Source organism: Stenotrophomonas sp. YJH_SMC_29 (genome assembly GCF_059371235.1).
Genome location: NZ_JCAFUK010000005.1, coordinates 55,914 through 166,976, shown reverse-complemented (window position 1 = coordinate 166,976; position 111,063 = coordinate 55,914). Strand labels below are relative to the sequence as shown.

Here is a 111,063-nt window from a genome sequence, read left to right as displayed (position 1 = left end):
CGCCAGCGCGGTGGCCACCGACAGGGCCTCGCTCAGCTGCAGCGCAGAGGTGTTGGCGCCCTGCTCATGCGGCGCCGACAGCGACAGGGTCAGCACTGACAGGCTGGCGTAGATCATGCCCATGCCGAAGCCCGTCATCGCCCAGCCGACCAGCGACACCGGCAGCGGCACCGCGCTGAACAGTACCGCCAGTGTTGCGGCAATGCCCACGGTCATCATCGTCGTGCCAGCGCGCAGCAGCTGTTGGCGTGACCAGCCGCGCTGCTGGTGACCCTGCAGCCATGAGCCAGCGAACCAGCCCAGGGCGCCCAGGCTGAGCACCGCACCGGCCCAACTCGGAGAGAGCCCGCGCTCGCGCTGCAGCAGCAGGGGCAGATAGGCCTCGCAGGCGAAGAACGCCGCTGCCGCAATGCCACGCAGCGCGATCACGCTGGGCAGCCCGCGGCGCAGGGTCAACGTTCCGGCCGGCAGCAACCGATGCACGCAGAACAGCAGCGCCAGCATCGCTACGCCGATGCAGAGCAGGGCGGCCAGGCCCTGCTGCTGTCCTCCGACGTAGAGCAGCAACGCCGCCAGCGACGCGCCACTGGCCCAGCGCACCACGTTGCCGCGCCCGGCGCCGTTGCTTGCGGCACCGGTGGCCTGGATGCGGGCCAGTGCCGGGCCCAGCAGCAGTGCCGCGGGAATCGCCAGCAGCGGTACCGCCAGGAAGACCCAGCGCCAGCCCAGATGCTGCACGATCAGCCCGCTCAGCGCCGGGCCGACCAGCGACGGCAGCACCCAGCCTGCTGAGAATGCCGCGAACACCTTCGGTTGCAGGTGCTCCGGGTAGCTGCGGCCGACCATCACGTACAGCGAGACCGAGATCGCGCCCGCGCCCAGGCCCTGCATCAGGCGCCCGGCCACCAGCAGGCCCATGCGCGTGGCCAGGCCGGCCAGCAGCAGGCCGGCCACAAAGCAGGCCAGCCCGTACCAGAGTGGCCGGGCCGGGCCGTGGCGATCGGCCCAGCGACCGGCCAGGGTCATGCCGATCACGCTGGTGGCCAGGGTGCCGCCGAAAGCGAGCGCATACAGGCGCAGGCCGTCGAGTGCCTCGGCTACGGTCGGCATCGCGGCTGCGACGGCCAATGCCTCGAAGGCATGCAGCGCGACCAGCGCGACCATGCCGAGGGTGGTAGCGCGGTAGCGCGCGGACAGGATCGAAGTATCCGGCGGCAGGCCGGCATTGGCGGGTGAAAGCGTTGGCGTCATAGGGGGTAGATGCGGGCCGCGCTTGTCAACGGGCGGCGAAGACAGCAGCATGACATCTCAACCATAGTTGAGGTCAAGCAATGGCATTCCCGGAGCTCAGCGTAGGCGAAGTCTCCCAGCGCAGTGGCGTGGCCGTGTCCGCGCTGCATTTCTACGAGCGCAAGGGGCTGATCAGCAGCCTGCGCACCTCGGGCAACCAGCGCCGTTACAGCCGCGATGTGCTGCGGCGCCTGGCGGTGATCCGCGTGGCGCAGCGTGTCGGCATGCCACTGGAAGCGGTCGGGCGGGCCTTCGAGAGCCTGCCCGAGGGGCGCGCGCCGACCAAGGCCGACTGGGCCAGGCTGTCCGCGCGCTGGCGCACCGAGCTGGACGAGCGCATCCACATGCTGCAGCGGCTGCGCGATGAACTGACCGGCTGCATCGGCTGTGGCTGCCTGTCGCTGCAGCGCTGCCGTCTGGCCAACCCCGGTGACGTCCTCGGCGAACGCGGCGACGGCCCGATGCGCTGGGAATGAAAAAAGGGGACGGAGGGGATTAAGTCGCAAGTGCACAAACGACTTAATCCCCTCCGTCCCCTTTTTTCTTACCAGACCGTGAGGGTCTCTCCGCTCTGAATGCCTTCCACCGCGCGCTGGAAGGCCAGCGCCGCGCGCTGCGCGCTGACCGCTTCGAAACCGGGGAAGTAGGGACCGTAGGCCGCCATCGATTCGATCAGCACGTTCGGGCTGACCACGTTGATGCGCAGGCCGCGCGGCAGCAGTTCCAAAGCGGCGGCGCGCACGAAGCCCTCCAGCGCGGCATTCACCGACGTGGCGTTGACGCCGTCGCGGATGGGCTGGGCGCTGACGATGCCGCTGGTCAGCGTGATCGAGCCGCCGGCGTTGAGGTGATGCTGGGCGGCCAGTGCCAGCCGCACCTGGCCCAGCAGCTTGTCCTGCAGGCCGACGTTGAACTGGGCCGGGGTCATTTCCTGCAGCGGCCCGAAATGCAGCGTGCCTGCGGTCGAGATCACCGCATCGACCGCGCCGGTACGCGCGAACAGTTCGGCGACGCTCGCATCATCGGTCAGGTCCACGCGCAGCTCACCACTGTGGCGGCCGGCAGCGAGGATCTGGTGTTGCTGGCCGAGCTGGCGGGCGACTGCCTTGCCGAGGGTGCCGCTGGCACCGACGAGGAGGATCTTCATGGTCGTTCCTTGCGTGAGGGAGTGAGCGCAGTCTGCGCCGTCACAAGGGGGTTAGGTAAGCGGCGTATGCTTTGCAGATTCCTAACCGTGGATTAGCAATGGATACCCTTCGCTGCATGCAGGCCTTCGTGGCGGTTGCCGAGCGCGGCAGCTTTGCCGCTGCCGCCGAACAGCTGCAGGTGTCGGCGGTGATGGTCGGCAAGTACATCCAGCAGCTGGAGGCGCACCTGGGCACCGCCTTGCTGCAACGGAACACCCGGCGCCAGCGCCTGACCGAAGCCGGCAGCGCCTACCTGGCCGGATGCCGGCAGGTGCTGGAGCAGGTGCAGCAGGCTGAGGCGGACGTGGCCGGGCTGCAGGTGCAGCCGCGCGGCCTGCTGCGGGTCAGCGCGCCGACCACGTGGGGCAGCTGCGTGCTGGCGCCGGTACTGTCCGGACTGCTGCGTGCGCAGCCGTTGCTGAACGTCGAGCTGGACCTGAGCAACCGCCGCGTGGACCTGATCGAGGACGGCTTCGACGTTGCGATCCGGGTCGGGCCGCTGCCGTCGCAGGAGGTGGTGGCGCGTCCACTGCCGCCGTATGCGATGAGCCTGTGCGCAGCGCCGTCCTATCTGCGTCGGCGTGGTACACCGCGTACGCCGGCGGACCTGGCCGGGCATGACTGCCTGAGCCACCTGGCCTGGCGCGGCGGCCATGGCTGGCAGCTGGCCAATGGCGAACAGGTGGATTGGGAGGCGCGGCTGACCTGCAACGACGGCTTCGCGCTGCGCGAAGCTGCGGTGGCCGGGGCGGGTCTGGTGCTGCAGCCGACGGCGTTGCTGGCTGGCGAGATCGCAGCGGGGCGACTGAAGCCGCTGCTGCGCGACTACTTGCCCGAACCGCGGCCGATGCACCTGATCTACCTGCCTGATCGACGCCCGCGCCCGCGTCTGCAGTGCTTCGTCGATTTCGTCATGGCCACGTTGGGGCCGTGATCATCGGGACAGGCGGGGTGGCAGCTGGAGTCAGATCCCTTTCCCTCGGCAAAGGGATCTGGCCCCAGGGCAATCAATCATTCGCTGCAGACAATTCCTGCCCGCGTACCTGCGCGGCGCGCAGTGCCTTGTCCACCAGCGCTTCGAACCCCCCCGCCTGGAAGCGCTCGATCGCGGCCTGGGTGGTGCCGTTCGGCGAGGTCACGCGGCGACGAAGCTCGGCCGGGCTTTCGCCGGCTTCAGCCAGCATCCGCGAGGCGCCCAACAGGGTCTGCACCACCAGCGTGCGTGCGGCGTCGGCGGGCAAGCCCTGGGCGATACCCGCCGCTTCCATCGCTTCGGCCAGCAGGAACACATAGGCCGGTCCGCTGCCGGACACGGCGGTCACCGAATCCATCAGCGCCTCACGATCGATCCACACGGTGCGGCCGGCACTGGCCAGCACCTGTTCGGCCTGCGCGTGCTGCTGCGCATCCACCGACGACGTGGCGTACAGGCCGGTCACACCGGCGCCGAGCAGGGCCGGCGTATTGGGCATTGCCCGCACCACCGGCAGGTTGCCACCCAGCCACCGCTCCAGCTGCGCACTGGTGATGCCGGCGGCGATCGACACCACCAGCGGCCGGTTCGCCTGGGCCAGCGCCTGCAGCGACTGGCAGACCTCGCGCAGTACCTGCGGCTTCACTGCCAGCAGCCAGGTGCCGCCCTGCGCGGCCGCATCGATTGCGTTGTCGTGCACCTGCACGCCGAAGTCGGCAGCCAGCGACTCGCGCAGGGCGGCCACCGGTTCGGCCACATGGATGTGCGCGGCCGGCACGCCCTGGCGGATCAGGCCGGCGATCAGGCTGCGCGCCATGTTGCCGCCGCCGATGAAGGTGATGGAATCAGCTGCCATGGAACTCTCCTTGCAAGATCAGGCCGGGCGCGGGCGCGCGCCGAACAGGGCGGTGCCGATGCGCACCAGGGTGGCGCCCTCGGCGATGGCGTCGGCGTAGTCGCTGCTCATGCCCATCGACAGCGTGTCGACCTGCGCGTGCTGGGCGGCCAGTGAGTGGAAAAGTGTGCGCATGCGCACGAATGCATCGCGGCGACGCTCGGCCTCGGGCCATGGCGCGGGAATCGCCATCAGGCCACGCAGGCGCAGGCGGGGCTCAGCGGCAATCGCGGCGGCCAATGCCTCGACGTCCTCCGGCGCACAGCCGTGCTTGCTGGATTCGTCGTCGATGTTGACCTGGATCAGCACGTTCAGCGGGCCGCGTGCGGCCGGGCGATGGCGCGCCAGCGCAGCCACCAGCTTGGGCCGGTCCACGCTCTGCACCCAGTCGAAATGGCTGGCCACTGCCTCGGCCTTGTTCGACTGCAGGTGCCCGATCAGGTGCCACTCCAGCGCCAGGTGCTGCAGCGCCTGCATCTTCGCCAGCGCTTCCTGCACATAGTTCTCGCCGAAGGCCTGCTGGCCCTGCGCGGCCAGCGCGGCCACGGCCTCGGCCGGTTGGGTCTTGGAAACCGCCAGCAGGCGCGGATCAGGCCGGCCGGCCGCCTCGGCGGCGGCATGCAGGTTGCTCAGGATCTGGGGCAGGGGAGTGGCCACGTAACGCGTTCCGTTGAATCAGGAGGCTATACTGCCGCCCGGGGAAAGATCCTTCCAGTCGAAGCCGTTATTGGGGAGTAGCCGCTCATGGATATCGCCGAACTGCTGGCGTTTTCCGTAAAGAACAAAGCGTCCGACCTGCACCTGTCCGCAGGCCTGCCGCCGATGATCCGCGTGGACGGCGACGTTCGCCGGATCAACATCCCGGCCCTGGACCACAAGCAGGTCCATGCGCTGGTGTACGACATCATGTCCGACAAGCAGCGCCGCGATTACGAGGAATTCCTCGAAGTGGACTTCTCCTTCGAGATCCCGTCGCTGGCGCGCTTCCGTGTGAACGCGTTCAACCAGAACCGTGGCGCCGGTGCGGTGTTCCGTACCATTCCGTCCGAGGTGCTCACCCTCGAGGACCTGGCCTGCCCGCCGCTGTTCCGTGAAGTGATCCAGCAGCCGCAGGGCCTGATCCTGGTGACCGGCCCGACCGGTTCGGGCAAGTCGACCACGCTGGCGGCGATGATCGACTACATCAACAAGAACGAATACGGCCACATCCTCACCGTCGAGGATCCGATCGAATTCGTGCACACCTCGCAGAAGTGCCTGATCAACCAGCGCGAAGTGCACCGCGATACGCATGGCTTCAACGAAGCGCTGCGCTCGGCACTGCGCGAGGACCCGGACATCATCCTGGTCGGCGAACTTCGCGACCTGGAAACCATCCGCCTGGCGCTGACCGCCGCGGAAACCGGCCACCTGGTGTTCGGCACCCTGCACACCAGCTCGGCGGCCAAGACCATCGACCGCATCATCGACGTGTTCCCGGCCGGCGAAAAGCCGATGGTGCGCTCGATGCTGTCCGAGTCGCTGCGTGCGGTGATCTCGCAGGCGCTGCTGAAGAAGGTTGGCGGCGGTCGTACCGCAGCGTGGGAAATCATGGTCGGCACCCCGGCCATCCGCAACCTGATCCGCGAGGACAAGGTGGCGCAGATGTACTCGGCCATCCAGACCGGCCAGCAGTACGGCATGATGACCCTGGACCAGCATCTGCAGGACCTGGTCAAGCGCAGCCTGATCACCCGCAACCAGGCCCGCGAGTACGCCAAGGACAAGCGCCTGTTCGAGTAAGGCGGGACAACCACGGGCGGCGTGCACCTGTGCGGCGCCGTCCCCGTGCCGTTTCCTCCACCGACCGTTTCCTGGTACATGCCCTCTTGGGAGCCCGCCGTGAACAGCACCGCGACCACCATCGATTTCACTTCGTTCCTCAAGCTGATGGCGCACCAGCGCGCCTCGGACCTGTTCATCACGGCCGGCATGCCGCCGGCGATGAAGGTCAACGGCAAGATCTCGCCGATCACCCAGACCCCACTGACGCCGCAGCAGAGCCGCGACCTGGTCCTCAACGTGATGACCCCGGCGCAGCGCGAGGAATTCGAGAAGACCCACGAATGCAACTTCGCCATCGGCCTGTCCGGTGTCGGCCGCTTCCGTGTCAGCTGCTTCTACCAGCGCAACCAGGTCGGCATGGTGCTGCGTCGCATCGAGACGCGCATTCCGACCGTGGAAGAGCTGAGCCTGCCGCCGATCATCAAGACGCTGGCGATGACCAAGCGCGGCATCATCCTGTTCGTCGGCGCCACCGGTACCGGTAAATCGACCTCGCTGGCGGCGATGATCGGCTACCGCAACCAGAACTCGACCGGCCACATCATCACCATCGAGGACCCGATCGAATTCGTGCACAAGCACGAGGGCTGCATCATCACCCAGCGCGAGGTCGGCATCGATACCGACAGCTGGGAAGCCGCGCTGAAGAACACCCTGCGCCAGGCGCCGGACGTGATCATGATCGGCGAGGTGCGTACCCGCGAAGGCATGGACCACGCCATCGCGTTCGCTGAAACCGGCCACCTGGTGCTGTGCACCCTGCATGCCAACAACGCCAACCAGGCGATGGACCGCATCGTCAACTTCTTCCCGGAAGACCGCCGCAACCAGCTGCTGATGGACCTGTCGCTGAACCTCAAGGGCGTGGTCGCGCAGCAGCTGGTGCCGTCCCCCGATGGTCGCTCGCGCAAGGTGGCGATGGAGATCCTGCTCGGCACGCCGCTGGTGCAGGACTACATCCGCGACGGCGAGATCCACAAGCTGAAGGAAGTGATGAAGGACTCGGTCCAGCTGGGCATGAAGACCTTCGACCAGAGCCTGTTCGAGCTGTACCAGGCCGGCGAGATCAGCTACGAGGACGCGCTGCGCTACGCCGACTCGCAGAACGAGGTGCGCCTGCGCATCAAGCTCAGCCAGGGCGGCGACGCGCGCACCCTGTCGCAGGGACTGGATGGCGTGGAGATCTCGGAGATCCGTTGACCGGACGGGCGCCTGCGGGCGCCCGCTGCTCCGGGATGACCGCGGCGCCGGATGCACGCCCGCGTGAACCTGCCAGGGAGGCCTGCATGCGTGTGACTACGAGCGTGATACTGGCCATCGCCGTGCTGCTGCAGGCCGGTTGTGCCCGTACCCCCGAACCGGCAGCCGCGGCCGAGGGCTGCGACGATCCACAGGCGCATGCCTGGTATCTGCTGCCACCGCCTGCACAGCGGCGTAGCAGGGGCTCGCTTCCGTTCCTCGATTTCACCGGGTTTGCGAGGGCATCCTACAGAGACGCGTTGCGGGATCTCGATGGCTTGCCGGAGCCGTCGTTCCGCTGTGGCAGCGTGCCGGTCCAGGCGTATCGCTTCGTCTGGCATACCCCATTCTTCCGTGGCGTGGTAGTACGCGCGCAGCGCAATGCAGCGGGCCACGCGTGGATCGTCGGGCGCAGTGCGCGCGATTTCGAGATTCCTGGATCGTTACCCGGAAGCCCAGCCACCGTCATCAAGGGTGGCGCGTGCGCTCCACCGCGCGCGCTGAGTGCGCAGGAATGGAACGCCATCGCCGCCGCGTTTGCGCTGTTGCAGGGCGAAGATTCGAGCGCTGGGCTTGATGGCTCATCGTGGATGTTCGAGTCCGTGGTGGACGGCGAGCAGCGTTGGTTCGCACGATGGGTGCCGCGGGATCCGGCGTTCCGCAACACCGGCAGGATGATGGTGGAACTGGCGGGTTGCACTGACACCCTGAAGGGCATGGAGTGACGGGCACCACAGGCGATTGATGAATTCCGGTCATGACCGACTGCGGCCGGGCTGGCTCAATCCAGCGCCACGACAGGCGTATCGTCAGCACTCCCCCTCTGGAGCACGACGATGCAGACACGCGAACTGGGCCGCAGCGGCCTGAAGGTTTCCGCCCTCGGCCTGGGCTGCATGGGCCTGACCCATGCCTACGGCCAGCCGGTCGAGCAGAGCCAGGGTGTGGCCCTGCTGGAGGCCGCCGTCGAGCGCGGCGTGACCTTCTTCGATACCGCCGAGGTGTACGGCCCGTACACCAACGAAGATCTGCTCGGCCGGGCGCTGGCGCCCCACCGCGACAGGCTGGTGATTGCCACCAAGTTCGGATTCAAGGGCGCGCGCACCGATGACGGCCTGGACAGCCGCCCCGAGAACATCCGCGCCGTCGCCGAAGCCAGCCTCAAGCGCCTGCGCACCGACCATATCGACCTGTTCTACCAGCACCGCGTCGACCCGAACGTGCCGATCGAGGATGTGGCCGGCACCGTGCGCGACCTGATCGCCGAAGGCAAGGTCGGCCACTTCGGGCTGTCCGAGGCGAGCGCTGCCACCGTGCGTCGCGCGCATGCGGTGCAGCCGGTCGCCGCCGTGCAGAGTGAGTATTCGCTGTGGTGGCGCGAGCCGGAGCGTGAACTGCTGCCGACGCTGCAGGAGCTGGGCATCGGCTTCGTGCCATTCAGCCCGCTTGGCCGCGGCTTCCTCACCGGCACGATCAACGCCGACACCACCTTCGACGCCAACGATTTCCGTAACAGCGTGCCGCGTTTCGAAGTGGAGGCGCGCCGCGCCAACCAGGCGCTGGTGGATCGCATCAGTACGATCGCGGCAGCACGGGGCGCGACGCCGGCGCAGGTGGCGCTGGCCTGGCTGCTGGCACAGGCGCCGTGGATCGTGCCGATCCCGGGCACCACCAAGGTTCATCGCCTGGAAGAAAACCTGGGCGCGGTCGACCTGCAGCTGGCGCCGGAAGAACTGCAGCGCATCGCGCAGGCGCTGGACGAGGTGTCGATCGTTGGCGAGCGCTACAACGCGCAGCGTGCGGCGCAGGCCAAGGGTTGATCGCCAGGTGGGTGCGGACCGTTGGTCCGCACTCCCTGACCCTCACCCCTGCATAGGCCCGCGCAGCGCATCCAGCACCGTGCGCATCGCCACGGTCACGTGGCGGCGCGACGGGTAGTAGGCGTAGTAGCCATCGAAGTGCGGGCACCAGTCATCCAGCACCGACTGCAGTCGCCCATCGGCCAGCATTGGCTGCACCTGGTCCTCCGGCAACCACGCCAGTCCACTGCCGGCCAGGGCTGCGGCGCGGGTCATGCCCATGGTGTTGAAGGTCCACTGGCCGCTCACGCGCACGCTCAGTTCGTTGCCGTCCTGGCCGAAATCCCACGGCATCAACCCGCCGTGCGTGGGCAGGCGCAGGGTCACGCAGTTGTGGTCGGCCAGCTCGTGCGGATGCCGTGGCGCCACGTGCTGGCGGAAGTAGCGGGGCGCGCCGACCACGCGCATGCGCAGCGGCGGGCTGATCGGCACCGCGATCATGTCGCGCGCCAGCCGCTCGCCGAGGCGGATGCCGATGTCATAACGTTCGGCCACGATATCGGCCAGCCCGTAATCGGCGGCCAGTTCCACTTTCAGCTCCGGATACTGCTGCAGGAGGGGCGCGAGCCGTGGCCAGGCAATGTACTCGGCCGCATGGCCGGTGGCATTGATGCGGATGGTGCCGGCCGGGCGCTCGCGGTACTCGGCCAGCGCGGCCAGGCCGTCCTCGATCTCGGCCAGGCGTGGGCCAAGGGTGTCGAGCAGGCGCGCGCCGGCTTCGGTGGTCGATACGCTGCGGGTGGTGCGGGTCAGCAGGCGCACGCCAAGGCGCTGTTCCAGGCCGCGCATGGCATGGCTGAGCGCGGACTGGGACACGCCCAGCTGGGCGGCGGCCTTGGTGAAGCTGCCCTCGCGGGCGACGTGGACGAAGGCCTGCAGGTCGTTGAGGTTTTCACGGGGCATGCAGGGATGATACGGCTCCCGGATTGAACGGATCTGTCGATTTCCGGATCCCCGGCTCGTCGTAACGGTACATCCAACGCAAGGAGCTTTCGCATGAGCGCTGACACCAAGCCCAAGGGCCCGGCCTCCTACTTCCCCTCCATCGAGAGGACCTATGGGCAACCGGTGGCGCGCTGGCTGGGGCTGCTGGCGGGACAGACGGGCCTGAAACACATGGAACTGGTCAGCTTCCTGAAAAGTGAGCATGGGCTGGGCCATGGCCATGCGAACGCGCTGGTGGCGCACCATCTGGCCGGCAGGGGCTGAGCCGCGCCGGAGCGGGCACAGTGGGGCGCATTCAGCTGAACGATTTCATCTGCAACTGTCATGCAGATCGTGTCTAATACCGCTCCCCACCTGCTGTTCCCCCACCCGCATGTCCCTTCCTTCCCATGGCCCCGCGCCGTGCGACGACGCTGACGGCCACCTGGTCACCGCTGGTCCGCTGACCCCTCCGCCCGACAGTGCCGGCACCACCGCCGATGAGAAAGCGCTGCGTCACTCGATCGCCGAGGACGTGCAGGGCATGGTGCTGGCCACGATGGTGGCCTCGCTGGGCCTGGCCATCTTCGCCAAGGGGGGGCTGATGATCGGCGGCATGGCCGGCCTGGCGTTCCTGCTGCACTACGCGATGGGCTGGAACTTCGGCCTGGTGTTCGTGCTGGTCAACCTGCCGTTCTACTGGGTGGCGCTGCGGCGCATGGGCTGGGAATTCACCCTGAAGACCTTTGCTGCGGTCACCGCCTGTGGCGTGCTGACCGACCTGTTGCCGCGCTGGATCGACTTCTCGCACATCAACCCACTGTATTCGGCGATCGTCGGTGGCGCGCTGTCGGGCCTGGGCATCCTGTTCTTCATCCGCCATCGTGCCAGCCTCGGCGGCATCGGCATCCTGGCGGTGTACCTGCAGCGCACCCGTGGCTGGAGCGCGGGCAAGGTGCAGATGTCCTACGACGCCTGCCTGATGGTGGCCGCGTTCTTCGTGCTGTCGCCGTCGAAGGTGCTGTACTCGGCCATCGGCGCGGTGGTGCTCAGCCTGGTGCTGATGTTCAACCATCGCCCCGGCCGCTACATGGGCGTGTGACGATCCGACGGCAGTGCCGGCCACTGGTCGGCAACCCCGGAACGCCGCGGGTGATGACGCCGGGCCATGCCCGGCGGATATCCATCAGCGCGCGGTGGCCTGCAACCAGGGCGGTGACAGTGTCAGCAGCCGCGCATGCACCGGGCAATCTGCGGCGTGCGCGCCGGGCAGGTAGCCCAGGCTCATCAGGAACTCGCCGGTGATCTCGCCGCCGGTGAAGCGGAATGTCTTCTTGAACAGCTTCACCCAGTCGGCCTTGCTGCGCGGATGATGTGCGTCCAGCCACCCCGCGAAGCTGCCATGGCTGGCCCGCAGCTGCTGGATCACCTGCGCGTTGTGGATCGCCGCCAGCACCTTCAGGCGGTTGCGGATGATGCCCGGGTCCGACAGCAGGCGTTCGATGTCCTGCTCGGCATACGCCGCCACGCGGTCCACCTCGAAGCCGTCGTAGGCCGCGCGGAAGCCCTCGCGCTTCTTCAGGATCGTTTCCCAGCTGAGCCCGGCCTGGTTGATTTCCAGCACCAGCCGCTCGAACAGCTCGCGCTCGTCGCGCTGCGGAAAGCCGTATTCGTTGGCGTGGTAGTCGTCGTGCACCGGATGGCCCGGGGCGATGAGGCAGTAACCGGACACGTCGAACTCCTGCGCGGGGGGAGGTCATTATGCGCGCCGTGACCGCCGGGTGGAGGCGCCCGGCGCGCCCAGCCGCTAGAATGTCAGCCATGCCTGTAACGCCGACCTCCCTTGCCGATCACCTGCTCGTCGCGCTGCCGTCGCTGCTCGACGCGACCTTTGCCCGCAGTGTCGCGCTGATCTGCCAGCACGACGAGAACGGGGCGATGGGCGTGCTGGTCAACCAGCCGTCCGAGTACACGCTGGGCGAAGTGCTCGCGCAGATGGACATCGCCACCGGCGATGGTGAGCTGCAGGCGCGCATGGTGCTCAACGGCGGCCCGGTGCATCCCGAACGTGGCTTCGTCATCCATGACGATGCAAGGGCGTGGGACTCCAGCCTGATCGTCGGCGAAGGGCTGTACCTGACCACCTCGCGCGACATCCTCGAAGCGATGGCGCGCGGCGAAGGCCCGGCCAACGCCGTGGTTACCCTCGGCTGTGCCGGTTGGGGGGCAGGCCAGCTGGAAACCGAGCTGGCCGAGAACAGCTGGCTGACCGTACCGGCCGATGCCGAGCTGGTGTTCCAGCTGCCGCTGGAACAGCGCTGGCAGGGAGCGGCCTCGCGCATCGGCGTCGACCTGTTCCGGCTGACCGACTACAGCGGCCATGTCTGAGCCGACCACGCCCGCGGCGGCGCCTCCGGCTCCGGCCATCCGCCGCGACGGCACGGTCCTGGGATTTGATGTCGGCTCGCGCCGGATCGGCGTGGCCATCGGCAGTGCCTTCGCCGCGCATGCGCGCGCAGTGGCCGTGGTCGATGTGCACGGCAACGGCCCGGACTGGACCGCGATCGAGCGCCTGCTCAAGGAATGGAAGCCCGACGGCCTGGTGGTCGGCGATCCGCTGACGCTGGATGGCCAGGACCAGCCCAACCGCAAGCGCGCGCAGGGCTTTGCCCGCCAGCTGCGGGAACGCTTCAAGCTGCCGGTGGTGATGATCGACGAGCGTTCCAGCTCGGTCGAGGCCGCGCGCCGCTTCGCCGTCGAGCGCGCTGAAGGGCGCAAGCGCCGCCGCGATGCGGCCGCCCTCGATGCCGTGGCCGCGGCGGTGATCATCGACCGCTGGCTGTCGTCGCCGGACGACGCCACCCCCATTCCCTGACTGCACGACTCCCGCCATGACCGCCCAGCAAATCGATGCCTCCGGACGCCTGCGCCACCTGCTGACCCTGGAGGGCCTGCCGCGCGAAACCCTGCTGCAACTGCTTGATCGGGCCGGACAGATCCGCGATGCCGCGGTCGGCCGTGTTGGCAACAAGCGCCACGTGCTGGCCGGCTCGGCGGTGTGCACGCTGTTCTTCGAGCCGTCCACGCGCACCCGCAGCTCGTTCCAGCTGGCCGCACAGCGCCTGGGCGCCGACGTGCTGAACTTCGATGCGTCGACGTCGTCTACCCGCAAGGGCGAAACCGCCTGCGACACGCTGCGCAACCTGGAAGCAATGGGCGTACGCGGCTTCGTGGTACGCCATCCCGATGATGGCGCCGTGGCCGCACTGGCCGAGGCGGCGGGCGAGGGCACTGCACTGATCAACGCCGGTGACGGCCGCAGTTCGCACCCGACCCAGGGCCTGCTGGACATGCTGACCCTGCGCCAGGCCAAGGGCGCGGATTTCTCGAAGTTGAAGGTCGTGATCGTCGGCGACGTGAAGCACTCGCGCGTGGCCCGCACCGACCTGCATGCGCTGCGTACGCTGGGCGTGGGCGAGATCCGCGTCTGCGGCCCGCAGTCGCTGCTGCCGGATGACGAGACCCTGAAGGGCTGCGTGGTCGGCGATGACTTCGACGCGATGCTCGAAGGCGTCGACGCGCTGATGATGCTGCGCCTGCAGCGCGAGCGCATGGAGGAAGGCCTGGTGCCGTCGCTGGAGCAGTACCACGCCCAGTACGGCCTGACCCGCGAGCGCCTGGCCCGCGCCGGCAAGGACGCTGCAGTGCTGCACCCGGGCCCGATCAACCGCGGCGTGGAAGTCACCGACGACGTGGCCGACGGCCCGCAGTCGTGGGTGCTGCGCCAGGTCGCCAACGGCGTCGCCGTGCGCATGGCCGTGCTGGAAACCCTGCTGGGCTGACCCGCCTTGGCAGGTACCAATCTTGGTTGGCACTGCCGTTGGGGTGGGTGCCAACCTTGGTTGGCACTGGCCTACCCGGGCGAAGGTGATTTCCCGATGTTCAGGGAACATGCGCCCGCCCATGCTCTTCTGCATGAACAGCACCCGTCTCCTGCCAGGCCGTCATTCCAGTATCGGCCAGAGCTACATCCTCACCACGAACGTGCATGGCCGGGCGGCTCTGTTCGCCAATGATGCCGTTGCGGTTACCGCCATGCAGGACCAGCGTCTGGATCTGGAAGGTCTGACCCATGAATCGCTGTTCCGGCACGCAATGCATGTGATGGCGAATCCCCAGGGCGGGCAGATAGTGCCCAACCAAGGTTGGCACCCACCGAAAGCAGGTTCCAACCTTGGTGGGCAACCACCGGACGTCGTGGTTCAGCGCTTCTGCGCGAACAGCCAGTCCCACATCGCCGGGTCGGCGTAGGTGGCATCCCAGGCGTTGTGGTTGCCGTCCGGATATTCGGTGTAGCGCACGTCGCGTGCGTTGGCGCTCTGGAATGCGGCGTGCAGCCGGCGGTCGTCATCCGGCGGCACCACGTCATCCAGCGCACCGTGGAAGATCCAGATCGGCGTGCCTCTCAGGCGCTGGGCGATGGCCGCATACGGATCGGCTTCATGGGCCACCCGTTCGACGAACAGGGTCGGGCGCACCGCGCGCGGCGCCAGCACCGCGCCGCACACGGGCACGATCGCGGCGAAGCGCCCGGGGTCATCCAGCGCGATGTTCCAGCTGCCGTAGCCGCCCATCGACATTCCGGTCAGGTACTGCCGTGAGGGATCGGCACCGAACTCGGCGATGGTGGCGTCCAGGGCGGCCAGCGCGACGCGGTTGTTGCGCCCGCTCCATTCCTCGTGGCCCGGCACCTGCGGGAATACGGCCAATGCGGGGAAGTCGGCCGCGTGCCTGCGCAGGTGCGGCCCGAGCCCCGCATGGGTCTGCTTGACACCGTCGCCGCCACGCTCGCCGGATCCATGCAGGAACAGCACCACCGGCAGTGCGCCAGGCGTGCGCGCCGCGGTTGCCGGAATGAACACCTGGTAATAGGCGGTACGCCCATCCACTTTCACTGCACGCGATTCGAAGCGGCCGCGCGCGCTGTCCGGCTGCGAGGCGCAGCCCGCCATCATCAGGATCGCCAGCATCGGCAGCCAGCGCATCATCCTACGGACCATCGGCGTTCCAGAAGCGGTGGGTTCAGCCGCATCGTAGTCCGCGCAGGTCAACGTGGCATCGTGCGCTGCGTCACTGCGGCCGCGGCACGCTGGCGATGATGGCCAGCTGCTCCTGTGCCTCGGCGTTGCCCTCGGCGGCGGCGGCCTGCACCTGCGCCAGGTCCGGGTGCAGCACCACCAGCAACGGGTTTTCGCAGACCGGGCAGGCGTACTCGGTCGCGTCCTCGTCCAATTCCATCTCCATGGCGCGCGAACTGCCCTTCCATTCGCAGGCCGGGCAGGTGTGCTGCTGGTCGCGCCAGCCGGGCTGGAAATAGTTTTCGATCGTGGTGGCCATGGGGGTCCAGTTGGAATCGGGTCAGAGCCCCGCGCAGCGGAGATCCGACCCCGGGTTTTGGCGTGGGTCGGAGCTCCGCGTTGCGGGGATCCGGCCCGGCAGGGATCAGTGCAGCAGCACCAGCGTGGCCAGGCCGAGGAAGGTGAAGAAGCCCATCGAGTCGGTCACGGCGGTCAGGAAGATGCCACTGGCCAGTGCCGGGTCGAAGCCAAAGCGTTTCAGGGTCAGCGGCACCAGCACGCCGGCCAGTGCGGCGAACAGCAGGTTGCAGGTCAGCGCGATGGCGATCACCGCCGACAGCCCGGGCGAGTGGAACCAGACCAGCACGATCATGCCCAGGATCGAGCCCAGCAGCAGGCCATTGAGCGCGGCCACCCGCACTTCCTTCCACAGCAGCGTGCGCGCGTTGGAGGCGCCCACCTGGCCCAGCGCCAGGCCGCGCACCATCAGCGCCAGCACCTGGGTGCCGGCATTGCCACCCAGGCCCGCCACGATCGGCATCAGCACGGCCAGCGCCACCAGCTTGTCGATCGTGCCTTCGAAGTGGCCGACCACGCTGGAGGCCAGGAAGGCCGTGCACAGGTTCACCGACAGCCACATCAGGCGGCGGCGCATCGCGCGCCAGACCGGACTGAACATGTCCTCGTCCTCGTCCAGGCCGGCGGCGCCCAGCGCCTGATGCTCGGCCTGGCCACGGATGATGTCGACCACGTCATCGATGGTGATGCGACCGACCAGGATGTTGTTCTCATCCACCACCGGGGCGGAAATCCAGTCGTGGTCGGAAAACTGGCGGGCGACCTCCTGGTCGCTCTCGCCGACGTCGATGGCCGGCTGCTCGTCATCGATCAGGCGGTTGATCGGGGTGGTGTCCTCGTGGGTCACCAGGGCCGCCAGCGACACCCGGCCGAGGTATTGATGGCGCCGGCTGACCACGAACAGGTGGTCGGTGTGGTCGGGCAGTTCGCCGCGCAGGCGCAGGTAGCGCAGCACCACGTCGACGTTGACGTCGGCGCGCACGGTCACCACGTCCGGGTTCATCAGGCGGCCGGCGCTGTCCTCGGGATAGGACAGCACCTGTTCCAGGCGCTCGCGGTTCTCGCGGTCCATCGACTTGAGGACTTCGTCGATGACCGTATCCGGCAGGTCTTCGACCAGGTCGGCCAGATCGTCGATGTCCAGGTCTTCGACCGCGGCGATGATTTCGTCCGGGTCCATGTCCGCGAGCAGGCTTTCGCGCACGTCGTCGCCGACGTGGACCAGCACCTCGCCGTCATCGTCCGGATCCACCAGGCCCCACACCACTTCGCGCTTGCCCGGCGGCAGCGATTCAAGCAGGTTGCCGATCTCGGCCGGGGCCAGGGTATTGACCAGCCGACGCACCGGGCCCAGCCGGCCGCTGTCCAGTGCATCGGACAACATCCGCAGTTGGCGCGCAGTCTTGTCGTGGCGTACGGCTTCAGCCATCGCAGCTCCCGCGGGATAAGAAAAGCCGCGATCCCGGCAAGGATGCGGCAACAGGGGTGTTCAGCGCGTCATTATCGCAAGGGGATGTTTCAGCGCATAGCCGCCGGGTGGCGGTAGTGCCGTCCGCTGGCCGGCTACCTCCTGGCGTTCAACGGGACGGGATCAGACCCTTCTCCCGCGGAAAAGGGATCTGACCCCAGGCATGCATGCCCGGCGAGCGGGTGGTATCAGGGCGTATCGGCCACCAGCGCCAGCCAGCGTTCGATGGCACGGCGGTCACGCGCGGCCAGCAGTTTCGGTGCGCGGGCGCGCAGTGCGCCCAGGTCAGCGTCGCGGATCGCGCGGCGCACTTCCAGCAGGGTGCCGGGGTGCAGGCTGAACTCGCTCAGGCCCAGTGCCAGCAGCAGCGGCGTCATCCGCGCATCGCCGGCCATTTCGCCGCAGACCGCGACCGGAATACGGTGGCGTGCGCCGGTCTCGATCACCATCTGCAGCAGCCGCAGCACGGCGGGATGCAGCGGTGAGTACAACTCGCCCAGCGCCTCGTTGTTGCGGTCGGCGGCCAGCAGGTACTGCACCAGGTCGTTGGTGCCGATCGACAGGAAGTCGACCAGATCGATGAAGCTCTCCAGCGCCAGTGCAGCCGCCGGCACTTCGATCATCGCGCCCAGCGGCACGTGTTCGGCCACCATGTGGCCTTCGGCGCGCAGCTGTTCGCTCAGCTTGAGCATGCGCCGGCGCACCGCCAGCAGTTCCTCGCGGGTGCTGATCATCGGCACCAGCACGCGCAGCTTGCCGTAGGCGGAGGCGCGCAGGATCGCGCGCAGCTGGGTGTCGGCCACTTTGGGTCGTGCCAGCGACAGGCGCACGCCGCGCAGGCCCAGCGCCGGATTCTCTTCGTTGCTCAGGGTCAGGCCGGTGCGATCGGCCTTGTCCGCACCCAGGTCGAGCGTGCGGATGGTGACGGGCCGGCCGCTCATGCCCAGCGCGGCATCCCGGTAGGTCTGGAACTGTTCTTCTTCGTCCGGCAGCTCGTTGCGCTGCAGGAACAGGAATTCGGTGCGGTACAGGCCCAGCCCCTGCGCACCCAGCGCATGCGCCTGGGTGACGTCTTCCAGCGACTCGGCATTGGCCAGCAGGGCGATGTCGACCTGGTCGCGGGTGCGGCTGGGCTTGCTGCGCAGGCGGCCGAGCTCGCGCTGCTCGCGTGCGTGCTCCTTCAGGCGCGTGCGGTAGTCACGCAGGTTGTCCGCCAACGGGTTGGCGGTGATGCTGCCGTCGGCGCCGTCGATGATCAGCACGTCGCCGTCGGCGATGCGGCTCAGCAGCTGCGGCACGTTGACGATCAGCGGCAGGTGCAGGCTGCGTGCCAGGATCGCGCTGTGCGACAGCGCGCTGCCGGCGGCGGTGACGATGCCGACCACGCCCTGCGCCTGCAGCTGCGCCAGCTCGGACGGAGCGATGTTGTCGCAGACCAGGATCTCGCCGGCCAGGCCCTTCATTGCCGGCGCGCGTTCGGGTTGCAGGAAGGCATGGATACGGCCGATCACATGGTCCAGGTCGTCCATGCGGCTCTTCAGGTAGGCATCGTCCATGCCATCGAAGACCTTGGCCAGGCGGTCGCGCTGCAGGCGCAGGGCGTAACCGGCACTGTACGGGCCGCTGCGGATCAGTTCGTCCAGGCCATACAGCAGCTCCGGGTCGTCCAGCAGCAGCGCGTGCAGGTCCAGGAACTCGCCCACTTCCTGGTTCAGTGCGCCATGCAGGCGCTGCCGCAGCTCGTGCATTTCCATGCGCGCGGCATCCACGGCATGGTGCAGGCGCGCCAGCTCGGCCTCGACCTGGTGGGGGGCGACACGTTGTTCGGCCACTTCCAGCGCATGCGGCAGGCGCACCCGGGCCCGGCCCATCGCCGTGCCACGGGCGGCGCCGTGCCCGGCCAGCCGTTGTACCGGCCGCTGGCCCGGGGGAAGCTGGCCGGCGCGTGCGCGTGGCACGCTCAGCTGTCCTCGTCGAAGCGGCGTTCGAACAGGCCGACCACCGCCTCCATCGCGGCGGCTTCGTCCTCGCCGTTGATGCGGACCGTGACCGGAGTGCCTTGGCCCGCGGCCAGCAGCATCAGGCCCATGATGCTCTTGGCGTTGATCTCACGGCCCTTGGCGGCCATGGTCACGTTGCAGCGGAACGGTGCCAGGGTCTGCACCAGCTTGGCGGTGGCCCGGGCATGCAGGCCCAGGCGGTTGCTGACGGTGAGTTCTCGTTCAAGCATCGTCGACTATCGCTCCATTACGGGTACCCGCCGCGGCTGTGGCGGGCAGTTGATCCAGTCCCTGTTCCGGATAATTCATCACCCGCAGCAACATCGGCAGGCTCAGCGCCGACACCCGGCGAACCGGGGTCCCCAGCCGGGCCAGCTGCCCGGCAAGGTTGGCGGGGCTGGCGCCGTACAGGTCGGTCAGGATCAGCACGCCTTCACCGCCGTCGACCCGCCGCAGGGCGGCCGAGGCAAGTGGCAGCAGGGCGTCCAGGTCTGCGTCGAACGGTACTTCGAAAGCTTCGGTTTTCAGCGGCAATTGCCGCAGCAGCCGGGTCGCCACGTCTAGCAGGGCGGTCCCGACCCCGGGATGTGTTACGAGGAGAATGCCACAGGTCATTACCGCACGTTAACAGGTCAAGGTGAATTGGCGATAGCAGCAGGCGAGGGGTACTGTGTCCCGTATTCAGTGTTGCTCGCTGGCGAGCCCTTTTTCGCTGAAAAGGAGATCCGACGCCATCCGTTTTTCGAGGCCTGAAAGCGATTCATCCACGCATGGCGTGGATCCACGTGTCGACCAAGGTCGACACCCACCAACAGCATACGGAATCTGTCAGAGGCGGGGCGGTGTGGGCAGGCAGGACCGTTGGCGCCATGGATGGCGCCATCGAGCCCCCAGGGAGGGGTTCACGGCGTGTCCTGCCTGCCCACACCGCCCCGCCATCCCACGGACTGCCGCTTTTGCTGTTGCTGTTGCCGGCCAGCGGCCGGCACTACCGGCGGGTGCCGGGCGCAGCCCGGCCGACCCCCCTCAATCCTGTTCGCGGTGGTACGTGGCCACGTCTTCCCAGCCCTTCTCGCGCGCATGCCGGGCCATGCGCTCGGCCAGGTACACCGAGCGATGCTTGCCGCCGGTGCAGCCGAACGCCACGGTCACGTAGCTGCGCGTGCCATCGCCCAGTTTCGGCAGCCAGGTATCCAGGAAATCCATCAGCTGGGCCAGGTAGCGCTGCACGTCCGGCTGTGCCTCCAGGTAGTCGCGCACGCCGGGCTCACGGCCGCTGAGCGCGCGCAGGTCCGGGTCCCAGTGCGGATTGGGCAGCACACGCGCGTCGAACACGAAGTCCGCCTCGGCCGGTACGCCGCGCTTGTAGGCGAACGATTCGAACAGCAGCGACAGGCCGGTGGCATGGCCCATCGCGAACTCGGTGATGATCCGCCGCCGCAGCTGGTGCACGTTGAGGTGGCTGGTATCGATCACCGCATCGGCCTCACGGCGCAGCGGCGCGGTCAGTTCGCGTTCGCGGGCGATGGCCTCGGGCAATGACAGCCGCAGCTGGCTCAGTGGATGGCGGCGACGGGTGTCGGCGTAGCGCTTGAGCACCGCCTCGTCACTGGCTTCGAAGAACAGCACCTTCACTTCCACGCCGGCATCGGTGGCCAGCTGCCGCCAGTTGCCCAGTTGGCTCAGGTCGGCCTGGCCGCGGATGTCGATGCCTACCGCCAGCCGGCGCGGCGCGCTGCCGTCATGGTTGGCCAGCAGGCTGCGCACGAAGTCCGGCAGCAGTTGGATGGGCAGGTTGTCCGAGCAGTAGTAGTCCTGGTCTTCGAAGGTCTTCAGGGCGACGGATTTACCCGAGCCGGACAGGCCACTGACGATGATCAGGGTCGGGGCGGTAGGGGGTGCGGTGCTCATGGACAGGCTCTTCGCGGGGCAGGGGAATCAGGGGGTGCGCCGTTCCAGCAGGTTGCTGTGGCGGGCGATGAACATCGCCGCCGGATCAATGCCCTTGGTGCGCAGGATATGCAGGCGGGTCGCGGCCTCGGTCAGCACGGCCAGGTTGCGGCCGGGCATCACCGGCAGGGTGATCAGCGGGACATCCAGGTCCAGCACATGGCGGGTACCCGAGTCGCCGGTCAGGCGCTCGTAGCCATGCGGGGTGGGTTCGGTCATCGGCTTGGTCAGGTGGACGATCAGCCGAAGGTACTTGTTCTTCTTTACAGCCGTGTCGCCGAACATCTCGCGCACGTTCAGCACGCCCAGGCCGCGCACTTCCAGCAGGTCCTGCAGCAGCTCGGGGCAGGTGCCGTCGAGCACGTCCGGGGCGATCTGGGTGAACTCGGGGGCATCGTCGGCGACCAGGCGGTGCCCGCGGCTGAGCAGTTCCAGTGCCAGCTCGCTCTTGCCCGACCCGGCCTCGCCGGTGATCAGCACGCCGATCGAGTAGATCTCCATGAACACGCCATGCAGGATCACGCGGGGTGCCAGCGTGCGCGCCAAGTGGTAGGACAGATGGTTGAGCAGTTCGTGGCCGCGCTTGGGCGACAGCCACAGCGGCGTGCCGGATTCATCGGCGGCGGCACGCAGGTCTTCCGGGCACGCCTGGTTGCGGGTCAGCACCAGCGCCAGCGGATGCGACTGCATGATCTTCTCGATGGTCTCCCACCGCTGCCTTGGTTCCAGCGCGTCCAGCCAGGACAGTTCCTCGGTGCCCAGGATCTGCACCTTGTTGGGATAGATGGCGTTGAGGTAGCCGGCCAGCGAAGGGCGCCGCGAGACCGTGTTGCCGGCCTCCAGCTCGCGCTTCTCACCGGATTTGCCGGCGGCCCAGCGCAGTCCCAGCCGCTCGCGCTGCTGTTCGAACAGTTCACGGGCGGTGATGCTGGTATTCATGCGGCACTCGCAGGAGGGGTCATGTCCAGCGCCTCGCGCAGCGCGCGGGCATCGCCCGCTTCACGCAGGGCCTGGCGGATGTCGGGCACGGAGAACAGCTCGGCCAGCTCGGACAGCAGCATCAGGTGCTGGTGGGTGTAGTGGGCCGGGACGGCCATCGCAAACACCAGGTCCACCGGCTCGTCGCCGCCGAAGTCGACCGGGGCCGCCAGGCGCAGCAGGGCGCCACGGGGGCGGTCCAGGGCCGGCGCGCGGCCATGGGGGATGGCGATGCCGTGGCCGATCGCGGTGCTGCCCAGGGCTTCGCGCTGGCACAGGTTCAGATAGATCTGTTCGGCATTGGCCTGGCGGCAGGCCAGCAACCCGGCGGCGGCCTGCAGGACGCTGTCACGGTCGGAGGCCGTGCAGAGCTGGGTCTGCACGGCCGCCAGGAGGTCAGTCAGGGGCATGTCTGCGGGGAACGGTGGCGATCAGCCACCATTGTCGCCCACCGGCAGCGGTGCGTGCTGCTGTTTTTTCTCCTTGTGCTTGATGACCAGGCGGTCAAGCTTGTCCGCAAGCAGGTCGATCGCGGCATACATGGTCTGGCCACCGGCCTCGGCGTGCAGGGTCTGCCCGGGGATGTTGAGGCTGGCGTCGACGTGGTGTTCGGTCTTCTGCAGCTTGAGGGTCACCCGCGCTTCGCAGTGCTGGTCGAAGTGCTTTCCGATCCGGGCCAGCTTCTCCTCTACATAGGACTGCAGGGCCGGGGTGACTTCGACGTCTTTGCCAAACGTTTCGATGCGCATCGGGTTTCTCCTGTGTTCGGATGTGCCAATGAACCTCTCCGCCGGGCGCGGCGGCGCGTCAAGCGATTCTGACCCTTTCGTGCGAGGCGGAGATGTTCATGGCTTCACGATACTTCGCCACGGTGCGCCGCGCTACTGGAATTCCCGACGATTTGAGCAGCTCAGCCAGCTTGGCGTCAGAAAGCGGCTTGCGCGGGTTCTCATCGTCGATCAGGCGCCGGATCATCGCCTGGATGGCGGTACTGGACGCCTCGCCGCCGCCTTCGGTATCGATGCCGGAGGCGAAGAAGGCGCGCAGTGGCAGGGTGCCGCGCGGGGTGCGCACGTACTTGCGGGCGATCGCACGCGACACGGTGGATTCGTGCAGGCCCAGTTCGGCGGCGATCTCGCGCAGGGTCAGCGGACGCAGTGCCTGCTCGCCGAATTCGAGGAACCCGGCCTGTTGCAGGATCAGGCTGCGCACGACGCGCAGCAGGGTTTCGCCGCGCTGCTGCAGTCCCTTCAGCAGCCAGCGCGCTTCCTGCAGCTGGGCGCGCAGGTAACCGGCGTCGGCCTCGCCACAACGTCGGATCAGCTGTTCGTAGCCACGATGGATCACTACCCTCGGTCCGGCATGGCCGGCCAGCGCCGCACGCCAGATGCCGTTCTGCCGCCACACCACCACGTCGGGTACCACGTAGGTATCCTGCGAAAGCGGCGCAACCTGCGTGCCCGGGCGCGGGTCCAGCGAGCGCAGCAGGGTCACTGCGGTCTCGACCTCGTCCAGCGGCTGTTTCAGTTCATGGGCCAGCCCGGCGACGCCACTGCGTGGCAGCCGTTCCAGCGGGCCTGCGGCAATCTGTCGCGCCAGCGCCAGCCCCGGCGTGTCGCCAGGCACCACGTCCAGCTGCAGCTGCAGGCACTCGCCGAGCGTGCGCGCGGCAACACCGACCGGGTCGAAGCGCTGGATGCGGTGCAGCACCGCCTGGATCTCGTCCTCGTCGGCATGGATCGTTGGCAACAGCGTTTCCGCGATCGCGGCCAACGGTTCGCGCAGGTAACCATCGTCGTCCAGTGCATCGATCAAGGCCGCACCGATACTGCGGTCGCGGGCGGACAGATGCGACAGGTGCAGCTGCCACAGCAGGTGGTCGGCCAGCGTCTCGGTTTCGGCCACGCGCTCGGCCGCGCTGCCGGTGTCATCGTCATCGTCGAAGCTGCCGCCACTGCCGGCCGCGCTCCAGTCGAGCTCGGCCGGCGCCCAGTCGTCGCCGGTGTCGGTGCGTTCGGCGGGCGCGTCGGCCCCAGTGCTGCCGCCGCCGTCATCGGCGGTGCTGCTGTCGTTGCTGTCGGCCCAGTCCAGCAGCGGATTGCTCTCCACCGCCTGGGCGATCTCAAGCTCCAGTTCGGTCGTGGACATCTGCAGCAGCTTGATGGCCTGCTGCAGCTGGGGCGTGAGCACCAGCTGCTGTCCCAACGATGTCTGCAGCCGAGTCTTCATGCCTGTGCCGAACGGAAGGTAAGGGCCCCGGCGCCTGCGGTCACAACTTGAAGGAATCCCCAAGGTAGACGCGACGTACGTCGGCGTTGTCCAGGATCGCCTCCGGCGAGCCCTGGGCCAGCACGGTGCCCTCGGCGAGGATATACGCGCGGTCGCAGATTCCCAAGGTCTCGCGCACATTGTGGTCGGTGATCAACACGCCGATGCCGCGCTGCTTCAGATGGGTGACGATGCGCTGGATTTCGCCCACCGAGATCGGGTCGACACCGGCGAACGGTTCGTCGAGCAGGATCAGGCGCGGCTGCGCGGCCAGGGCGCGGGCGATCTCGCAGCGGCGGCGTTCGCCACCGGACAGGCTGGCACCGAGCTGGTCGGCCACATGGCCCAGCTGCAGTTCGTCGAGCAGGCTGTTCAATTCGCGTTCGCGGCCGGCCGAATCCAGGTCTTCGCGCAGCTCCAGCACCAGCCGCAGGTTGTCGGCCACGGTCAGCTTGCGGAACACCGAGGGTTCCTGCGGCAGGTAGCCCACGCCCTGCTTGGCACGGGTATACATCGGGTCGCCGGTGATGTCCTTGCCGTCGAGCACGATGCTGCCTGCATCGGCGGCGACCAGGCCGACGATCATGTAGAAGCAGGTGGTCTTGCCGGCGCCGTTGGGGCCGAGCAGGCCGACCACTTCGCCGGCGTCGAGGGTCAGCCCGAAGTCCTTGACGACTTCGCGCTGCTTGTAGCGCTTGCGCAGGCCCTTGGCGACGAGCATTACTTCTTGCTCCCGGTCGGCTTGGCCGGCGTGCTGGCCGGAGCCGCCGCCTTGGGCGCAGCGGCCGGCTGTGCAGCCGCGTTCTTGTTCTTCGGCGGAATGACCGTGCGCACGCGGCTGCCATCGCCACCGGAGTTCATCTCGCCGCTGCGGGTGTTGTAGACCATGCGCTGGCCGGCATTGGTGCCGCGCGCGCTGGTGACCTTGTAGTTGCCGGTCAGGGTGATGATCTCGGTCTTGATGTCGTAGTCGATGCGATCGGCCACCGCGTCCATCCAGGTGCCATCGTCGAGCTGCTGCTTCATCGTGGCCTGCTTGCCGGTGAACACCGCACGCACGGCTTCGCCATCCTTCAGGTAGATCTCGGCTTCGGACGAGCGGAGGTCCAGCGTGCCCTGGGTGACGGTCACCCCCTGCGACAGCACGGTCTTGCCGTCGCCGGTCAGCACGCCCGACTGGGCGCCGGCGTCGATGTTCATGTTCTCGTTGCGGTCGGTGGACTTGGCAAAGGCTGCGCTGGGAACAAGGAGACCGAGCGCGAGTACGGCTGCAAAGGGAATCTTCATCGGGGTCCGTTCTACCGGTGGGGCCGCCCGGAAACCCGGGGGCGGGTGGGGGAGCTGCCTTCCTTGCGCCGGTCCGGGGACGTCGCAGGAGGGCGGCGGAATCAGCGTCGGGGCGTGTAACGGCCCTTGGACTGGCTGAGGAAATGATACGTGTTGTTCTTCGAATCCACCTCGAAGCCGACGCCGGACTGTTCCATGCCGGGGCGGGTCATGACCACCCGCGCGTCGGTGCGGGCACGATTCTCCTTAGGGAAGACATCCAGGTGGTCGGTGCGGAAGGTGGTCGGCACCACGCCCGGACCGGCCGGGCTGTCGCCGGCGACATTGCCGCGCAGCTTCATCTGGTCGCCCTTGGCGCTGAGCCAGCCGGTCTCGGCGCGCAGGGTCCAGTGCTTGCCGTCCTTGTCCGGCATCTCGAACAGCGGCGTGGCGATGTTGATGGTCTGGTCGCCACGCTGGCGTTCCAGCAACGGCGCGCGCAGGGTGGTCGATTCCTTGCCCTGCTCATCCAGCGCGACGATCTGGAAGTCGTGCAGGATGTAGTCCACGCCGACGTCCTGGCCGGCCGCGGCCGCGCCCTTGTCGCGGTTGCGCAGGGCCGCCCAGCTGCTGAGCAGCGCGGCCAGCAGCAGGCCGATGCCAAGCACGGTGCGCCAGTTCAGGGTCGGCAGGTTCATGCGCCGAACCTCGCCAGCACCGCGTCCACATGGCCCTGGGCAGCCAGCAGGATGTCGCACAGCTCACGTGCCGCGCCACGGCCGCCATCGGCGCGCGTCTGCCAGTGGACGCGCTCGGCGATCCACGGGTGGGCATTGGCCGGGGCCACTGCCAGGCCGACCGCGCCCAGCGGCGCCAGGTCCGGCAGGTCGTCGCCCATGAAGGCCACCTGCTCCAGGCCGATGCCATGCTGCGCACACAGCGCCTGCACGCTGGCCAGCTTGTCGCCCACGGCGATCTGGGTGTCGATGCCGAGGTCGGCGCCGCGCTTGAGCGCGGACTGGCTGTTGCGCGCGGTGATCAGCACGGGGTGGATACCGTGCTGCTGCAGCAGTTTCAGGCCCAGGCCATCCTGCACGAAGTACGCCTTGCTCTCGTTGCCGTCCTTGTCGTAGTACAGCCGACCGTCGGTGAGGGTACCGTCCACGTCGAAGCAGGCCAGGCGGATGCGGGCCGCGGCGGCATGCAGGTGGGCGGGGAAGGCGGGCAGGGGGGACCAGGGCATCAGGGGGGCGGGCTCGGTGGATTCGGGTGGGGCGTTACAGACTGAATGGGGTCTACGGACTGTCGGTTAAACCACCCGGGCCCGCAACAGGTCATGAATGTTCAGGGCGCCGACCGCGCGGCCCTGGCCATCGACCACGATCAGGCCATTGATTTTCTGGGTTTCCATCTGCCGGGCGGCCTCCACGGCCAGCTGGTCGGCGCCGATGGTGCGGGGGTTGCGGGTCATCACATCGGCGATCTTCGCGGTCCGCACGTCCAGCGCGCTGTCCAGCGCCCGGCGCAGGTCACCGTCGGTGAACAGGCCGATCAGCACACCGTCGGCATCGACCACGGCGGTCATGCCCAGCCGTTTGCGGCTCATTTCGACCAGCGCCTCGCTGAGGCTGGCGTCGGCACCCACGCTGGGCAGGTCCTCACCGGTGTGCATGACGTCGGTGATGTGCAGCAGCAGGCGGCGGCCGAGGCTGCCGGCCGGGTGCGAGCGGGCGAAGTCGTCGGCGGTGAAGCCGCGTGCATCGAGCAGGGCCACGGCCAGCGCATCGCCCATCGCCAGCGAAGCGGTGGTGCTGGAGGTCGGCGCCAGGGCCAGCGGGCAGGCCTCGGCCGGCACGCTCACGTCCAGGTGGATGTCGGCGGCGGTGGCCAGGCTGGACTGCGGGCGGCCGGTCATGGAAATCAGCAGGTTGCCCTGGCGCTTGAGCACCGGCAGCAGCATCAGCAGCTCGTCCGACTCACCCGAGTAGGACAGTGCCAGCACCACGTCGTCCTCGGTGATCATGCCCAGGTCGCCGTGGCCGGCTTCACCGGGGTGCACGTAGAACGCCGGTGTGCCGGTGGAGGCCAGGGTGGCGGCGATCTTGCGGGCGATGTGCCCGGACTTGCCCATGCCGGTGGCAACCACCCGGCCGCGACTGGCCAGGATCGCCTGGCAGGCCTGCTGGAAGGCCTCGCCGAGGCGGGTGGCGACCGCGTCGAGGGCCTGCTGTTCGATCTCGAAGACGCGGCGGCCACTGGCGACCAGGCTGGCCGGATCGACGGAACGGGGGGGCAGGAGGGACTCGGCCATGCGGACGCCACGCAGCGGAAGTAGAATGAGCGCTCATTTTATTAGGAAAGCCCGTTGGACGCCGACACCATCCGCAACCTGATCGAAACCGGCCTGCCCGGCGCCCGCGCCGACGTGCGTGGCGACGATGGCGTGCATTTCGAAGCGACCGTGGTCTGCGAGGCCTTTGCCGGCAAGATGCCGCTGGCCCGCCACCGGATGGTCTATGCCACCCTCGGCGACCTGATGGGCGGCGCGATCCACGCGCTGGCGCTGAAAACCGTGACCCCGGCCGAAGCCGGCTGAACCGCAGAAGATCCCCAATACATGGCCAAGATCGTTGTGACCGGCGGCGCTGCGCTGCACGGTGAAGTGAGCATCTCCGGCGCCAAGAACGCCGTCCTCCCCATTCTCTGCGCGACCCTGCTGGCCGATGAGCCGGTGGAGATCACCAACGTGCCGCACCTGCACGACGTGGTCACCACGGTGAAGCTGCTGGGCGAACTGGGCGCCAAGGTCACCATCGACCAGGGCACGCTGTCGCGCGGCAGCGCGATCGTGGTCGATCCGCGGCCGGTCAACCAGCACGTCGCGCCGTACGAACTGGTCAAGACCATGCGCGCCTCGATCCTGGTGCTGGGCCCGCTGCTGGCCCGCTTCGGCGCGGCCGAAGTGTCGCTGCCCGGCGGCTGCGCGATCGGTTCGCGCCCGGTCGACCAGCACATCAAGGGCCTGCAGGCGCTGGGCGCCGAGATCGTGGTCGAGAACGGCTTCATCAAGGCCACGGCCAAGCGCCTGAAGGGGGGCCATTTCACCTTCGACATGGTCAGCGTGACCGGCACCGAGAACGTGCTGATGGGCGCGGTGCTGGCCGAAGGCACCACCATCCTCGACAACTGCGCGATGGAACCGGAAGTGACCGATCTGGCGCATTGCCTGATCGCGCTGGGCGCAAAGATCGAAGGCCTGGGCACCGCGCGCCTGGTCATCGAAGGCGTCGAGCGCCTGTCCGGTGGCCGCCACGAAGTGCTGCCCGATCGCATCGAGACCGGCACCTTCCTGGTGGCCGCAGCGATGACCGGTGGCAAGGTCACGGTCAACCGTGCGCGCCCGAACACCATGGACGCGGTGCTGTCCAAGCTGGTCGAGGCCGGTGCGAAGATCGAGACCACCGACGACACCATCACCCTGGACATGCAGGGCAAGCGGCCGAAGGCGGTCAACCTGACCACCGCGCCGTACCCGGCCTTCCCGACCGACATGCAGGCGCAGTTCATGGCGCTCAACTGCGTGGCCGACGGCGTTGGCGTGATCAATGAAACGATCTTCGAGAACCGTTTCATGCACGTCAACGAACTGCTGCGCCTGGGCGCGGACATCCAGGTCGAAGGCCATACCGCCATCGTGCGCGGCAGCGATCACCTCAGCGGTGCGCCGGTGATGGCCACCGACCTGCGTGCCTCGGCGTCGCTGATCCTGGCCGGGCTGATGGCCCGCGGCGAGACCACCATCGACCGCATCTACCACCTTGACCGTGGCTACGAGAACATCGAAGAGAAGCTGTCTTCGCTCGGCGCCACCATCCGGCGCGTGCCATGATCCTGCGTGGCAAGTTCAGCCCGCGCCGCAAGGCGCTGCTGGCCCTGGTCCTGATCGTGCTGGCGTGGCTGGGCTACGCCTGGTACGCCAACATCGCCATCACCCAGGGCATCGAGCAGAAGGACATGGACTGGAATGGCGATGGCACGGTCTCGCGCGACGAGATCATCGAGTCGTTCTATGCCGTTGCAGTGAACGACAGCCAGGAGGGCAACCGCCATTGCCGCACCTTCGTCTGGCGCAGCACCGGCGAGCAGATCCGCGTGGACTGCCGCACCGAGTTCAAGCCGGCCGCGGCCGAGGAAAAGAAGTAAGAAAAACGCCCGCGAAAGCGGGCGTTTTCTTTGCGCGGTGCCTGGGGCCGGATCCCTTTCCATCGGAAAGGGCTCCGACCCCGGCGCTCAGTTCATCGCCTTGATGGTCAGGTCCAGCGCGTCACGGCCACTCTCACGCTGCAGCATGCGCGCCGGCACCGGGAATTCCGGCACGATCCAGGCGATCAGCTCCTTGTTGCCGTCGGCACGCGAGACCTTGGTGGCTTCGTAGCTCTTGCCGCCCACGGTGATCGACTCCTTGCCGACCACGCGATAGGTCATGTTCTTGATGCGGCCTTCGTCGACCATGCGATAGGTCAACGGCTTGCCGGCCGCCAGGTCGCGGGCGATCGCCAGGTTGATCAGCAGGGCATCCATGTCACCGGCCTTCAGAGCGATCGGGCCGGCCCGGTCCGGCTTGATGTCGCCGGTCCAGGTGGCCTGGTTGCTGGTCCAGTTGTAGGTGGCCTGCACGTTGCGCTTCTTGACCAGCAGCGCCGAACGGTCCTGGCTGCTGAGCGGGCGCAGCTGGCCGCGTACTTCCTCGAACACGGTGCTCTGGCTCAGGTCCGCCAGCTGGTTCTTCACCTGCAGCGTGTAGCGCCACTTGTTGGCGCCCTCGCTGCTCAGGGTCATGCTGCCATTGGCCTGCATGCCCATGTAGCTGGCGAGATAGTCGGCCTTGAACGGCTGCAGGGCCATGGCCGGCAGGCTGGCCACCGACAGGGCGGCCGCAGCGATCCAGGCGAGGGGGCGGGTCAGGGTGCTCATGCTCAGACTCCTTGGTATTCGATCAGGCGCAGATCGACGCGGTCTTCGCCGTCTTCGCGTTGCAGGATGCGCACCGGGGTGGGAACTCCGTTGGCGATCCAGAGGATGGTTTCATTGTTGCCGCCGTTGGTCCGGTAGACCCGCAGCGCGTTGTAGGACAGGTCGCCGACTTCGACGTTCTCGGTCTGCGGCGCGGCCTGGTAGTCATGCTGGCGGACCTTGCCCATGTCCACGTAGCGGTAGTGCATGGTGGCACCCGGACGGGCGTCGCGCATGATCGCCAGATTGATCAGCAGGGCACTCTGGTCGCCCGGCTGCAGCGGAATCGGCTGCGCACGCTTCTTCTCGACGTCGCCGCTCCACTGCGCGGTACCGGCCTGCCAGTTGTACGTGCCGACCGCCTTCTTGCCGAGGAACAGGCCCTTGCGCACCGTGCTCTGGCTCAGCGGTGCATAGGCGCCGGCGCGCTCCTCGAAGACCGTGCTCTGCTCGATGTTCAGGCCCAGCACGCTGGCGAACCCGCGGCGGCCGACCACCTGCATGTCGACCCGCCACTGGTTGCCGCCGGTATGGGTGACCTGCATGCTGGCATCGCCGGCCTCCTTGCCCTTGTAGAAGGCCTGGTAGGTGGCGCTGAACGGCTGCAGCGGCGGCGGTTCCCACGCCAACGCCGGCAGGGCCGGGGCCGCCGCTTCGGCCGGCGGCTGCACCGCTGGCACCGGCGCCGGAGCGGGCGAGGCGGCAGGCGCCTGCGCCTGGCCCCAACCCACTCCGGGAAGCACGACAAGCGACAGCAGCAGTGAAGTGGACAGCAGGGTCGTGGTCTTCATGGAAGAGAGGAGCCGCAGGAGGTGGGCAGGATGCCAGCCCCGCAGTCAGCGGGGCGTGTGCGTGGGCGTTACCGGTTCAGGTTACCGGCGGAATCTAGGGCCAGCGGGCTAAACAGGGGGTGACCGTCCAGTTGCGGCTGGCCCTCCCGTTCAGTCAGGCGGCCGGCGCACAGCAGCTGCAGCGTGGCGATCAGCAGGGGATGCTCCACCGCCAGCACGCGCGTGGCCAGGGTGTTGGCGTCATCGCCGGGCAGCACCGGTACCCGCACCTGGGCCAGCACGGCGCCGGCGTCCAGCTCGGGTACGACCAGGTGCACGCTGGCACCGTGCTCGGCGTCGCCGGCGTCCAGTGCCCGCGCATGCGTGTCCAGCCCCTTGTGCAGCGGCAGCAGGGAGGGGTGGATGTTGACCAGGCGGCCATTGAAGCGCTGCACGAAGGCGGCGCCGAGAATGCGCATGTAGCCGGCGCAGACGATCCAGTCCGGCGCGACGGCGGCCAGTGCATCGCCCAACGCCTGCTCGTAGGCCGCGCGGTCTTGGAATTCCTTCGGCGCATGCGCCCAGCGCAGGGCAGCGTCGACCCGCTGCAGCGCGGCGGCAGCGGGGCGGTCGGAGAACACGCCGACGACCTCGGCGGGCAGGCGGCCGCCGGCAATCGCATCGAGGATGGCCTGCAGGTTGCTGCCACGGCCGGAGGCAAGCACCGCAATGCGGGTGGGCGTGGTCATGGCCGGGTGCTCCGGCGGATCAGCGGCCAGGTCAGCAGGCTGCCCACGGTGGCCAACAGCATGTCGGCGTGCGCGTCCCACATGTCACCCTGCTGCCCGTTGTAGGCCTCGGCGGCATCCGGCGACAGGGCCAGCGCGATGGCCCACTCGAACCACTCGTAGACCAGGCTGGCGCACATCACCGTCATCACCGCCAGGATGAAGGCCTGGCCCCGACGCAGGGCCGGCCACGCGTGGCCGGCCAGCTGCAGCAGCGCCGGCGTGAAGCAGACGCCGAACAGGAAGTGGATGAGGCGGTCGAAATGATTGCGCTGCCAGCCGAACGCCGCGTTGGGCGACCAGCCGGTCAGCGCCTGCGCCCACGCGTCGTAGGGCACGTTCGAGTACAGCCAGCGCGCCGCCACGCAATGCAGCGCGATGAAGCCGCAGATCGCGATGAACGCGCCGTTGCCCAGCCAGCCACCACGGCGGTCGACCCACAGCAGGGCGGCCAGCCCGACCACGGTCAGCGTGCTGTGCAGGGCCTGCTCGGTGGGCCAGAGCGGATGGATCCAGCTGATTGCGAACACTGCCAGTACGGCGGCAAAGGCCAGCCGCTTGGGGCCCGGAAAACGGGAGGCGGTGGGCGGGGCGGTCGTCGGTAGCGCGGGCGCGGACATGGGGAGTCGATCAGGGGAGGGCGGAGCGTCTGCCGGCAAGCTCAGACGCGGAGATGGTCGCCGCGGTCGAACAGGGCGGCCATGTCCGGCCTGGACAGGAACACCCAGGCATAGGCGGTCAGGGCCATGCCCAGCGGGCCGGCCAGTACCGCCAGCCAGGCCGCGCGCTGGCACCAGGCCAGCCCGGTGCGGCGCGACAGCAGGCGCGCGGTGTGCAGCTGCACGAAGCCAAGCGCGGCAGCCAGCACTGAAACGACGCCGTACACAGTGGCCAGTACCGCGCCATCGTCCAGCCCGCGCGCGCTGGCGACCAGGCCGATGAAACCGAGGAAGGTCAGCGCGGCCAACCAGTGGAAAACCGCCAGCGCGTAGAACAGTACCTTCAGCGTCTGCAGGTGGCTGCCCAGCTGCAGGTGCGCCAGGGTCTGATGCGGCAGCGGCGGTGGCGTGCCCGGAATCGTCATGCCGCCGTGCCAGCTGCATCGAACGCAGCCTTGACCTGCGGGCGCAGCAGCGTGATCAGGCTGAGTACTCCCAGCACGGTACCGATCGGCGTGAACAGGCAGGCCAGCCCGGCCACGATCAGGCACAGCAGGTAGCGGCGGCGGCGGGCCAGGCAACGGCCGGCGTAGGCCACGAACGCGCCCAGGGTGACGCCACCGAACACGATGACACAGCCGATCAGGACGAACATCCAACCGAACACGCGCTGTTCGGCCGGCGACGAGGGCTGGCCGCCGGAGTTCATCGGCAGGTTGCCGGTGAGCGCGGTGACGCCGAGCACGATGTGGACGATGAAGATCAGCGAGAACAGCGCGATCAGGCCGCCGACCACGTAGTGCGCGATTGACAGCATGCGCAGGTGGTCGGCGTCCTGGGGGCCGAACGCCGGTACCGTCGTCGCCGGCGGCACGGGGGCGGGGGGCAGTGGGGGCGTTGCGTCCATGCGGGCTCCTCGGGGTCGGGTTCAGCCGATGCGGACGCGCTCGGCGCCTTCGGCGGTGACCACCTGGCCGATGGTCCAGTGGTCCAGGCCCTGGGCCTTGACCGCCTCGGACACCGCAGCGACCTGGTCGGCGGCCACGATCAGCACGAAGCCGATGCCGCAATTGAAGGTGCGCCACATCTCGCTGTCGGCCACCGCGCCTTCCTTCTGCAGCCACTGGAACACCGGCGGCAGGGTCCAGGACGAGGCCTGGATGTCCAGGCCGAGGCCATCGGGCACCACGCGGATGATGTTCTCGGTCAGGCCGCCACCGGTGATGTGGGCCATGCCGTGGATGGCGGCACCGTGCGACTTCAGCAGCGCCAGGATCGGCTTCACATAGAGGCGGGTCGGTGCCATCAGCGCGTCGACCAGCTTCACCCCGCCTTCCAGCTCCAGGTCGGCCGGGCGGCCGGCGCGGTCGTAGATGCGGCGTACCAGCGAGTAGCCGTTGGAGTGCGGGCCGGACGAGGCGATGCCGATCAGCACGTCGCCTGCGGCCACGCTGGCGCCGTCCTTCAGCTCGCTCTTCTCGACTGCGGCGACGGTGAAGCCGGCCAGGTCGTACTCGCCCGGGGCATACATGTCGGGCATTTCAGCGGTTTCACCGCCGATCAGCGCGCAGCCGGCCTCGGTGCAGCCGTTGGCGATGCCGCCCACGACCGCTGCGGCGGTGTCGATGTCCAGCTTGCCGGTGGCGAAGTAGTCCAGGAAGAACAGGGGCTCGGCACCCTGCACCAGCACGTCGTTCACGCACATGGCGACCAGGTCGATGCCGATCGTATCGTGGCGGTTCAGCTGGTGGGCCAGCTTCAGCTTGGTACCCACGCCGTCGGTGCCCGACACCAGCACCGGCTCGCGGTACTTGTTGGACAGGTCGAACAGGGCCCCGAAGCCGCCCAGGCCACCCATCACTTCCGGGCGGAAGCTGCGCTTGACCAGGGGCTTGATCCGCTCGACCAGCGCGTTGCCGGCGTCGATGTCGACCCCCGCGTCACGGTAGGTGAGGGGGGAGGGGGCGGAAGACGGGGTGTTGGTCACGGGCGTCGGCGCTGGCAGGGGTTGAACGGGCGATTTTAACAGGCCGCATTGGCGCAAAGGCCGTATTCGGGCAACAATTCCCCCGGATTCGTCGAGCCAATGGATGTCCTGATGCGCCGCAGCCTGATTCTGACCCTGCTCCTTGCACTGAGCCTGCCGGTGGCCACGATGGCCCAGAGCGGTCTGCGCACCGAGGGAGATGTCGCCACCGCTTCGGGGGCCTACGAGGCCGAAGTGCCCGTCAACAGCCAGGCCGAGGCCGATCGCAACGGTGCCCTGGCCCGTGCCCTGAGCGCGGTGCTGGGCAAGCTGTCCGGCGACCGCAACGTGATGTCACGCCCCGGCGTGGTGCAGGCGCTGCGCAATGCCAAGGACTACGTGGCCAGCTACGACTACAAGCAGGACCAGAGCGTGGGCGCCAGCGGCGCGCCGAGCTTCCGGACCCTGCTGGTGGCCCGCTTCCGCGAGGACGACGTCGATGCGCTGGTCTCGGCGCTCGGCCTGCCGCTGTGGCCGCAGCCGCGGCCGAAGCCGGTGCTGTGGCTGGCGGTCGATGACGGCAGCGGCCCGCGCCTGGTCAGCGTGCAGCAGGCCAACGCCGCCCGCCCGTTGCTGAACCGTGCCATCGAGCGGGGCTACAAGCTGGGCCTGCCCAGCGGCGGCGCTGCCGAACAGGCCCTGGCCGGGGCCATCTGGCGCCAGGACAGTGCCGCCGTGGCCCGCGCCTCCTCGCGCTACTCGCCACCGATGCAGCTGATCGGCAAGCTGTACCGCGCCAATGGCGGCTGGCAGGCGGACTGGGTGTTCGTCGACAACGGCCGTGAACTGAACAAGTGGACCAGCAAGGACGCCAACGCCATGCGCGCGATGGCGGCCGGCGCCGACGGTGCCGCCGACGCGCTGGTCAAGCGCTACGCCAAGGCGGGGGCGGCCACGGGCCAGGCCGGCACCTACCGCGTGGTGGTGACCGGCATCAACAGCGCCGATGACTACCTGCGCCTGGCCGCGGGCCTGCGCGAAGTGCCGGTGGTGCGCACTGTCACCCCGCTGCACGCTTCGGCCGGCCAGCTGGAGCTGAGCGTGGAGATGACCACCGGCCTGGCCGGCTTCAACCGCATGCTCGGCGACAACGGCGTGCTGGTACCCAGTGCGCCGCTGCCGGCGCTGCCGACCCCGATCGATGACACCACCGGTGCCCCGGTGGCCGCGCCGGTCAGCAACGAGTACCGCCTGCGATGACCCTGACCCCGGAAGCTGAAATCGCGCAGTTCCTGCGCCGGCTGAAGTACATCCTGTTCGCCGGCCTGATCGGCTGGGTGGTGTGGCTGCTGGCGCCGATCCTGACCCCGTTCGTGATGGCGCTGGCGCTGGCGTGGCTGGGCGACCCGCTGGTGGACCGCATCGAGGCCACCGGCCGCTCGCGCATGACCGGCGTGGTGCTGGTGTTCGCGGCGATGGTGCTGGTGATCGTGGCGCTGCTGCTGGTGCTGGTGCCGATGATCGAGCGCCAGATCACCACCCTGATCGCGGTCGCGCCGCAGGCACAGGCGTGGCTGATGGAAAAGGGGATTCCCTGGTTCGAGCAGAAGACCGGCCTGGAAGTGATGCAGTGGCTGGACCCGGACCGCCTGATCGAGTGGGTGCGCAGCCACTGGCAGCAGGCCGGCGGTTTCGCCACCACGTTCATGGGCTACGTGTCGCGTTCGGGCTTTGCGATGGTGACCTGGGTGGTCAACATCCTGCTGCTGCCGATCCTGGCGTTCTACTTCCTGCGCGACTGGGACAAGCTGGTGGAGCGGGTGGCCTCGGTGATCCCGCGCAACCACATCGGCACCATCAGCGCGCTGGCGCGTGAGTCCAACGAAGTGCTGGGGGCGTTCATCCGCGGCCAGTTCCTGGTGATGCTGGCATTGGGCGTGATCTATGCCGGTGGCCTGTCGCTGGTCGGCCTCAAGCTGGGGCTGCTGATCGGCCTGATTGCCGGCCTGATCAGCTTCATCCCGTACCTGGGCGCGACCACCGGCGTGCTGATGGCGGTGATCGCCGCGCTGGTGCAGGCGCAGGGCTTCGACCTGAAGCTGCTGATCCTGGTCGGCGTGGTGTTCACCGTGGGCCAGTTGCTGGAAAGCTACGTGCTGACCCCGCGCATCGTCGGCGACAAGATCGGCCTGCACCCGGTGGCGGTGATCTTCGCGGTGATGGCCGGTGGCCAGCTGTTCGGCTTCCTCGGCATGCTGCTGGCGCTGCCGGTGGCGGCAGTGACCAACGTGCTCCTGCGCTACGCCCACCAGCGTTATCGCCAGAGCGAGCTGTATGTGGGCGAGAAGCCGGCGATCGTGCTTGACGGGGTGGTCGACCAGCCCCATATCCTGCTCGATCCGAACGACAAGGGCCCCGACCTGAAGTGATGGGTGTGCCGCAACTGCCGCTGGCCCTGCATTACCCGCGGGACCAGCGCCTGGAGACCTTCATCGGCGCGCCGGATGGCGCGCTGGCGCAGCTGCGCGCGATCGCGGTCGGCGCCAGCCACGACTGGGTCTACCTGGAAGGCGCGGCGGGCACCGGCAAGACCCACCAGGCACTGGCGATGTGCTCCAGCGCCGAGCAGGCAGGGCGCCTGCCGACCTACGTGCCGCTGGCCAGCGCCGCCGGCCGTGTCCGTGCGGCGCTGGACGGGCTGGATGCGCGCGAACTGGTGGCGTTGGACGGCCTGGACGAAGTGGCCGGCAATCGCGAGGACGAGGTCGCGCTGTTCGACTTCCACAACCGTGCACGTGCGGCTGGAGTCACTGTGTTGTACACGGCGCAGAAGTCGCCGGGCGAGCTGGGCCTGCTGCTGCCCGACCTGCGCTCGCGGCTGGGCCAGTGCGTGCGCGTGCTGCTGCAGCCGCTGGATGAGGAAGGCCGTGCCGCGGTGCTGCGCGAGCGCGCGCTGCGCCGTGGCCTGGCGATCGATGAGGCGGCCATCGAGTGGCTGCTGTCGCACACCGGTCGCGAGCTGGGCGGATTGATCACGCTGCTGGACTGGCTGGACCGTGAGTCGCTGGCGGCGAAACGGCGGATCACCGTGCCGTTCCTGCGCCAGGTGCTGGAAGAAGGTCGGCCCCGTTACTGAGGGATGTTGTTCGGCAGGGCCGCGCCCTGCACCCGCGGTAGTGCCGGCCGCTGGCCGGCAACGTCAACAGCAACGTCAACGTCAACGGCAGAAGCTGGCTTCCTGAGGGGAGGCGGGGTGGCTCAGGTTGCGGCGGACGGCGCAAGTACGTCCCTGTAGCCTCGGTCGCGCCATCCATGGCGCTCACGCCCCCGCAACCTGAGCCACCCCGCCTTCGACAGGTTCCCGCGGCTGTTGGCGGGTGTCGACCTTGGTCGACACCCGAGCAAGCGCAGCGAAGCGACCCGCTTTTGCTTTTCTTTCTTTCTTCCGTGGCTGGACGCGCACGGAAACTGTCAGAGGCCGGGCGGGTGGGCCATGCAGGGGCGTTGGCGCCATGGATGGCGCCATCGAGCTTACAGGGACGTACTTGCAGCGTCCCCTGCATGGCCCACCCGCCCGGCCAAGCACGCGATCCGCTCTACGCGACCAACCACGAGGGGCTCAGCCGTTCGCCGCCAACTCCGCATCGAGCGCGCGCAGACGATCAACCGTCCCGACGTCGGTCCAGCGCCCGCGATGGTGCTGCCCGGTCATCAACCCCTGCGCCATGAAATGCTTCTGCAGCGGCACCACCGAGAACTTCGGCGGCAGCCGTTCGCTGCCCGGCGCGTCGCCGATCACCGCGCGCCAGTCGGCCACGATCGACGGACGGTACACGCCGATGCCGGCATAGGTCAGGCACGGCCCTGCGCGGTCGTGGTGCAGCAGGCCCCGTGCATCCAGGCGGTAGTCACCATTCGGGTGCTGAACCGGATTGTCGACCAGCACCAGGTGCGCCTGGCCCTGCGGCTCGCGCGGTAGTGCAGCGAAATCAAAATCGGTCCAGATGTCGCCGTTCACCACCAGGAACGGGGCGTCGCCCAGCACCGGCAGTGCGTTGAGGATGCCGCCACCGGTTTCCAGCGGGGTCTGTCCTTCGTACAGGAAATGCAGGCGCAGGCCCCATTGGTGGCCATCGCCCAGCGTTGCCGGGAACTGCTCGGCCAGCCACGCGGTGTTGACCACCACCTCGCGCACGCCGAGTGCCGCCAGGCGTTCCAGGTGCCAGACGATCAGCGGCTTGCCGGCCACTTCCAGCAACGGCTTGGGCGTGTGCAGGGTTAGCGGGCGCATGCGCTCGCCCAGCCCCGCGGCAAAGATCAGCGCCTTCATCGGGCCACGCGCAGCGGCGCACCCAGCTCGGCCAACGCCGGCTTGATGCGGTCCTCCAGCAGCCGCTGCAGCGGTGCCAGTTCGGGATAGCGCGGCAGCACTTCATCCAGGTAGCCGATGAAGCGCGGCGCGTCGTCCAGGTAGTGGCCCTTGTTGTCGCGGTAGCGCAGGCGGCAGAACAGGCCGAGGATCTTGACGTGGCGCTGGATGCCCATCCAGTCGGCATCGCGCAGGAACGTGGCGCGGTCGGGCACCGGCAGGCCGGCATCGCGCGCGCGCGCGTGGTACTGCGCCAGCCACGCGTCCACGCGTTGCAGCGGCCAGCTCAGGAAGGCGTCCTTGAACAGGCTCACCGCGTCGTAGGCGATCGGGCCACGCACCAGGTCCTGGAAATCCAGCACCGCAGGGCCATCGTCGACCGGCATCAGGTTGCGCGGCATGTAGTCGCGATGGGTCATCAGCTGGGCCTGGCCCAGCGCATTGTCCATCAGCCGGCGATGCACCAGCTGCAGGCCTTCGATCTCGCCGCAGTCCAGTTCAAGGTTCAGGTGGCGCTGCAGGAACCATTCGTCGAACAGGCCGGCATCGCGCTGCAGCAGCGCTTCGCCGAACTGGCCGAAGTCGGCCGGCACCGGAATCGCCTGCAGGCGCAGCAGCTGTTCGATCGCGCGGCCGAACCATTCATCGGCGTTGCGCTCGTCGAGGATCCTGGCCAGGGTCGGGCCGCCGAGATCTTCCAGCAGCAGGAAGCCGGCCTGCAGGTCCTGCGCCAGCAGTGCGGGTACGCGCAGGCCGTTGTCATGCAGCAGGCCGCGCATGCGCAGCCACGGTCGCGGATCTTCCAGCCCCGGTGGCGCGTCCATCACGATGTGGCTGCCGCGCGTGCTGGTGGTGCGCCAGTAGCTGCGCATGCCGGCGTCGACCGAGGCGCGCTCGACCACGGCGTTGGCATCCTCGAGCTGGGTACGGGCCCACTGCAGGCGCTGCGCGCTGCGCTGGGGATCGGAGGCGGGTTCGGTCATGCGGGCATATCCGGGCGCGCCGGGCGCGCCAACGTCGGCAACAGGAAGGGAAGGGGGAACGGCGTCAGCGGCGACCGCTGAACAGGCGCAGGACGGCCAGCACGGCCACCGCGCCCACCACCGCACCGAGGAAACCGGCCGGTTCGCCGGGGGCGTACCAGCCCATGTACTGGCCGAACCAGCCGGCCAGCAGGGCACCGAGGATGCCCAGCACGATGGTCAGCAGGCAGCCCATGCGGTTGTTGCCGGGCATGAAGAAACGCCCGAGCAGGCCGACGAAGAAGCCGACCAGCAGGATGTACAACCAGCTGCTGCTGCCGAACAGACCATTCATGCGCGCGGATTCCGCTTGAGTGTGGACGCAGCCTAGCAAGGCCAGGCTGCGTCCGTCACCGGTGCCGGGTCAGCAGCAGCCGTGGTCGCCGTGGCGGGTACCGCTGTCGGCCGCTACCGGCGAACCGCTGGTCTCGCCGCGCAGGCTCGCGGCGTAGTGCTCGCTGATCACCTTGGACACGCAGGCGGTCACCTTCTTGCCCATCGGGATGTGCAGGAACTCGTTCGGGCCGTGCGCGTTGGAGTGCGGGCCGAGCACGCCGGTGATCATGAACTGCGCACCCGGGAACTTCTCGCCCAGCATGCCCATGAACGGGATCGAGCCGCCTTCGCCCATGTACATCGCCGGCTTGCCGAAGAAGGCCTGGCTGGCATCCTCGATGGCCTGGGTCAGCCACGGCGCCATCGCCGGGGCGTTCCAGCCGGTAGAGGCCTTTTCCAGGTCCAGGGTGACCTGCGCGCCGTTCGGCGGATCGCGCAGCAGCGCTTCCTTCAGCAGTTCGCCGCAGGTCTTGCCATCGGCGGTCGGCGGCAGGCGCAGCGACAGCTTCACCGAGGTCTGCGGGCGCAGCACGTTGCCGGCCGATTCCAGCGGCGGCATGCCGCCGACGCCGGTGACCGACAGGGCCGGGCGCCAGGTACGGTTGAGCACCAGCTCGGTCAGGTCCTCGTTCATCGGACGCAGGCCGTCGACCATCGGGAACTTCTCGAAGATCTCGGTATCGACCACTTCGGCGGCGCGCTTGGCCTGTTCCAGGCGTTCGGCCGGGATCTCCACGTTCATGCCGTCGATCAGGATGCGGCCGGTGTCCTGGTCCTCGATGCGCGACAGCAGCTGGCGCAGCAGGCGGAAGCTGGACGGCACCACGCCGGAGGCATCGCCGGAGTGCACGCCTTCGTTGAGCACCTTCACGGTGAAATTGCCGCCGGTCAGGCCGCGCAGCGAGGTGGTGCACCACAGCTGGTCGTAGTTGGCGCAGCCCGAATCCAGGCAGACCACCAGCGACGGCTTGCCGATGCGGTCGGCCAGGTGGTCGACATAGGCCGGCAGGTCGTAGCTGCCGGACTCTTCACAGGCTTCGATCAGCACCACGCAGCGTGCGTGCGGCAGGCCCTGGGCCTGCAGCGCCAGCACCGCGGCCAGCGAGCCGAAGATGGCGTAGCCGTCGTCCGCACCGCCGCGGCCATACAGCTTGTCGCCACGCAGGACCGGGGTCCACGGGCCGAGATCGTCGTCCCAGCCGGTCATTTCCGGCTGCTTGTCCAGGTGGCCGTAGAGCAGGATGGTGTCGTCACCGGTCTCGGCGCCGGTGGCCGGAATTTCCAGGAAGATCAGCGGGGTACGGCCTTCCAGGCGCACGACTTCAACCGTCAGGCCGGGCAGCTGCTGGGCCTTGGCCCAGTTCTCCATCAGGGTGACCGCCTGTTCCATGTAGCCGTTCTGCACCCAATTGGCGTCGAACATCGGCGACTTGTTGGGAATGCGGATGTAGTCGACCAACTGCGGGACGATTTCGCTGTCCCACTTGTCATTGACGAATTGGCCGAGCTTGGCGCTGTCCATCTGATACTCCGGTTGCATGGGCTGTGATCGCGCCATTCTACGCCTGTGCCGCGGGTAGGGTTTTTCCTACATCACGTCGGGTATTTGGCTGGCTTACGGAAATCCGGGAAACCGATAGGCTGTGCACATGTGGTGACGGACACTGTTCCTGCCGACGGGATTGCCGGTCGGGGCGGCCAGAATCACAGGGAGATACACGTCGTGCCTTGGAGTGTCGTGTTGAGGGCACTGGTGCTGGTAGTGGGGATCGCTGGGGCGCATGCCGCCGAACCGATCGACATCAACCGCGCCGATGCGCAGGCGCTGCAGCAGGGACTGACGATGGTCGGAGCCGCCAAGGCCGAGGCGATCGTCGAGCACCGGCGCAGACACGGCCCGTTTCATCGCGTCGAGGACCTGACGCAGGTGAAGGGGATAGGGAAAGCGATCGTCGAACGGAATCGACAGCGGATCACCGTAGGCAACAGGTTGTTGCCGGCGGATCCGGTACCCGGATCGGTACCGGTGCGGACCGTACCCAGGCGCTGACAGCAGGAATCGTCGGAACCGGCAGGAGGCTGGTTCACCGGTCGCGGACAGGAAGGCCGTGACCACCGACCGCCGCAGGACGCGGCACCAATCACCAGGATGGTGGCATCACAGACCTGTGGAAGGGGCTGAGATACAAACAGGACAGACGCGGCCGCGTGCAGGACGCAACGCTACCCCCACAGCGCAGGATGCGAGGGGGCGGCAGCAGGCCGACAGGGACGTAACGATTGCCCGGTACGACACATGGCTGTGTCGCCGGGCAGTTTCATTTCCGGCGCCTGGATTTGCCGCGGCCACCACGGGCCGATGGTGTACGGTGGCCGCTCCGCATGGAAAGGACCCCGCTGGATGCCTGCGCACCGCCTTACACCCCTGATGCTCGCCCTGGCACTGACCCTGCCGCTGCTGGCCCACGCCGCTGCGCCGACGACGGCTGCCAAGCCGGCAGCTGCCGCCAGCACTGCCGACGTGCGCGGGCCGACCGACCTGAAACCGGGCGAATACCTGTGGCATCCGGAAATCTCGCCGACCGGCCCGATCGTGCTGGTGGTCAGCCTCGATGAGCAGCGGGCGTACGTCTACCGCAACGGCATCGCCATCGGCCTGACCACGATCAGCTCGGGCAAGGCCGGGCACGAAACACCGACCGGGGTGTTCACCATCCTGCAGAAGGACAAGGACCACAAGTCCAACCTCTACAACAGCGCGCCGATGCCCTACATGCAGCGGCTGACCTGGGACGGCATCGCCCTGCACGGCGGCAACCTGCCGGGGCATCCGGCCTCGCATGGCTGCGTGCGCCTGCCGCAGGCCTTCGCGCAGAAGCTGTTCAGCGAAACCCAGCGCGGCGACACGGTGGTGGTGGCCGATGCCAAGAGCTCGCCGATGACCCTGGCCTATCCGTCGGTCCTGGCGCCGGTCAATGCCCGCGGGCAGGCCCTGCCGGAGGCAGAGGGCGGGGCGCCGGCGCAGGCGTGGTGGAACGACAGCGCCGCGCCGGCCGGTCAGGTCGGCATCCTGGTCAGCCTGCATGACCAGCGCCTGTACGTGCTGCGCGATGGTGTGATGATCGGCGAGTCGCCGCTGAAGGCCGACGCCCTGCCGGCGTTCCAGGGGACGACGCTGTTCGTGATGGGGCAGGGCTACAGTGACACGCCCAGCCCGCTGGACGTGAACCAGCGCCTGCACCAGTGGACGGCCTACCCGCTGCTGGGCCAGGACCGTGCCCAGGCCACCCCGGACCTGCTGGCCACGCCCTCGCTGCCGATGGCGCTGCCGGCCGATTTCGCCCGCCAGCTGTACCAGGTACTGGTGCCGGGCACGACCCTGCTGGTGACCTCGCTGCCGGCGGTCCGCCCAAGCCCGGCTGAATCCGGAATGCAGCCGGTCTTGGAATCCGAGCCGCCAGGGTCCACCCTCAAGGGCAACTGAGTCCCCTCGTTGTGCCCATGACTGCATCCCGCCTGTGCCGGCTGGCCGCGTTCGGCCTGCTGGCGACCTCGGCCAGCGCCCCGGCACTGGCACAGACGCCCACCCTCGCCACCTCTGCCGATGACCTGGCTGCGCTGTTGTCGCGCAGCGCGCCCAGGGCCGACCGCCACGTGTTGCAGCTGGCGGCGCACGCCATGCGCTGCGCGCTGCAGCGGCCGGAGCTGGGCATCAACGGTGATCGCCTCAGCGTGATCGACTATTCGCGGCCGTCCACCGAGCCGCGCCTGTGGGTGTTCGACCTGGCGCACCAGCGCCTGCTGTTCGAGGAATGGGTGGCGCACGGCCGCAACAGTGGCGAGAACCGCACCGAACACTTCTCCAACCGCGACGGCAGTTTCATGTCCAGTCTCGGCGCGTTCACCGCGCAGGAGACCTACATGGGCGGCAACGGGTATTCGCTGCGACTGGCCGGGCTGGAGCCGGGCTTCAACGACCGCGCGCGCGAACGCGCGATCGTCATCCATGGCGCGCCCTATGTGAACCCGGCCACCGCGCAGCTGCAGGGGCGGCTGGGCCGCAGCCTGGGTTGCCCGGCGGTGCGCCTGTCGGTGGCCAAGCCACTGATCGATGCGTTGCGCGGCGGCACCATGGTGTTCGCCTATTACCCCGACCAGGACTGGCTGAAGCACTCGCAGCTGCTGGGCGGCGAGTGTGGTGGCCAGGGGACGCTCGCCACGCGGTGATGCACCGCGGCGCGCGGCATGATGCAATGCGCCGATGAACATCGACTCCCTGCTGCACACCCCGAGCCAGGTCATCTCCAGCCTGGACTACCGCCGCGAACGCTGGCGCAACGGCCTGGGCTGGACCCGCGAAATCCTGCGCCTGCCCGCACAGGGCGACGACTGGGCGCTGCGCCTGTCGGTGGCCGAGATCGAGCAGGATGCCGCGTTTTCCGCTTTCCCCGGCGTGGAGCGCGAACTGGTGCTGCTGCAGGGCAACGGCGTGCGCCTGCGTTTCGAAGACGGCCGCGTGGCCGAAGTGCTGCCGCCGCATGGACGGATACGGTTTGCCGGTGAAGAGGCGCTGCATGGCGAGCTGGTCGATGGCACCACCCACGACTTCAACCTGATGTGGAAGCGCGAACTGCTGCAGGCCGAACTGCTGCACCGGCCGTTGGTGGGCAGCATGTTCTTCTTCTGCGAGCCGGGCGTAGCCTGGGCGCTGCACCTGCTGGCCGGTCAGGCGGAGTTTGGTGCGGACAGTGGCCTGCCGCCGCTGCAGGCCGGCGATACCGCGTGGCTGTCAGCCGGCGAACGGCGCCGGCATGCGTTGCAGGGCGGTGGCGAATTGCTGGCGATACGGGTGAGTGCGGCAGAGGGATGATTCCCGGGCGCCGTTGGGCCCCATCCACGCATGGCGTGGATCTACTGCACTGCGGTTGCCACCCTGCCTGGACACGCCGTTCAGTAGATCCACGCCATGCGTGGATGGGGCAACCTCAGTACACATCGCGCCGGTAACGACCGGCCAGCAGCAGCGCTTCCCTGCCTGCGGCACCCAGCACCTGCTCGATCACCGCATCCACGGCCGGGGCCATGCCCTGCAGGCTGCCGCAGACCAGGATCGTCGCGCCGTCATCCACCCACTGCCGCAGCGTTGTTGCTTCGGCCAGCAGCCGGTCCTGCACGTAGCGATGCGCACCGCCATCGCGGCTGAACACAGCATCCAGCCGCGCCAGCGTTCCGCTCGCCAGCATTGCCTGCAGCTCGTCGCCGAAATGGAAGTCGTGTGCGGCGGTGCGCTCACCGAACAGCAGCCAGGTGCGGCGCGCGCCCTGCTGGGCACGTTCGTGCAGGTGGGCGCGCAGGCCGGCGATGCCGGTGCCGTTGCCGATCAGCAGCAGCGGCACATCGGCGGGCACGCCATGGAAATTGTCGTTGCGGCGCAGGCGCAGCTGCACCGGCTCGCCGATGGCCACGTGATCGCACAGCCAGCCGCTGCCGATGCCGGGCGTGCCCTCGGCGCGCAGCTGGCGGCGCAGCAGCAGCTCCACCGGGCCGTCGGCCATCACCGAGGCGATCGAGTACTCACGATGCGGCAGCGGCTGCAGGGTCGCCAGCAATGCGGGCAGGTCACCCGGCGGAACCAGCGAGGGCAGGTGCGAGCGCGCGACGCGCGCCAGCAAGGTCTGCCCGTCCTCCAGCACGGTGTCCGCATCGAAGCCCTGCGCGTGCAGCCAGGCGCGCGCGCTGGCGCGGGCATGTTGCGGGCCGATCTCGGCGATGTCGCCGGCCTGCCACTGCGCCTCTGCGCCGGCCGGTGGCTGCAGGCGCAACCAATACACCGGACCGCCGGGGCTGCCCGGGTTCAGATGCTCGCGCTGCAGCAGCGTCCACGGCTGGTACGCGGCCGGGCTCCAGTCGGGCAGTTCACTGGCGCCGCCGCCGAGTTGCCCCAGCAACTGCTGCCAATGCCGCAGCGCCGCCGGATCGGCGTTGTCGACTTCGATCGCATCGAACAGTGGATGCGCGCCATGCTGGCGCAGCCATTGGTCGAGCTGGTGGCCGAACCCGCAGAAGTGGCCATAGCTGCGGTCGCCCAGCGCGAGCACGCCGTACTGCAGGTGCTGCAATGACGGCGGCGCGGCCATCACCCCGCGCAGGAAGGGCAGGGCGTGGTCGGGCGGATCGCCCTCGCCTGTGGTGCTGGCAATGAACAGCGCGCGCTGGCTGTCGGCCAGCAACGCGGCGTCGACGTCGTGCAGACCGCGCACGCGCACGGGCATGCCGGCGCCGCGCAGGGCTTCGGCACTGCGTTCGGCCAGCTCGCGTGCAAAGCCGGTCTGGCTGGACCAGACCAGCAGGAGGGGCGCGGTGTCTCCGGTTGCGGCATCGTCGCGCGGGCGCCCACGCCACCACAGTGCAGCGCAGGCCAGCGCATACAGGGCCGTGGCGAGTGCCGCGATCTGCAAGTGTCGAATCGGTGGCGCGCCCTGCCACCATGCCTCACCGAGATGCAGGCGCAGCAACGCCCCGCCGATCAGCGCCAACAGGAGCAGGGCCAGGGTGTTGCCGAGCCACGCGCGCGACCGGCGTCCGCTCATGCGCCCTGCTCGTCGAGAAGACGCTGGAAGGCACTGCTGAGGAACTCCTGCGGGCCGCCTGCAGCGCGCTGCAGGTAGCGCGCCGCCAGGCCTTCGCGCTCGGCCAGCGCCATGCCCTGGTCGCGACCGAGTACGGTCAGCGCGGTCGCCCAGGCATCGGCTTGCATCGCATCGCCGGCCACCACCGTGACTGCCGCAGCGACCTGGCGCACCGGCCTGCCGGTACGCGGATCGAGGCTGTGGCTGTAAGCCTCGCCATCGGCGTGGTACTGGTGCCAGCGATCGCCGGAGGTGGCCACCGCCCGGCCATCCAGTGCCAGCACGCGAGGCGGGGTATCGGTCCGCGCATCTTCTTCCGGTGCGGACTCCACCAGCACGCGCCACGGCTGGCCATCCGGTTTCCGGCCATAGCCGGCCAGTTCGCCACCGACCTCGATCAGCGCGGCAGCGATGCCTTGTCCGCGCAGCCACGCGGCGACGTGATCGACGCCGAAGCCCTTGGCGATCGCAGAGAGATCCAGTTCCAGCCCACCCGGTTGCAGCAGCGCATCGCCCTGCCACTGCAGGCGCTGCCAACCGCAGCGCTCACGCGTGGCCTGCAGGGTGGCGGCATCGGGCTGGCGGCGTTCACCGGCATGTGCACCGAAGCCCCACAGTGCAACCAGCGGACCGACGGTGGGATCGAAGGTGCCGTCACTGGCCGCAGCGATGGCCTGTGCGCAGGCCAGAACGTGGCGGGTCTCGGCCGGCAGCGTGCACCACTGGCCGGCAGCGGCATGATTGAAGCGGCTGAGGTCCGAGCCAGCTTCCCACGTGCTCATCTGCGCGACCACATCATCCAGCCGCGCCTGGATGCCGGCATGCAGCGGATGCAGGTCGCGCGGGCGTGGCGCGACCAGCGACACGCTCCAGGTGGTGCCCATGGTGGTGCCGCCGAGGCGGGCGATGTCGAGCAGGGGATCGGTCATGGGGGTCTGCTGCAGGCGCGATGCCGGGGCCTGCCCGGCATCGCCGCCCACGTCGTTACTGCGGCAGCACTTCCAGCGTGGCGACGTAGCTCAAGCGGCGCTTGGCGGCCTGCTTCACCGACGTCTTGTTGTCCTCGGTACCGGTTTCCAGCCAGTACATGCCGGCTTCCGGCCAGGTCACCTTGATCTCGCCCTTGGCATCGCTGGTGACCTTCAGCTCGTCCTGCGCGTTGCGGTAGCGGGTGGCGCCACGCACGATCTCGAATTCCAGGCCGGCGGTCGGCTTGCCGTCGACCAGCACGCGGAAGGTCGCTTCCTCGCCGGCGAACAGGTCGTTCGGGTGGCCGACGGCCACCAGCTCGATACCGCGGTTGGTCGGCTTCAGCGCGGTGTCGTTCGGCGCACCGTTGGTGACGAAGGTCTCCACGCGACCGACCGACTGGCTCAGTTCCAGCTTCTTCGCGTCCTTGGGCAGTTCGCCAAGGGTGGCGACGCTGCCGCGCCAGCGCTTGCGCTCGCCGTTCTGCTCGTAGGTGGCGAACAGGCCGTCATTGACCGACGCGATGCGGTAGGTACCCGGTTGCTTCAGTTCGATGTCGAACACGCTGCGGTACTTGCCGGTGGCCGCGTTCTGCGGCTGCACGGTGCTGCCGTCCGGCGCGGTGATCACCAGCGACTCCAGGCGCAGCGGCACGTGGTTGAAATAGAACAGGTCGTTGGAGACCGCACCGTCGACGGTGATCCACGGCGCGTTGCCGGCGATCACGGTCTGCGAGGGCAGCAGCCAGGCCTTGTGGGCCAGGGCGGAGAAGGGAAGGGCAGCGGCCAGGGCGGCGGCGAGGACGAGCGTGCGCTTCATGCGGAAGACTCCAGTTGGAAGGGGTCGGATCCCTTTCCAGCGGAAAGGGCTCTGACCCCGAGGGATAGGGCGATGGGGTCAGAGCCCTTCCTGCGGAAGGGATCCGACCCCGGCTCAGGCGGTTACGGTTTGACGGCGAGGGTGACCTGTCCCAGCTCGGTGGCGCCCTGCGCCTTGCCGTTCTGCGCGGTGGTCGCCGGCCAGGTGAAGGGAATCTTCAACAGTTCACGGCCGCCGACTTCGCGCACCGCTTCCACCACCAGGGTGTAGTTGCCCGGGGCCAGCTGCTTCAGGGCCGGCTGCCTGTCGTTGAACGACAGCGCGTGCTTGCCGGCCGGGCGGGTCGGGCCGGTCACGCCATCCACCGGAACCTGCAGGGTGCGGCCGCTCTTGCGCCACCACTGGCGCAGGTCGGGAAGCCACTTGGTGCCGTGGCCTTCGCTGTTGCTGGTCTGCTGGTACCAGACCGACAGGTTGGCCGCGACCTTCTGGTCGGCGCCTTCCAGCCACACCGCCACGTACGGGCGGTGGTACTCGGCCACGTTGAGCTTGGGCACTTCGACATTGATGTCGAGGGTGGCGGCATAGGCCGGCGAGGTGGCCAGCAGGCCGCTGAGGGCGATGGTCAGGGTGACGCGCATGGGGCGGCTCCGGGAACGGGGGAAAGTCAGTGGATCAGCAGCAGGGCGATCAACAGCGGGATCATCAGGCCCAGGCCGACCAGCGGCCAGGTCATGCGCCGCTGCCGCGCATGTAGATGCAGCAGGAACAGCCCGGTGATGCAGAACACCAGGCAGGCCACGGCGAACAGGTCCAGGAACCAGCCCCAGGCCGGGCCCGCGTTGCGGCCCTTGTGCAGGTCGTTGAGGTAGGACACCACGCCGCGCGAGGTCGATTCGTACTCCACCGCGCCGGTCTGGCGATCGATGCTCAACCAGGCGTCGCCACCGGGGCGCGGCAGCGACAGGTAGATCTCTTCGGCCGACCACTCGGCCGGGCGTCCGCCGATGGCGATGCCGAGCTGCGCGTCCAACCATTGGCGGGCCGGGCGCGGAATCGGCGCGTTGCCGTCCTCGCGCGTGCCGAGCTGGCACAGCAGCGCGGCCGGCAGCTCCAGGTGCTGGTTCTGCACCTGGGGCCTGGCTTCGATCTTCGCCGCATGGTTGAGGGTCAGGCCGGTCACCGCGAACAGCAGCATGCCGATCAGGCACACCGCCGAACTGATCCAGTGCCACTGGTGCAGCGTCCGCAGCCAGAAGCCACGGTTCTGTTGCTGCTGCACGGTGGAAGTAGCAGGACGGCTCACGGCACGGTTCGGGGCGGACGGGGACTGCCCATTACATCATTGATGAGAATAGCTCGCAATTGCGTGTCGTTCTGTATCCCTGGAGCAGGTATGGGGGGCGGCCAGCGGCCGGCACCACCGATCGGTAGATCCACGCCATGCGTGGATGAAGCGGTGCCGACCAGGGTCGGCACCCACCGGGGCAGGGCGCGGCGATCAGAACGTCGCGTTCAGCGAAATCCAGTAGCTGCGGCGCTGGTCCTTGGTCGCGTAGTCGTCCACGCAGTTGAACTCGCTCTGGCTGATCAGCAGGCACGACTGCGAGACGAAGTCCTTGTCGAACAGGTTGTTGACCCGCGCGTTCACCGTCAGCCAGGGCGTGGCCTTCCAGCTGCCACCGAGGTGGAAGATCGTGTAGTCCTCGTAGTAGCGGGTGTGGCGGGCGCCGTTGGCGTCCAGCAGCGTGTCGCGGTAGCGGTCGTAGCGGCCTTCGCCGATCAGCGACAGGCTGATCGCTTCGTTGAGCTGCCAGTTGAGGCTGGCATTGGCCATGTGCCTGGCCGGCATGGTGCCGCTGATCGGCAGACCCTTCTGCGCGCCGCTGGTCTGCTCGCTCCTGGTCCAGGTGTAGTTGCCGCGCAGCTGCAGGCTGTCGAGCAGGTCGACATGCGCGGCCAGTTCGGCGCCACGGGTCTCGGCCTTGTCGATGTTCACGCTCTGGGTGAAGGTGCTGTAGCCCAGGGCCGCCCAGCCCGGGCCGATGTCCACGCAGTAGCCGCTGCCGGCGCGGGCCACTTCGCAGTTCGGGAAGGTGCCGCCGCTGGCGATCTTGTCCTCGAACGTGTTGAAGAAGCCGGTGACATTGAAGCCCCAGCGCTGGCCCTCGTAATAGGCCGCCAGCTCGTAGTTGGTGCTGGTTTCGGGCTTCAGGTTCGGCGAACCGACCAGCGGCAGCACGCCCTGGCCACCGAAGCCGGTGATGCCCGGGAACAGCTGGTCCGGACGCGGGGTCTTGTAGCCGGTGCTGACGCCACCCTTGAAGGTCCACGCATCGCTGGCGTTCCACACCAGGTAGCCACGCGGACTGACGTGGCTGCCGAACACGTTGTGGTCGTCGTAGCGCAGGCCGAAGGTGGCGGTGAGGGTGTCGGTCAGCGCCCAGTTGTCCTCGGCGAACAGCGCCCACATGCGATGCGTCTGCTTGACGTTGCTGCGGTAGCCGGCGCCGTCCATGCCGAACACACCGTCGACCATGTCGGTGTCGTTGTATTGGCCACCCACGGTCAGCGTGTGCGTGCCGAAGTCCAGGTCGAGCATGGTGTCGAGCACGTAGCCTTCCAGCTCCATGGTGCGCAGTGGGCGCGGCAGGAACGCCTGCAGGCGTGCCATCTCGCTCGGGTTGAGGGCGGCCAGTGCATTGCCACGGCCGGCTGCACAGTTGCTGGCGGCGCCGGTGCGGCGGCAGACGTCATTCCACAGCGCCTGCAGGTTGGCGCGCTCGTCCAGGGTCAGCGGCAGCGAGCGGCCCAGATTGCTGCTCCTGCTGTGGGTCAGCGAGGTCTGCCAGGTGCCGAAGCTGTAGCGGCCCTGGTGGGTCAGCGACAACTGGTCGCGCTCGTAGCGCTGGTAGGCGGTGTAGCCCACGCGCGGCTGCACTACGCGGCGGGTGAGCGTGCCGTTGCCGTTCGGGTTGGGAATGACCGCGTTGCCGACGCGCCACAGGCTGGCCAGGCTGTCGAGGGTGCCGGTCTGGCCCTCGCTGTTGTCGAACTTCTGCCGCGACACGTCGTAGTCCAGCCACAGTTCGTGGTCGTCGTTGATGCGGACGTCCAGGCGTACGCCGCTGTTCCAGTTGGTGTTGGCGACCGACTTGCCGCCACCGCCGAAGCCGATGCTGCGCTCCCACAGCGTGCCATCCGGCAGCGGCAGCGCATCCCATTCGGGGTTGGATGCCTTGGCATCGTAGTAGCTGCCGCGTACCGCCAGGCTCAGGCGATCCTTCAGCAGCGGGCCGCTGAGGTAGAGGTCGGTGGTGCGTGCGTCGCCGAACTGGTCGTCCTGCTGCACGGTGAAGCCCTGGGTCAGCGCGCCGTGCCAGCTGTCCTGGTTGCGGCGGGTGATGATGTTGATGACGCCGCCCATCGCGTCCGAACCGTACAGCGTGGACATCGGCCCGCGCACGACTTCGATGCGTTCGATCGCATCCAGTGGCGGCAGGTAGGCGAACTGGCCGCCACCGAAGTTGTTCGGGTAGATCTGGCCGACGTTGCTCTGGCGACGGCCGTCGATCAGCACCAGGGTGTACTCGGACGGCAGCCCGCGCATCGACACGGTGGCGCGGCCGTTCTTGTCGGTGGCCTCCAGGCCGACATCGATGCCTTCGACGTCGCGCAGCGCATCGACCAGGCTGGTGTACGGGCGCCTGCTCAGTTCCTCGCGGCTGACCACGCTGATGCTGGCCGGGGCATCGATCACCTTCTGCTCGAAGCCCGCGGCGGTGACCACCACCTTGTCCAGCGTCTGCGGGGCGCCGGAAGCGTCACCGTGGGCGAAAGCGGGGCTGGCGAAAGCCGCCAGCACGGCGCTGGTCAGCAGGGTACGGGACAGGGACGAACGGACACGATGGCGCTGGGCCATGGCAGTTACCTCGAAGGATGCAGGGGGCGCGATGCCGCGCGCGAACGGCGTGGCAGGCACGGAAGGCCCGGTCAGGGGCGGCAGGGATGAAGCAGGCAGCGGCGCGCGGGCACGACCGCGCAGGCGGTCACGCGGGCCGTGGATCAGGCGAGCGGCGGCGCCTGGCCGCGTTGCTGGCGGCGCCCGGGCGGAACAGCCCAGGGCGTGTCCGGAGCGGCCAGCGGCCAGTCCGGGCGCACGCCGGGCATGGCCGGCGTGGCGGGTACGAGTTCAAGCTCGGTGCGCAGCCATTGGCTGGCCAGCAGAAGTGGCGGCGGTGCCTTCTCGGCCGCATTCACCGGAGTAGAGGCGCAGCGGCGCAGCTTGGCCGGTGCTTCTTCCAGCAAGGTGCCTTGGCCGCCGCGCTCTTCCAGCGGCATCTGCACGGCCATTCCGGCCTGGGCCTGTGGCAGCAGCGGCAGCGCGCCCAGCAGCAACGCCAGCATCGCCACCCATGCCAGCAGGCTGGCCAGCGCAGGACGCTGGCCGCGCATGGCGGTACCCATCGTGCGATGGATCAGTTGGCGAGGGCGAAGCGGGCGCAGCAAGCGAAGATCCCCAGGGGCCTGCCGGCAGCGGCCGGCATCAACGGGGCGTGATTGTAATGAGAGCCGTTAGCTGTTGCAAATGAGAATGATTGCCAAAGTGTCGCAGGCCGGCACGGCCAGGCTCAGACTTCGCTCCAGCGCCGCAGCAGGTTGTGGTACACGCCGGTCAGCTGCAGGATCGCCTCAGCGTCGGCGCCGGTCTGGCGCAGGCGCTCGATCGCGCCATCCATTTCCCACAGCAGGCGGCGCTGCACATCGTCGCGGATCATGCTCTGCACCCAGAAGAACGACGCCACGCGTGCGCCACGGGTGACCGGCCGCACCTGGTGCAGGCTGCTGGACGGATAGACGATCAGGTCGCCGGCCGGCAGCTTCACTTCGTGCTCGCCGTAGGTATCGCTGATGACCAGCTCGCCGCCTTCGTATTCGTCCGGCGCCGACAGGAACAGGGTGCAGGAGATATCCGAACGCAGCTGTTCGCCGTTGGCCAGGTTCATCACCGCGCCATCGACATGGAAGCCGTAGGTGCCGCCGCCGCTGTAGCGGTTGAAGCGCGGAGGCAGGTACTTCAGTGGCAGCGCGGCGCTGAAGAACAGCGGGTGCCGGGCCAGCGCGACGAGGATGACCTCGCCCAGTTCGCGGCGCAGCGGCGACGCCTCGGGCAGCTGCTGGTTGTGCTTGGCCTGCGCGCCCAGATGGCCGACGGTTTCGCGGCCATCGGTCCAGTCGGCGGCATCGAGGCGGCGGCGGAAGTCGGCCACCTGGTCGGCGCTGAGGATGTCGGGGATGTGCAGCAGCATGCGGGACTCCTCAGAGCGACGGTGGCGCGACCAGGGCGCGCACCTGTGGATGCGGCGAGGCGGCCAGTTCCGGCACGATGTGCGCCATGAACGCCGGGCTGCCGTGGGCCAGTGCAAGCTGCAGCCAGTGCACGGCCTGCTCGACCTGGCCGGCCTGCAGCAGGATCGAGGCGTAGTTGGCCTGGCCGCGGAAATCACCGGCTTCGGCCGCGCGCTGGTACCAGGCCAGCGCTGCCTGCGGATCGGGCGCGGTGTCCAGCCCGTCCTCAAGGTGGCGGGCCAGCAGGTTCATCGATTTGGCATGGCCCAGGTGCGCGGCACGGGTGTACAGGGCCAGTGCCTGCGCGCGGTCCTGGGTGACGCCGCGGCCGGTGGCCAGCAGGTTGGCCAGGTTGTACAGGCCCCAGTCCAGCCCGGTGTCGGCTGCGCGCCGGTACCACACCGCCGCCAGTGCCGGATCCGGCGCGGTGCCCTGGCCCAGTTCATGGCAGCGGCCAAGCATGTTCATCGCCATCGGTGCGCCGTTGTTGGCGGCGGTTTCGTACCAGAGCAGCGCAGCCGAAGCATCCTGCGCGGTGCCTTTGCCTTCCATGTGCATCTGCGCAAGCAGCAGTTGTGCCTCGACCTGTCCGGCCTGCGCGGCGTCGCGGACGCGTGCGAACGCGGCCTGCGGATCGTGCTGCAGCAGCTCGGCCAGGGCGTCGCTGTCGATGGGGGTACGGTTCGCCATGGGGTGAGTATCGCCGGAAACAAAAACGGCGGCAGGAGAACCTGCCGCCGTGGTGGAACGAAGCTACATCAGAACTTCACGTTCAGTGCCAGGGTGGCCGAGCGCCCCGGGGCGATGCTCGCGTAGTGCGAGGCATAAGCCTTGGTGAAGTAGGTCTTGTCGGTCAGGTTCTGCACGTTGAGCTGCAGGCTGATGTTGTCCTGGATCGCGTAGCTGGCCATCGCGTCGAAGCGGGTGTAGCTGGCGATCCACTTGGTGTTGGCGACGTCACCGTACTGCTTGTCCGAGTAGAACGCACCGGCGCCGAGGGTCAGGCCGATCGGGAAGCGGTAGGTGGTCCACAGGTTGGCGCTGTGCTTGGCGGTGTTCGGGAACTCGTTGCCGTTGTACGGCGAGGGCACGTAGACGTTGGACGGGCAGCTGCGGCCGACCGGTGCGCCACAGACGAAGCCGTTGTCCTTCAGTTCCGAGTCCAGGTAGGTGTAGCCGCCGTACAGGCTCCAGGCCTCGGTCAGCTGGCCGGTGAAGCCGAGCTCGAAGCCGTTGATTTCCTTCTTGCCGGCGTTCTGGCTGGTGCCGTTGTCGACGGTCACGCGCGCGTTGTTCATCACGGTGTGGAAGATCGCCGCGGTGAGGTTCAGGCGCTGGTCGAACAGGTCCCACTTGGTGCCCAGCTCGAGGTTCTTCGTATCCTGCGGCTTGAGGTCGGCCACGGCGGCGCTCAGGCCGTCCGAACCATCACCCCCGTCCATGCCCGGCGGCGTCGAGGAGGTGCCCCACGACAGGTAGATGCTGCCGTTGGCAGCCGGCTTGAACACCACGCCGGCCTGGTAGTTCAGGAAGTCGTTGCTGTTGCGCACGCGGGTCGGCGCCGCACCGGCCACCGGAGTGGTCAGGGTGGTGCGGAAGTCGTCGTAGCGCAGGCCGAGGTTGACCATCCACTGCTCATTGAGCTCGATGGTGTCGAACACGTAGGCCGAGGTGGTCTTGGTGCGCTGCTCGACGTCCAGCGCCTTGTTGCTGCGGTACACCGAGTGCGTGGCCGCCCACGGATCGCGCGGGTCCGGGTTGGCGAAATCGGTGCAGTTGTAGCCGGTGGCCGCGCCGGTGGTCGGGCACTTGCTGTTGCCGGTGAGCGGGTTGCTGGTGCCCGGGGTCATCAGGTAGCTGCCGCGGGTCATCTTCTCGTCGCTGTACTCCACGCCGGCGCTGTAGCTGTGCTTGAGCACGCCGGTCTGGAAGGCGCCGGTCAGGCCCAGCTGGTCGGCGAAGCTCTTGACGTCGACGGCACGGCTGTTGGTACGGCGCCACAAGGTGCCGTAGTTGTTCGGGTTGCCTTGGCTGTCGTCCGGCTGGGTCCACAGGTAGTCGTTGCTGGTGTTGCCCAGGCGCGCGATGTTGCGCAGCTTGTGGCCGCCGAAGTCGTAGCTGGCATCCAGGGTGCTGATGTCGGCGCGGGTGCGCTGGAAATCACGGTCGACCAGGCCGTAGTAGTTGTTGCGGTCCGGCACCATCGGGCGGCCGTCGACCCACTTCGACGCCGGCGCACCGCTCGGGTTGCCGTACGGGAAGCCACCGGCGTCCGGCAGGTCGTCGCTCTGCATGTGGTAGTGGCTGGCGATCAGCTGCGCCGGGCCGTTCAGGCCGAACGCGATCGACGGCGCGATGCCCCAGCGGCTGACGTTGGCGGCGTCGCGGCCGGCGATGTCCGATTCGTGCTTCATCAGGTTCAGGCGTGCGGCGATGCCATCGCCCAGCACGTAGTTGGCGTCCACGGTGCCGCGCGCGTAGCTGTCGGTACCGATGCCCATGCTGGCGCTGGTCTCGTTCTTCAGCTTCGGCGTCTTGCTTACCAGGTTCAGGCTGCCACCGCCGGAATCGCGGCCGCCGTAGGCCGAGCTCGGGCCCTTGACCACTTCCACCTGCTCCAGGTCGAAGATTTCGCGGGTCTGCGAACCGACGTCGCGCAGGCCGTCGACGAAGACGTTGCTCTGCGAATCGAAGCCACGGATGAAGGGGCGATCACCGGTGGGGTTGCCGCCTTCGCCGGCGCCGAAGGTGATGCCCGGCACCATGCGCAGCGCATCCTGCAGGTTGGTCGCACCGGTTTCGGCGATCAGCTTCTCCGACACGATCGATACCGACTTCGGGGTGTCCAGCAGTTCGGCGGTGAACTTCGGCGAGGAGGGATTGAACCAGCTGCCGCGCACCTGCACCTTGTCCAGCTCGGTGGCGTTGCGGGAGCCGGCGTCGGCGCTGTCGGCAGCCTGCGCAGCCAGCGGCGCGAAGCCCGCAGCCAGGGTAGCGGTGGCGAGCAGGGAAACGCGCGGGGCGTGCTTGCGGGACGTGATGTAGGTCATGGCGATGGGTCGTGGCGTGGATCGGGAAAGGGCGAGGGGCGAAGCGCAGGCAGCGCGTCGACACATGGAAGGCTTCTTCTGCAGGACCGGGCCGATGCCCGGCTGGCAGGAAACGCAATCAGGCGCACGGCAACGGCCGCAGGGCGCCTCAGCTGGCGTGCGGTGCGGGCGGCGCGTGGCCGGGGTTCAACCGCAGTGCGGGATCGTGCCGCTGCCAGCGCAGGGCATCGGAGCGCCACAGCGGAATGTGCGCGACCAGGACGGCACGCGGGGGAGCCAGTGCGGTGCAGGGCGCGGCGCCCTCGCCATCCAGCGGCGGCTCCGGTGCCGGGGCGGCATGGTGCGGGCATTCGTCCACCGGCGGGGCCGGCAACGGCATGGCTTGCTGCAGCCCTTCAGCGTGCGCCTGCCAGCCGTGGGCCGCAGGCCCGTTGCCGCGCCCTTCGTGCAGCGCCGACCAGCCCAGCAGCAGCGTCAGCAGCGCGGCCACGACCAGCGGCCACCCTTGGCGGGCGAGCTGGCACAGCGTGGCGGTGGGCGCGGGCGAAGCCATGGCGCAGGGGCGGCGTCGTTACGAAGGTGTTACGTAGAATAACATAAACGATAATGATTCGCATATGCGCAATTGGGTTAGAGGTGTGGGGGCCCGGAGAGGGTCGTGAAGGCCCCTCAGTGCGCTCCGCTGGCTTCTACCCCCTGGGCGGAGTCGCCGGCGGCCAGGGGGCGCTTCAATCGCGGTCGTCGCGGGTCCAGACGGCGTCGTGTTCGCGCTTCACCGGGAACTTGGGCACCGGCGTATAGGCCGGGGCGCACAGGGCGCGGCCATCGCGCACGTCGAAGCGCGCGCCGTGCAGCACGCATTCCACGCTGCCTTCGGTGGTGTTGAACTCGCCTGAAGACAGCTCGAACTCTTCATGCGTGCACTGGTCTTCCAGGGCGTACAGCTCACCGTCCAGGTTGAACACCACGATCGGCGCGCCGGTCACTTCGTCGAACACACTCTTCATTTCGCCCGGCAGCAGCTCGTTGCCGGCGCAGACGAAGGTCCAGGTATCGCTCACGCGGCGGCTCCGGCCAGCGGCTTTTCCAGGATCTCGAAGCGCAGGTCGTCGCGCTTGGGGATGCCGAAGCGCTCATCGCCGTACGGGAACGGCTTCTTGATGCCGGTGCGCTGGTAGCCACGACGCTCGTAGAAGGCGATCAGCTCGTCGCGCACGTCGATCACCGTCATCTGCATCACCGGCACCTTCCATTCGCGCGCGGCGTGTGCTTCGGCGGCGTCCATCAGCTGCTTGCCGACGCCGCCGCCCTGCTGCGCCGGGTCGACCGAGAACATGCCGAAGTAGCCCTTGCCGTCGACATCGGCGACGTGTGCGCAGGCCACCAGCTGGTCCCCGCGCTCGGCCAGCAGAATGGTCGAGCGCGGGCGGTCGAGGTCGGCCTGGATGCCTTCGGCGTCGATGCGGGCGCCATCCAGCAGGTCGGCTTCGGTGGTCCAGCCAACGCGGCTGGCGTCGCCCCGGTAGGCCGAGGTGACGAGGGCGATCAGGGCGGGGATGTCGGCCGGCGTGGCGGCGCGGAAGGTCAGGGTGGTCATGGGGACATTCTAGGTGGAGCGGGGAGGGGCGCGGGAGGTCGCGGGATGGGTGGCTTTGCAAAGTGTGTCGACTACATCCTGTTGACGCCTCCTTCATGTTTCGTTCATAACTGCAGCCAGCACCCGCCCACCGTGAAGCAACGCGTGGCTGTCTGCCGGCGCGGGTGCCGCCTGGTCGAAGGCCAACTGCCGTTCGGCGCAGGTGGGGCACACAGGGACGTCGATCCAGGGAGGATCTGCATGCAGTCTGGCCTCATTTCTCATCCGCGCGCCGCAATGGCTGCCAAGCATCTGCTTCTGGGTGTCGTTGGCCTGTGCGTGCTGGCACCGGTCGCCGTTTCAGCCCAGATCGTTCCCACCTGGCGGCAGGAGTACGACAAGCGGCTGAAGTACGGGGACCTTGTCGAACCGCTGAAGGGCGAGATCTTCGGCGAGCAGGTCAATCTCTATGACGGCTCGATCAGTTTCAAGGCTACGGATATTTCGATTCCGGGCAACAGTGGGCTCGCGGTATCGCTCAGCCGCAGTTACGGGGATGTCAGCGGCAGTGCAAATGACAAGGAATATGGAAACTGGGATCTCGACATTCCATCGCTTTCAGGCACCTACGGAGACCAGCCCGAAACCGCGATCGGCGGGCATTGGACGCCAAGCGCCCGTTGCTCGACAGTTTCCGCACCCCCGTCGCTGGATGTCTGGAATTACAAGCAGACCCAGACCATCAGTTTTGCTCCGCACACCTATTGGGAGGGGGTGAGGCTTTCATTGCCGGGCGGAGGCGGTGAAACCGTCCTGGCGGGCAGCGGGGACGCGCGCCAGCCAACGCCCCAGGTTGGCACGCCAACCCCCTGGAACACAAAAGGGGGATGGTTCTTCTCCTGCCTCAGTGCGCTCAAGAGCGGCCAGCCGGGCGAGGGTTTCCTAGGGCACGCGCCAGACGGAACCAAGTACTACTTCGACTGGATGGTGGCGCGCGAGAACGAGTCTGCCGTTCTCCAGCCCTACGACACCATCACCCATGCCACGTTGAAACGGAAAAAGGTCTTCCTCTATCCATCACAGGTTGTCGATCGTTTCGGCAATTGGGTCCGGTACGAATGGAGCGGCGGGCGGCTGGATCGAATCGTTGCCAACGATGGGCGCAGCATCACCCTTGCCTATGACTCCCAGGGGCGCATCGCAACGGCAACCGCAGCAGGCCGAACCTGGTCCTATGGCTACACCCCGGCCGGTGTGTTGCAGTCGGTGACGCTGCCGGACGGGACGGCGTGGAGCTACAACCTGCCGCCTGTCAATGTGACGAAGAAGTACCAGGAGTACACCGGGCAGGACGTTTGGGCCTATATGGAGGTCCCGGCTCTTTGCGCGAAGACGAACAAGATTGTGCAGACCGAGGTTGCAGCCTCCATCACGCACCCATCAGGCGCGGTAGGAACCTTCGTGTTCCGACCTTTCCGGCATGGCCGCAAGAATGTTCCGTTCAACTGCCAGACTTCCGGCGACGACCAGTTGCTGGCCGACGGGTGGAATCTCACGCCTATCTATCGGGACGCGATGTCGCTGGTGGCAAAGCGGATAAGTGGCCCGGGGATGCCCACGGCGGAGTGGAGCTATCAGTACACCAATCTGGGGTGGGAGTACGACAGGAGAGTCGACCAGGCTGGGTGGCCGGCAATCCCGGTGGGGCAGGCAGAGCCCAAGATAACGATTGAAACCCTGCCGGATGGCACGATCCGGACATACGAATTCGGAAAGGAAGTTGGCTATAACGACGGTCTGCTGCTGTCGACGACAACCAGCTCTGGTGGCGCGGTGGTTCGAACCGAGCGCAGTAACTACTACCCGGACGCGCAGCTTGCCAGCGCACCGTTCCCGCGCGAGGCGGGTCGGAACCTCAAGTACGGGGCCACGGAGCTGGGAGAGCATCTGAACCGCCCAGTGCAGAGCACGATCATCAATCAGGACGGCGTGCAGTTCACCCGTACGGTGCAGGCCTTTGATGCCTTCGTCCGCGAAGTTTCCGTCGTCGAAGCGAATTCCGCTGGACAGAGTCGCACCAGCAGTACCAGCTACTACGACAATCCCGCGCTATGGGTGAACGGCCAGACGGCGCGCAGTGTGCTCAACGGCATCGAGCAGTCCCGCACCGAATTCGATACGACCAAAGCGCTGCCGCTGCGCGCCTACGCATTTGGCCGCCTGGCCCAGCAGGTGACCTACGCAGCCGACGGCACGGTTGCATCGGTGGCCGATGGCCTTGGAAATACCAGCCATCTGTCGGGATGGAAGCGTGGTGTTCCGCAGCAGCTCCGCCTGCCGGCCACGCCCGAAGCGCCCAATGGTGCGGTGCGCACGGTTGTCGTCGACGACAACGGTTGGATCACCTCGCTGACCGACGAAACCGGCGCAACCACCAGCTTCAGCTACGACAGCATGGGCAGGCTGCGCAGCCAGCAGTTCCCTGGCGGCGACAGCGTGAACTGGAATGGCGTAACCATGGACCTGCAGCGACTGGGTAGCGCGCAGCTGGGGGTTCCCGCCGGTGCATGGAAGCACTCCCGCACGCAGGGCGGGCGGCGCACCGATACCTACCTGGATGCGATGTTCCGCCCGGTGCTGGTAACCGAAAACGCCAACAACGTGCTGGACAGTGCCGTGGTGACCCGCTACGACACCAGCGGCAAGACCGTGTTTGCCTCGTATCCCACGCGGCAGCTCTCCGATATCAATGCCGCCCTGGCCGGCACCACGACGCAGTACGACGCGTTGGGCCGCCCCACCGTGGTCAGTCAATCGTCCGAGCTGGGGGCACTGGTTACCCGCACCGAGTACGTGGGCAACCTGTCGGTGAAAGTGACCAACCCGCGCGGCCAGGCGACGACGACACGTCACCTTGCCTACGACCAGCCCAGCTACGAGATGCCGCTGACGCTGCAGCACCCGGAAGGCGTGGTGACCGAGATCCAGCGAGACACGTTGGGCAAGCCGCTGGCGATCACCCGCCGCAGTGCAGACGGCAGCCAGTCGCTGACCCGCCGCTACATCTATGACGGCTACCAGCAGCTGTGCAAGACCATCGAACCGGAAACCGGTGCGACCGTGCAGGACTACGACGCGGCAGGCAACGTGCTGTGGTCGGCGGCCGGCACGGGTTTGACCAGTACCACCGACTGCAATCGCAATGAAGCGCTGGCCAGTGGACGTGCGGTGAAGCGTAGTTACGACGCCGCCAACCGCTTGTCGACCCTGATCTTCCCGGATGGGCGTGGAAATCAGAACTGGTCCTACGCACCTGATGGTCTGCCTGCCGAGATCAGTACGCAGAACGACCCGGCCCGGCCGATGGTCGTCAACCGCTACCAGTACAACCGCCGCCGCCTGCTCAGCGGCGAAACCCTGCAGCATCCGGATCTGGGAAGCCTGAGCCTGGCCTATGGCTACGATGCCAACGGCACGCTGGCCAGCAATACCTATCCGGGTGGGCGTGTCGTCAGCTATGCGCCGGATGCACTGGGTCGGGCGACGACGGTCGGCGGCTATGCAAAGGAGGCCAGTTACTTCGCCAACGGCGCGCTGGCCCGCTTCGTCTATGGCAACGGGATCGTGCACACGTTGACCCAGAATGCCCGCGGGCTGCCCGACCGCAGCCGCGATGCCACCGCAGCGGCCGCAGTGCTGGATGACAGCTACGACTACGATGCTGGGGGCAACGTGATGGCCATTTCCGATGGCCTGCCCGGGGCGCCCGGCAACCGGGACATGACCTATGACGGCCTGGACCGGTTGCGGACGGTCACTGCGCCGGGCTTCGGCAACGCGCTGTATGAGTACGACGCGCTGGACAACCTGCGTCGTGCCAAGGTCGGCAGTCGCGATCGTACGCACTATTTCGATCCGACCAATCGGCTGGTCAATGTGATCGAAACCGGAACCGGGGCGACAGTGACCGGTCTTGGCTATGACGTGCAGGGCAATCTTTCGGTGCGCAATGGTCAAGCTTTCACGTTTGACTACGGCAACCGGCTGCGCGCGGCGGGGACAGCAGAGAGTTACGAGTACGACGCCCACGGGCGCCGGGTGAAGGCCAGCGCCAGTGGCAAGGGGGCGATCTATTCGTTCTACGACAACGGCGGTGTGCTGCGATTCCAGCGCAACGAACGTACCGGCAAACAGACCGACTATCTCTACCTGTCAGGCAGCCTGGTGTCCCAGGTGCATGGCGAAGCCGCACCCAGCGTTCCCGCGCTGAGTGCGCCGGGCTACATCACCCAAGGCAGCGTGAACCTGACCTGGAGCCCGGCCGGTGGTGCCAACCGGTATGAGCTGCAGCGTGCCCTTGCGGGCACCTGGAGCACGGTCTTCGATGGCGCGGCGCAATCGTTCACCAGCACCGGCCTGGTCACGGGAACCTATCAGTTCCGGGTGCGCGGCTGCCGGGCGGTGTGCGGCGGATGGAGCAATGTCGCATCAGTGGCCGTGGCACTGGCGCCATCCATCGTGCCGACCTTGAACGTGCCTGCCACAGCCTTCAATGGCAGTTACAGCGTTGCATGGTCTGCGGCATCCGGTGCCGAGCGCTATGAGCTGGAGGAAAGCGCCAATGGTGGCGCCTGGGTCCAGGTACATAACGCCATCGGTCAGTCCAAGGCCTTCAGTGGCAAGGCAGCGGGAGGCTACAACTACCGGGTTCGCGCATGTAACCCGGTGGGGTGCACGGGATACGGCGCCACGGCTGCGGTGACGGTGGTGTATCCGCCTGCCACTGCGCCAGGTCTCTCTGCGCCAGCACGCGCTGCGCCGGGCAGTATCGGCATTGGCTGGAACGGGGTGGCTGGTGCCACGCGCTACACCCTGCAGGAAAGCAGCAATGGTGGCGGATGGGTCACGCTGTTCGACGGCGAAGCAGGTTCCTATGCCACCGCTGCGCGCGGCATGGGCAACTATGGCTATCGGGTTGCTGCCTGCAATGGCGCGGGCTGCGGGCCGTGGTCGGCCACGGCGGCGGTAGCGGTGATCGGGCCGCCGACGATCGAGCCGGTGATCAGCGCGCCGGGCCTGGCGAACGTGCCGCAGTACAGCCTGAGCTGGTCGGTGCCGGCCAACAGCGAGAGCTTCGTGCTGGAGGAGAGTGCCAACGGTGGTGGCTGGACGGTGGTGCATAACGGCGGCGGGAACAGCTTTGGTGCCAGCCGTGGTAAGGGTAGCTATGCGTATCGGGTAAGGGCGTGCAATTTCGCCGGATGTAGCCCCTATTCAGGCATTGCGACGGTTGTGGTCGCACTTCCGCCTGGCACGCCCAGCTTCTACCTTGCCGAATGGTTGACCACCCGCAAGGCACCGTATCAGGTGCAGTGCTCGGTAGGCTGGAGCCAAGTGGCCGATGCGACCGAGTACCAGCTTGAGAGTGGTGGCGGTGGAAAGCGCCTGTATACCGGGCCGAACGCTTATGTGAGTGCGGACGGCAATACCTACTGTGCTGGTGACTATCGCGTGCGTGCCTGCAATGCCGGTGGTTGCTCGCCGTGGTCGGCCGACCATCCCGTCACCCGCGGCGTACTGAGCTGGGACTAAGCCATGAATGGACTCTCTTTGCTGTTGATTCGGGCGGTGCTCGTGGTGGTGGTGCTGGCGGCCTGTGTGGCTCCGGCGGCCGCACAGGAAGTCGTCGAGTACATCCACACTGATGCACTGGGTTCACCGGTGGCGATCACCGATGCCAGCGGAAATGTCATCGAGCGTACGGTGTATGAACCGTATGGCGCGGTGGTGAATCGGCCGTTGAAGGATGGGCCGGGATATACGGGGCATGTGACGGACTCCGGGACCGGGCTGAGTTACATGCAGCAGCGGTATTACGATCCAGAGGCGAGCGCGTTTCTTTCTGTCGATCCCGTTGCTGCTACAGAAGTTGCGTTCGGACGGTATCACTACGCGCACAGTAATCCATACGCGTTTACTGATCCTGATGGGCGGCAAGCATGCGGAAAGGACACGGGGTGCAGGCTGGACAAAGGGGGGGAGCGTGGTGGCAGCATTGGTGGGCCAAGGATTTCGGCAGGAAACAGAAATTCGGAGCCTTCAATTCCTCCTGCGGGGAGTATGGGTGAACTGATCGAAAATACCGGGGAGCGCGCAATCAGAAGGACGTCGTTCACAGCAAGTGGCTCTCTTGCCCTGGGTCTTGGCGCGGAGGCTACCGCGACCAAGACGACGCGCCCGTGGCAAAGTGACCGGCTAGGCGTTTACAAAGTGATGGGCTTGGGCGGATTCATCGGTGCCCAGGCGAATTTCAAGGTGTTCTCTTGGGGTGACCCCAAAGGGACAACTGATCTGGCGCTTAAGGGTAACCCTCTGGGATACTTTAAAGTGCGAATAGGCGATGGCCTCGCTATTGGTTTGAGTGCCCGTTTCAATGATCACGGCGGAGGGTCTCTGTCGGTTTCTGCTGGCGGTGGCTTTGGTGGACAGGCAATAGTCAAGCCTCCCGCAATGGGGGGATGGGAGAAAGAGCTATGAGCTGGTTGTTCTTGCTTTCAATTCTGGGAATCATCATCTTCTATCCAGCATATTTCTACCTTCTTCACGAGTTTAAGGTGAGACTGGAGCGTGATCATCCGGAGTTGAGCAGGCGCAAACGTCCGGGAGTTTCTTGGGCATTTGAAGGCGCCTATCAACGGCTCCGCGCAGTGAAAAGAGGGCGCTTGGATGGAGTGATCTTGAGTAAGAGTGTTTGTGACTCGCATCGGCTGGCGAGCCTATTTCTGTACTTGGGGATGACTTCCTTCATGGTGCTTCTCATGCTGGGGCTTTACGACTCGGTATGGGGTGGCGGCAAGCGTTGATGCATGGTCGACATGTTTCGCGGTTGCCGTTGAGGCTGCTATCAGCGTATTCGCAGCTGACGCCGCCTTGGCAGATGTCATTCTTGATCGTCGTGCGGCATGGCAGAGTAGGTAGTCGCTGAAAACAAGAAAGCCACGGTTTCCCGTGGTGTTCTCGCACGTCCTTGACTCCGGCGAATCCTCATCCCAGCAACTTGCGCACCGTGGTCAATGCGGTCATGAATCGCTCGATCTCGGCGTGCCAAGTCGAGCAGGGTGGCTAGGTCATGTGCAAGTGCGCCATCGTTCAGGAACGAGACTACGGCAGCCTTCTCCAGCGCTTCGCCGATGCGATGCTGAGTAACGATACGACCTCTCGGCATCGACTTGGCAATTTCAAGGGGTTCTTCAGGATCCAAGGGCGGCTCGACGCAAGGCGTCTTGAAAAGCAACCCTCGGGGAAGTGACAGGGTTCGGTTTCGATGAAGATCATAATTTTTTTATTTGCTGCCTTATCGATGCCGCTTCTTGCCTCCTGTGTGCAGGAGCGCGGTTGTCTTCTTCGGGCAGCCAATCAGGACCACGACAGCTCCTCATCTCAGAAGATTCATGCTGATATGGATGAGGTAATACATTCGCGCCCTGTGGATAGGGCGCGGGAAGTGAATGCAGAGTTGGTGGTGCGCAATAAAAAACGCCGCAGTTTCCTGCGGCGTTCTCATACTTCCCTGATTCTCGCGAATCCTCAGCCCAACAGCTTCCGTACCTTGGTCAGCGCGGTCATGAACCGCTCGATCTCGGCATGCGTGTTGTAGAACGCCAGCGAAGCTCGGCAGGTAGCCGCGACGCCGAAGTACTGAAGCAGCGGGTGTGCGCAGTGCTGGCCCGAGCGCACGGCCACGCCTTCCAGATCCAGAAGGGTGGCCAGATCGTGCGCATGCGCGCCATCGATCAGGAACGAGACCACCGCAGCCTTCTCCGGCGCTTCGCCGATGATGCGCAGGCCATCAACGCTGCGCAGCTCTTCGGTGAAGTGCGCCAGCAGCTCGGCTTCGCGTGCTTCCACATGGTCCAGGCCGACGTTCTGCAGGTAGTCGGCAGCCACGCCCAGGCCGATGAAGCCGGCGATGTTCGGGGTGCCGGCTTCGAATTTGTGCGGGGCATCGTTGAACACGGTGCCGTCGAAGCTGACTTCCTTGATCATCTCGCCGCCACCGAGGAACGGCGGCATCGCGTCCAGGTGCTCGCGGCGCGCCCACAAGGCGCCGGTGCCGGTCGGGCCGCACATCTTGTGGCCGGTGATCGCGTAGAAGTCGCAGCCGATCGCGGCGACGTCGACCTTGCGGTGTGGCACGGCCTGCGAGCCGTCGACCACGGTGATGATGCCGCGCTTGCGCGCCTCGCGGCAGATCTCGCGCACCGGGTTGACCGTGCCCAGCACGTTGGAGACATGGGTGACCGCCAGCAGTTTGACCTCCGGGGTCATCGCCGCGCGCAGCGCATCCAGGTCCAGTGCGCCGTCAGGCGTGATCTCGGCCACGCGGATGGTGGCACCGGTACGCTGCGCGACCAGCTGCCACGGCACGATGTTGGCGTGGTGCTCCATGCGCGACACCAGGATCACATCACCGGCCTTCAGCCGCGGCAGCGCCCACGAGTACGCCACCAGGTTGATGGCGAAGGTGGTGCCGCTGCACAGCACCAGCTCGCTGGGGCGCACGTTGAGGAAGCGCGCCAGCGTGTTGCGCGCGCCTTCGTAGGCGTCGGTGGCCTCGCTGCCCAGCGCATGCACCGCGCGGCTGACGTTGGCGTTGTAGCGGCGGTAGAACTCGTCCACCGCGCCGATCACCTGCACCGGCTTCTGGCCGGTGTTGGCATTGTCGAAATAGACCAGCGGCTTGCCGTGCACTTCCCGCATCAGCAGCGGGAAGTCGAGGCGGACGCGGTCCCAGTCGGGGGCGCCGGTGCGTTCTTCGATCGGGCGCGGGGTGGACAGGTTCATGCCACACCTGCCTCGGCCAGGGCCTTGTCCAGGCGGCGTGCCAGCTGCGCACGCAGCGCGTCCGGCAGGATCTTCAGCGGTTCGTGGCAGAACGCGGCGCTCAGCAGGGCCTGCGCCTGTGCCTGCGGCAGCCCGCGCGAGCGCAGGTAGAACAGCGCGTTGGCATCGAGCTGGCCGACGGTCGCGCCGTGCGCGGCCTTCACTTCATCGGCGTCGATCACCAGCGTCGGCTGGGTGTCGATCTCGGCATCGGCCGACAGCAGCAGGTTCTTGTTGGACAGGTTCGCGTCGGTGCCGTCGGCACCTTCGCGGATCTGGATGCCACCATGGAACACCACGCGGCTGCGGTTGGCGGCGACGCCGCGCCACAGCAATTCGCAGGCGGTATCGCGCGCGATGTGGTCGATGCCCAGGCGGGTTTCGACGTGGCGGCGGCCGTTGCCGAGCAGCACGCCATTGGCGGTCAGCTGGGCGTTGTCGCCTTCCAGGCGGACGTTCAATTCATGGCGGCTGAGCGCGGCGCCCAGTTCCAGGTCAACGCGGTGGTACTGCGCGTCGCGGGCCAGCACCGCGTCGGTGCGCAGGAAGCTGGTCTGGCGTGCGCTGCCGGCCTGCACGCGGGCGTGCTTGAGTACGGCATCACGGGCAACATGGGCATGCAGCACGGTGTTGTCCAGGTGGGTGGAATCACCGACGCTGAAGCGGTGCTCGACCACACCCAGGCTGGCGCCGGCGCGCAGTTCGATCAGGTGGCGGTGATGCCAGGCCAGGTCGGTGTCGCCGGCGACGCTGGCAAACACCAGCTGCAGCGGCGTCTCGACCTGCACGCCTTCATCCACGCGCAGCACGACGCCTTCATCGGCCAGTGCGGCGTTGAGCCGGGCGAAGATCTCTTCGCTGCGCTCGTAGCGGCGGCCAAGGAAACGCACCGCGTCTCCGCCGGAGGCCAGTGCGGCCGACAGCGGCTGCAGCTGCACGCCGTCCGGCAGCGCCTGCACGTCGCTCAGCGCGGCGTCCAGGCGGCCGTTGACGAACACCAGGCGCGGTGCCGGGATGTCGTCCAGCAGCGCGGCGTCCAGCACCGGTGCCTGCAGCGGTGCCGCAGCGAACGCACGGCGTTCCAGCTGCCGCAGCGAGGTGTACTTCCAGGCCTCGTTGCGGGCGGCCGGCAGGCCGTCACGCAGGGCCGCATCCAGCACTTCGCGGCGCGCATCGCTGCCGCAGAAGGCCTGGGCCATCGAATCAAGCAGGGCGCTCATCAGACCGCCGCCTCGGGCACGACCCGGTCCTTCAGGAAATCATAGCCGTGCGCTTCCAGTTCCAGTGCCAGCTCGGGGCCACCGGTCTTGACGATGCGGCCATCGGCCAGCACGTGCACCACGTCCGGCTTGATGTAGTCCAGCAGGCGCTGGTAGTGGGTGATGACCAGGAACGAGCGGTCGGTGCCGCGCAGTGCGTTGACACCGTCGGCCACGCTCTTCAGCGCGTCGATGTCCAGGCCCGAGTCGGTCTCGTCCAGGATCGCCAGCTTCGGTTCCAGCACGGCCAGCTGGAAGATCTCGTTGCGCTTCTTCTCGCCACCGGAGAAGCCTTCGTTCACGCCACGGTGCAGCAGCTCGTCCTTCAGGTGCAGCACGGCCAGCTTCTGGCGCACCAGCTTGAGGAACTGCATGGAATCGAGTTCTTCCTCGCCGCGCGCCTTGCGCTGGGCGTTCAGTGCCGCGCGCAGGAAGTAGGTGTTGTTCACGCCCGGGATCTCCACCGGGTACTGGAACGCCAGGAACAGGCCGGCGGCGGCGCGCGCTTCCGGGTCCAGCTCCAGCAGGTCGACGCCGTCGAACTGCACGCGGCCTTCGGTCACTTCGTAGCCATCGCGGCCGGCCAGGACATTGCCCAGGGTGGACTTGCCGGCGCCGTTCGGGCCCATGATGGCGTGCACCTGGCCGGGCTTCACATCCAGCGACAGGCCCTTGAGGATTTCCTTGCCGCCGATGCGGGCGTGGAGGTTTTCGATCTTCAGCATGGTGGGGATTTCCGTGGGGCGGGCCAGGGCCCGCCGGTAAAGAGAATGCGTTTGCGAGGGGCAGGGGCGGGCGCTCAGCCCACCGAACCTTCCAGCGAGACTTCCAGCAGCTTCTTGGCTTCCACCGCGAACTCCATCGGCAGTTCGCGGAACACCTGCTTGCAGAAGCCGTCGACGATCATCGACACCGCGTCTTCCTGGCTGATGCCACGGGCGCGGCAGTAGAACAGCTGGTCGTCGGAGATCTTGGAGGTGGTGGCCTCGTGCTCAACGGTGGCGCCCGGGTTCTTCACCTCGATATAGGGGAAGGTGTGCGCGCCGCACTGCTTGCCGATCAGCAGCGAGTCGCACTGGGTGTAGTTGCGCGCGCCGTCGGCGTTGCGGTCCACCCGCACCAGGCCGCGGTAGGTGTTCTGGCCGCGGCCGGCGCTGATGCCCTTGCTGACGATCTTGCTCTTGGTGCGCTTGCCGACGTGGATCATCTTGGTGCCGGTGTCGGCCTGCTGGCGGTGGTGGGTCAGTGCCACGGAGTGGAACTCACCGACCGAGTCGTCGCCCAGCAGCACGCAGGACGGGTACTTCCAGGTGATCGCCGAACCGGTCTCGACCTGGGTCCAGGTGACCTTGCTGCGCGCGCCACGGCATTCGGCTCGCTTGGTGACGAAGTTGTAGATGCCGCCGACGCCGTTCTCGTCGCCCGGGTACCAGTTCTGCACCGTGGAGTACTTGATCTCGGCGTCTTCCAGTGCCACCAGCTCGACCACTGCGGCGTGCAGCTGGTTCTCGTCGCGCATCGGCGCGGTGCAGCCTTCCAGGTAGGACACGTAGGCCTTGTCCTCGCACACGATCAGGGTGCGCTCGAACTGGCCGGTGTGGCCGGCGTTGATGCGGAAGTAGGTGCTCAGCTCCATCGGGCAGCGCACGCCCTTGGGAATGAACACGAAGCTGCCATCGGAGAACACCGCCGAATTGAGCGCGGCGAAGTAGTTGTCACCGACCGGCACCACGGTGCCCAGGTACTGGCGCACCAGCTCCGGGTGTTCCTTGATCGCCTCGGACATCGAGCAGAAGATCACGCCCTTCTCGGCCAGTTCCTTGCGGAAGGTGGTGCCGACGGACACCGAGTCGAACACCGCATCCACCGCCACGCCGGCAAGCTTGGCGCGTTCGTGCAGCGGCACGCCCAGCTTGTCGTAGGTGTCGAGCAGTTCCTTCGGCACGTCATCCAGCGAGGCGTACTTCGGGCCCTTCGGCGCGGAGTAGTAGCTCAGCGCCTGCAGGTCGATCGGCGCGATCTCCAGCTTGGCCCAGTCCGGCATCGGCAGGGTCAGGAAGTGGCGGTAGGCGTCCAGGCGCCACTGCGTCATCCACTCCGGCTCCTCCTTCTTGGCCGACAGGGCACGGATGGTGTCCTCGTCCAGGCCCGGGGGCAGGGAGTCCGATTCGATCTCGGTGATGAAGCCAGCCGAATACTTGCGGCCGAGCTGTTCGTGGATCTCGCGGTTGGGCGTGTCGTCGTGGGCGACGTTTTCGATGGTTTCGGTGGCCATGGGGGCTGCCTGTGGATCAGGAGACGACATCGACAGCGATGGTGCGGCGCTGTTCGTCATCGGCAAGGGGAAGAGGGGGCAGGATCTGGGCGAGGGTGACATCGCGCAGGGCCTCGGAGACCACGTCGTTGATCAGTCGCCAGCTGCTGCGCGCGCCGCACTTGGGCGCCATGCCGCACTGGTGGTGGTCGTGGCTGCATTCGGTCAGGGCCAGCGGCCCTTCCATTGCTTCGACCACCTCGAACAGCGAGATCTCGATCGCCGGGCGGGTCAGCCGGTAGCCACCACGGACGCCGCGCAGGCCTTCGACCAGGCCGGCCTGGGCCAGCGGCTTGAGGACCTTGCTGACGGTGGGCGGCTCCAGGCCGGTGAATTCGGCCAGCTCGGTGGCGCTGAGCACCTCGCCCGGACGGGCGGCGAGCACGGTCAGCACGACGGTGGCGTAATCGGTGAGCTTGGTGACGCGCAACATGGGGATGCGAGTGGTTCTTAAAGCGGACTGAAATTGTACGCTTTTATTCGCCACCATCCAACCCGGGCATTCAGCCGGCGCTGGGGCCGGGCGGGGAGGACACGCCGGGGCCGTTGCCGGGCCGCAATCCTGCGCCAACGGGGTGATTTTCGCAAATCACCCGGAATGGGCGAGAATCAAGGTTCCATCCGCTGCAAACAGCCCGTGCCGATGCCGAAGAAGATCCAAGCCCGCAAGTCCGCCATCCATGGCAACGGCGTGTTCGCCGTGGCCCCGATCAAGCAGGGCGAGCGCGTGATCCAGTACAAGGGCCTGCTGCGCAGCCACGGCGACGTTGATGCCGATGACAGCGGCGACGTCGAAAGCGGCCATACCTTCCTGTTCACCCTCAACGATGACTGGGTGATCGATGCCAACTACAAGGGCAACGATGCGCGCTGGATCAACCATAGCTGCGACCCGAACTGCGAGGCCGTGATCGAGGAAGACGAGGACGGCGACAGCCGCGGCGACAAGGTGTTCATCGAGGCGCTGCGCGACATCACGCCCGGCGAGGAACTGACCTACAACTACGGCATCACCCTGGCCGAGCGCCACACCGCCAAGCTGAAGAAGATCTGGGAGTGCCGCTGCGGCTCGCCCAAGTGCACCGGCACCATGCTGCAGCCCAAGCGCTGACCTTTCCGGCGGTGCCGACCGCTGGCCGGCACGGATGCTCTCCACCTGCCGTGCACGGCAGGGTCACCGCCGTGCAAGGCAGGTTCGTCCACGCTGTGCGCTCCCCAACTGGAGTGCACCCATGGCAGAACGATTGAAGGGCAAGCAGATCGCCATCCTGGCCACCCACGGCTTCGAGCAGTCCGAGCTGACCGAGCCCAAGCGGCTGCTGGAAGCGGAGGGCGCGCGGGTCAGCGTGGTGTCGCCCGCGAAGGAAGCGACCATCAAGGGCTGGAAAGAGAAGAACTGGGGCGACGCTGTCGCGGTCGACATTCCGCTGGATGAGGCGGATCCGGCGCGCTTCGATGCCCTGGTGCTGCCTGGGGGCGTCATCAATCCGGACACGTTGCGTACCGATGACGCCGTGCTCGGTTTCATCCGCTCGGTGGATGAAGCCGGCAAGCCTGTGGCGGCGATCTGCCATGGCCCGTGGCTGCTGATCAACAGCGGCCTGGCCGATGGCCGCGAGCTGACCTCCTGGCCGTCCCTGCAGCAGGATCTGGCGAACGCGGGTGCGAAATGGCGCGATGCCGAGGTGGTGGTCGACGGCAACGTCATCACCAGTCGCAAGCCGGACGACATTCCGGCCTTCAGCGAGGCGGTGGTGAAAGCGCTTGCCGCCTGACGCGTACCGGTAGTGCCGGCCGCTGGCCGGCAGATGCAGTCACTGCGCTGCCGGCCAGCGGCCGGCACTACCTCATTGACCCGGCACTACCTGATTGACCCGGTACGACCTTACTTGCCCAGTACGCCTGACGGCACCAGGTTGCCCAGGTTCTGGTTGAACGTGACCACCAGCTTGCCGTTCTTCACCTGGGCCGACTGCACCTGCAGCGCGCCGAGCAGGCCGGCCACGGCCGGGTCCAGCTTGTAGATCGGCTCACGCTGGGCGTAGTCGCTCAGCCACGCGTTGAGCAGGCTGCGGGTGCGCGAGTCGAGGCGGCCGCCCTGGTTGGCCGGGGTGAAATCGTCCACGCTCGGTTGCTGCAGGTGGAAGCCCTGGGTCTGCGCGTCATAGCGCAGGCCGCTGCTGAGCTTGACCGAGCCCAGTTTGGCCGGACTGCCGCCGGCAGTGGCCAGCGCCACATCCATGCCCAGGTTCAACCGTTCGCCGGCCGGCAGGCTCAGCTGTGGGTGGCTCATGGTCAGCGCGATCAGGCCGCCGAGGGCGTCCTGGGTGCGCGGGAAGCTACCGTCCAGGTACTGCTGCACATCGCTGGCGCCGACCGACAGTTCGCGGCCGGAGATGGAAGGGGCGGCCTGTGCGCCGATCGCCGCAGCGATCAGCACGGTGGAGGCCGCGAGGCGGGTCATCAGGGAACGCAGGCGCATGGCAGTGACCGGTGAGCAGGATGGAGTGGATCAAAGAGTAGCCGCGCAGGCTGAATCGCGCGTGCATGCTGCTGCAACGGTTCAGTCCAGCGTTGGGCGCAGTTGTGCCGAGTGGATCTGCCAGGCACTGCCATCGCTGCTGGGCTGCACGCGGTACCAGCCGCTGAAGCGGAAGGTGCCGTTGGCGGTGACCGCGCGGACCTGCACCGGCACCTCAAGCAGCTGCGGTGGCTGCCGATCATCGCGCGCGATCGGGGGATCGCTGTGCAGGCGCAGGGTGCGCAGGTCCTGCAGCTGCCGCAGCGCGGCGTCGTCGGCGCGCCGTGGATCGCCGGGCGGAATCGTCCAGGCGGCGTCACTGGCGGCGCGGTCGCGGTTGAGCAGTGCGGCGACGTAGCGGTTGAGCATCGTCGAAGGCGGCTCTGCGCCGTCGTCGACGGCAGCCAGCAGCGGGATGTCGCTTGCCTGCAGCGCCGGCGCCTGCGGGCCAAGCGCCGGGTCGGTGGCCGCAGTGGCCGCAACGTCCTCGGACGCGTGGGCGCGTTCGCCGGTTAGCTCGGCGGCCGGGCGCGAGCAGCCCGGCAGCACCCAGGGGGCGATCAGTAGCGGGATGATCTGGAACAGGGCCCTGCGCATGCCTGCCTCCTCCCCGAGGCAACCGTGGCGCGGCAGTGTACCGATTGGGCGGGGATCAGCGCGAGGAGGGCAGCTGCTCCAGCGCGTCCAGCGCCGGCAGCACCTGGGCGGCGATGGCCGCCAATGCGTGGCCGTCGGTCCCGGCGTGGCGCTGCACGATGTCGCGCAGCAGCTGGGTGGCGATCACCAGCGTCGCGCGCTCGTCGCCGCTGATGCCGGCGGTACGCGGGGCCGCTTCCAGCAGGCGCATCAGGTCGCGGCTGGCGCGATGTTCCAGTTCGATGGTGCAGCGCCCGGTGCACTGCAGCCCGTCCTTTTCGATCGGGGTCACCGAGATCCGGTAGCGGGTGGAGGGGCTGGCCATGAGGATGTGCTCGCCGTAGCTGTAGAGGATGTGCCCACCATAGGCAAGGCCACGGCCGGCGGCGACGGCCACCGCTGCACGCAGTGTTCCACCCGGTACGTTCCAGCGCCTGCCGGGGCGCCGCCCGGCCAATGGCGACGGGCTTGAACGGGGATCGCCCAGCGTGCGGCAACGCTGTGTTGCGGATTGCTCCGGGGCGACGTCCCGCGCATGGCGCGGATTCCCCGCAGGGCGCGCGCAAAAAAAAACGGGACGGCCAGAGCCGTCCCGTCGGAATCCGCGTCGGGCGCGCGCTTAGAGCGCGGCGTCCTTCAGCTTCTTCAGCGGACGCACCTTCAGCTTGGTGGTGGCCGGCTTGGCGGCGAACCACTGCTCTTCCTTGGTGAACGGGTTGATGCCCTTGCGCTTCGGCTTGGCCGGCACATTGACGGTGGTGATCTTCAGCAGGCCCGGCAGGGTGAAGGAGCCTGCGCCCTTCTTGTGCACGGAGGAGGCGACGGCGCTTTCCAGCGAGGCCAGCACAGCGCGGACGTCCTTGGCGACGACGCCGGAGGCTTCAGCGATGTGTGCAACCAGGCCGGACTTGGTCAGCACTTCCTTGATCGGCTTCGGAGCGGCCGGCTTGGCGGCTGCCTTCGTCGCGACTTTCTTCACTGCCTTCTTCGGGGCAGCCTTCTTAGCGGTCTTTGCCATGGTTTCCTGTTCCGTGAACGGTTGGTTGTTTGGTCGGCGCCGAACCCCGTCGGCAAGCGCAATGTAGGGCAACTCCGGGGCGCCGCCAATAGCCCGAAGCGCGGAAAGTGCATGTTTTTTCATATCCAGGCCGATTCAGTACATGGCCGGCGGTGGGGATGGGGGCGTAGTGGCGCGCGCGGTGAGCGGCCCCTGTCCATCGAGCGGATGCGCGAAACCACTGAAAACAAGGGAAAAATGCGCTCCGGGCTGGCGAGGAAGTGTCCACGTGCGGGTGCGGGGACGACGTCCGGCCTGCGGCGGAGCGACGCAGGGCTAACGCGTGGCATGCGAGGGTGACCGTTCATCACCGCCACGCAGGAGCAGCACAATGGGAATCTCGCGACACGCCACCGCGCACTGGGAAGGCGATCTGAAGTCGGGCAAGGGAGCGTTGAGCACGCCGCAGAGCGGGCTGCTGGACAAGACCCGCTACGGCTTCAACAGCCGTTTTGGCGACGAAAAGGGTACCAATCCGGAAGAGCTGATCGCCGCCGCGCACGCGGGCTGCTTCACCATGGCGCTGTCGGCCAAGCTGGGCGAAGCCGGCTTCACCCCGACCTCGCTGGACACCGAGGCGAAGGTCGACCTGTCGCTGGAAGGCGGCCCGCAGCTGTCGCAGATCCGGCTGAAAGTGAAAGCGGTGGTACCCGGCATCGACGCGGCGCAGTTCCGCGCCATTGCCGATGACGCCAAGCAGAACTGCCCGGTATCCAAGGCGCTCAGTGCGGTGCCGATCAGCCTGGAAGCCGAACTGGGCTGAGCCGAGGTAGTGCCGGTCGCTGGCCGGCAACCGCATGATGCCGAGGTCCATGTAGCAGCCGGCCAGCGTTATGGCGGCCTTCCTGGCCGCCACCCTCCGGGCCGTCGCGTCCGACGTTGGCAGCGGCTCGTGCCGCTGCCTTCGGCTCTACCAGCCGCCAGCGCGATCACCAATCAAGGGTGCCGGTAATCACCGTCTGCACCTGGCCGCCCGACCAGACCTCGCCGTCCTCATCGACCCGCAGGGTCAGGCGCGCATCGTGGCCGACCTCGCGGCCCTGGCTGACTTCGAACGGTGCACGGCCGTGGGGCAGGGCCTGGCGCAGGTCCAGCCACGCGGCCAGCACTGCATTGGCAGCACCCGAGGCGGCGTCCTCGAAGCGCCGGCCATTGCCGACGAAGGCACGCACGGCCAGGTCGAATCCCTCGCGGCCCTCGCTGAAGGCATAGGCGAACACGCCCATGCTGTCGGTGGACTCGGCCAGCGCCGCCACCGCGTCCCAGTCCGGGCGCAGAGCGCGCAACGCCGCTTCATTGGCCACCTGCACCAGCCACCAGCTGCGTCCGCCCTGCATCCGCGCCGGCGGCAGCGTGCCCAGCGGCCAGTCCTTCAGCGCCGCCTGCAGGCGCGGGTCGGTGGCGTCGGCGATCTCCGCCAGCTGCGCGCGCGGGGTGCGGATGGCGATGCGCTGCTGCGCGCCCTCGCCGCTGACGCGCAGGGGCAGGGCGCCGGCAATGCCGTCCTGCACCAGCACGCCATCCACGGCTTTGGCCAGGCCTGCCTGCAGCACCGCATGCGCCGTACCGACGCTGGGGTGGCCGGCGAACGGCACTTCCTTCTGCGGGCTGAACATGCGCAGCCGGTAGCTGGCACCGGCGGCCTGCGGCGGGAACACGAAGGTGGTTTCGGGCAGGCGCGTCCAGCGCGCGATGGCCTGCATGCTGGCGTCGTCCAGGCCCTCGGCATCGAGTACCACGGCCAGCGGATTGCCGGCACCGGCGCGCGGGGAGAACACATCCAGCTGCAGGAAACGGCGGGTGGTCATCGGGGAGGAACTCCAGTAAACAGGTGGCATAGCGTAGCGCGGGGCACCAAATAGGGGACGGAGGGAATTAAGTCGCTTTTGCCCCATGTGCCATAAGCGACTTAATTCCCTCCGTCCCCTTTTTTTCGTGCGCTACCAGCGGACGCGGCCGTCGATGACCGGCTGCACCTGGCCGCCGATCCAGACCGTGCCCTGCGCATCCACCTCGACGTGTACGCGGCCATCGCGGCCGACTTCGCGGCCCTGGCTGGCAATGTAGCGGCCCTCGACGCCGGGCAGGGCATTGCGCTGCCGCAGCCAGGCGCCGATCAGCGCGTTGGCGCTGCCGGTGACCGGATCTTCCGGCACGCTGGCGGCATCGGCCGGGCAGAATGCGCGCACCACGCGGGCGTGGCCGCTGCCGGCCTCGTCGGCGAACACCGCCACGCCGGTGGCGTCGGTGGCCAGGCTCCAGTCGCGCAGGGCAGCCATGTCCGGTGCCAGCCCGCGCACAGCAGCGGCGTCGCGCAGCGGCAGCAGCCACCAGCGTGCGCCGTTGTCCCAGAGTTCGGGGACGTGCCCGCGGGCGGCCAGTGCCAGCAGTGCTTCAGGTGCCCCCTCTGCGGCCGTCGGCAGCTGCCGCGCCGGCGGGCTGGCCAGCTGGATTTCCAGTGCCCCGGCCGGGCCGCTCACCCGCACCGGCAACAGTCCCGCCGCGCATTGCTGCAGCAGGGCGCCATCACGCGGTCGGGCCAGCTCGCAGGTCACCGCCGCCCAGGCCGCGCCGACGCTCGGGTGGCCGGCGAACGCCAGCTCGCGGGTCGGGGTGAAGATGCGGATGTGGTAGTCGGCGCCGGGCACGCTGGGGCGCAGGAAGAACACGGTCTCGGACAGGTTCAGCCAGGCGGCCAGGGCCTGCATCTGGCTGCTGGAGAGCGCGTCGGCGTCCAGGATCGCGCCCAGCGGATTGCCGGTGCCGGGGCGGGGGGCGAAGACATCGAGCTGCAGGTAACGAAGGACGGCCATCTACGGAGGTATTGCGCTTAGAATCAAAGGTTCCGCCCCCAAGGGCGGCTTCCCCACATTCTACATAGCCAATCCATGTCAGCTTCCCCCCTTGTCGATCGTTGGATCGTACTGAAGTTCGGCGGCACCTCGGTGTCGCGTCGTCACCGCTGGGACACGATCGGGAAGCTGGCGAAAAAACGCGCGGAAGAGACCGGCTCGCGCGTGCTGGTGGTGGTGTCGGCGCTGTCCGGTGTCACCAACGAACTGACCGCGATTGCCGATGGTGCGCCCGACAGCCGGGACCGGGTGGCAGCGCTGGTCGAACGCCATGAAGGCTTCCTGGCCGAGCTGGGCCTGGGCCGCGAGGTGCTGGCCGAGCGCCTGGCGGCGCTGCAGGGCCTGCTCGACGATGCGCGCGCGGCCACCCGTCCGCTCGCCTGGCAGGCCGAAGTGCTGGGCCAGGGTGAGCTGCTGTCGTCGACCCTGGGCGCGGCCTATCTGCACGCCTCGGGCCTGGACATGGGCTGGATGGACGCGCGCCAGTGGCTGGACGCAATGCCGCCGCAGCCGAACCAGAGCGAGTGGTCGCAGCGACTGTCGGTGAACTGCCAGTGGCGTGCCGATGCGGAGTGGATGCAGCGCTTCCGCGCGCAGCCGACCCGCCTGCTGATCACCCAGGGCTTCATTTCGCGGCATGCCGACGGCGGTACCGCCATTCTCGGCCGCGGTGGCTCGGATACCTCGGCGGCGTACTTCGGCGCGCTGCTCGGCGCCAGCCGCGTGGAGATCTGGACCGATGTGCCGGGCATGTTCAGTGCGAATCCGCGCGACGTGCCCGATGCGCGCCTGCTGACCCGGCTGGACTATTACGAAGCGCAGGAAATCGCCACCACCGGCGCCAAGGTGCTGCATCCGCGCTCGATCAAGCCGTGCCGCGACGCCGGCGTGCCGATGGCCATCCTCGATACCGAGCGCCCGGAACTGCCGGGCACCAGCATCGACGGCAGCGCCGCTCCAGTGCCCGGGGTAAAGGCGATCAGCCGCCGCAACGGCATCGTGCTGGTGTCGATGGAAGGCATCGGCATGTGGCAGCAGGTCGGCTTCCTGGCCGATGTGTTCAACCTGTTCAAGAAGCACGGCCTGTCGGTGGACCTGATCGGTTCGGCCGAAACCAACGTCACCGTGTCGCTGGACCCGTCCGAGAACCTGGTCAACACCGATGTGCTGGCCGCCTTGTCGGCCGACCTGTCGCAGATCTGCAAGGTGAAGGTGATCGTGCCGTGCGCGGCGATCACCCTGGTCGGCCGTGGCATGCGTTCGCTGCTGCACAAGCTGTCGGACGTGTGGGCCACGTTCGGCCGCGAACGCGTGCACATGATTTCGCAGTCGTCCAATGACCTGAACCTGACCTTCGTCATCGACGAGGCCGATGCCGATGGCCTGCTGCCGATCCTGCATGCCGAGCTGATCGACAGCGGTGCGATGCCGGTGGAAGAAACCGAAGTGTTCGGCCCGCGCTGGCGCGAGATTGCCGGCACCGTGCGCCCGCGCGGCACGCCGTGGTGGCGCGGCCAGCGTGCGCACCTGCTGCAGCTGGCCGATGCCGGTACGCCGCGCTACGTCTACCACCTGCCGACGGTGCGCGCCCGCGCCCGCGCGCTGGCCGCGATCAAGCCGATCGACCAGCGCTACTACGCGATCAAGGCCAACAGCCACCCGGCCATCCTTCAGCTGCTGGAAGCGGAGGGCTTCGGCCTGGAGTGCGTGTCGCACGGCGAGCTCAAGCATGTGTTCCAGCACCTGCCGGAGCTGTCGCCGCGGCGCGTGCTGTTCACTCCCAGCTTCTGCCCGCGCAGCGAGTACGAGGCGGCGTTCGCCCTGGGCGTGACCGTGACCGTCGACAACGTGGAAGCGCTGCAGCGCTGGCCGGACCTGTTCCGCAACCGCGAGCTGTGGCTGCGCGTCGACCTGGGCCGGGGCGAAGGCCACCATGCCAAGGTCCGCACCGGCGGCAAGGATTCCAAGTTCGGCCTGCCGATCGCCCGCGTGGACGAGTTCGTTCGCGCGGCCACCGAGCTGGGCAGCCGCGTGGTCGGCCTGCATGCACACCTGGGCAGCGGCGTGGAAACCGCGCAGCACTGGCGCCTGATGTGCGATGAGCTGGCCGGTTTCGCCCGCCGCATCGGCAGCGTGCAGACCATCGACATCGGTGGCGGCCTGCCGATTCCGTACAGCGACGAAGACGAGCCGTTCGACCTGGACGCCTGGGCCGAGGGCCTGGCCGAGGTCAAGGCGCTGCACCCGGCATTCCGCCTGGCGATCGAGCCGGGTCGCTACCTGGTGGCCGAATCGGGCGTGCTGCTGACCCATGCCACCCAGGTGGTGGAGAAGGACGGCGTGCGCCGCGTGGGCCTGGATGCCGGCATGAACACGTTGATGCGCCCGGCGCTTTACGACGCCTGGCATGACATCGAGAACCTCAGCCGGCAGGGGGGGTACGCCGAAGCGGCGTTCGATGTGGTCGGGCCGATCTGCGAATCCAGCGATGTGTTCGGCAAGCGCCGCAAGCTGCCGGTGTCCACTGCGCCGGACGACGTGATGCTGATCGCCGATGCCGGTGCCTACGGCTATGTGATGGCCAACACCTACAACCAGCGGGCGATGCCGCGCGAAGACGTGATCGAGTGATTGCCTTCCGCACCCTGCACCCGCCCACCGACACGTCCCGCGCGCATGCGCGGGCCTGTGCCTGACCGGATACACCATGACTGCTTTCGACAAACACCAGGTTTCCCGCTTCCGCTTCGTCCGCTGCGACTTCGCTGCGGATACCGGCGTGGCCCGGCTGGTCTACGCCTTCGATGACGGCCCGGAGATGGTGGAGACCATCACCGTGCCCGGCGCCCCGTTCGTGCTGGACCCGGCGCGTGCGGCAGCGGTGCAGCGCGCGCTGCAGCTGCTGCACCTGATCGCCGGCGTCAGCTACTACAAGGCCGGCGTACCGGATACGGTCAGCATCGACAGCTACAGCATCGATGCCGATACCGCCGCGCTGGTGGAGACCATTTACCTCAACGGCCTGGGCGAATTCGCCTACCGCAACGGCCTGAACCTGCGCGGCCGCTTCCGGTTGCCGGTGCAGGGCGAGGCCGTGCAGGCGCCGGCGCTGGGCCTGCAGCCGCACGCGCTGGTGGCCATCGGCGGCGGCAAGGATTCGCTGGTCAGCATCGAAGCGCTGCGCCGTGCCGGCGTGGACGAGACGGTGACCTGGATCGGTGGCTCGCAGCTGATCCGTGCGTGCGCCGAGCGCACCGGCCTGCCGACATTGAACCTGGGCCGCACGCTGGCACCGGAGCTGTTCGAGCTGAACCGCCAGGGCGCCTGGAACGGCCATATCCCGGTGACGGTGGTGAATTCGGCGATCATGGTGCTGGCCGCGTTGCTGCACGGCGTGGACCAGGTCGTGTTCTCCAACGAGCGCTCGGCCAGCTACGGCAGCCAGATTCCAGGCACCGGCGAAGTGAATCACCAGTGGTCCAAGGGCTGGGCCTGCGAGCAGGCGTTCGGCAGCCATGTGCAGAAGTACGTGGCGGCCGACCTGCAGTACTACTCTCTGCTGCGCCCGATGTCCGAGCTGGCGGTGGCCCGCCAGTTCGCCAAGAGTGACTTCTACGACGCGCATTTTTCCAGCTGCAACCGCAACTTCCACATCCTCGGCGAGCGTCCGGTGAACCGCTGGTGCGGTGTCTGCCCGAAGTGCCATTTCGTGTTCCTGGCGCTGGCTCCGTTCATGCCCAAGACGCGCCTGGTGCGCATCTTCGGCCGCAACCTGCTGGACGATGCCGAGCAGGCCGGTGGCTTTGATGCGCTGCTTGAATTCCAGGACCACAAGCCGTTCGAGTGCGTGGGCGAAGGCCGCGAATCGCGTGCGGCAATGGCGACGCTGGCGCAGCGCCCGGAGTGGAAGGAAGACGTGCTGGTGAAGCGCTTCTGCAATGAGATCCAGCCGCAGCTGGATGCCGCCGAACTGGAACTGGCACCGCTGCTGCAGCTGCAGGGCGAGCACCGCGTTCCGGCCGCGCTGTGGGAACGGGTGCGTGAAGATTTCGAAGCTTGAGGGAAAGCGCGTTGCGCTGTGGGGATGGGGCCGTGAGGGCCGTGCCGCGTTTGCGGTGCTGCGCGCGCGCCTGCCCACGCTGGCATTGAGCCTGTTCTGCCCGGCGTCCGAGGTCGAAGCGGCGCGTGCGGAAACGCAGGGTGCGCTGGACGTTCGCGGTGAGCCGTCGGCCGAGGCGCTGGCGGCGTTCGACGTGGTGATCAAATCGCCCGGCATCAGTCCCTATCAGCCGATCGCGCTGCAAGCAGTGGAGCAGGGCACCACCTTCATCGGTGGCACCGCGCTGTGGTTTGCCGAGCATGCAGGTGCTGATGGCATCGTGCGCGATACCGTGTGCGTGACCGGTACCAAGGGCAAGAGCACCACCACCGCGCTGGTCGCGCACCTGCTGCGCGCGGCCGGCCACCGCACCGGCCTGGTCGGCAACATCGGCCTGCCGCTGCTGGAAGTGCTGGATCCACAGCCTGCGCCCGAGTACTGGGCGGTGGAGCTGTCCAGCTACCAGACCGGTGAGGTGGCACGCAGTGGCGCCCATCCGCAGGTGGCGGTGGTGCTGAACCTGTTCCCGGAACACCTGGACTGGCACGGCAGCGAACAGCGTTACATCGAGGACAAGTTGCGGCTGGTGACTGAAGCCGCACCGCGCATTGCCGTGCTCAATGCCGCCGATCCGCACCTGGCTGCGCTGTCGCTGCCCGAGAGTGAGATGGTCTGGTTCAACCAGCCGCAGGGCTGGCACATGCGCGGTGACATCGTGCATCGCGGCGAACAGGCCGTGTTCGATACCCGCAACACACCGCTGCCGGGCCGCCACAACCGCGGCAACCTGTGCGCGGTGCTGGCCGCGCTGGAGGCACTGGGCCTGGACGCGGTGGCGCTGGCACCGGCGGTGCAGGATTTCCGCCCGCTGCCGAACCGCCTGCAGCGCATCGGCGTGGCGAATGGCCTGACCTACGTCAACGATTCGATCAGCACCACGCCGCATGCCAGCCTGGCTGCGCTGGAGTGCTTCGCCGGCCAGCGCATCGCGCTGCTGGTGGGCGGGCATGACCGTGGCCTGGACTGGACCGATTTCATGCAGCACATGGCGCACGATGTGCCGCCGGTGGAGATCGTGACCATGGGCAGCAACGGCCCGCGCATCCACGCGATGCTGCAGCCGCTGGCCGATGCCGGTCGCTTCGGCCTGCACGCGGCGGGCGATCTTGCCGAGGCGATGGCGCTGGCACGTACTGCGCTGGGCGAGCAGGGCGGGGTCGTGCTGCTGTCACCGGGCGCGCCGAGCTTCGGGGCCTACCGCGACTACGTGGCGCGCGGACGTCATTTCGCCGCGCTGGCTGGATTCGATCCGGACAGCATCAGTGCGATCCCGGGGTTGGGCATCGCCTGATCCGCCGGATCGGGGGCGGATCCCTTTCCGCAGGAAAGGGCTCTGCCCCCCATCCACGCACGGCGTGGATCTACCATGGGCCCTTCCAGGACGGATCGAGAAGCCCGCATGTGTACCTTCATCACCCTGTTCCTGCCCGCATTGTTCTCGCACGTTGAAGCCGCCGCGATCATGGAGCGCAGCGGACGGCGCCTGTTTGCGCAGGATTCGCCCAGCCTGCTGGCGGCCACCGGTCCCGGCTGGCAGCCCTGGCTGAGCGCGGGCCACTGCGATTGCGGTACGGCGCTGGCCACGTTGCATGGCGAGCGGGAGTGGAACGGCGATGCCGAACGCTGGCGGAAGAAGGGCTGGAGCGCGGCGAAGATCGCCCGTGCGCTGGCCGAGCAGCGGGCACGACAGGAACGGGATCAGCAGGAACGTCGCGATGACGCCCTGGTCGACGCCGGCCAGTGGCTGCAGCGTATCGACGCGCTGTTGCAGGCTGGGGCCGCGCGCATCGGCCTGCTGGTACGCGACTACGACGGTTCTGTGGGGGCCCGGCAGCCGAAGCCGCCGGAACGCCACTGGCCGCGCGCGCACCTGGCGGCGTCGGATCTGCTGGCATTCGAGCCGGGCACGTTGCACTGGATCGAACGCGGGTAGTGCCGGCCGCTGGCCGGCAACCTGCGGAGAAACTCATCCGCGCATGGCGTGGCTCCACTGTAGCGCCGAGCCCACGCTCGGCTGCCTTCATTCGTCTTCGTCGATGAACGCGTAATCGCCGTCAATCAGCTGCTGCAGGTAGGCATCGAAGCTGGGCGCGATCACCGCGTAGCTGTCCGGATCGTGCAGGTAGCGCACCACCTGGCCGACCGTACCGCCCGGTGCGGGATCGAAATCCAGGTACAGCATCGAGGTGCCGCCATTGTTCATGCAGTGCGAGAAGCACAGCCGGCGGCTCATCGGCAGATCGGCGTCGATGCCCTTGCCGAGGATCTCCGGCTCGTCATCCAGCCATTCTTCATAGATGGAACGGATGCTGTCGTCCCACTGCCGCTGGTCCTCGAAGATCTGTGCGATCGAGCGCAGGTAGTACGGATAGCCGCCGTCCTCAACGTCAGAGCCGAGCATCAGCAAGCAGACCTCGCCGCCGGGGTACTCGCGGAAGTGGGTGCCATCCACGCGCGACAGCAGTTCCACCAGGCTGTCCGGCACCTGCGGCCACTGCACGCGCAGGCGCTGCAGGTCTTCGGCGCTGGCGCCCTGCACATGGGCCCACTGCGGGGCATCGTCGGCAGACAGGCGTCGGATCAGGCCAGACAGAAAGCGGTCAACAACGTTCATGCGGAAAAAAGGGGACGGAGGGGATTAAGTCGTATCCAACCACACCTGCGTCACGTCGCCAATGCAGAATGCGACGCGGGAGGGGCAAATGCGGCTTAATCCCCTCCGTCCCCTTTTTCTTGCGGAGCAGGCGCATGAATCGTTGGCGATGCGGTGTGGCGGTGGTCCTGGGGCTGGCGGCGATGCCGGCGTGGGCGGCAATGAAGACCCAGCCGGTGGAGTGGAAACACCAGGGCACGACCTTCAGTGGCGTGCTGGTCTATGACGATGGCGAGCACGGGAAGCGTCCGGGCCTGGTGATGGTGCCGAACTGGAAGGGTGTGAACGAGTCGGCCATTGAGAAGGCCAAGCAGCTGGCCGGCGACGACTACGTGGTGCTGGTGGCCGATGTCTACGGCAAGGGCGTGCGGCCGAAGACCGATGCCGAGGCCGGGCCGGTGGCGACCAAGCTGCGCAACGACCGGCCGCTGCTGCGCGCACGTGCGCTGGAAGCGGTGAACGTGCTCAAGGCCCAGGCCGGCAAGGTGCCGCTGGATGCCAGCCGGATCGGTGCGGTGGGCTTCTGTTTCGGCGGTACCACCGTGCTTGAACTGGCTCGCGCCGGTGCGCCATTGGCCGGTGTGGTCAGTCTGCACGGCGGGCTGGGTTCGCCGCTGCCGGCGCAGGCCGGTGGCAGCCACCCGTCGGTGCTGGTGCTCAACGGCGCCGACGACAGGAGCGTGACCGCCGAGGACATCGCTGGTTTCCAGAAGGAAATGGATGCGGCCAAGGTCGATTGGGAATTCACCAACTACAGCGGTGCGGTGCACTGCTTCGCCGAGCGCGATGCCAACAGCCCGCCGGGGTGCCAGTACAACGAGCGGGCGGCGAAGCGCGCGTGGAAGGCGCTGGATGAATTCTTCGAGGAGCGTTTCGAGAAACGCTGATCGGTACAGCGGTAGTGCCGGCCGCTGGCCGGCATTCCCGTGGCATCGGCAGCCTCAGGAGGTTGCCGGCCAGCGGCCGGCACTACAATGCGGTCGATGCGAGGGGGCGGCACGGAAACATCAATGCGAGCGCTGCACCGCGTAGCGTGCCAGGCCACGCAGGGCGGCCACGGCATCGTTGTCGCCCAGGCCATCGAGCGCGCGCTCGGCGGCCTCGGCATATTCCTCGGCACGCGCGCGGCTGTACTCCAGGCCGCCGGTAGCACGGATCGCGGCCAGCACTTCCGGCATCGCCGAGGCGTCGCCGTCCTGCACGATGGTGCGCAGGCGTTCGCGGGTAGCGGCGTCGGAGTGGGCCATCGCGTGGATCAGCGGCAGCGTGGCCTTGCCCTCGGCGAGGTCGTCGCCCAGGTTCTTGCCCAGCTCCTCGGCGTTGGCCGAGTAGTCCAGCACGTCGTCGGCAATCTGGAACGCATAGCCCAGGTGCATGCCGTAGTCGAACAGGGCCTGCTGGGTCGCCTCATCCACGCCGCTGGCCAGCGCGCCCAGGCGGGTGCCGGCGGCGAACAGCACCGCGGTCTTGCGCTCGATCACGCGCAGGTAGGCGGCTTCGTCGGTATCCGGGTTGTGCACGTGCAGCAGCTGCAGCACTTCACCCTCGGCGATGCGGTTGGTGGCATCGGCCAGGATCTGCATCACCGGCATGCGCTCCAGCTCGACCATCAACTGGAAGCTGCGCGAGTACAGGAAGTCGCCGACCAGCACGCTGGGCGCGTTGCCCCACAGCGCGTTGGCGGTGCTGCGGCCGCGGCGCAGGCTGGATTCGTCCACCACGTCGTCGTGCAGCAGGGTCGAGGTATGGATGAATTCGATGATCGCCGCCAGCTGGTGGTGTTCCGGCCCGGCCTGGCCGACCGCATGGCCGGCCAGCATCACCAGCATCGGGCGCAGGCGCTTGCCGCCGGCGGAAATGATGTGGTCGGCGATCTGGTTGATCAGCACGACGTCCGAGGACAGCCGGCGCCGGATCAGGGCGTCGACGGCGGCCATGTCGGCCGCGGCAAGCGACTGGATCTGGGGCAGGCCCAGGGCGGGACGGGTGTCTTCGGTGATGGTCATGCGATCAGGCTTTCAGGCTCACCACTGATTATAGGCGCTGGCCGTGAATTCGGGCGCAAACCGGCCCGCGCGGCAATTCCAGCCCGGCCTGCGCGGCCCTCCGCGTGAATACGTATGCAGGTTGCGCCATGCCCGGGAGCCCGCCGCTAAGCTTGCCGGATCAGGATTTCGGCCCGCTGCCGGCGGGTCCCGCATGCCCGGAGGGGGGCTGTCGATGTCGCACTATCCATGGTGGCGCGGAGCCGTCATCTATCAGATATACCCGCGCAGTTACCTCGATGCCAACGGCGATGGCGTGGGCGATCTGCCCGGCATCATCCAGCGCCTGGACCACATTGCCGCGCTGGGCGTGGATGCGATCTGGATCTCGCCGTTCTTCAGGTCGCCGATGGCCGACTTCGGCTACGACATCGCCGATTACCGCGACGTTGATCCGCTGTTCGGCAGCCTGGACGACTTCGACCGCCTGTTGGCCAAGGCCCACGGCCTGGGCCTGAAGGTGATGATCGACCAGGTGCTGAGCCACACCTCGATCGAGCATGCCTGGTTCCGCGAGAGCCGCCAGGACCGCAGCAACCCGAAGGCCGACTGGTACGTCTGGGCCGACCCGCGCGAGGACGGCACGCCCCCCAACAACTGGCTGTCGCTGTTCGGCGGCTGCGCCTGGCAGTGGGAGCCGCGCCGTGAGCAGTACTACCTGCACAACTTCCTGGTCGACCAGCCGGACCTGAACTTCCATCACCCGGACGTGCAGCAGGCCACCCTGGACAACGTGCGCTTCTGGCTCGACCGCGGTGTGGATGGCTTCCGCCTGGATGCGATCAACTTCTGCTTCCACGACGCACAGCTGCGCGACAACCCGGCCAAGCCCGCCGACAAGCGGGTGGGCCGCGGCTTCAGCCCGGACAACCCGTACGCCTACCAGTACCACTACTACAACAACACCCAGCCGGAGAACCTGCCGTTCCTGGAGCGCCTGCGCGCACTGCTCGACCAGTATCCGGGGGCGGTCAGCCTGGGCGAGATCTCCTCGGAGGATTCACTGGCGACCACGGCCGAGTACACCCGCGATGGCCGCCTGCACATGGGCTACAGCTTCGAGCTGCTGGTGGACGACTACAGCGCCGCTTACATCCGCGATACGGTCTCGCGCCTGGAAGCGGCAATGACCGAAGGCTGGCCGTGCTGGGCGGTGTCCAACCACGATGTGGAGCGCGCGGTCAGCCGCTGGGGCGGCCACCCCGCCGACCCGCGCCTGGCGCGGATGCTGGTGGCGATGCTGTGCTCGCTGCGCGGTTCGGTCTGCCTGTACCAGGGCGAGGAGCTGGGCCTGGCCGAGGCCGAGGTGCCGTTCGAGGCCCTGCAGGATCCCTATGGCATCACCTTCTGGCCGAATTTCAAGGGCCGTGACGGCTGCCGTACCCCGCTGCCGTGGACCGATGCACCGCTGGCCGGCTTCACCACCGGCCAGCCCTGGCTGCCGATCCCGGCCGAACACCGGGCCGCGGCGGTCGCCGTGCAGGAGCGCGACCCGCATTCGGTGCTGGCGGCGTTCCGCGCCTTTCTGGGCTGGCGGCATACCCAGCCGGCCCTCCTGCACGGCAGCATCAGATTTCTTGAAAGCGCCGAGCCTGTGCTGCTGTTCGAGCGTATGCTTGCAGATGAAACCCTCCTGCTGGCCTTCAACCTGTCGGCCGAGGCGGTGAGCCATCCGCTGCCGCCAGGCGACTGGCAGCAGGTGGCGGTGCCGGGCCCGGATGCGGGCACGGTGCAGGGCAATGAACTCCAGCTGCCGCCGCGCGCGGTGTATTGCGCCCGACGCAGCTGACCGTTTTCTCCGGTGGCGGTACTTGCGGGGACGGGGCCGAAGTGCCCCGTCCCTTTTTTGTGGGTGGGGTTCCGGCGAAAGGCATCCACGCAAAAGAAAACCCGCTGCCTGCGCAGCGGGTTTCCGGTCCTGCTCCCTTTGTGTTGCCGGCCAGCGGCCGGCGCTACCGTGTCCGGGTTGCCGGCCAGCGGCCGGCACTACCGGGTCCGGGCTGCCGGGCAGGGCCCGGCGCTACCTCAGAACTTGTAGTTCACGCCCAGCATGTAGGTGCGGCCCCACTCGATGTATTCCAGCGGGCGGTCCTTGCTGCCGGCGTAGGTGCGGTACGGCTCGTTGGTCAGGTTGCTGCCCTGCAGTAGCAGGGTGAGACCGCGCAGGGTGCTGCTGTCGCTGAAGGTGTAGCTGATCTGCGCGTCGGTCACGTTCTCGCCGACCACGTAGCGCAGGCTGCGGTTGCCGTTGAAGTTGCCGATCTCGCCGATGAAGTCCGAACGGCGGCGCTGGCTGACGCGTGCTTCAAAGCCACTGCGCTCGTAGTAGGCGGTGAAGTTGTACACGCGCTTGGACAGCCCCGGCAGGCTGATCGGATCGCTGCCGACGCTGGACGCGCTTTCCGGGTCCAGGATGGTGATGTCGCTCTTGTTGAAGGTCGCGCTGGCCTGCAGGCCGAAGCCACGCAGGTTGTCGGTCAGCATGTCCAGCGGGAACGACGCGGTCAGCTCCAGGCCCTTCAGCGTGCCGCCCTTGCCGTTCTGCGGCGCGGAGAAGGTGCCGGTGGTCAGCACCGGCACGGTCATGCCCGGCGGCGGTACGTAGCTGCCCAGCAGGGCGGTGAAGTCGTAGTTGTCGACCGACTGCGTGTAGACGTAGCTCTTCAGGTCCTTGTAGAAGATCGCGGCGGCCACGTAGGCCTTCTCGCCGAAGTACTTCTCGTAGGACAGGTCCAGTGCGGTGGCGCGCCACGGGTCCAGCAACGGGTTGCCGCCACTGCCGCCGGGGCGGCCGGTGGCGGTATCCACGCCGAACTCCAGGCCGGCACGCATCTGGTCCACGCGCGGCCGCGCAACCTGCTTGGCGGCGGCGAAACGCAGGGTCTGCTGGTGCGGGAACATGAAGGCCAGGTTCAGGCTCGGCAGCCAGTCATTGTAGGTGCGGCCGTTCGAGTACGGCTGCACGTTGTTGCCGGCCGACTGCGAGCTGTCCCAGTAGCGCGAATCCGAGCTCTGGTCGGTGTGCTGCATCTGCACGCCGATGTTGCCGCGCACGCCGACTTCGCCGATGTCGGTGTTGATGTTCAGGCGCGCCCAGGCGGTGGTGATCTTCTCCTGCACCGTCCACGACTTGGGAATCAGGTAGTCCAGGTTGTCGACCGGGTTGAAGGTCATGTAGCGGCCGACCGCGGCCGGCACGTTCCAGGCCGGGATGGTGCCGAGGCCGGCGAAGCCGAGGTTGACCGGGCGGTACTGCAGGTCCGAGGCGATGTTGGCATCGCCCTGCGCACCGAGCAGGATGTTGCCTTCGGACTGGGTCTTCACCTTGCGGCGGTCGGCGTAGTTCACGCCGATGTCGATGTCCGGCGCCCAGGAGGCGATGGCATCGGGCAGGGCGATGGTGGCGGCCAGCTTGCCGCCCTTCAGGCGGTCTTCCACCTGCGGCACCTTGCCATAGCCGGAACCGTAGATGGTGTTGGTCAGGAACAACGCATCGGGATTGGAGTAGTTCAGGCCCGGGCGGATCTGCGAGAAGCCGTCCTGGCGGATCGTCACGCCGATCGTGTCCAGCTGCGGCATCGGGGTCAGCTGCAGGTTGTTTTCCAGGTTCAGCTCATCGCGCGTGGCCTTGGAGTAGTTCAGGTCGGCGACCAGCTTGACGCCACCGAAGTTGAACTCGTTGTTCCAGCCGAACGCATCGATCTTGTCCTTGCGCTTGTTGTACATGCCACGCACCAGCGGATACACGCCGCTGGCGGTGCCGCCGGTGAACGAGCCGTTGGCGTTGATCTGCGGGTTGCTGATCAGCAGGCCCGGCGTATAGCCACCGTTGTAGTTGCTCAGGTTGAGCTCGAACTGGTTGGCGGTGTCGATCTGCTCGGCTTCGGTGTGGAACGCATCGAAGGTGCTGGTCCAGCTGTTGTTCGGGCGGAACTGGATGGTGGCCATCACGCCGTCACGCTTGTTGTTGCCGGTGCGGCGCAGCGCCTTGATGCCATCGGAGAAGTAGGTGCCGGCACCCACGCCCGGGCGGTCGCCCTTGTCGGTGTGCTCGGTGGTCCACGGCTCGTACAGGCCGACCTGGTTCTCCTGGATCGGCATGTCGCTGTGCGCGTAGCCGATGGCGATGCCCAGCGTCTTGTCCAGGAACTGGTCGATGTAGCTGGCGCTGAAGCGGTTGCCGTACGGATCGGTGTTGGCGGCGCGGCCCAGCGAGCTCTTCTGGTAGCGGCCACTGACCGCGATCACGCGCTCGCCGAAGCTGAGCGGGCGCGCCGTCTGCATGTCGATGGTGCCCGACAGGCCCTGGCCGACCAGCGCCGCATCCGGGGTCTTGTACACGGTCACGCCGTTGACCAGTTCGGACGGGTACTGGTCGAACTCGACGCCGCGGTTGTCGCCGGTGCTGACCACTTCGCGGCCATTGAGCAGGGTGGTGGCGAAGTCCGGCGACAGGCCGCGCACGCTGATCACCTGCGCACGTCCGGCGACGCGCTGTGCGGCCAGGCCGGGCAGGCGCGAGATGGACTCGGCGATGCTGACGTCGGGCAGCTTGCCGATGTCTTCGGCGGAGATCGCCTCGACCACCGAGGTGGCGTCCTGCTTGACCGCGATCGCGCTCTCGATGCCGCGGCGGATGCCGGTGACCTGCACCGTATCGAGGTTGGTGGCGGCGGTGCCGGCCGGCGTGGTGGTGTTCTGCGTGGACTGTGCCGACGCCAGTGTCGGCGCCAGGACAACGGCCAGCGCGATGCTCAGCGCGCTGCGCTTGTGGTTCAACATTTTCCCCTCCCAGGCAATGTTGCAGATCGATTTGTGAGCGTTCCGGCGGGGCCGTGAACGTGCGACGCGGTGGCCGCTGTCGTCGCCGCTATGGTAGGCAGCGCATTCTTCGCGGGAATCACCCTGCATACGTATTCAATGGCGTCGGCAGGGATGTAATCGCTTTCAGGTGCTGCTTGCGGTAGTGCCGGCCGCCGGCCGGCAATCGCACTCACCGGGTTGTCAGCCGGCGGCCGGCACTACCCGGGCGTTCAAAGCGGTGTGAAGCGAATGGCCTGCCCGCCACCCGGTGCCAGTACCACCGACAGCAGGTCGGCGTTGGTCACCTCGCGGGTTTCGCGGGTGAATGCGAATGGGTTGCTGCGGAAATCCGCACCCTCGCCATCGCGGTAGATCTCGGCGCGATAGCGCACGCCCGGCTCCAGGAAGCCCAGCGAGACCGGCAGCACGCGGCCGTGTTCATCCGTGATGCTGCCGAGGAACCAGTCGCGGCTGTTGCGGTCGCGGCGCACGATCGTCACGTAGTCGCCCACTTCGCCATCGAGCACGCGGCTCTGCTCCCAGTCCACCGCCACGTCCTCGATGAAACGGAACGCCTCGCGGTGCTGCAGGTAGTGTTCGGGCAGGTCGGCGGCCATCTGGATCGGGCTGTACAGCACCACGTACAGCGCCAGCTGCCGCGCCAGCGTGCTGGGGATGGCCTGGCCGTGGCGGCCCTTCAGGCTGAGGATGCCGGGGGTGTAGTCCATCGGCCCGGCCAGCATGCGGGTGAACACCAGGTTGACCTCGTGCTCGGGCGGGTTCGGCGGCTGGCCCCAGGCGTTGTACTCCATGCCGCGCGCGCCTTCGCGCGAGATCCAGTTCGGGTAGGTGCGGCGCAGGCCGGTGTCCTTGATCGGTTCATGCGGGTTCACCGACAGGTGCCGGCGCGCGGCCTCCTGCACCACCTTCAGGTGATGGCGGGCCATGAACTGCCCGTCGTGCCACTCGCGCCACAGCGGTCCCCCTGCCGGATTGCGACGATCGACCTGGCCGTCGTCGCACACATAGCCGGTCTTGAACTGGTCCACGCCCAGCCGTGCATACAGGTCCAGCGCGGCACCCAGCTGGTCCTCGTAGTGCTCGATGGCGCAGCCGGTTTCATGGTGGCCGATCAGGTGCACGCCCTTCTTCAGGCCATACGCCGACAGCGCTTCAATGTCGAAATCAGGCGTGGCGCGGGTGAAATCGAAGTCGTAGCCATTGCCCAGCCACATGCCATCCCAGCCCGGGTTCCAGCCTTCCACCAGCACGCCGCGGAAGCCGTGCGCGGCCGCGAAGTCGATCACCTTCTTCGTCTTGGCGGTGGTGGCCGCGTGCTTCGGCCCGGTCGCCCAGCTCTCGTTGTCCAGGTGCATCGACCACCACACGCCCAGGTACTTGGCCGGCTTCACCCAGCTCACATCCCCCAGCGCATTGGGTTCGTTGAGATTGAGGATCAGGTCCGATTCGACCAGGCCACCGGCGCGGTCGGCGATCTGCAGCGTGCGCCAGGGCGTGGCGAAGGGCAGGGTGCGGCGTACCTTCCAGCCTTCGGCCGAGGGCGAAAGCTGCGCGCGCAGGCGTTGTCCCTCGGTCCGGCGCAGCCACATGCCGGCATAGTCCACCAGCGCCGCTTCGTGGATCGCCACGTGCAGGCCGTCGCGGCTGCGCAGGGTCATCGGCGTATGCACCAGCGGCACTTCGCGCAGCGGCGTGCGCTGGTACAGGTATTCGTAGTGGATCGGCTCGCCGGCGGGAATCCACCAGGCGGTTGATTCGGGCGCGATGGCGAACTCGGTCAGTTCGTCATCGATGATGGCCTCGCGCAGGTTCGGTTGTTCGGGGAACACATAGCGGAAGCCAAGGCCATCATCGTAGACGCGGAACACCACATCCAGCCGCCGCTTGCTGCCGGTGGTTTCGGCGAGCTGTACGGTCAGCTCGTTGAAGTGGTTGCGGGTGAGCCGGCGTTCGCCCCATGGCTGTTCCCAGGTGTCATCGACGCTGCGCCGCTGCTGGCCCAGCAGGGCGAAATCGCGGTCCAGGCGGCCGTCGCGCAGGGCAAAGCCGAGCTTCGAATCCTCCACCACGGTGTCGCCCAGGCGCTCGACACGGTAGCGGGCGGTGCCGCCATCCAGCAGCAGACTGACCTTCAATACCTTTCCCGGCGATTCGACGCTGGCCACCTGCGGCGTGGCCTGTGCCAGCGTGGCCCACCCGATCAGGGCCAGGCCGAGCATGTGCGCGAACACCGCGCGTACAGCAGTGGATGACATCGGCAGTTCCCCTCCCAAGGCGCCGTTGGCAGACCCGGACCATAAGCCAGCGCGGCGGGCGCGCCACCGCGCGATGCCATGAATACGTATGCAACTGGACGCAGCTGACAGCCCCGCGTCTACCATGGGGCCAGGGCACCTTGAGGGAGGGGCCGCGCCCGCCCGCCGGCAACGACGGTGCGGACCTACAACGCGTGCAGAGAGGGAGGGAGGCCGACGGGCGCAAGCCGGTCCGCCGCTTCGATGCTGAAGATCATTTGCCTGACCGCTGCCCTGGGGGCAGCGCTGGGTTCGACCGCGCAGGCGGCCGACCTGCAATTCGACGGCCGCAACGCGCGCGCCGAAGCGGCTGCCAAGGGTGGCTTCGTGCTGCATGCGCCGAAGGGAGAGGTGCGCATCGCGCCCATGCCGATGCGCAGCCACACCGACAGCGTCATGTTCGATGCGTTGTTCGCGCTGGCCCAACAGGAGATGGACCAGGACCGGGTGGACGCGATCCGCGATCCGGCGTTCGACGAGGGCCGGCCGGTCCCGTGCGACTGCTTCCAGACCGGTGCGCGCTGGCCCTATGTGTGGACCCGCGATGTCAGCTTCGCCGCCGATCTGGCGCTGGCGCGGCTGGACCCGCAGCGGACCCGGCAGTCGCTGCAGTTCAAGCTGTCGGCAGCCCGTGACGGGCGTACGCCCGGCCTGTTCGTGGCGCAGGACACCGGTTCCGGTGGCAGCTGGCCGATCAGCAGCGACCGGGTGGTGTGGTTCCTGGCGGCTCGCCACCTGCTGGCGGATCGCGTGTTTGCCGACCAGGTCTGGCAGGCACTGCAGGGCACGCTGGCGCAGGACCGCGCGATGGTATTCGACGCGCAGATGGGCCTGTACCGTGGCGAGACCTCGTTCCTGGACTGGCGCGAGCAGACCTATCCGGACTGGACCCGCGAGGACGTGCGCTTCATCGGTGATTCCTACGCGCTGTCCACCAACGTGCTGCACTACCAGGCACTGCGCCTGGCCGAACGCTTGGCCGGTCAGCGCGGCGACGCCCGTGCGGCCGACTACAGGGCGTGGGCCGATGCGTTGGCGCAGCAGATCGATACACGCTTCTGGCGCGAGGACATGGGCCAGTACATGAGCTACATCGGCGAAGCCGCGCACCCGGTGCCGTATGCCAAGGTGGATCTGCTCGGCCTGTCGCTGGGCATCCTGGCCGGAGTGCTGCCGCCCGAGCGCGCGCACCGCGCGCTGGCCGCGTACCCGAGGGCACCGGCTGGCAGCCCGGTGGTGTGGCCGCAGGAGGCGCAGCAGCCGATCTACCACAACCGTGCGATCTGGCCGTTTGTCAGCGCCTACGCGCTGCGCGCGGCGCGGCAGCTGGACGATGCGCCGCGCATCGCCGCCGAAATCCGCTCGCTGATGCGCGGTGCCGCCCTGGCCGGTTCCAACATGGAAAACTACGAACTGGTCAGCCAGGCCGTGCATGTCGAGGAAGGCGCGCTGAGCGGCCCGGTGGTCAATTCCGAACGCCAGTTGTGGTCGGTGGCGGGGTACCTTTCGATGGTGGTCGAAGGCGTGTTCGGCGTGCAGGACGATGGCCGCGTGCAGCCCAAGCTGCCGGCCGTGCTGGTGCCCGAACTGTTCGGCAAGCAGCGCCGCATCTCCCTGGAGGCCGATGGCAAGCGTTATGTGCTGGAGCGTCCGAAGCAGGTGGGTGACGGCCTGCTGGTGGCGGGCACGGTGAAAACGCGGGGCACCACGACCACCGTACAGCTGGTGGCCGCGCCGTCGCGTGCGTTGCCCGCCAGCACGGCCGATGCCAATGCGCGCGCGCCGGCGACCCCGGCCGTACCGAAGGTACGACGCAGCGGCAAGGGTTGGTCGGTGCCGGTGGCCGAAGGCCAGGTGCTGTGGCGGGACGGCCGGGCGGTGACTGCGGTCACGCAGGGTGTGGCACGCATCGTCGATGATGGCCTGCAGCATTGCCTCAGCCTGACCGTGCGCGACGGGGCGTCGGAGTCGCTGCACAGCCCGATGCGCTGCGTCGGTCCGCAGCAGCTGCTGAAGGGCGCAACGCGCTGGCAGTTCACCCCGGCCAAAGCCGGGCAGGTACGCCTGCGCCTGCAGTACAGCAACCCCAGCGGGCCGATCAACACCGGGGTGACGGCTGCAGTGAAACAGCTGGCGCTGCAATGCCCGGGCCAGCCGCTGCAGCGGCGTACGGTCACCCTGCCGCACAGCGTAGCCGTGCAGGATTCGACCTCGGCGACGTTCCCGGTGACCAGGGGCCGCTGCACGATCACGCTTGAAGAGGGGTTCAACATGAGCGCGCTGCAGCACTTCGCGCATTACACCGGCGGCAAGGGCGGGCGCGATGGCGTGGTGAACCAGGCCCAGGTGCGGGCACTGACAGTGGCGCCGGTTGCGGCCGCAGAGGGCGCACCATGAACCGTCCGGCCAAGCCGCAGCTGTCGTTCTGGCAGATCTGGAACATGTGCTTCGGGTTCCTCGGCATCCAGTTCGGCTTCGCCCTGCAGAATGCCAACGCCAGCCGCATTTTCGAGACGCTGGGCGCGGACATGGATGCGGTGCCCGGGCTGTGGATCGCGGCGCCGCTGACCGGCCTGCTGGTCCAGCCGGTGATCGGCTACCTGTCCGATCGCACCTGGACACGATGGGGGCGCCGCCGTCCGTTCTTCATGATCGGGGCGGTGCTCACCACGCTGGCGCTGCTGGTGATGCCGAACTCACCGACGCTGTGGATCGCCGCCGGCACGCTGTGGGTGCTGGACGCGTCGATCAACGTATCGATGGAGCCGTTCCGTGCCTTCGTCGGCGACCAGCTGGCGCCGCGCCAGCGCCCCGCCGGCTACGCGATGCAGAGCTTCTTCATCGGCGTGGGTGCGATCGTCGCCAGCTTCCTGCCCTTCATCTTGGCTCATTTCGGTGTCGCCAACACCGCAGCCGCCGGGGAAGTGCCCGACACCGTGCGCTATGCGTTCTATTTCGGCGCGGTGGTGCTGCTGGCGGCGATCACCTGGACAGTGGCCAGCACCCGCGAATACTCGCCGGCAGAGCTGGCCGGTTTCGATGATGCCGAACCTCCGGCACACCACGCAGCAGCGGTGATCAGTGGTCCTGCACCGTGGACGCAGGTGGCCTTGTGGCTCGGGCTGGGTGTGTTGCTGGCCCTGCTGATCACCTGGCGGCAAGGCGACAGGATGCTGTACGTGCTGGCGGGCCTGTGCGCCGGCTATGGCCTGTTGCTGGCGGCCGCGCGCGCGTTGCCGGCCACCCACATGCTGGCCGCCATCGTGGGTGACCTGCGCGCGATGCCGATCACCATGCGTCGCCTGGCATGGGTGCAGTTCTTCTCGTGGTTTGCGCTGTTCGCGATGTGGATCTACACCACCGCCGCAGTGGCGGGCACCCATTTCGGTTCGACCGATCCACAGTCGGCGGCCTACAACGAGGGCGCCAACTGGGTGGGTGTGCTGTTCGGTGCCTACAACGGTTTTGCCGCGCTGGCCGCAGTGCTGATTCCACCGTTGGTGCGTGCGATCGGCCTGCGCTGGAGCCACCTGGTCAACCTGTGGCTGGGCGGCGCCGGCCTGGTCTCATTGATGTTCATCCGCGATCCGCACTGGCTGCTGCTGTCGATGGTGGGCGTTGGCTTCGCCTGGGCATCCATCCTTTCGCTGCCGTATGCATTGCTGTCCGACAGCGTGCCGGCATCGAAGATGGGCGTGTACATGGGCATCTTCAATTTCTTCATCGTGATCCCGCAGCTGGTCGCTGCCAGTGCGCTTGGCTTTGCCCTGCGTGCCTGGCTGGGCGGCCAGCCGATGCAGGTGCTGGTGCTGGGCGGTTGCAGCCTGTTCGTCGCCGGCCTGTGCGTGCTGCGGGTTCCGTCCCGTCCGGAGGTGGTGTGATGCGTGGTGCGCTGTCTGTTGCTGTTTCCCTTGTACTGCTGGCCGGCCAGGCGGCGGCCGCGCCGCGCCAGGACTACGTCGGTACCACCGAGCCGTTCGCCAGCGATGCGGTGTACTTCGTGGTCACCGACCGCTTCGTCAACGGTGATCCGGCCAACGATCATCGCGCCCAGGGCGGCGTGCACCGCACCTTCGATATTCCGGTGCCGTGCCCGGACAAGGTGGACGGCAACATCGGCTACCTCGGCGGTGACTTCCGCGGCGTGCTCGACAATGCGCAGTACATCCGCGACCTCGGCTTCGGCGCGGTGTGGATCACGCCCATCGTCGACAATCCGGACGAGGCGTTTACCGGCAGCAAGCCGATCAGCTGCACCAGTACGCTGACCGACCGCGGCAAGACCGGCTACCACGGCTACTGGGGCATCAACTTCTACAAGCTCGACGAGCACCTGCCCAGCAAGGACCTGGACTTCGCCGGGCTGACCAAAGGGCTGCATGGCGCGGGCCTGAAGGTGGTGCTGGACATTGTCGGCAACCACGGCTCGCCGGCCTGGACCATGCCAACGCGGCAGCCGCAGTTTGGGCAGATCTTCGACAAGGAGGGCAGGCTGATCGCCGACCACCAGAACCTGCCGCCCCAGAAGCTGGATCCGAAGCACAACCCGCTGCACGCGTTCTACAACAACATCGGGCCGGTCGACAGCAAGGACGGTTCGATCTTCGACGGCAATCTGGCCGAGCTGTCCGACTTCAACCAGGACAACCCGGCGGTGATGGATTACCTGGTGGGCGCCTACCTGCAATGGACCGCGCAGGGCGTGGATGCACTGCGCATCGACACCATCGGTTGGCTGCCGCACCCGTGGTGGCACGCCTTCGTCAAGCGCATCCGTGCCGAGCATCCGGGCATGTTCATGTTCGGCGAGGCGTTCGACTACGATGCCGCGCGCATTGCCGAGCACACCTGGCCGGCCAACGCCAACGTCAGCGTGCTCGACTTCCCGTTGCGGGGGGCGCTGGAGCAGGCCTTCGGCACCGCCGGCAAGGGCTTTGAAGTCCTGGCCGAGCCGCTGCACCTGAGTGGCGGTCCCTACGCCAACCCGTACGAGCTGATGAGCTTCTACGACAACCATGACATGCCTCGCCTGCAGGCGAGCGACAACGGCTTCATCGATGCGCACAACTGGCTGTTCACCGCGCGCGGCATTCCGGTGGTCTACTACGGCTCGGAAACCGGCTTCATGCGCGGTCGCGCCGAGCACGCCGGCAACCGCGCGTACTTTGGCCAGGAGCGTGTCGACGCCGCGCCGCAGAGCCCGATCTTTGCGCCGCTGCAGCGCATCGCCAGGCTGCGTGAGGCCACTCCGGCGCTGCAGCGTGGCCTGCAGGTGAACGAGCGGCTGCAGGGCGACGAGGCGGTGTTCTTCCGCGTACTGCAGCACGGCGACGTGGCGCAGACCGCGCTGGTGCTGTTGAACAAGGGCGACCAGGCCCGGACCTTCACCGTGGCGCGTTACCTGCAGGCGGGCCGCTGGCGCGATGCGCTGGGCGGCGGCGAGGTGAAAGTGAAGAACCGCCTGCAGACTGAAGTGCCTGCGCACGGGGTGAAGGTCTACGTGCTGGATGCGCCGGTACAGCAGCCCGCGCTGCAGGCCGAGCTGGACAAGGCGGTGGCCGACCAGAAGGCGCGGGACGTGCGCCTGGGGCGGTAGTGCCGGCCGCTGGCCGGCAACCCATGAATCCATGGTCCCTTCAGATGCCGGCCAGCGGCCGGCACTACCGGGGCGACCCTATGCGGCACAATAGGCCCCCCTCACGCCGTGCCGCACCGCCATGACCGACCTCGCCCCGCAGACCCCGATCGAAACCCTGCTGAAGGCGGCGATGGACGGCGCGGTGCCGATCCGCGCCTTCATGCAGGCTTTCGTCGCCTCCGAGGTGGTGCTGCTGACCGGCAGCCTGGTGACCCCCGATGGCAGCGGCTTCGACCCGCTGCTGTTCGACAAGCAGGGCACCCTGCACGTGGCCGTGTTCACCGATCAGTCGCGCGTGGGCATCTACAGCCAGCAGGCCGAACACCAGATCCGCTGGCGGATGCTGGACGTGCTGCGCCGCGTGCCGGGTGGCTACGGCGTGGTGATCAATCCGGGCACTCCGCTGGGCTTCGAGATCTCGCCCAGCGGCGTCGGCGAGATCCTGAAGGACTTCGCCCCGGGTTGATTGTAGAGCCGCGGCCATGCTCGGCTGCCGTTCGCGCAATGCCGGATCCGTCGAGCACGGCGCGACTCTACACAGAGCTTCCCTTCGGGCGCCGTACGTGATCCCCTTGGTCAACACCGGGATCGAGGCGCTGCCATGGAATCGAGGGAATTGCCTGCCGACGCACCGGCACGATCACGCCATTCCCGCTCCGCGCTGGTCTTCCTGATCGCGGCCATTGTCGCCGCGCTGGTGTCCATGCCCGTGCTGCGCGCGGTGGGCATGGTGCTGTGGCCGGTGTTCGTCATTGCCTGGCTGATCAACCTGGGCGCGGCCTGGCATCTGGCCCAGTGGGCGCACCAGCGGGGTCGTTCGGCCTGGGCATTCGGGTTGCCGGCGGCGCTCGGCACCGTCGCCTCGATCGTGGTCTTCGTGCTGCTGGCGTTGCTGGGGCCAAAGCCCCCGGTGCGCTGAACCTTCGCGGCTGTCGTGGACAATGTGCCGAGCATGGCTCGGCACTACAGTAGGGCGAGCCAAGTCAAGCCACTCCAAACCCCGCATGTGTTGCGCGGAGCGCCGGCGCATCGGCCGGCACCCCGTTCCTCACATCGTCACCTTGCGCCGGTTGTCATCGCTCACCCGGTCGATCAGCTTGTTGTACGGGTCAAAGCCCGCTTCATCCGGCTTTTCATCCACCGTCACCGTGATCTTCGGCGCGGCGGTGGTGATGTGGTGGCGCTGCAGGTACAGCACCTTCTGGTCGCGCTCCTTGCCCGACGGCCCGTTGGCGAATACGCCGACCTCGACCCAGTCATCCATCTTCCCGTCACTTTCCTTGCCCTTGCCGTCGGCGTACTGCTTGGCCGCGTGCAGGTCCAGTGTCACGTCGTAGCGGCCATCATCGCGCTTGCGGGCGCTGGCGGCCATCACCCGGTTGTCGTAGAAGCTGATCTTCTCGAACAGGTCGGTGACCAGCTGCTGGCGGTCGGCCGGCGTCTCGGCGCGGATGTAGCCCAGCAGCTCGCGTGAGGTGGTGTACGGCGGCTGCTGGTAGCCCTTGTCCTGCAGGAAGCGCTTCAACGCACGGTTCAGCGCCTGCTCGCCGATCTCCTCGCGCAGGCGGTAGAAGGCCAGCGAACCTTTCTGGTAGTGGATGTACTGCTGGTTTTCCACGCGTTCCAGCGGCTGTTCCTCGATGGCTTCGCCACCGCGGCCGGACAGGTAGCCGTCCAGTTCGCGCTTGAGGAACTGGCGCATGTGCTGGCGGCCGTATTCCTGCTCCATCACCATCAAGGCCGAGTACTGCGACAGCGATTCGGACAGCACGGTCGCGCCCTGCACGTTGGCACCGATCACCTGGTGCGCCCACCACTGGTGCGCGATCTCGTGCGCGGTCACGTAGAACACGTAGTCCACCTTGTCCGGGTCGCGCAGGTCGGCGATGAAACCGATGGCCTCGGAATAGGGGATGGTGTTGGCGAACGACTGCGCGAAGCGGGCATAGCCCGGGAACTCGATGATGCGTACCTGGCGGTGCTGGTACGGGGTGAAGTTCGCCTCGTAATAGGCCAGCGACTTCTGCACCGCCTCGATCATCCGGTCCACGTTGTAGCCGTGCGCCGGATCGAAGTAGACCTCGATCGGGATGTCCTTGTACTTCGCCTTGCGCACCTCCCAGCGTGCCGAGAGATAGGCATAGAAGTTCAGCATCGGCCGGTCCATGGCATAGCTGAAGCAGCGCCGGCCGTTGACCGTGGTCTCGTGCTGCAGGTAGCCCGGGGCCAGCGCCACCTGGTCTGGTGCGGTGCAGACCGTGGTGCGGAAGTCGAGCCAGTCGGCATCGTTGGCAATGTAGGTGTTGGCGCGCGCCGCTTCGTCCTCCAGCCTGGGCATGCGCCGGGGTTCACCCAGGCCGCGCTTGCGCCGCTCGTTGCGATCGGTGATTTCGGCGCCCTCGCTGTAGCCGAACGAGGGCAGCACGCGGCTGTTGAAGAAGGTGCCGTTGTCCACGATGTTGCTCGGCGCCTGACCGGCGGTGATGCCGTTGGGATTCTGCACCACCCGGAAATGCACGTTGCGGGTTTCGCCCGGCTGCAGCGGCTTCTGCAGGCGGTAGATGCGGTAGCCGAGATCGGCATCGCGCAACGACAGCGTCTGCCCACCCAGGTCGACGTCGACCAGCTGCTTGTCATCGCCCATCGAAACATGCACGTCCTGGATCGGCGTGGCATGGGTATTGCGCACCGTCCAGTTCGCATCAATCACCATCGACTGCGATTCCGGGAACAGGTCCACGCGGTTGTCCACTGCCACGATGCGTGGCTGCGGCAGGGCGCGGTACTTCGACAGCTCGCGCTCGTAGCGGGCCTGCAGGTCCAGCTGCTGGTCGGGCGAGATGAACTCGTTGCGGATATTGGTGCTCCAGTACAGCCAGCCGCCCACGCCGGCGAAGGCCAATGCCGCAAGTCCGGCGAAGACGCCGGTCGGGCCGCGCAGGCGGCGGCCGGCCAGGGCCAGGCGCTGGCGCAGGCCCTGGCTGACACCGCGCACCCAGAATGCCGACGCCAGGCACATCAGGGTCAGCAGGAACAGTGCCCAGTAGCCCTGGAATGCCAGCTGCCCCGGCAGGAAGTGGCCGTAGCCGTTCATGTCCGAATAGGGAGCGTTGGGCCAGCCACCGAAGTTGTACAGGTTCTGCGTGTAGTCCAGCATGCCGAGCACGCCCTGGCCGATCATCACCACGATCAGCAGCGCGTAGCCGAGGAACTTGTTGTTGGTGAGCACCTGCAGCACCAGGGCCAGGCCTCCCATCAGGAGGTAGATCACCGAATCCATCGCCAGGCTGCGCAGGTACAGCAGCGGCTCCAGGTGGGTGTAGCCCTTGACCAGCTGCACGCCCATCGCCGCCAGCGCACCGGCGGCCTGGAAGCAGATGATCACTGCCAGCAGCGCGGTGAACTTGGCCAGCAGCGGTACCCAGTTCGGCACCGGCATGGCATCGGTCACTTCGTTGATGCGCGCGCTGCGTTCCTTCCACACCAGCTCACCGGCGAAGAACAGCACGATGATCACCAGCAGCCAGCTGAAAGCGCCCTGCAGGCCCATGATCATCTGCGAGGTGACCGGCCAGATCGAGGTGCCGTACAGGGTCTGCCGGAACAGCGCGTTGGGCAGGAAATTGGCCATGCCCAGCACCAGCAGCACGATGAACGGCACGCTGCGCAGTACACCGCGTGTATCGAAGCGCACCTGGCGCAGGAACTGTTGCCACGCGGTGGTCGCGCTGAACGCCGGAACCACGCGCGGCAACGGGGTGCGGGTGGGCCGAAGCGCTGCGGCGTCGGCAACCGGCTGCGCCTGCCGGCGGCCCCAGCGACGACGGCCGCTGCCGCTGCGCTCGGTGCGGAACAGGGCGAACGTGGCGGCGAACAGCAGCGCCGTCACGCCCAGCCACAGCGCGCGGTTGGCCAGCAGGTAGCCTGCCAGGCCGGGAACGCCGCTGTTGTGCTCGGCGGTGGACCAGTAGCGGATGGTGCGCGACAGGGCGCGCATGCCCAAAGGCTCGCTGAGCACCGCCAGCCAGGTGTTGTCGATGTCGCGCAGCACCGCCGCGCTGGCGCCGAACAGCACCAGGTAGGCCACCAGCCCGATGTAGACCCACAGGATCGAACGCGTGACCGCCGCCAGCAGTGACAGCAGCGCGGTGGTGAACAACAGGTTGGGAATGACGATGACCGCAAAACTCCAGGCATAGCCCTGCCAGCTGATCGGCCCCATGCGCTCGGCGTCCACCCAGGGCATGAACGGTGCCAGCCAGAGCCCGAAAGCGACCAGCAGGTAGAACAGCAGGCCGGTGGCCAGGGCCGCGGCGATGCGCCCGGCCAGGTAGTCGCGGCGTTTCACCGGGCTGGCGAAGATCAATTCGGCGGTGCCCAGTTCGAAGTCACGCAGCAGCGCATTGCTGACGAACAGCGCAGTCACCAGCATGCCGAGCAGGGTGAAGATCCCCAGCATCTGTGCGATCACGGTCGGCGCGTTGCTGTGCACGTTGCCGCTGCCGCCACCGATCTGTACGGCGTCACTGGACGCGGCGGCGAAGGCGAGCAGGGCGAACAGCCCGGCCAGCAGCCACAGCAGGGGCGAGCGCAGCTGCTCGCGCAGCTCGAAACGGAAGAAGTTGAGGATCATGGCGTGCTCCGCTCAGGCTGCCGCGCGGGCACGGGCCTGCAGGCGCAGGCGCTGGAAGTACACGTCCTCGAGGTCGGGGGCCACGGCCGCGAAGCCGTCGCCGGGGTCGTTGGCGCTGTGCACATGGATCACCGGGCGGCCACCGACCAGCCGGGTCGACAGCACCACATGGCGCGCTTCATGCTCGGCCAGCTCCGAAGGATCGACCTGCTTGCGCCAGACCTGGTGCTGCAGGGCGTCGATCGCCTCGCTGGGGCGGCCGCTCAGCAGTACCTGGCCCTTGTTCATGATCGCCATCGTCGGGCACAGGTCGGTCACGTCCTCGACGATATGGGTGGACAGGATCACCGCCACGTTCTCGCCGATCGCGGCCAGCAGGTTGAGGAAGCGGTTGCGTTCCTCCGGGTCGAGGCCGGCAGTGGGCTCGTCGACGATCACCAGCCGTGGGTCACCCAGCAATGCCTGGGCAATGCCGAAGCGCTGGCGCATGCCGCCGGAGTAGGTGCCGAGCTTGCGCTTGCGCGCGTCCCACAGGTTCACCTGCTGCAGCAGCCCATCGACCACTTCGCGGCGCTGCGCGCGCTGGGTCAGTCCCTTGAGCACCGCGAAGTGTTCCAGCAGGTCCAGCGCGCTGACTTTCGGGTACACGCCAAAATCCTGCGGCAGGTAGCCCAGGCGGCGACGCACTGCGTCCTTGTCGCGCAGCACGTCGATCGGTGCCTCGCCCGGAATGCTGAGGACGGCCGTACCGCTGTCGGCTTCCTGCAGGGTGGACAGCGTGCGCATCAGCGAGGACTTGCCAGCGCCGTTGGGCCCAAGCAGGCCGAACATGCCGCGCGGGATGTCCAGGCTGACGTTGTTGAGAGCGTGCACGCCGTTGGCGTAGGTCTTGGACAGCGAATCAATCTTCAGCATGCGACGTACACCTTTCCCTGGACGTTGTCTGCGCGTTATCCGCGCAATCGCCCCGGTCCGCATCCGCCGTTGGTCATGGGGGGGAAATCCCGCCGTCGCGCGTTGGCAGGGACAGCGTCCTGCGCGGCTTACCCGCGCAGGGACGATTCGCGTACCACCAGCTTCACCGGAATGCTCTGGCTGTCCACCGGCTGCCGGCCGATCAGCGCCAGCAGGCGTTCCACCAGCAGCTGCCCGGCCTGCTTGGTGTCCTGCTGTACGGTGGTCAGCGCCGGGGACACCGAAGCCGCCAGCGGGATGTCGTCGAAGCCGGTGACCGCCACGTCCTGCGGTACGCGCAGCCCGGCGTCGCGCAGGGCGCGGATCGCGCCGATGGCGATCAGGTCGCTGGCCGCGCAGATCGCATCGACCGGTTCAGCGCGCGCCAGCAGCGCCTGGCAGGCCTGCTGGCCAGAGGCTTCGGTGGTGATGGCGTCGTGCTGCAGCGCCGGTTCGGCGGCCAGGCCATGTTCCTGCAGGGCCGCGACGTGGCCGCGGTAGCGCTCCTGGAATTCGGGGTAATGGCTGGAGGCATGGCCGAGGAAGGCGATGCGGCGGCAGCCCTGCTGCAACAGGTGGGTGGTGATGTCATGCCCGCCCTGGAAGTTGTCGCTGCCGATCGAGACACCGGGCTGGCCGGGCAGGGCGGCGCCCCAGCGCACGAAATGCGTGCCCTGTTCGACCAGCCGCTGCAGGCGGTCGCGCGATTCGTGGTAGTCGCCGTAGCCGAGCAGGATGATGCCGTCGGCCTTGTTGCTGTCCTCGTAATCGGCCTGCCAGTCGGTGGACAGCTGCTGGAACGAGACCAGCAGGTCCTGCCCATGCAGCGCGCAGGCGCGGGTGATCGAGCCCAGCATCGAATGGAAGAACGGGTTGATCAGCGAGTCGTCGTTGGTCGGGTCCTCGAAGAACAGCAGGGCCAGCGTGCCGGCATTGCGCAGGCGCAGGCTGGAGGCATTCTTGTCGACCTTGTAGTTCAGCTCGCGGGCAATGCGCAGGATGCGCTCACGGGTCTCGGCGTTGACCATCGGGCTGCCACGCAGGGCCCGCGACACCGTGGGCTGTGAGACTCCGGCCAGGTGGGCGATGTCCAGGGAGGTGGCTTTGCCTTTGATCGTCATGTGCGGGCGGAGCGGGCAGGTGGAAGGTGCCCGGGCATGATGCCATGCGCGGACGCGAATGCCCCTCTCAACGTCGGCCTGGGCGCAGGTAAGTCATTGCCGGACAAGGAAATCAGCCTGATCCTTCGGTGCGGTCGGGGTGTCCTGACCGGGCGGATGGCGGCGGCAATGGTAAGATGCGTCGTTCTCGCATTCCCCCAAATTTCACCAGGGGCGGCCCAGCGTACTGCACCCCGCCCGGGGCTGTGCTATCACTGGCGGTCTGCCCCTGGACAACGGACGAAGGTACCTATGGCGCGCGGCATCAACAAAGTCATCCTGGTCGGCAATCTCGGCAACGACCCGGACGTGAAGTACACCCAGGGCGGCATGGCGATCACCCGCATCAGCCTGGCCACCACCAGCGTCCGCAAGGACAAGGATGGCAACCAGCAGGAGCGCACCGAATGGCACCGCGTGGTGTTCTTCGGCAAGCTCGGCGAGATCGCCGGCGAGTACCTGCGCAAGGGCAGCTCGGTCTACGTCGAAGGCAGCCTGCGCTATGACAAGTACACCGGCCAGGACGGCGTGGAGAAGTACTCCACGGACATCATCGCCGATGAAATGCAGATGCTGGGCGGCCGCGGTGAAGGCGGCGGTGGCGGCGGTGGCGGCGGTGGTGGCAACTACGGCGGCGATCGCCCGCAGCGCCAGCAGGCGCCGCGCCAGGAGTACGGTGGCGGTGGCCAGCGTGGCGGCCAGGGCGGCGGCTATGGCAACCAGGGCGGCAACCAGGGCGGGGGTTACGGCAACCAGGGCGGCAACCAGCGCCCGCAGCCGCAGCAGGCGCCGCCGATGGACGACTTCGCTGACGACGACATTCCGTTCTAATTCCTACTTGACGGTTTTAGTGTTGATAGAGGCCCTCATCGTTGCGGATGGGGGCCTTTTTTTCGTTCGGCAGAATCCGGCCGTGATCTAACCTTCTACTTGCGGCAGGGTGTTGATGGATGACTGGCGACACACCATAGCGAATCAGAATGGAGAGCGGCACGGGAAAGCCGTCTGCGCGAGCCCATCGCTGGTGCATGGCTTCGGCGGGTCTTGATACGGCGTGCGAAGGACAGGCATAAGCCTAACGAGCTGGCGCGGGGCTGTTGCACACCGCGTGGACACGGTTACCGCGCGCCTATGCTCGATTGCGGGGCGTCTGGGGTGGGAACTTGGCGCGCTGCATGCTTGGGTGCGTTCCCTATCGGTGTCAGAAGTTAATGAAGCAGAGCGATCTTGATGGATATTAATGAAATTACCAAGATGCTTGAGGCGGGTGACGACAATGGCGCGCGTTACCACCTTTTGAATCTTGTAAAGCGCGATCCTGCTTGTGACGCCGCGTGGTTGTTTCTTGTTGGGATTGGGTTTCGGAGCGATGATGCTGAGTTGTCCCTGTGGGCACTTCGTGGGCTTGAGAAGCTTCGTCCTCACGATGTGTTGGTCGCGTCTGGATTGGTGGATTGCTTGCTTCGGTTGGAGCGATACGAGGAAGTTAAGGAGGTCATTCATGCCTTCTCTAAGATTGCTCGTCCTGGAATGCCCGCTCACGACACGGTCCTTGAAGAGCACCGCAAGGCACTTCAGTTCATTAACGATAGACTTGAGGCTGCAGGTGACGAAGACGAATAGCTGAAGCGTTCGCTAATCGCGAAGCCTTGGATTGATCGGTTACTTTCGCTCGACGTCACGAGTTCTACGCCTTGGTTCGGTTGCTCTCCGAGCCGTGCCTGGCTGGCAGCGTTGTCTTCGATGAGTTTCTCAAGTTTTTGCGCGAGAGTGCTGTTCTTGATTCGCCCCCGAGCAGGCGTGGAGAGTTAAGATGTGCCAGTTTACGCGCCTTTCCGACGTTTCTGGTGAGTCGATGAAAACCACTGCACTGATTTCGTGCTTCGTCTTTTGTGCTCAATTTGGGTCCTCGCTAGCCGCCCGTCCGCTGTCAGAGAGACTCGCGGCGGACATCGAGATGGCCGAACACTCTATTCTTGCCTCGCTGGTGGTGCACAAAAGTTCCGAGAGCAAGTCGCTGTGCTCTCAGACGCCATATGCTTGTGTAGGAGCAGATGGTGCTGAGCTTGGTCTCGCCTTGATAGGGGGCAGCAGGAGTGCTGCCGCTCCTCGGCACTTGGTTGAGCTGTCGCGATTCCGTATGGATGGAGCGCTTTCCGAGGACTACAAGTGCTACCTCGCCGCGCATGGAAATTCAGTGGCTCAGGCTGCGCCGAAGCTGGATGCCAAGAAGCTGGCAGGGCAATGCATGTCCGAATTTGCTGCTTTCAAACGTCGGGCCGGCGCCGCGAAGTTCGACGTGGCGCCCGAGAATATCTGCAACTCAGTGGCGGACATCCAGCGATCCCTGCGTGAAGCTGTCCGACTAGCCAATGCAGGCGGTGAATGTGACGGCTTCTGAGTCGGTCGTCGGAAAGAGCTGATGCGTACGTGATTCGCGAAGCCTTGGCTTGGTTGACTACTGTCGCTCGACGTCACGAGCTATACAGCTCTTCAATCCGCCGGCTCCGAGGCGGTGCTGGGCCCTGGCGGCAGGGTGCACCCGGATGCATAGGGCCAATGCCTTGGCTCGGGGCATCGAAGTTCTACTGACTTTGCTCGCTCGCTTGAGGAAAAAGCCAGTAGATTTCATCTCAGGCGACGGATCTGGTTAGAAAGGAAAGCCCCGCTAATGCGGGGCTTTTCTTTCTGCGCGATGTCGTTGGCATTGTGCCCCGCAGCATTGAATTTTCGTGCACCGCAACTTGCAAGCATCCAGTTTCCTCCTCTATGGTGCAATCGATTGCATTGCTGTGAATGGTTGCGTTTGATACCGGTTGGGAGGCCGGGAGGTGGATGTCCATCCATACGATCAGACCGGTCCCGGCAGGTGGGCTGACACGGCGTGATGCGCTTCGTATCGCTGTCGCTGGAAGCGTGGCCCTGGGTACCACAGTGGGCGCGCGGACTGCATTCGCCACCACTGCACCGCTGAAGGGCAACCTGAAGCATTCCGTCGCACGCTGGACCTTCCCGCAGCTGTCGGTCGCCCAGCTCTGCGCGACGGTGAAGGACATCGGCTTCGCCGCCATCGACCTGGTTGGCCCGGAAGACTGGCCCACGCTGAAGGCCCATGGCGTGTACAGCTCGATGTGCAACGGCGCGGAGCTGGGCCTTATCAAGGGCTTTGCCGGCCGTGAGTTCCACGACCCGCTGGTAGAGCGCTACACGCGGCACATCGATCTGGTGGCCGATGCCGGTTACCGGAATCTCATCTGCTTCTCCGGCAACCGCAACGGCATGGACCCGCATGACGGCATGGCCAATGCCGAGGCCGGCCTCAAGCGCATCCTCGGGCATGCCGAGAAGCGCGGCGTCATGCTGGTGATGGAGCTGCTCAACTCCAAGGTCGATCACCGCGACTACCTGTGCGACCACTCGGCCTGGGGCGTGGAGCTGTGCCAGCGGCTCGGCTCGGACAACTTCGGCCTGCTGTACGACATCTACCACATGCAGATCATGGAGGGCGACATCATCGCCACCATCGGCAAGCATCACGCCTGCTTCAAGCACTACCACACCGCTGGCGTGCCTGGCCGGCATGAGATCGGAGATCAGCAGGAGCTGAACTATGCAGCGATCTGCCGCGCGATCCGCGACACCGGTTTCGAGGGGTATGTGGCGCAGGAGTTCATGCCTGCCGCGCCCGATCCTGTTGGTTCATTGCGCGAGGCGATCCGCCTCTGCGACGTCTGAAACGATATCCACCCAGGTGAGAGACCCATGGCAGATAATCACTACGACGCCATTGTTGTTGGCTCGGGAATCAGTGGCGGCTGGGCAGCGAAGGAGCTGACCGAGAAGGGCCTGAAGGTCCTGATGCTGGAACGCGGGCGCAACATCGAGCACGTCAAGGACTACGTCAACGCGATGAAGGAAGCGTGGGATTTCCCGCATCGCAACCGGCCGACGCAGGCGATGAAGGCCGCGTTCCCGGTGCTGATGCGCGACTACGGCCTGGCCGAGAACCTGGAAGGAATGTGGGCCAACGAGCAGGACTCGCCCTACATCGAGACCAAGCGCTTCGACTGGTTCCGTGGCTACCACGTGGGTGGGCGCTCGCTGATGTGGGGCCGGCAGAGCTATCGGTTTTCCGACCTGGACTTCGAAGCCAACCTCAAGGATGGCATTGCCACCGACTGGCCGATCCGCTATGCCGACATCGCGCCGTGGTACGACCATGTGGAGAAGTTCGCCGGCATCGCCGGCACGCGCGAAGGACTGGACGTGCTCCCGGACGGCGAGTTCCTGCCGCCGATCCCGTTGAACAT

107 protein-coding genes and 2 pseudogenes (2 of these 109 running past the window's edge) are annotated in these 111,063 nt (G+C 67.4%); 43 read left to right on the top strand and 66 right to left on the bottom strand.

The features are described 5' to 3' along the window. Positions 1–1,302: the 5' portion of an MFS transporter gene (locus AC5P9I_RS07935; RefSeq protein WP_049469263.1), read on the bottom strand. 120 nt of this gene lie to the left of the window's left edge; 1,302 of the gene's 1,422 nt are visible here — the first part of the coding sequence; it begins with the start codon at positions 1,300–1,302; its stop codon lies beyond the left edge, outside the window. A 29-nt stretch (positions 1,303–1,331) separates the two neighbouring features. On the opposite strand from AC5P9I_RS07935, the gene soxR reads away from it, so the two are divergent. Continuing rightward, positions 1,332–1,766, top strand: coding sequence for a redox-sensitive transcriptional activator SoxR (gene soxR / locus AC5P9I_RS07930; RefSeq protein WP_049469264.1), 435 nt, complete (start codon positions 1,332–1,334; stop codon positions 1,764–1,766). Between the two features lie 68 nt (positions 1,767–1,834). Here the strand turns inward: soxR and AC5P9I_RS07925 are convergent. Beyond that, positions 1,835–2,464: pseudogene (locus AC5P9I_RS07925) on the bottom strand (short chain dehydrogenase); the annotation flags it as partial. Between the two features lie 71 nt (positions 2,465–2,535). Between AC5P9I_RS07925 and AC5P9I_RS07920 the strand changes: the two are divergent. Continuing rightward, positions 2,536–3,411 carry a LysR family transcriptional regulator gene (locus tag AC5P9I_RS07920; protein WP_049469704.1) on the top strand — a complete coding sequence of 292 codons (876 nt, stop codon included), beginning with the start codon at positions 2,536–2,538 and terminating at the stop codon, positions 3,409–3,411. 73 nt (positions 3,412–3,484) lie between these two features. On the opposite strand, the gene proC is transcribed toward AC5P9I_RS07920, so the two are convergent. Both proC and AC5P9I_RS07910 read right to left on the bottom strand, forming a co-directional pair. Beyond that, the gene (gene proC, locus AC5P9I_RS07915) at positions 3,485–4,306 is read right to left on the bottom strand and encodes a pyrroline-5-carboxylate reductase (protein ID WP_049469702.1); all 822 of its coding nucleotides are present in this window, start codon (positions 4,304–4,306) and stop codon (positions 3,485–3,487) included. Positions 4,307–4,324: 18 nt separating this feature from the next. Then, complete coding sequence (locus AC5P9I_RS07910; RefSeq protein ID WP_049469699.1) at positions 4,325–5,002, bottom strand: YggS family pyridoxal phosphate-dependent enzyme; 678 nt, start codon at positions 5,000–5,002, stop codon at positions 4,325–4,327. Between the two features lie 87 nt (positions 5,003–5,089). On the opposite strand from AC5P9I_RS07910, the gene AC5P9I_RS07905 reads away from it, so the two are divergent. From AC5P9I_RS07905 to AC5P9I_RS07890, 4 genes are all read left to right on the top strand, one after another. After that, entirely contained in the window at positions 5,090–6,127 is a 1,038-nt protein-coding gene (locus tag AC5P9I_RS07905; protein ID WP_004147099.1) for a type IV pilus twitching motility protein PilT, read from the top strand. Between the two features lie 99 nt (positions 6,128–6,226). Next, entirely contained in the window at positions 6,227–7,369 is a 1,143-nt protein-coding gene (locus AC5P9I_RS07900; protein WP_014036222.1) for a PilT/PilU family type 4a pilus ATPase, read from the top strand. A gap of 35 nt (positions 7,370–7,404) precedes the next feature. Continuing rightward, positions 7,405–8,133 carry a hypothetical protein gene (locus AC5P9I_RS07895; RefSeq protein WP_088476252.1) on the top strand — a complete coding sequence of 243 codons (729 nt, stop codon included), beginning with the start codon at positions 7,405–7,407 and terminating at the stop codon, positions 8,131–8,133. 111 nt (positions 8,134–8,244) lie between these two features. Further along, positions 8,245–9,228 carry an aldo/keto reductase gene (locus AC5P9I_RS07890; RefSeq protein ID WP_049469693.1) on the top strand — a complete coding sequence of 328 codons (984 nt, stop codon included), beginning with the start codon at positions 8,245–8,247 and terminating at the stop codon, positions 9,226–9,228. Between the two features lie 42 nt (positions 9,229–9,270). On the opposite strand, the gene AC5P9I_RS07885 is transcribed toward AC5P9I_RS07890, so the two are convergent. After that, positions 9,271–10,170 (bottom strand): LysR family transcriptional regulator, encoded by a 900-nt coding sequence (locus AC5P9I_RS07885; RefSeq protein WP_049469690.1) that lies wholly within the window; start codon positions 10,168–10,170, stop codon positions 9,271–9,273. A gap of 93 nt (positions 10,171–10,263) precedes the next feature. Here AC5P9I_RS07885 and AC5P9I_RS07880 point away from each other — a divergent pair, with 93 nt between their 5' ends. Then, positions 10,264–10,476, top strand: coding sequence for a DUF4287 domain-containing protein (locus AC5P9I_RS07880; RefSeq protein WP_049469688.1), 213 nt, complete (start codon positions 10,264–10,266; stop codon positions 10,474–10,476). A 109-nt stretch (positions 10,477–10,585) separates the two neighbouring features. Beyond that, the gene (locus AC5P9I_RS07875; protein ID WP_049469684.1) at positions 10,586–11,293 is read left to right on the top strand and encodes a YitT family protein; all 708 of its coding nucleotides are present in this window, start codon (positions 10,586–10,588) and stop codon (positions 11,291–11,293) included. Between the two features lie 84 nt (positions 11,294–11,377). On the opposite strand, the gene AC5P9I_RS07870 is transcribed toward AC5P9I_RS07875, so the two are convergent. Then, positions 11,378–11,923, bottom strand: a complete 546-nt coding sequence (locus tag AC5P9I_RS07870) for a DNA-3-methyladenine glycosylase I (protein ID WP_049469681.1) — start codon at positions 11,921–11,923, stop codon at positions 11,378–11,380. Positions 11,924–12,012: 89 nt separating this feature from the next. Here AC5P9I_RS07870 and AC5P9I_RS07865 point away from each other — a divergent pair, with 89 nt between their 5' ends. From AC5P9I_RS07865 to AC5P9I_RS07855, 3 genes are read left to right on the top strand one after another with little or no spacing between them, the layout of a single operon-like run. Then, the gene (locus tag AC5P9I_RS07865) at positions 12,013–12,579 is read left to right on the top strand and encodes a YqgE/AlgH family protein (protein WP_049469678.1); all 567 of its coding nucleotides are present in this window, start codon (positions 12,013–12,015) and stop codon (positions 12,577–12,579) included. Further along, entirely contained in the window at positions 12,572–13,066 is a 495-nt protein-coding gene (gene ruvX, locus AC5P9I_RS07860; RefSeq protein WP_049469673.1) for a Holliday junction resolvase RuvX, read from the top strand. The genes AC5P9I_RS07865 and ruvX overlap by 8 nt, the downstream gene beginning before the upstream one ends. Positions 13,067–13,082: 16 nt before the next feature. Continuing rightward, positions 13,083–14,033, top strand: a complete 951-nt coding sequence (locus AC5P9I_RS07855; RefSeq protein WP_049469670.1) for an aspartate carbamoyltransferase catalytic subunit — start codon at positions 13,083–13,085, stop codon at positions 14,031–14,033. A 100-nt stretch (positions 14,034–14,133) separates the two neighbouring features. On the opposite strand, the gene AC5P9I_RS07850 is transcribed toward AC5P9I_RS07855, so the two are convergent. The 17 genes from AC5P9I_RS07850 to AC5P9I_RS07770 all read right to left on the bottom strand — a co-directional run bounded on the left by AC5P9I_RS07850 (position 14,134) and on the right by AC5P9I_RS07770 (position 27,867). Beyond that, positions 14,134–14,325 carry a hypothetical protein gene (locus tag AC5P9I_RS07850; protein WP_187756783.1) on the bottom strand — a complete coding sequence of 64 codons (192 nt, stop codon included), beginning with the start codon at positions 14,323–14,325 and terminating at the stop codon, positions 14,134–14,136. Between the two features lie 128 nt (positions 14,326–14,453). After that, positions 14,454–15,251 (bottom strand): carboxylesterase family protein, encoded by a 798-nt coding sequence (locus tag AC5P9I_RS07845; protein ID WP_049469664.1) that lies wholly within the window; start codon positions 15,249–15,251, stop codon positions 14,454–14,456. A 70-nt stretch (positions 15,252–15,321) separates the two neighbouring features. Then, positions 15,322–15,588 (bottom strand): hypothetical protein, encoded by a 267-nt coding sequence (locus AC5P9I_RS07840; protein WP_049469661.1) that lies wholly within the window; start codon positions 15,586–15,588, stop codon positions 15,322–15,324. Between the two features lie 105 nt (positions 15,589–15,693). Then, positions 15,694–17,055 (bottom strand): magnesium transporter, encoded by a 1,362-nt coding sequence (gene mgtE / locus AC5P9I_RS07835; RefSeq protein WP_049469658.1) that lies wholly within the window; start codon positions 17,053–17,055, stop codon positions 15,694–15,696. Between the two features lie 227 nt (positions 17,056–17,282). Continuing rightward, positions 17,283–19,052, bottom strand: coding sequence for a phosphoenolpyruvate--protein phosphotransferase (ptsP, locus tag AC5P9I_RS07830; protein WP_049469655.1), 1,770 nt, complete (start codon positions 19,050–19,052; stop codon positions 17,283–17,285). Positions 19,053–19,054: 2 nt separating this feature from the next. Then, complete coding sequence (locus AC5P9I_RS07825; protein ID WP_235644986.1) at positions 19,055–19,324, bottom strand: HPr family phosphocarrier protein; 270 nt, start codon at positions 19,322–19,324, stop codon at positions 19,055–19,057. Then, on the bottom strand, positions 19,317–19,709 hold the full coding sequence (locus AC5P9I_RS07820; RefSeq protein ID WP_010483657.1) for a PTS sugar transporter subunit IIA: 393 nt from the start codon (positions 19,707–19,709) through the stop codon (positions 19,317–19,319). The genes AC5P9I_RS07825 and AC5P9I_RS07820 overlap by 8 nt, the downstream gene beginning before the upstream one ends. Positions 19,710–20,120: 411 nt before the next feature. Further along, entirely contained in the window at positions 20,121–21,005 is an 885-nt protein-coding gene (gene rapZ, locus AC5P9I_RS07815; protein ID WP_176422038.1) for an RNase adapter RapZ, read from the bottom strand. Between the two features lie 27 nt (positions 21,006–21,032). After that, positions 21,033–21,983, bottom strand: coding sequence for an HPr(Ser) kinase/phosphatase (gene hprK, locus AC5P9I_RS07810; protein ID WP_005408388.1), 951 nt, complete (start codon positions 21,981–21,983; stop codon positions 21,033–21,035). Further along, positions 21,980–22,432 (bottom strand): PTS sugar transporter subunit IIA, encoded by a 453-nt coding sequence (locus AC5P9I_RS07805; RefSeq protein ID WP_053462355.1) that lies wholly within the window; start codon positions 22,430–22,432, stop codon positions 21,980–21,982. The genes hprK and AC5P9I_RS07805 overlap by 4 nt, the downstream gene beginning before the upstream one ends. Before the next feature lie 21 nt (positions 22,433–22,453). Further along, a complete protein-coding gene (gene hpf / locus AC5P9I_RS07800) occupies positions 22,454–22,771 on the bottom strand; it encodes a ribosome hibernation-promoting factor, HPF/YfiA family (RefSeq protein ID WP_005415556.1) in 318 nt (105 codons plus the stop codon). A 58-nt stretch (positions 22,772–22,829) separates the two neighbouring features. Then, positions 22,830–24,251 carry an RNA polymerase factor sigma-54 gene (locus AC5P9I_RS07795; protein WP_049466087.1) on the bottom strand — a complete coding sequence of 474 codons (1,422 nt, stop codon included), beginning with the start codon at positions 24,249–24,251 and terminating at the stop codon, positions 22,830–22,832. Between the two features lie 40 nt (positions 24,252–24,291). After that, positions 24,292–25,011, bottom strand: coding sequence for an LPS export ABC transporter ATP-binding protein (gene lptB / locus AC5P9I_RS07790; protein ID WP_049466089.1), 720 nt, complete (start codon positions 25,009–25,011; stop codon positions 24,292–24,294). Continuing rightward, entirely contained in the window at positions 25,011–25,577 is a 567-nt protein-coding gene (lptA, locus tag AC5P9I_RS07785; RefSeq protein ID WP_049466091.1) for a lipopolysaccharide transport periplasmic protein LptA, read from the bottom strand. Before lptA ends, lptB begins: the two co-directional genes overlap by 1 nt. 101 nt (positions 25,578–25,678) lie before the next feature. Then, positions 25,679–26,254 carry an LPS export ABC transporter periplasmic protein LptC gene (lptC, locus tag AC5P9I_RS07780; RefSeq protein WP_049466093.1) on the bottom strand — a complete coding sequence of 192 codons (576 nt, stop codon included), beginning with the start codon at positions 26,252–26,254 and terminating at the stop codon, positions 25,679–25,681. Then, positions 26,251–26,799: a KdsC family phosphatase gene (locus tag AC5P9I_RS07775; RefSeq protein WP_049398160.1), complete on the bottom strand. Its 549-nt coding sequence runs from the start codon at positions 26,797–26,799 to the stop codon at positions 26,251–26,253. Before AC5P9I_RS07775 ends, lptC begins: the two co-directional genes overlap by 4 nt. A gap of 66 nt (positions 26,800–26,865) precedes the next feature. Next, positions 26,866–27,867, bottom strand: coding sequence for a KpsF/GutQ family sugar-phosphate isomerase (locus tag AC5P9I_RS07770; protein ID WP_049466095.1), 1,002 nt, complete (start codon positions 27,865–27,867; stop codon positions 26,866–26,868). Positions 27,868–27,921: 54 nt separating this feature from the next. Here AC5P9I_RS07770 and AC5P9I_RS07765 point away from each other — a divergent pair, with 54 nt between their 5' ends. The 3 genes from AC5P9I_RS07765 to AC5P9I_RS07755 are packed head-to-tail and all read left to right on the top strand — an operon-like array spanning position 27,922 to position 29,759. Next, entirely contained in the window at positions 27,922–28,152 is a 231-nt protein-coding gene (locus AC5P9I_RS07765) for a BolA family protein (RefSeq protein WP_021202589.1), read from the top strand. Positions 28,153–28,173: 21 nt separating this feature from the next. Beyond that, on the top strand, positions 28,174–29,445 hold the full coding sequence (murA, locus tag AC5P9I_RS07760; protein ID WP_049466097.1) for a UDP-N-acetylglucosamine 1-carboxyvinyltransferase: 1,272 nt from the start codon (positions 28,174–28,176) through the stop codon (positions 29,443–29,445). Beyond that, positions 29,442–29,759 carry a hypothetical protein gene (locus tag AC5P9I_RS07755; RefSeq protein ID WP_049466099.1) on the top strand — a complete coding sequence of 106 codons (318 nt, stop codon included), beginning with the start codon at positions 29,442–29,444 and terminating at the stop codon, positions 29,757–29,759. The genes murA and AC5P9I_RS07755 overlap by 4 nt, the downstream gene beginning before the upstream one ends. An 87-nt stretch (positions 29,760–29,846) precedes the next feature. Here AC5P9I_RS07755 and AC5P9I_RS07750 read toward each other — a convergent pair whose 3' ends face one another. From AC5P9I_RS07750 to purM, 7 genes are all read right to left on the bottom strand, one after another. Then, positions 29,847–30,530, bottom strand: coding sequence for a DUF3108 domain-containing protein (locus AC5P9I_RS07750; RefSeq protein WP_049466102.1), 684 nt, complete (start codon positions 30,528–30,530; stop codon positions 29,847–29,849). 2 nt (positions 30,531–30,532) lie between these two features. Further along, on the bottom strand, positions 30,533–31,360 hold the full coding sequence (locus AC5P9I_RS07745) for a DUF3108 domain-containing protein (protein ID WP_049466104.1): 828 nt from the start codon (positions 31,358–31,360) through the stop codon (positions 30,533–30,535). A gap of 68 nt (positions 31,361–31,428) precedes the next feature. Further along, positions 31,429–32,088: a phosphoribosylglycinamide formyltransferase gene (purN, locus tag AC5P9I_RS07740; RefSeq protein WP_049466105.1), complete on the bottom strand. Its 660-nt coding sequence runs from the start codon at positions 32,086–32,088 to the stop codon at positions 31,429–31,431. Next, on the bottom strand, positions 32,085–32,747 hold the full coding sequence (locus AC5P9I_RS07735; protein WP_049466108.1) for a DUF2238 domain-containing protein: 663 nt from the start codon (positions 32,745–32,747) through the stop codon (positions 32,085–32,087). Before AC5P9I_RS07735 ends, purN begins: the two co-directional genes overlap by 4 nt. Positions 32,748–32,788: 41 nt before the next feature. Next, entirely contained in the window at positions 32,789–33,211 is a 423-nt protein-coding gene (locus AC5P9I_RS07730; protein WP_049466110.1) for a hypothetical protein, read from the bottom strand. After that, complete coding sequence (locus AC5P9I_RS07725; protein WP_064237790.1) at positions 33,208–33,693, bottom strand: hypothetical protein; 486 nt, start codon at positions 33,691–33,693, stop codon at positions 33,208–33,210. The genes AC5P9I_RS07730 and AC5P9I_RS07725 overlap by 4 nt, the downstream gene beginning before the upstream one ends. Before the next feature lie 21 nt (positions 33,694–33,714). After that, positions 33,715–34,773 carry a phosphoribosylformylglycinamidine cyclo-ligase gene (gene purM / locus AC5P9I_RS07720; RefSeq protein ID WP_049466113.1) on the bottom strand — a complete coding sequence of 353 codons (1,059 nt, stop codon included), beginning with the start codon at positions 34,771–34,773 and terminating at the stop codon, positions 33,715–33,717. Positions 34,774–34,872: 99 nt separating this feature from the next. On the opposite strand from purM, the gene AC5P9I_RS07715 reads away from it, so the two are divergent. The 3 genes from AC5P9I_RS07715 to hda are packed head-to-tail and all read left to right on the top strand — an operon-like array spanning position 34,873 to position 37,888. After that, a complete protein-coding gene (locus AC5P9I_RS07715; RefSeq protein WP_049466115.1) occupies positions 34,873–36,012 on the top strand; it encodes a DUF2066 domain-containing protein in 1,140 nt (379 codons plus the stop codon). Continuing rightward, positions 36,009–37,181 (top strand): AI-2E family transporter, encoded by a 1,173-nt coding sequence (locus AC5P9I_RS07710; protein WP_049466117.1) that lies wholly within the window; start codon positions 36,009–36,011, stop codon positions 37,179–37,181. Before AC5P9I_RS07715 ends, AC5P9I_RS07710 begins: the two co-directional genes overlap by 4 nt. Next, positions 37,181–37,888 carry a DnaA regulatory inactivator Hda gene (gene hda, locus AC5P9I_RS07705; RefSeq protein ID WP_049466118.1) on the top strand — a complete coding sequence of 236 codons (708 nt, stop codon included), beginning with the start codon at positions 37,181–37,183 and terminating at the stop codon, positions 37,886–37,888. Before AC5P9I_RS07710 ends, hda begins: the two co-directional genes overlap by 1 nt. A gap of 483 nt (positions 37,889–38,371) precedes the next feature. On the opposite strand, the gene murU is transcribed toward hda, so the two are convergent. From murU to AC5P9I_RS07685, 4 genes are all read right to left on the bottom strand, one after another. Next, the gene (murU, locus tag AC5P9I_RS07700) at positions 38,372–39,082 is read right to left on the bottom strand and encodes an N-acetylmuramate alpha-1-phosphate uridylyltransferase MurU (RefSeq protein ID WP_049467458.1); all 711 of its coding nucleotides are present in this window, start codon (positions 39,080–39,082) and stop codon (positions 38,372–38,374) included. Then, positions 39,079–40,104 (bottom strand): aminoglycoside phosphotransferase family protein, encoded by a 1,026-nt coding sequence (locus AC5P9I_RS07695; protein ID WP_057495021.1) that lies wholly within the window; start codon positions 40,102–40,104, stop codon positions 39,079–39,081. The genes murU and AC5P9I_RS07695 overlap by 4 nt, the downstream gene beginning before the upstream one ends. Before the next feature lie 64 nt (positions 40,105–40,168). Then, entirely contained in the window at positions 40,169–40,438 is a 270-nt protein-coding gene (locus AC5P9I_RS07690) for a GlsB/YeaQ/YmgE family stress response membrane protein (protein ID WP_005415577.1), read from the bottom strand. Between the two features lie 69 nt (positions 40,439–40,507). Beyond that, positions 40,508–42,001, bottom strand: coding sequence for a M20 family metallopeptidase (locus AC5P9I_RS07685; protein WP_049467454.1), 1,494 nt, complete (start codon positions 41,999–42,001; stop codon positions 40,508–40,510). Positions 42,002–42,202: 201 nt separating this feature from the next. On the opposite strand from AC5P9I_RS07685, the gene AC5P9I_RS07680 reads away from it, so the two are divergent. The 4 genes from AC5P9I_RS07680 (at position 42,203) to AC5P9I_RS07665 (ending at position 45,349) form a co-directional block, all read left to right on the top strand. Continuing rightward, positions 42,203–42,529, top strand: coding sequence for a ComEA family DNA-binding protein (locus AC5P9I_RS07680; protein ID WP_032969157.1), 327 nt, complete (start codon positions 42,203–42,205; stop codon positions 42,527–42,529). 351 nt (positions 42,530–42,880) lie between these two features. Further along, entirely contained in the window at positions 42,881–43,963 is a 1,083-nt protein-coding gene (locus AC5P9I_RS07675; RefSeq protein WP_049467451.1) for a L,D-transpeptidase, read from the top strand. Between the two features lie 17 nt (positions 43,964–43,980). Next, positions 43,981–44,706: a murein L,D-transpeptidase catalytic domain family protein gene (locus AC5P9I_RS07670; RefSeq protein WP_049467449.1), complete on the top strand. Its 726-nt coding sequence runs from the start codon at positions 43,981–43,983 to the stop codon at positions 44,704–44,706. A gap of 34 nt (positions 44,707–44,740) precedes the next feature. Further along, complete coding sequence (locus AC5P9I_RS07665; RefSeq protein ID WP_049467447.1) at positions 44,741–45,349, top strand: HutD/Ves family protein; 609 nt, start codon at positions 44,741–44,743, stop codon at positions 45,347–45,349. A gap of 115 nt (positions 45,350–45,464) precedes the next feature. Here AC5P9I_RS07665 and AC5P9I_RS07660 read toward each other — a convergent pair whose 3' ends face one another. The 13 genes from AC5P9I_RS07660 to AC5P9I_RS07600 all read right to left on the bottom strand — a co-directional run bounded on the left by AC5P9I_RS07660 (position 45,465) and on the right by AC5P9I_RS07600 (position 58,892). Further along, the gene (locus tag AC5P9I_RS07660; RefSeq protein ID WP_235644991.1) at positions 45,465–47,069 is read right to left on the bottom strand and encodes a flavodoxin domain-containing protein; all 1,605 of its coding nucleotides are present in this window, start codon (positions 47,067–47,069) and stop codon (positions 45,465–45,467) included. Further along, positions 47,066–48,037, bottom strand: coding sequence for an FAD:protein FMN transferase (locus AC5P9I_RS07655; protein ID WP_049467470.1), 972 nt, complete (start codon positions 48,035–48,037; stop codon positions 47,066–47,068). Before AC5P9I_RS07655 ends, AC5P9I_RS07660 begins: the two co-directional genes overlap by 4 nt. 55 nt (positions 48,038–48,092) lie before the next feature. Next, positions 48,093–48,896, bottom strand: a complete 804-nt coding sequence (locus AC5P9I_RS07650; protein WP_049467443.1) for a DUF4198 domain-containing protein — start codon at positions 48,894–48,896, stop codon at positions 48,093–48,095. A 122-nt stretch (positions 48,897–49,018) separates the two neighbouring features. Further along, positions 49,019–49,537, bottom strand: coding sequence for a DUF2271 domain-containing protein (locus AC5P9I_RS07645; RefSeq protein ID WP_049467441.1), 519 nt, complete (start codon positions 49,535–49,537; stop codon positions 49,019–49,021). 26 nt (positions 49,538–49,563) lie between these two features. Then, positions 49,564–50,202: a PepSY-associated TM helix domain-containing protein gene (locus tag AC5P9I_RS07640; protein WP_049467439.1), complete on the bottom strand. Its 639-nt coding sequence runs from the start codon at positions 50,200–50,202 to the stop codon at positions 49,564–49,566. 195 nt (positions 50,203–50,397) lie between these two features. Further along, a complete protein-coding gene (locus AC5P9I_RS07635; protein ID WP_049467437.1) occupies positions 50,398–52,818 on the bottom strand; it encodes a TonB-dependent receptor domain-containing protein in 2,421 nt (806 codons plus the stop codon). A 143-nt stretch (positions 52,819–52,961) separates the two neighbouring features. Then, a complete protein-coding gene (locus AC5P9I_RS07630) occupies positions 52,962–53,363 on the bottom strand; it encodes a hypothetical protein (protein WP_049467435.1) in 402 nt (133 codons plus the stop codon). Between the two features lie 164 nt (positions 53,364–53,527). Continuing rightward, a complete protein-coding gene (locus AC5P9I_RS07625; protein WP_049467433.1) occupies positions 53,528–54,205 on the bottom strand; it encodes a Fe2+-dependent dioxygenase in 678 nt (225 codons plus the stop codon). 10 nt (positions 54,206–54,215) lie between these two features. Continuing rightward, entirely contained in the window at positions 54,216–54,935 is a 720-nt protein-coding gene (locus tag AC5P9I_RS07620; protein ID WP_049467431.1) for a tetratricopeptide repeat protein, read from the bottom strand. Between the two features lie 68 nt (positions 54,936–55,003). After that, positions 55,004–57,295 (bottom strand): TonB-dependent receptor, encoded by a 2,292-nt coding sequence (locus AC5P9I_RS07615; protein WP_049467429.1) that lies wholly within the window; start codon positions 57,293–57,295, stop codon positions 55,004–55,006. A gap of 148 nt (positions 57,296–57,443) precedes the next feature. Then, the gene (locus tag AC5P9I_RS07610; RefSeq protein ID WP_049467427.1) at positions 57,444–57,848 is read right to left on the bottom strand and encodes a hypothetical protein; all 405 of its coding nucleotides are present in this window, start codon (positions 57,846–57,848) and stop codon (positions 57,444–57,446) included. 175 nt (positions 57,849–58,023) lie between these two features. Beyond that, the gene (locus tag AC5P9I_RS07605; protein WP_049467425.1) at positions 58,024–58,356 is read right to left on the bottom strand and encodes a non-heme iron oxygenase ferredoxin subunit; all 333 of its coding nucleotides are present in this window, start codon (positions 58,354–58,356) and stop codon (positions 58,024–58,026) included. Then, a complete protein-coding gene (locus AC5P9I_RS07600; protein WP_049467423.1) occupies positions 58,353–58,892 on the bottom strand; it encodes a GNAT family N-acetyltransferase in 540 nt (179 codons plus the stop codon). The genes AC5P9I_RS07605 and AC5P9I_RS07600 overlap by 4 nt, the downstream gene beginning before the upstream one ends. A gap of 240 nt (positions 58,893–59,132) precedes the next feature. On the opposite strand from AC5P9I_RS07600, the gene AC5P9I_RS07595 reads away from it, so the two are divergent. The 3 genes from AC5P9I_RS07595 to AC5P9I_RS07585 are packed head-to-tail and all read left to right on the top strand — an operon-like array spanning position 59,133 to position 65,734. Next, a complete protein-coding gene (locus AC5P9I_RS07595; RefSeq protein WP_088476202.1) occupies positions 59,133–64,463 on the top strand; it encodes an RHS repeat domain-containing protein in 5,331 nt (1,776 codons plus the stop codon). A gap of 3 nt (positions 64,464–64,466) precedes the next feature. Beyond that, positions 64,467–65,408 (top strand): RHS repeat domain-containing protein, encoded by a 942-nt coding sequence (locus tag AC5P9I_RS07590; protein ID WP_080355549.1) that lies wholly within the window; start codon positions 64,467–64,469, stop codon positions 65,406–65,408. Further along, positions 65,405–65,734 carry a hypothetical protein gene (locus AC5P9I_RS07585; RefSeq protein ID WP_049467420.1) on the top strand — a complete coding sequence of 110 codons (330 nt, stop codon included), beginning with the start codon at positions 65,405–65,407 and terminating at the stop codon, positions 65,732–65,734. The genes AC5P9I_RS07590 and AC5P9I_RS07585 overlap by 4 nt, the downstream gene beginning before the upstream one ends. 181 nt (positions 65,735–65,915) lie before the next feature. Here AC5P9I_RS07585 and AC5P9I_RS07580 read toward each other — a convergent pair. From AC5P9I_RS07580 to AC5P9I_RS07555, 6 genes and pseudogenes are all read right to left on the bottom strand, one after another. Next, positions 65,916–66,060: pseudogene (locus tag AC5P9I_RS07580) on the bottom strand (cysteine desulfurase CsdA); the annotation flags it as partial. Positions 66,061–66,458: 398 nt separating this feature from the next. Continuing rightward, complete coding sequence (locus AC5P9I_RS07575) at positions 66,459–67,715, bottom strand: cysteine desulfurase (protein WP_049467418.1); 1,257 nt, start codon at positions 67,713–67,715, stop codon at positions 66,459–66,461. Next, positions 67,712–68,974: a Fe-S cluster assembly protein SufD gene (gene sufD / locus AC5P9I_RS07570; protein WP_049467417.1), complete on the bottom strand. Its 1,263-nt coding sequence runs from the start codon at positions 68,972–68,974 to the stop codon at positions 67,712–67,714. The genes AC5P9I_RS07575 and sufD overlap by 4 nt, the downstream gene beginning before the upstream one ends. Then, positions 68,974–69,738 carry a Fe-S cluster assembly ATPase SufC gene (gene sufC / locus AC5P9I_RS07565; protein ID WP_064237809.1) on the bottom strand — a complete coding sequence of 255 codons (765 nt, stop codon included), beginning with the start codon at positions 69,736–69,738 and terminating at the stop codon, positions 68,974–68,976. The genes sufD and sufC overlap by 1 nt, the downstream gene beginning before the upstream one ends. A 74-nt stretch (positions 69,739–69,812) precedes the next feature. Next, positions 69,813–71,288: a Fe-S cluster assembly protein SufB gene (gene sufB / locus AC5P9I_RS07560; RefSeq protein WP_057494207.1), complete on the bottom strand. Its 1,476-nt coding sequence runs from the start codon at positions 71,286–71,288 to the stop codon at positions 69,813–69,815. Positions 71,289–71,304: 16 nt separating this feature from the next. Continuing rightward, positions 71,305–71,760: an SUF system Fe-S cluster assembly regulator gene (locus AC5P9I_RS07555; protein WP_005408436.1), complete on the bottom strand. Its 456-nt coding sequence runs from the start codon at positions 71,758–71,760 to the stop codon at positions 71,305–71,307. A gap of 210 nt (positions 71,761–71,970) precedes the next feature. Between AC5P9I_RS07555 and AC5P9I_RS07550 the strand changes: the two genes are divergently transcribed. After that, on the top strand, positions 71,971–72,438 hold the full coding sequence (locus tag AC5P9I_RS07550) for an SET domain-containing protein (protein WP_049467412.1): 468 nt from the start codon (positions 71,971–71,973) through the stop codon (positions 72,436–72,438). A gap of 121 nt (positions 72,439–72,559) precedes the next feature. Then, positions 72,560–73,102, top strand: coding sequence for a type 1 glutamine amidotransferase domain-containing protein (locus tag AC5P9I_RS07545; RefSeq protein WP_049467411.1), 543 nt, complete (start codon positions 72,560–72,562; stop codon positions 73,100–73,102). A gap of 110 nt (positions 73,103–73,212) precedes the next feature. Here AC5P9I_RS07545 and AC5P9I_RS07540 read toward each other — a convergent pair whose 3' ends face one another. The 4 genes from AC5P9I_RS07540 to AC5P9I_RS07525 all read right to left on the bottom strand — a co-directional run bounded on the left by AC5P9I_RS07540 (position 73,213) and on the right by AC5P9I_RS07525 (position 75,502). Then, positions 73,213–73,809, bottom strand: a complete 597-nt coding sequence (locus tag AC5P9I_RS07540) for a DUF1439 domain-containing protein (protein ID WP_130768423.1) — start codon at positions 73,807–73,809, stop codon at positions 73,213–73,215. Positions 73,810–73,890: 81 nt separating this feature from the next. Next, positions 73,891–74,445 (bottom strand): hypothetical protein, encoded by a 555-nt coding sequence (locus tag AC5P9I_RS07535; RefSeq protein WP_130768422.1) that lies wholly within the window; start codon positions 74,443–74,445, stop codon positions 73,891–73,893. Between the two features lie 55 nt (positions 74,446–74,500). Further along, positions 74,501–74,809 (bottom strand): DUF3861 family protein, encoded by a 309-nt coding sequence (locus AC5P9I_RS07530; RefSeq protein ID WP_053462642.1) that lies wholly within the window; start codon positions 74,807–74,809, stop codon positions 74,501–74,503. Positions 74,810–75,103: 294 nt separating this feature from the next. Continuing rightward, the gene (locus AC5P9I_RS07525) at positions 75,104–75,502 is read right to left on the bottom strand and encodes an HU family DNA-binding protein (protein ID WP_005408442.1); all 399 of its coding nucleotides are present in this window, start codon (positions 75,500–75,502) and stop codon (positions 75,104–75,106) included. A gap of 370 nt (positions 75,503–75,872) precedes the next feature. On the opposite strand from AC5P9I_RS07525, the gene AC5P9I_RS07520 reads away from it, so the two are divergent. Next, positions 75,873–76,304 (top strand): OsmC family protein, encoded by a 432-nt coding sequence (locus AC5P9I_RS07520; RefSeq protein ID WP_049467406.1) that lies wholly within the window; start codon positions 75,873–75,875, stop codon positions 76,302–76,304. Positions 76,305–76,470: 166 nt separating this feature from the next. Here the strand turns inward: AC5P9I_RS07520 and AC5P9I_RS07515 are convergent, their stop codons facing one another. Both AC5P9I_RS07515 and AC5P9I_RS07510 read right to left on the bottom strand, forming a co-directional pair. Then, positions 76,471–77,349, bottom strand: a complete 879-nt coding sequence (locus tag AC5P9I_RS07515; protein WP_130768421.1) for a PhzF family phenazine biosynthesis protein — start codon at positions 77,347–77,349, stop codon at positions 76,471–76,473. A 132-nt stretch (positions 77,350–77,481) separates the two neighbouring features. Continuing rightward, positions 77,482–78,354, bottom strand: a complete 873-nt coding sequence (locus AC5P9I_RS07510) for a PhzF family phenazine biosynthesis protein (protein WP_049467403.1) — start codon at positions 78,352–78,354, stop codon at positions 77,482–77,484. 75 nt (positions 78,355–78,429) lie between these two features. Between AC5P9I_RS07510 and AC5P9I_RS07505 the strand changes: the two genes are divergently transcribed. The 4 genes from AC5P9I_RS07505 (at position 78,430) to AC5P9I_RS07490 (ending at position 84,485) form a co-directional block, all read left to right on the top strand. Further along, positions 78,430–81,024: a bifunctional aspartate kinase/diaminopimelate decarboxylase gene (locus tag AC5P9I_RS07505; protein WP_049467401.1), complete on the top strand. Its 2,595-nt coding sequence runs from the start codon at positions 78,430–78,432 to the stop codon at positions 81,022–81,024. A 76-nt stretch (positions 81,025–81,100) separates the two neighbouring features. Beyond that, positions 81,101–82,453: a UDP-N-acetyl-alpha-D-muramoyl-L-alanyl-L-glutamate epimerase gene (murL, locus tag AC5P9I_RS07500; protein WP_053462399.1), complete on the top strand. Its 1,353-nt coding sequence runs from the start codon at positions 81,101–81,103 to the stop codon at positions 82,451–82,453. Next, the gene (gene murD / locus AC5P9I_RS07495; RefSeq protein WP_130768420.1) at positions 82,434–83,843 is read left to right on the top strand and encodes a UDP-N-acetylmuramoyl-L-alanine--D-glutamate ligase; all 1,410 of its coding nucleotides are present in this window, start codon (positions 82,434–82,436) and stop codon (positions 83,841–83,843) included. The genes murL and murD overlap by 20 nt, the downstream gene beginning before the upstream one ends. 108 nt (positions 83,844–83,951) lie before the next feature. Beyond that, the gene (locus AC5P9I_RS07490) at positions 83,952–84,485 is read left to right on the top strand and encodes a hypothetical protein (protein ID WP_130768419.1); all 534 of its coding nucleotides are present in this window, start codon (positions 83,952–83,954) and stop codon (positions 84,483–84,485) included. A gap of 87 nt (positions 84,486–84,572) precedes the next feature. Here AC5P9I_RS07490 and AC5P9I_RS07485 read toward each other — a convergent pair whose 3' ends face one another. Next, the gene (locus AC5P9I_RS07485; protein WP_130768418.1) at positions 84,573–85,166 is read right to left on the bottom strand and encodes an SMI1/KNR4 family protein; all 594 of its coding nucleotides are present in this window, start codon (positions 85,164–85,166) and stop codon (positions 84,573–84,575) included. A gap of 134 nt (positions 85,167–85,300) precedes the next feature. Here AC5P9I_RS07485 and AC5P9I_RS07480 point away from each other — a divergent pair, with 134 nt between their 5' ends. After that, positions 85,301–86,092: a dienelactone hydrolase family protein gene (locus tag AC5P9I_RS07480; protein WP_130768417.1), complete on the top strand. Its 792-nt coding sequence runs from the start codon at positions 85,301–85,303 to the stop codon at positions 86,090–86,092. 120 nt (positions 86,093–86,212) lie between these two features. On the opposite strand, the gene AC5P9I_RS07475 is transcribed toward AC5P9I_RS07480, so the two are convergent. Then, positions 86,213–87,211, bottom strand: coding sequence for a polyprenyl synthetase family protein (locus AC5P9I_RS07475; RefSeq protein WP_049467389.1), 999 nt, complete (start codon positions 87,209–87,211; stop codon positions 86,213–86,215). Between the two features lie 214 nt (positions 87,212–87,425). Between AC5P9I_RS07475 and AC5P9I_RS07470 the strand changes: the two genes are divergently transcribed. Beyond that, a complete protein-coding gene (locus tag AC5P9I_RS07470) occupies positions 87,426–89,039 on the top strand; it encodes an alpha-glucosidase family protein (protein ID WP_130768416.1) in 1,614 nt (537 codons plus the stop codon). Between the two features lie 236 nt (positions 89,040–89,275). Here AC5P9I_RS07470 and AC5P9I_RS07465 read toward each other — a convergent pair whose 3' ends face one another. Further along, on the bottom strand, positions 89,276–92,032 hold the full coding sequence (locus tag AC5P9I_RS07465; protein ID WP_057494194.1) for a TonB-dependent receptor: 2,757 nt from the start codon (positions 92,030–92,032) through the stop codon (positions 89,276–89,278). A 251-nt stretch (positions 92,033–92,283) separates the two neighbouring features. Beyond that, on the bottom strand, positions 92,284–94,335 hold the full coding sequence (locus AC5P9I_RS07460) for a glycoside hydrolase family 97 protein (RefSeq protein WP_049467465.1): 2,052 nt from the start codon (positions 94,333–94,335) through the stop codon (positions 92,284–92,286). A 237-nt stretch (positions 94,336–94,572) separates the two neighbouring features. Between AC5P9I_RS07460 and AC5P9I_RS07455 the strand changes: the two genes are divergently transcribed. From AC5P9I_RS07455 to AC5P9I_RS07435, 5 genes are all read left to right on the top strand, one after another. After that, positions 94,573–96,765: a glucosidase family protein gene (locus tag AC5P9I_RS07455; protein WP_130768415.1), complete on the top strand. Its 2,193-nt coding sequence runs from the start codon at positions 94,573–94,575 to the stop codon at positions 96,763–96,765. Continuing rightward, positions 96,762–98,249 (top strand): MFS transporter, encoded by a 1,488-nt coding sequence (locus tag AC5P9I_RS07450; RefSeq protein WP_053462406.1) that lies wholly within the window; start codon positions 96,762–96,764, stop codon positions 98,247–98,249. The genes AC5P9I_RS07455 and AC5P9I_RS07450 overlap by 4 nt, the downstream gene beginning before the upstream one ends. Then, on the top strand, positions 98,249–99,964 hold the full coding sequence (locus AC5P9I_RS07445) for an alpha-amylase family glycosyl hydrolase (RefSeq protein ID WP_164688147.1): 1,716 nt from the start codon (positions 98,249–98,251) through the stop codon (positions 99,962–99,964). Before AC5P9I_RS07450 ends, AC5P9I_RS07445 begins: the two co-directional genes overlap by 1 nt. 121 nt (positions 99,965–100,085) lie before the next feature. Then, positions 100,086–100,472, top strand: coding sequence for an SseB family protein (locus AC5P9I_RS07440; RefSeq protein WP_130768413.1), 387 nt, complete (start codon positions 100,086–100,088; stop codon positions 100,470–100,472). 135 nt (positions 100,473–100,607) lie between these two features. Next, on the top strand, positions 100,608–100,925 hold the full coding sequence (locus AC5P9I_RS07435) for a hypothetical protein (protein ID WP_074726558.1): 318 nt from the start codon (positions 100,608–100,610) through the stop codon (positions 100,923–100,925). 129 nt (positions 100,926–101,054) lie between these two features. On the opposite strand, the gene AC5P9I_RS07430 is transcribed toward AC5P9I_RS07435, so the two are convergent. The 3 genes from AC5P9I_RS07430 to AC5P9I_RS07420 form a co-directional block, all read right to left on the bottom strand. After that, positions 101,055–104,639 (bottom strand): ABC transporter permease subunit, encoded by a 3,585-nt coding sequence (locus AC5P9I_RS07430; protein ID WP_130768412.1) that lies wholly within the window; start codon positions 104,637–104,639, stop codon positions 101,055–101,057. Between the two features lie 12 nt (positions 104,640–104,651). Continuing rightward, positions 104,652–105,554 (bottom strand): ABC transporter ATP-binding protein, encoded by a 903-nt coding sequence (locus AC5P9I_RS07425; RefSeq protein ID WP_049467373.1) that lies wholly within the window; start codon positions 105,552–105,554, stop codon positions 104,652–104,654. Positions 105,555–105,682: 128 nt separating this feature from the next. Further along, on the bottom strand, positions 105,683–106,714 hold the full coding sequence (locus tag AC5P9I_RS07420; protein ID WP_049467371.1) for a LacI family DNA-binding transcriptional regulator: 1,032 nt from the start codon (positions 106,712–106,714) through the stop codon (positions 105,683–105,685). Positions 106,715–107,005: 291 nt separating this feature from the next. Between AC5P9I_RS07420 and AC5P9I_RS07415 the strand changes: the two genes are divergently transcribed. The 5 genes from AC5P9I_RS07415 to AC5P9I_RS07395 all read left to right on the top strand — a co-directional run. After that, positions 107,006–107,584: a single-stranded DNA-binding protein gene (locus AC5P9I_RS07415; RefSeq protein WP_130768411.1), complete on the top strand. Its 579-nt coding sequence runs from the start codon at positions 107,006–107,008 to the stop codon at positions 107,582–107,584. Positions 107,585–107,983: 399 nt separating this feature from the next. Next, positions 107,984–108,376 carry a tetratricopeptide repeat protein gene (locus AC5P9I_RS07410; RefSeq protein WP_130768408.1) on the top strand — a complete coding sequence of 131 codons (393 nt, stop codon included), beginning with the start codon at positions 107,984–107,986 and terminating at the stop codon, positions 108,374–108,376. Between the two features lie 232 nt (positions 108,377–108,608). Next, complete coding sequence (locus AC5P9I_RS07405; RefSeq protein WP_160298663.1) at positions 108,609–109,154, top strand: Imm57 family immunity protein; 546 nt, start codon at positions 108,609–108,611, stop codon at positions 109,152–109,154. A gap of 434 nt (positions 109,155–109,588) precedes the next feature. Next, positions 109,589–110,488, top strand: coding sequence for a hydroxypyruvate isomerase family protein (locus AC5P9I_RS07400; protein WP_130768406.1), 900 nt, complete (start codon positions 109,589–109,591; stop codon positions 110,486–110,488). A 27-nt stretch (positions 110,489–110,515) separates the two neighbouring features. Next, a protein-coding gene (locus tag AC5P9I_RS07395) for a GMC oxidoreductase (protein ID WP_049467361.1) crosses the window boundary here: on the top strand, positions 110,516–111,063 show its 5' end (the start). The gene runs 1,138 nt beyond the window's last position; the window shows 548 of its 1,686 coding nt (coding positions 1–548); it begins with the start codon at positions 110,516–110,518; its stop codon lies off the right edge, out of view.

Coding starts and splice junctions, on each gene's coding strand:
- soxR (WP_049469264.1), top strand. CDS start 1,332: ATGGCATTCCCGGAGCTCAGCGTAGGCGAAGTCTCCCAGCGCAGTGGC.
- AC5P9I_RS07920 (WP_049469704.1), top strand. CDS start 2,536: ATGGATACCCTTCGCTGCATGCAGGCCTTCGTGGCGGTTGCCGAGCGC.
- proC (WP_049469702.1), bottom strand. CDS start 4,306: ATGGCAGCTGATTCCATCACCTTCATCGGCGGCGGCAACATGGCGCGC.
- AC5P9I_RS07905 (WP_004147099.1), top strand. CDS start 5,090: ATGGATATCGCCGAACTGCTGGCGTTTTCCGTAAAGAACAAAGCGTCC.
- AC5P9I_RS07895 (WP_088476252.1), top strand. CDS start 7,405: ATGACCGCGGCGCCGGATGCACGCCCGCGTGAACCTGCCAGGGAGGCC.
- AC5P9I_RS07890 (WP_049469693.1), top strand. CDS start 8,245: ATGCAGACACGCGAACTGGGCCGCAGCGGCCTGAAGGTTTCCGCCCTC.
- AC5P9I_RS07885 (WP_049469690.1), bottom strand. CDS start 10,170: ATGCCCCGTGAAAACCTCAACGACCTGCAGGCCTTCGTCCACGTCGCC.
- AC5P9I_RS07880 (WP_049469688.1), top strand. CDS start 10,264: ATGAGCGCTGACACCAAGCCCAAGGGCCCGGCCTCCTACTTCCCCTCC.
- AC5P9I_RS07875 (WP_049469684.1), top strand. CDS start 10,586: ATGTCCCTTCCTTCCCATGGCCCCGCGCCGTGCGACGACGCTGACGGC.
- AC5P9I_RS07865 (WP_049469678.1), top strand. CDS start 12,013: ATGCCTGTAACGCCGACCTCCCTTGCCGATCACCTGCTCGTCGCGCTG.
- ruvX (WP_049469673.1), top strand. CDS start 12,572: ATGTCTGAGCCGACCACGCCCGCGGCGGCGCCTCCGGCTCCGGCCATC.
- AC5P9I_RS07855 (WP_049469670.1), top strand. CDS start 13,083: ATGACCGCCCAGCAAATCGATGCCTCCGGACGCCTGCGCCACCTGCTG.
- AC5P9I_RS07850 (WP_187756783.1), bottom strand. CDS start 14,325: ATGGGTCAGACCTTCCAGATCCAGACGCTGGTCCTGCATGGCGGTAAC.
- AC5P9I_RS07845 (WP_049469664.1), bottom strand. CDS start 15,251: ATGGTCCGTAGGATGATGCGCTGGCTGCCGATGCTGGCGATCCTGATG.
- AC5P9I_RS07840 (WP_049469661.1), bottom strand. CDS start 15,588: ATGGCCACCACGATCGAAAACTATTTCCAGCCCGGCTGGCGCGACCAG.
- mgtE (WP_049469658.1), bottom strand. CDS start 17,055: ATGGCTGAAGCCGTACGCCACGACAAGACTGCGCGCCAACTGCGGATG.
- AC5P9I_RS07825 (WP_235644986.1), bottom strand. CDS start 19,324: ATGCTTGAACGAGAACTCACCGTCAGCAACCGCCTGGGCCTGCATGCC.
- AC5P9I_RS07820 (WP_010483657.1), bottom strand. CDS start 19,709: ATGACCTGTGGCATTCTCCTCGTAACACATCCCGGGGTCGGGACCGCC.
- rapZ (WP_176422038.1), bottom strand. CDS start 21,005: ATGAGCACCGCACCCCCTACCGCCCCGACCCTGATCATCGTCAGTGGC.
- hprK (WP_005408388.1), bottom strand. CDS start 21,983: ATGAATACCAGCATCACCGCCCGTGAACTGTTCGAACAGCAGCGCGAG.
- AC5P9I_RS07805 (WP_053462355.1), bottom strand. CDS start 22,432: ATGCCCCTGACTGACCTCCTGGCGGCCGTGCAGACCCAGCTCTGCACG.
- hpf (WP_005415556.1), bottom strand. CDS start 22,771: ATGCGCATCGAAACGTTTGGCAAAGACGTCGAAGTCACCCCGGCCCTG.
- AC5P9I_RS07795 (WP_049466087.1), bottom strand. CDS start 24,251: ATGAAGACTCGGCTGCAGACATCGTTGGGACAGCAGCTGGTGCTCACG.
- lptB (WP_049466089.1), bottom strand. CDS start 25,011: ATGCTCGTCGCCAAGGGCCTGCGCAAGCGCTACAAGCAGCGCGAAGTC.
- lptA (WP_049466091.1), bottom strand. CDS start 25,577: ATGAAGATTCCCTTTGCAGCCGTACTCGCGCTCGGTCTCCTTGTTCCC.
- lptC (WP_049466093.1), bottom strand. CDS start 26,254: ATGAACCTGCCGACCCTGAACTGGCGCACCGTGCTTGGCATCGGCCTG.
- AC5P9I_RS07775 (WP_049398160.1), bottom strand. CDS start 26,799: ATGCCCTGGTCCCCCCTGCCCGCCTTCCCCGCCCACCTGCATGCCGCC.
- AC5P9I_RS07770 (WP_049466095.1), bottom strand. CDS start 27,867: ATGGCCGAGTCCCTCCTGCCCCCCCGTTCCGTCGATCCGGCCAGCCTG.
- murA (WP_049466097.1), top strand. CDS start 28,174: ATGGCCAAGATCGTTGTGACCGGCGGCGCTGCGCTGCACGGTGAAGTG.
- AC5P9I_RS07755 (WP_049466099.1), top strand. CDS start 29,442: ATGATCCTGCGTGGCAAGTTCAGCCCGCGCCGCAAGGCGCTGCTGGCC.
- AC5P9I_RS07750 (WP_049466102.1), bottom strand. CDS start 30,530: ATGAGCACCCTGACCCGCCCCCTCGCCTGGATCGCTGCGGCCGCCCTG.
- AC5P9I_RS07745 (WP_049466104.1), bottom strand. CDS start 31,360: ATGAAGACCACGACCCTGCTGTCCACTTCACTGCTGCTGTCGCTTGTC.
- purN (WP_049466105.1), bottom strand. CDS start 32,088: ATGACCACGCCCACCCGCATTGCGGTGCTTGCCTCCGGCCGTGGCAGC.
- AC5P9I_RS07735 (WP_049466108.1), bottom strand. CDS start 32,747: ATGTCCGCGCCCGCGCTACCGACGACCGCCCCGCCCACCGCCTCCCGT.
- AC5P9I_RS07730 (WP_049466110.1), bottom strand. CDS start 33,211: ATGACGATTCCGGGCACGCCACCGCCGCTGCCGCATCAGACCCTGGCG.
- AC5P9I_RS07725 (WP_064237790.1), bottom strand. CDS start 33,693: ATGGACGCAACGCCCCCACTGCCCCCCGCCCCCGTGCCGCCGGCGACG.
- AC5P9I_RS07715 (WP_049466115.1), top strand. CDS start 34,873: ATGGATGTCCTGATGCGCCGCAGCCTGATTCTGACCCTGCTCCTTGCA.
- AC5P9I_RS07710 (WP_049466117.1), top strand. CDS start 36,009: ATGACCCTGACCCCGGAAGCTGAAATCGCGCAGTTCCTGCGCCGGCTG.
- hda (WP_049466118.1), top strand. CDS start 37,181: ATGGGTGTGCCGCAACTGCCGCTGGCCCTGCATTACCCGCGGGACCAG.
- murU (WP_049467458.1), bottom strand. CDS start 39,082: ATGAAGGCGCTGATCTTTGCCGCGGGGCTGGGCGAGCGCATGCGCCCG.
- AC5P9I_RS07695 (WP_057495021.1), bottom strand. CDS start 40,104: ATGACCGAACCCGCCTCCGATCCCCAGCGCAGCGCGCAGCGCCTGCAG.
- AC5P9I_RS07690 (WP_005415577.1), bottom strand. CDS start 40,438: ATGAATGGTCTGTTCGGCAGCAGCAGCTGGTTGTACATCCTGCTGGTC.
- AC5P9I_RS07685 (WP_049467454.1), bottom strand. CDS start 42,001: ATGGACAGCGCCAAGCTCGGCCAATTCGTCAATGACAAGTGGGACAGC.
- AC5P9I_RS07675 (WP_049467451.1), top strand. CDS start 42,881: ATGCCTGCGCACCGCCTTACACCCCTGATGCTCGCCCTGGCACTGACC.
- AC5P9I_RS07670 (WP_049467449.1), top strand. CDS start 43,981: ATGACTGCATCCCGCCTGTGCCGGCTGGCCGCGTTCGGCCTGCTGGCG.
- AC5P9I_RS07665 (WP_049467447.1), top strand. CDS start 44,741: ATGAACATCGACTCCCTGCTGCACACCCCGAGCCAGGTCATCTCCAGC.
- AC5P9I_RS07660 (WP_235644991.1), bottom strand. CDS start 47,069: ATGAGCGGACGCCGGTCGCGCGCGTGGCTCGGCAACACCCTGGCCCTG.
- AC5P9I_RS07655 (WP_049467470.1), bottom strand. CDS start 48,037: ATGACCGATCCCCTGCTCGACATCGCCCGCCTCGGCGGCACCACCATG.
- AC5P9I_RS07650 (WP_049467443.1), bottom strand. CDS start 48,896: ATGAAGCGCACGCTCGTCCTCGCCGCCGCCCTGGCCGCTGCCCTTCCC.
- AC5P9I_RS07645 (WP_049467441.1), bottom strand. CDS start 49,537: ATGCGCGTCACCCTGACCATCGCCCTCAGCGGCCTGCTGGCCACCTCG.
- AC5P9I_RS07635 (WP_049467437.1), bottom strand. CDS start 52,818: ATGGCCCAGCGCCATCGTGTCCGTTCGTCCCTGTCCCGTACCCTGCTG.
- AC5P9I_RS07630 (WP_049467435.1), bottom strand. CDS start 53,363: ATGGGTACCGCCATGCGCGGCCAGCGTCCTGCGCTGGCCAGCCTGCTG.
- AC5P9I_RS07625 (WP_049467433.1), bottom strand. CDS start 54,205: ATGCTGCTGCACATCCCCGACATCCTCAGCGCCGACCAGGTGGCCGAC.
- AC5P9I_RS07620 (WP_049467431.1), bottom strand. CDS start 54,935: ATGGCGAACCGTACCCCCATCGACAGCGACGCCCTGGCCGAGCTGCTG.
- AC5P9I_RS07615 (WP_049467429.1), bottom strand. CDS start 57,295: ATGACCTACATCACGTCCCGCAAGCACGCCCCGCGCGTTTCCCTGCTC.
- AC5P9I_RS07610 (WP_049467427.1), bottom strand. CDS start 57,848: ATGGCTTCGCCCGCGCCCACCGCCACGCTGTGCCAGCTCGCCCGCCAA.
- AC5P9I_RS07600 (WP_049467423.1), bottom strand. CDS start 58,892: ATGACCACCCTGACCTTCCGCGCCGCCACGCCGGCCGACATCCCCGCC.
- AC5P9I_RS07595 (WP_088476202.1), top strand. CDS start 59,133: ATGCAGTCTGGCCTCATTTCTCATCCGCGCGCCGCAATGGCTGCCAAG.
- AC5P9I_RS07590 (WP_080355549.1), top strand. CDS start 64,467: ATGAATGGACTCTCTTTGCTGTTGATTCGGGCGGTGCTCGTGGTGGTG.
- AC5P9I_RS07585 (WP_049467420.1), top strand. CDS start 65,405: ATGAGCTGGTTGTTCTTGCTTTCAATTCTGGGAATCATCATCTTCTAT.
- AC5P9I_RS07575 (WP_049467418.1), bottom strand. CDS start 67,715: ATGAACCTGTCCACCCCGCGCCCGATCGAAGAACGCACCGGCGCCCCC.
- sufD (WP_049467417.1), bottom strand. CDS start 68,974: ATGAGCGCCCTGCTTGATTCGATGGCCCAGGCCTTCTGCGGCAGCGAT.
- sufC (WP_064237809.1), bottom strand. CDS start 69,738: ATGCTGAAGATCGAAAACCTCCACGCCCGCATCGGCGGCAAGGAAATC.
- sufB (WP_057494207.1), bottom strand. CDS start 71,288: ATGGCCACCGAAACCATCGAAAACGTCGCCCACGACGACACGCCCAAC.
- AC5P9I_RS07555 (WP_005408436.1), bottom strand. CDS start 71,760: ATGTTGCGCGTCACCAAGCTCACCGATTACGCCACCGTCGTGCTGACC.
- AC5P9I_RS07550 (WP_049467412.1), top strand. CDS start 71,971: ATGCCGAAGAAGATCCAAGCCCGCAAGTCCGCCATCCATGGCAACGGC.
- AC5P9I_RS07545 (WP_049467411.1), top strand. CDS start 72,560: ATGGCAGAACGATTGAAGGGCAAGCAGATCGCCATCCTGGCCACCCAC.
- AC5P9I_RS07540 (WP_130768423.1), bottom strand. CDS start 73,809: ATGCGCCTGCGTTCCCTGATGACCCGCCTCGCGGCCTCCACCGTGCTG.
- AC5P9I_RS07535 (WP_130768422.1), bottom strand. CDS start 74,445: ATGCGCAGGGCCCTGTTCCAGATCATCCCGCTACTGATCGCCCCCTGG.
- AC5P9I_RS07530 (WP_053462642.1), bottom strand. CDS start 74,809: ATGGCCAGCCCCTCCACCCGCTACCGGATCTCGGTGACCCCGATCGAA.
- AC5P9I_RS07525 (WP_005408442.1), bottom strand. CDS start 75,502: ATGGCAAAGACCGCTAAGAAGGCTGCCCCGAAGAAGGCAGTGAAGAAA.
- AC5P9I_RS07520 (WP_049467406.1), top strand. CDS start 75,873: ATGGGAATCTCGCGACACGCCACCGCGCACTGGGAAGGCGATCTGAAG.
- AC5P9I_RS07515 (WP_130768421.1), bottom strand. CDS start 77,349: ATGACCACCCGCCGTTTCCTGCAGCTGGATGTGTTCTCCCCGCGCGCC.
- AC5P9I_RS07510 (WP_049467403.1), bottom strand. CDS start 78,354: ATGGCCGTCCTTCGTTACCTGCAGCTCGATGTCTTCGCCCCCCGCCCC.
- AC5P9I_RS07505 (WP_049467401.1), top strand. CDS start 78,430: ATGTCAGCTTCCCCCCTTGTCGATCGTTGGATCGTACTGAAGTTCGGC.
- murL (WP_053462399.1), top strand. CDS start 81,101: ATGACTGCTTTCGACAAACACCAGGTTTCCCGCTTCCGCTTCGTCCGC.
- AC5P9I_RS07490 (WP_130768419.1), top strand. CDS start 83,952: ATGTGTACCTTCATCACCCTGTTCCTGCCCGCATTGTTCTCGCACGTT.
- AC5P9I_RS07485 (WP_130768418.1), bottom strand. CDS start 85,166: ATGAACGTTGTTGACCGCTTTCTGTCTGGCCTGATCCGACGCCTGTCT.
- AC5P9I_RS07480 (WP_130768417.1), top strand. CDS start 85,301: ATGAATCGTTGGCGATGCGGTGTGGCGGTGGTCCTGGGGCTGGCGGCG.
- AC5P9I_RS07475 (WP_049467389.1), bottom strand. CDS start 87,211: ATGACCATCACCGAAGACACCCGTCCCGCCCTGGGCCTGCCCCAGATC.
- AC5P9I_RS07470 (WP_130768416.1), top strand. CDS start 87,426: ATGTCGCACTATCCATGGTGGCGCGGAGCCGTCATCTATCAGATATAC.
- AC5P9I_RS07465 (WP_057494194.1), bottom strand. CDS start 92,032: ATGTTGAACCACAAGCGCAGCGCGCTGAGCATCGCGCTGGCCGTTGTC.
- AC5P9I_RS07455 (WP_130768415.1), top strand. CDS start 94,573: ATGCTGAAGATCATTTGCCTGACCGCTGCCCTGGGGGCAGCGCTGGGT.
- AC5P9I_RS07450 (WP_053462406.1), top strand. CDS start 96,762: ATGAACCGTCCGGCCAAGCCGCAGCTGTCGTTCTGGCAGATCTGGAAC.
- AC5P9I_RS07445 (WP_164688147.1), top strand. CDS start 98,249: ATGCGTGGTGCGCTGTCTGTTGCTGTTTCCCTTGTACTGCTGGCCGGC.
- AC5P9I_RS07440 (WP_130768413.1), top strand. CDS start 100,086: ATGACCGACCTCGCCCCGCAGACCCCGATCGAAACCCTGCTGAAGGCG.
- AC5P9I_RS07435 (WP_074726558.1), top strand. CDS start 100,608: ATGGAATCGAGGGAATTGCCTGCCGACGCACCGGCACGATCACGCCAT.
- AC5P9I_RS07430 (WP_130768412.1), bottom strand. CDS start 104,639: ATGATCCTCAACTTCTTCCGTTTCGAGCTGCGCGAGCAGCTGCGCTCG.
- AC5P9I_RS07425 (WP_049467373.1), bottom strand. CDS start 105,554: ATGCTGAAGATTGATTCGCTGTCCAAGACCTACGCCAACGGCGTGCAC.
- AC5P9I_RS07420 (WP_049467371.1), bottom strand. CDS start 106,714: ATGACGATCAAAGGCAAAGCCACCTCCCTGGACATCGCCCACCTGGCC.
- AC5P9I_RS07415 (WP_130768411.1), top strand. CDS start 107,006: ATGGCGCGCGGCATCAACAAAGTCATCCTGGTCGGCAATCTCGGCAAC.
- AC5P9I_RS07410 (WP_130768408.1), top strand. CDS start 107,984: ATGGATATTAATGAAATTACCAAGATGCTTGAGGCGGGTGACGACAAT.
- AC5P9I_RS07405 (WP_160298663.1), top strand. CDS start 108,609: ATGAAAACCACTGCACTGATTTCGTGCTTCGTCTTTTGTGCTCAATTT.
- AC5P9I_RS07400 (WP_130768406.1), top strand. CDS start 109,589: ATGTCCATCCATACGATCAGACCGGTCCCGGCAGGTGGGCTGACACGG.